The 115,343-nt window shown below is 59.2% G+C and carries 95 protein-coding genes (2 of these 95 cut by a window edge); 67 read left to right on the top strand and 28 right to left on the bottom strand.

Going from position 1 to position 115,343, the window contains the following annotated elements:
- The 3 genes from dgoD to ACYSTU_RS23270 form a co-directional block, all read left to right on the top strand.
- Positions 1-663, top strand: partial view of a galactonate dehydratase gene (gene dgoD / locus ACYSTU_RS23280; protein ID WP_016770960.1) — the 3' portion only. Its footprint begins 486 nt before the window's first position; 663 of the gene's 1,149 nt are visible here — the last part of the coding sequence; the start codon falls outside the window, past its left edge; the stop codon is at positions 661-663.
- Between the two features lie 191 nt (positions 664-854).
- A complete protein-coding gene (locus ACYSTU_RS23275) occupies positions 855-2,165 on the top strand; it encodes an MFS transporter (protein ID WP_024013898.1) in 1,311 nt (436 codons plus the stop codon).
- A 61-nt stretch (positions 2,166-2,226) separates the two neighbouring features.
- The gene (locus ACYSTU_RS23270) at positions 2,227-3,030 is read left to right on the top strand and encodes an IclR family transcriptional regulator (protein WP_016770958.1); all 804 of its coding nucleotides are present in this window, start codon (positions 2,227-2,229) and stop codon (positions 3,028-3,030) included.
- 11 nt (positions 3,031-3,041) lie between these two features.
- On the opposite strand, the gene ACYSTU_RS23265 is transcribed toward ACYSTU_RS23270, so the two are convergent.
- Complete coding sequence (locus tag ACYSTU_RS23265; protein ID WP_016770957.1) at positions 3,042-4,094, bottom strand: NAD(P)-dependent alcohol dehydrogenase; 1,053 nt, start codon at positions 4,092-4,094, stop codon at positions 3,042-3,044.
- 190 nt (positions 4,095-4,284) lie between these two features.
- Between ACYSTU_RS23265 and ACYSTU_RS23260 the strand changes: the two genes are divergently transcribed.
- Positions 4,285-5,175, top strand: coding sequence for an AraC family transcriptional regulator (locus ACYSTU_RS23260; RefSeq protein WP_024013897.1), 891 nt, complete (start codon positions 4,285-4,287; stop codon positions 5,173-5,175).
- Between the two features lie 184 nt (positions 5,176-5,359).
- Here ACYSTU_RS23260 and ACYSTU_RS23255 read toward each other — a convergent pair whose 3' ends face one another.
- A complete protein-coding gene (locus tag ACYSTU_RS23255) occupies positions 5,360-7,024 on the bottom strand; it encodes an electron transfer flavoprotein-ubiquinone oxidoreductase (RefSeq protein ID WP_499001844.1) in 1,665 nt (554 codons plus the stop codon).
- Between the two features lie 550 nt (positions 7,025-7,574).
- Here ACYSTU_RS23255 and ACYSTU_RS23250 point away from each other — a divergent pair.
- The 10 genes from ACYSTU_RS23250 to ACYSTU_RS23205 all read left to right on the top strand — a co-directional run bounded on the left by ACYSTU_RS23250 (position 7,575) and on the right by ACYSTU_RS23205 (position 17,003).
- Positions 7,575-8,324 carry an electron transfer flavoprotein subunit beta/FixA family protein gene (locus ACYSTU_RS23250; RefSeq protein ID WP_499001843.1) on the top strand — a complete coding sequence of 250 codons (750 nt, stop codon included), beginning with the start codon at positions 7,575-7,577 and terminating at the stop codon, positions 8,322-8,324.
- Complete coding sequence (locus ACYSTU_RS23245; protein WP_016770954.1) at positions 8,325-9,254, top strand: electron transfer flavoprotein subunit alpha/FixB family protein; 930 nt, start codon at positions 8,325-8,327, stop codon at positions 9,252-9,254.
- A gap of 81 nt (positions 9,255-9,335) precedes the next feature.
- The gene (locus tag ACYSTU_RS23240) at positions 9,336-10,157 is read left to right on the top strand and encodes a substrate-binding periplasmic protein (protein WP_024013895.1); all 822 of its coding nucleotides are present in this window, start codon (positions 9,336-9,338) and stop codon (positions 10,155-10,157) included.
- Between the two features lie 9 nt (positions 10,158-10,166).
- Positions 10,167-10,529: a DUF4398 domain-containing protein gene (locus ACYSTU_RS23235; protein WP_038860459.1), complete on the top strand. Its 363-nt coding sequence runs from the start codon at positions 10,167-10,169 to the stop codon at positions 10,527-10,529.
- Positions 10,526-11,338, top strand: coding sequence for an OmpA family protein (locus tag ACYSTU_RS23230; protein ID WP_499001839.1), 813 nt, complete (start codon positions 10,526-10,528; stop codon positions 11,336-11,338). The genes ACYSTU_RS23235 and ACYSTU_RS23230 overlap by 4 nt, the downstream gene beginning before the upstream one ends.
- 201 nt (positions 11,339-11,539) lie before the next feature.
- On the top strand, positions 11,540-12,979 hold the full coding sequence (locus tag ACYSTU_RS23225; RefSeq protein WP_024013893.1) for an aminotransferase-like domain-containing protein: 1,440 nt from the start codon (positions 11,540-11,542) through the stop codon (positions 12,977-12,979).
- Positions 12,980-13,057: 78 nt separating this feature from the next.
- On the top strand, positions 13,058-13,531 hold the full coding sequence (locus ACYSTU_RS23220; protein ID WP_016770950.1) for a hypothetical protein: 474 nt from the start codon (positions 13,058-13,060) through the stop codon (positions 13,529-13,531).
- A gap of 163 nt (positions 13,532-13,694) precedes the next feature.
- On the top strand, positions 13,695-13,949 hold the full coding sequence (locus ACYSTU_RS23215; RefSeq protein WP_016770949.1) for a YkgJ family cysteine cluster protein: 255 nt from the start codon (positions 13,695-13,697) through the stop codon (positions 13,947-13,949).
- Positions 13,950-13,989: 40 nt separating this feature from the next.
- A complete protein-coding gene (locus ACYSTU_RS23210; protein ID WP_016770733.1) occupies positions 13,990-14,595 on the top strand; it encodes an START domain-containing protein in 606 nt (201 codons plus the stop codon).
- 314 nt (positions 14,596-14,909) lie between these two features.
- The gene (locus ACYSTU_RS23205) at positions 14,910-17,003 is read left to right on the top strand and encodes an LTA synthase family protein (protein WP_056788312.1); all 2,094 of its coding nucleotides are present in this window, start codon (positions 14,910-14,912) and stop codon (positions 17,001-17,003) included.
- A gap of 72 nt (positions 17,004-17,075) precedes the next feature.
- Here ACYSTU_RS23205 and ACYSTU_RS23200 read toward each other — a convergent pair whose 3' ends face one another.
- Complete coding sequence (locus ACYSTU_RS23200; RefSeq protein WP_003183939.1) at positions 17,076-17,228, bottom strand: DUF3309 family protein; 153 nt, start codon at positions 17,226-17,228, stop codon at positions 17,076-17,078.
- A 331-nt stretch (positions 17,229-17,559) separates the two neighbouring features.
- On the opposite strand from ACYSTU_RS23200, the gene ACYSTU_RS23195 reads away from it, so the two are divergent.
- From ACYSTU_RS23195 to csrA, 3 genes are all read left to right on the top strand, one after another.
- Positions 17,560-18,375: an SDR family oxidoreductase gene (locus ACYSTU_RS23195; protein WP_101156344.1), complete on the top strand. Its 816-nt coding sequence runs from the start codon at positions 17,560-17,562 to the stop codon at positions 18,373-18,375.
- Positions 18,376-18,438: 63 nt separating this feature from the next.
- A complete protein-coding gene (locus ACYSTU_RS23190) occupies positions 18,439-18,771 on the top strand; it encodes a YnfA family protein (protein WP_016770946.1) in 333 nt (110 codons plus the stop codon).
- Between the two features lie 133 nt (positions 18,772-18,904).
- Positions 18,905-19,090 (top strand): carbon storage regulator CsrA, encoded by a 186-nt coding sequence (csrA, locus tag ACYSTU_RS23185; RefSeq protein ID WP_024013891.1) that lies wholly within the window; start codon positions 18,905-18,907, stop codon positions 19,088-19,090.
- Between the two features lie 5 nt (positions 19,091-19,095).
- On the opposite strand, the gene ACYSTU_RS23180 is transcribed toward csrA, so the two are convergent.
- From ACYSTU_RS23180 to ACYSTU_RS23165, 4 genes are all read right to left on the bottom strand, one after another.
- Complete coding sequence (locus ACYSTU_RS23180) at positions 19,096-19,323, bottom strand: YheU family protein (protein WP_003172962.1); 228 nt, start codon at positions 19,321-19,323, stop codon at positions 19,096-19,098.
- Positions 19,324-19,492: 169 nt separating this feature from the next.
- Entirely contained in the window at positions 19,493-20,683 is a 1,191-nt protein-coding gene (locus ACYSTU_RS23175; protein WP_024013890.1) for an osmoprotectant NAGGN system M42 family peptidase, read from the bottom strand.
- Between the two features lie 147 nt (positions 20,684-20,830).
- Positions 20,831-22,576 (bottom strand): N-acetylglutaminylglutamine synthetase, encoded by a 1,746-nt coding sequence (gene ngg, locus ACYSTU_RS23170; RefSeq protein ID WP_499001831.1) that lies wholly within the window; start codon positions 22,574-22,576, stop codon positions 20,831-20,833.
- 3 nt (positions 22,577-22,579) lie between these two features.
- Entirely contained in the window at positions 22,580-24,352 is a 1,773-nt protein-coding gene (locus ACYSTU_RS23165; RefSeq protein ID WP_499001828.1) for an N-acetylglutaminylglutamine amidotransferase, read from the bottom strand.
- Positions 24,353-24,670: 318 nt separating this feature from the next.
- Here ACYSTU_RS23165 and ACYSTU_RS23160 point away from each other — a divergent pair, with 318 nt between their 5' ends.
- Positions 24,671-29,494, top strand: a complete 4,824-nt coding sequence (locus tag ACYSTU_RS23160) for an NEL-type E3 ubiquitin ligase domain-containing protein (protein ID WP_499001826.1) — start codon at positions 24,671-24,673, stop codon at positions 29,492-29,494.
- A gap of 3 nt (positions 29,495-29,497) precedes the next feature.
- Here ACYSTU_RS23160 and mnmC read toward each other — a convergent pair whose 3' ends face one another.
- Positions 29,498-31,477 (bottom strand): bifunctional tRNA (5-methylaminomethyl-2-thiouridine)(34)-methyltransferase MnmC2/FAD-dependent 5-carboxymethylaminomethyl-2-thiouridine(34) oxidoreductase MnmC1, encoded by a 1,980-nt coding sequence (gene mnmC, locus ACYSTU_RS23155; RefSeq protein ID WP_350483055.1) that lies wholly within the window; start codon positions 31,475-31,477, stop codon positions 29,498-29,500.
- Positions 31,478-32,012: 535 nt separating this feature from the next.
- On the opposite strand from mnmC, the gene pap reads away from it, so the two are divergent.
- Positions 32,013-33,527, top strand: coding sequence for a polyphosphate:AMP phosphotransferase (gene pap / locus ACYSTU_RS23150; protein WP_499001823.1), 1,515 nt, complete (start codon positions 32,013-32,015; stop codon positions 33,525-33,527).
- 103 nt (positions 33,528-33,630) lie between these two features.
- Positions 33,631-34,815: a thiolase family protein gene (locus ACYSTU_RS23145; protein ID WP_016770940.1), complete on the top strand. Its 1,185-nt coding sequence runs from the start codon at positions 33,631-33,633 to the stop codon at positions 34,813-34,815.
- 126 nt (positions 34,816-34,941) lie between these two features.
- On the opposite strand, the gene ACYSTU_RS23140 is transcribed toward ACYSTU_RS23145, so the two are convergent.
- Positions 34,942-35,133 carry a DUF6316 family protein gene (locus ACYSTU_RS23140; RefSeq protein ID WP_122603652.1) on the bottom strand — a complete coding sequence of 64 codons (192 nt, stop codon included), beginning with the start codon at positions 35,131-35,133 and terminating at the stop codon, positions 34,942-34,944.
- A gap of 208 nt (positions 35,134-35,341) precedes the next feature.
- Between ACYSTU_RS23140 and ACYSTU_RS23135 the strand changes: the two genes are divergently transcribed.
- On the top strand, positions 35,342-36,301 hold the full coding sequence (locus tag ACYSTU_RS23135) for a DMT family transporter (RefSeq protein WP_186567789.1): 960 nt from the start codon (positions 35,342-35,344) through the stop codon (positions 36,299-36,301).
- A gap of 108 nt (positions 36,302-36,409) precedes the next feature.
- Here the strand turns inward: ACYSTU_RS23135 and ACYSTU_RS23130 are convergent, their stop codons facing one another.
- Positions 36,410-37,804 carry a class II fumarate hydratase gene (locus ACYSTU_RS23130; RefSeq protein ID WP_016770937.1) on the bottom strand — a complete coding sequence of 465 codons (1,395 nt, stop codon included), beginning with the start codon at positions 37,802-37,804 and terminating at the stop codon, positions 36,410-36,412.
- A 191-nt stretch (positions 37,805-37,995) separates the two neighbouring features.
- On the opposite strand from ACYSTU_RS23130, the gene ACYSTU_RS23125 reads away from it, so the two are divergent.
- From ACYSTU_RS23125 to ACYSTU_RS23095, 7 genes are all read left to right on the top strand, one after another.
- Complete coding sequence (locus ACYSTU_RS23125) at positions 37,996-38,511, top strand: DUF2059 domain-containing protein (RefSeq protein ID WP_016770936.1); 516 nt, start codon at positions 37,996-37,998, stop codon at positions 38,509-38,511.
- A gap of 12 nt (positions 38,512-38,523) precedes the next feature.
- Positions 38,524-38,823, top strand: coding sequence for a BolA family protein (locus tag ACYSTU_RS23120; RefSeq protein ID WP_016770935.1), 300 nt, complete (start codon positions 38,524-38,526; stop codon positions 38,821-38,823).
- 297 nt (positions 38,824-39,120) lie between these two features.
- The gene (gene trhO / locus ACYSTU_RS23115; RefSeq protein WP_499001818.1) at positions 39,121-40,062 is read left to right on the top strand and encodes an oxygen-dependent tRNA uridine(34) hydroxylase TrhO; all 942 of its coding nucleotides are present in this window, start codon (positions 39,121-39,123) and stop codon (positions 40,060-40,062) included.
- Between the two features lie 35 nt (positions 40,063-40,097).
- Positions 40,098-40,700 carry a DsbA family protein gene (locus ACYSTU_RS23110; RefSeq protein ID WP_177433361.1) on the top strand — a complete coding sequence of 201 codons (603 nt, stop codon included), beginning with the start codon at positions 40,098-40,100 and terminating at the stop codon, positions 40,698-40,700.
- The gene (locus ACYSTU_RS23105; RefSeq protein WP_499001815.1) at positions 40,693-42,510 is read left to right on the top strand and encodes an ABC transporter ATP-binding protein; all 1,818 of its coding nucleotides are present in this window, start codon (positions 40,693-40,695) and stop codon (positions 42,508-42,510) included. The genes ACYSTU_RS23110 and ACYSTU_RS23105 overlap by 8 nt, the downstream gene beginning before the upstream one ends.
- Before the next feature lie 137 nt (positions 42,511-42,647).
- Positions 42,648-45,107 (top strand): EAL domain-containing protein, encoded by a 2,460-nt coding sequence (locus tag ACYSTU_RS23100; RefSeq protein WP_125917304.1) that lies wholly within the window; start codon positions 42,648-42,650, stop codon positions 45,105-45,107.
- 79 nt (positions 45,108-45,186) lie between these two features.
- Positions 45,187-45,948, top strand: coding sequence for an iron-containing redox enzyme family protein (locus ACYSTU_RS23095; RefSeq protein WP_166554491.1), 762 nt, complete (start codon positions 45,187-45,189; stop codon positions 45,946-45,948).
- A gap of 102 nt (positions 45,949-46,050) precedes the next feature.
- On the opposite strand, the gene ACYSTU_RS23090 is transcribed toward ACYSTU_RS23095, so the two are convergent.
- The 5 genes from ACYSTU_RS23090 to ACYSTU_RS23070 all read right to left on the bottom strand — a co-directional run bounded on the left by ACYSTU_RS23090 (position 46,051) and on the right by ACYSTU_RS23070 (position 51,161).
- A complete protein-coding gene (locus ACYSTU_RS23090) occupies positions 46,051-46,977 on the bottom strand; it encodes a GGDEF domain-containing protein (RefSeq protein WP_123443575.1) in 927 nt (308 codons plus the stop codon).
- A 362-nt stretch (positions 46,978-47,339) separates the two neighbouring features.
- Positions 47,340-48,080, bottom strand: a complete 741-nt coding sequence (locus tag ACYSTU_RS23085) for a YciK family oxidoreductase (RefSeq protein ID WP_024013876.1) — start codon at positions 48,078-48,080, stop codon at positions 47,340-47,342.
- Positions 48,081-48,393: 313 nt separating this feature from the next.
- Positions 48,394-49,065: an N-acetylmuramic acid 6-phosphate phosphatase MupP gene (gene mupP, locus ACYSTU_RS23080; RefSeq protein WP_016770929.1), complete on the bottom strand. Its 672-nt coding sequence runs from the start codon at positions 49,063-49,065 to the stop codon at positions 48,394-48,396.
- A gap of 4 nt (positions 49,066-49,069) precedes the next feature.
- Complete coding sequence (gene ubiG / locus ACYSTU_RS23075; RefSeq protein WP_007908399.1) at positions 49,070-49,768, bottom strand: bifunctional 2-polyprenyl-6-hydroxyphenol methylase/3-demethylubiquinol 3-O-methyltransferase UbiG; 699 nt, start codon at positions 49,766-49,768, stop codon at positions 49,070-49,072.
- A gap of 58 nt (positions 49,769-49,826) precedes the next feature.
- Positions 49,827-51,161, bottom strand: coding sequence for a TRZ/ATZ family hydrolase (locus ACYSTU_RS23070; protein WP_071173171.1), 1,335 nt, complete (start codon positions 51,159-51,161; stop codon positions 49,827-49,829).
- 108 nt (positions 51,162-51,269) lie between these two features.
- On the opposite strand from ACYSTU_RS23070, the gene mtnA reads away from it, so the two are divergent.
- From mtnA to ACYSTU_RS22960, 22 genes are all read left to right on the top strand, one after another.
- Entirely contained in the window at positions 51,270-52,346 is a 1,077-nt protein-coding gene (gene mtnA, locus ACYSTU_RS23065) for an S-methyl-5-thioribose-1-phosphate isomerase (protein WP_499001808.1), read from the top strand.
- 423 nt (positions 52,347-52,769) lie between these two features.
- The gene (gyrA, locus tag ACYSTU_RS23060) at positions 52,770-55,424 is read left to right on the top strand and encodes a DNA gyrase subunit A (protein ID WP_110646028.1); all 2,655 of its coding nucleotides are present in this window, start codon (positions 52,770-52,772) and stop codon (positions 55,422-55,424) included.
- Positions 55,425-55,655: 231 nt separating this feature from the next.
- Entirely contained in the window at positions 55,656-56,741 is a 1,086-nt protein-coding gene (gene serC / locus ACYSTU_RS23055; protein ID WP_038860448.1) for a 3-phosphoserine/phosphohydroxythreonine transaminase, read from the top strand.
- Positions 56,741-57,835: a prephenate dehydratase gene (gene pheA / locus ACYSTU_RS23050; protein ID WP_281881386.1), complete on the top strand. Its 1,095-nt coding sequence runs from the start codon at positions 56,741-56,743 to the stop codon at positions 57,833-57,835. The genes serC and pheA overlap by 1 nt, the downstream gene beginning before the upstream one ends.
- A gap of 13 nt (positions 57,836-57,848) precedes the next feature.
- Positions 57,849-58,961 carry a histidinol-phosphate transaminase gene (gene hisC / locus ACYSTU_RS23045; protein ID WP_499001803.1) on the top strand — a complete coding sequence of 371 codons (1,113 nt, stop codon included), beginning with the start codon at positions 57,849-57,851 and terminating at the stop codon, positions 58,959-58,961.
- 28 nt (positions 58,962-58,989) lie between these two features.
- On the top strand, positions 58,990-61,197 hold the full coding sequence (locus tag ACYSTU_RS23040) for a bifunctional prephenate dehydrogenase/3-phosphoshikimate 1-carboxyvinyltransferase (protein ID WP_499001922.1): 2,208 nt from the start codon (positions 58,990-58,992) through the stop codon (positions 61,195-61,197).
- Positions 61,194-61,883, top strand: a complete 690-nt coding sequence (gene cmk / locus ACYSTU_RS23035; RefSeq protein ID WP_024013869.1) for a (d)CMP kinase — start codon at positions 61,194-61,196, stop codon at positions 61,881-61,883. The genes ACYSTU_RS23040 and cmk overlap by 4 nt, the downstream gene beginning before the upstream one ends.
- Positions 61,884-62,002: 119 nt before the next feature.
- A complete protein-coding gene (rpsA, locus tag ACYSTU_RS23030) occupies positions 62,003-63,688 on the top strand; it encodes a 30S ribosomal protein S1 (protein ID WP_016770920.1) in 1,686 nt (561 codons plus the stop codon).
- 192 nt (positions 63,689-63,880) lie between these two features.
- On the top strand, positions 63,881-64,159 hold the full coding sequence (locus tag ACYSTU_RS23025) for a hypothetical protein (RefSeq protein WP_110646032.1): 279 nt from the start codon (positions 63,881-63,883) through the stop codon (positions 64,157-64,159).
- A 153-nt stretch (positions 64,160-64,312) separates the two neighbouring features.
- Positions 64,313-64,609: an integration host factor subunit beta gene (ihfB, locus tag ACYSTU_RS23020; RefSeq protein WP_007950920.1), complete on the top strand. Its 297-nt coding sequence runs from the start codon at positions 64,313-64,315 to the stop codon at positions 64,607-64,609.
- A 30-nt stretch (positions 64,610-64,639) separates the two neighbouring features.
- Positions 64,640-64,879 carry a LapA family protein gene (locus ACYSTU_RS23015; protein ID WP_499001798.1) on the top strand — a complete coding sequence of 80 codons (240 nt, stop codon included), beginning with the start codon at positions 64,640-64,642 and terminating at the stop codon, positions 64,877-64,879.
- Positions 64,880-65,102: 223 nt separating this feature from the next.
- A complete protein-coding gene (rfbB, locus tag ACYSTU_RS23010; protein ID WP_499001795.1) occupies positions 65,103-66,179 on the top strand; it encodes a dTDP-glucose 4,6-dehydratase in 1,077 nt (358 codons plus the stop codon).
- Positions 66,176-67,069 carry a dTDP-4-dehydrorhamnose reductase gene (rfbD, locus tag ACYSTU_RS23005; protein ID WP_499001792.1) on the top strand — a complete coding sequence of 298 codons (894 nt, stop codon included), beginning with the start codon at positions 66,176-66,178 and terminating at the stop codon, positions 67,067-67,069. Before rfbB ends, rfbD begins: the two co-directional genes overlap by 4 nt.
- A complete protein-coding gene (rfbA, locus tag ACYSTU_RS23000) occupies positions 67,066-67,956 on the top strand; it encodes a glucose-1-phosphate thymidylyltransferase RfbA (RefSeq protein WP_499001790.1) in 891 nt (296 codons plus the stop codon). Before rfbD ends, rfbA begins: the two co-directional genes overlap by 4 nt.
- 56 nt (positions 67,957-68,012) lie before the next feature.
- A complete protein-coding gene (locus ACYSTU_RS22995; RefSeq protein ID WP_499001788.1) occupies positions 68,013-68,936 on the top strand; it encodes a glycosyltransferase in 924 nt (307 codons plus the stop codon).
- Positions 68,933-69,895, top strand: coding sequence for a UDP-glucose 4-epimerase family protein (locus ACYSTU_RS22990; protein ID WP_499001919.1), 963 nt, complete (start codon positions 68,933-68,935; stop codon positions 69,893-69,895). The genes ACYSTU_RS22995 and ACYSTU_RS22990 overlap by 4 nt, the downstream gene beginning before the upstream one ends.
- Positions 69,896-70,207: 312 nt before the next feature.
- Positions 70,208-71,215 (top strand): glycosyltransferase family 2 protein, encoded by a 1,008-nt coding sequence (locus ACYSTU_RS22985; protein WP_499001785.1) that lies wholly within the window; start codon positions 70,208-70,210, stop codon positions 71,213-71,215.
- Positions 71,216-71,332: 117 nt separating this feature from the next.
- On the top strand, positions 71,333-72,151 hold the full coding sequence (locus ACYSTU_RS22980; RefSeq protein WP_499001782.1) for an ABC transporter permease: 819 nt from the start codon (positions 71,333-71,335) through the stop codon (positions 72,149-72,151).
- Entirely contained in the window at positions 72,141-73,508 is a 1,368-nt protein-coding gene (locus tag ACYSTU_RS22975; RefSeq protein ID WP_499001780.1) for an ABC transporter ATP-binding protein, read from the top strand. Before ACYSTU_RS22980 ends, ACYSTU_RS22975 begins: the two co-directional genes overlap by 11 nt.
- 4 nt (positions 73,509-73,512) lie before the next feature.
- A complete protein-coding gene (locus tag ACYSTU_RS22970; protein ID WP_499001777.1) occupies positions 73,513-78,408 on the top strand; it encodes a glycoside hydrolase family 99-like domain-containing protein in 4,896 nt (1,631 codons plus the stop codon).
- A 62-nt stretch (positions 78,409-78,470) separates the two neighbouring features.
- Positions 78,471-79,064: an adenylyl-sulfate kinase gene (gene cysC, locus ACYSTU_RS22965; protein WP_499001774.1), complete on the top strand. Its 594-nt coding sequence runs from the start codon at positions 78,471-78,473 to the stop codon at positions 79,062-79,064.
- Positions 79,061-80,440, top strand: a complete 1,380-nt coding sequence (locus tag ACYSTU_RS22960) for an FAD/NAD(P)-binding protein (RefSeq protein WP_499001772.1) — start codon at positions 79,061-79,063, stop codon at positions 80,438-80,440. The genes cysC and ACYSTU_RS22960 overlap by 4 nt, the downstream gene beginning before the upstream one ends.
- A gap of 94 nt (positions 80,441-80,534) precedes the next feature.
- Here ACYSTU_RS22960 and ACYSTU_RS22955 read toward each other — a convergent pair whose 3' ends face one another.
- From ACYSTU_RS22955 to ACYSTU_RS22945, 3 genes are all read right to left on the bottom strand, one after another.
- Positions 80,535-82,619 carry a DUF7657 domain-containing protein gene (locus ACYSTU_RS22955; protein WP_499001769.1) on the bottom strand — a complete coding sequence of 695 codons (2,085 nt, stop codon included), beginning with the start codon at positions 82,617-82,619 and terminating at the stop codon, positions 80,535-80,537.
- Positions 82,620-82,753: 134 nt separating this feature from the next.
- Positions 82,754-83,092: an EamA family transporter gene (locus tag ACYSTU_RS22950; RefSeq protein ID WP_499001767.1), complete on the bottom strand. Its 339-nt coding sequence runs from the start codon at positions 83,090-83,092 to the stop codon at positions 82,754-82,756.
- Positions 83,093-83,095: 3 nt separating this feature from the next.
- The gene (locus tag ACYSTU_RS22945; protein WP_499001764.1) at positions 83,096-84,085 is read right to left on the bottom strand and encodes a glycosyltransferase family 2 protein; all 990 of its coding nucleotides are present in this window, start codon (positions 84,083-84,085) and stop codon (positions 83,096-83,098) included.
- A gap of 523 nt (positions 84,086-84,608) precedes the next feature.
- Between ACYSTU_RS22945 and ACYSTU_RS22940 the strand changes: the two genes are divergently transcribed.
- The 5 genes from ACYSTU_RS22940 (at position 84,609) to fabF (ending at position 91,531) form a co-directional block, all read left to right on the top strand.
- Positions 84,609-86,405 (top strand): hypothetical protein, encoded by a 1,797-nt coding sequence (locus ACYSTU_RS22940; protein ID WP_499001761.1) that lies wholly within the window; start codon positions 84,609-84,611, stop codon positions 86,403-86,405.
- 89 nt (positions 86,406-86,494) lie between these two features.
- A complete protein-coding gene (locus tag ACYSTU_RS22935; protein WP_499001758.1) occupies positions 86,495-87,523 on the top strand; it encodes an MraY family glycosyltransferase in 1,029 nt (342 codons plus the stop codon).
- Positions 87,524-87,610: 87 nt separating this feature from the next.
- Positions 87,611-89,605, top strand: a complete 1,995-nt coding sequence (locus ACYSTU_RS22930) for a polysaccharide biosynthesis protein (RefSeq protein ID WP_499001756.1) — start codon at positions 87,611-87,613, stop codon at positions 89,603-89,605.
- 110 nt (positions 89,606-89,715) lie between these two features.
- On the top strand, positions 89,716-90,051 hold the full coding sequence (locus ACYSTU_RS22925; RefSeq protein ID WP_160767744.1) for a ComEA family DNA-binding protein: 336 nt from the start codon (positions 89,716-89,718) through the stop codon (positions 90,049-90,051).
- A 205-nt stretch (positions 90,052-90,256) separates the two neighbouring features.
- Positions 90,257-91,531, top strand: coding sequence for a beta-ketoacyl-ACP synthase II (gene fabF, locus ACYSTU_RS22920; RefSeq protein ID WP_038860441.1), 1,275 nt, complete (start codon positions 90,257-90,259; stop codon positions 91,529-91,531).
- Here the strand turns inward: fabF and ACYSTU_RS22915 are convergent.
- The 3 genes from ACYSTU_RS22915 to eat form a co-directional block, all read right to left on the bottom strand.
- Entirely contained in the window at positions 91,528-92,085 is a 558-nt protein-coding gene (locus ACYSTU_RS22915) for a TetR/AcrR family transcriptional regulator (RefSeq protein WP_243240981.1), read from the bottom strand. The genes fabF and ACYSTU_RS22915 overlap by 4 nt on opposite strands.
- 137 nt (positions 92,086-92,222) lie before the next feature.
- Positions 92,223-92,390 (bottom strand): DUF2897 family protein, encoded by a 168-nt coding sequence (locus tag ACYSTU_RS22910; protein WP_016770901.1) that lies wholly within the window; start codon positions 92,388-92,390, stop codon positions 92,223-92,225.
- Positions 92,391-92,519: 129 nt separating this feature from the next.
- A complete protein-coding gene (gene eat / locus ACYSTU_RS22905; RefSeq protein WP_499001750.1) occupies positions 92,520-93,884 on the bottom strand; it encodes an ethanolamine permease in 1,365 nt (454 codons plus the stop codon).
- A gap of 423 nt (positions 93,885-94,307) precedes the next feature.
- Between eat and kdpF the strand changes: the two genes are divergently transcribed.
- The 6 genes from kdpF to ACYSTU_RS22875 all read left to right on the top strand — a co-directional run bounded on the left by kdpF (position 94,308) and on the right by ACYSTU_RS22875 (position 102,475).
- Positions 94,308-94,397 (top strand): K(+)-transporting ATPase subunit F, encoded by a 90-nt coding sequence (kdpF, locus tag ACYSTU_RS22900; protein ID WP_007899818.1) that lies wholly within the window; start codon positions 94,308-94,310, stop codon positions 94,395-94,397.
- 8 nt (positions 94,398-94,405) lie between these two features.
- Positions 94,406-96,100, top strand: a complete 1,695-nt coding sequence (gene kdpA, locus ACYSTU_RS22895; protein ID WP_499001748.1) for a potassium-transporting ATPase subunit KdpA — start codon at positions 94,406-94,408, stop codon at positions 96,098-96,100.
- 10 nt (positions 96,101-96,110) lie between these two features.
- Entirely contained in the window at positions 96,111-98,168 is a 2,058-nt protein-coding gene (gene kdpB / locus ACYSTU_RS22890) for a potassium-transporting ATPase subunit KdpB (RefSeq protein ID WP_064361229.1), read from the top strand.
- Positions 98,169-98,398: 230 nt separating this feature from the next.
- Positions 98,399-98,944, top strand: coding sequence for a potassium-transporting ATPase subunit KdpC (gene kdpC, locus ACYSTU_RS22885; protein WP_499001744.1), 546 nt, complete (start codon positions 98,399-98,401; stop codon positions 98,942-98,944).
- 144 nt (positions 98,945-99,088) lie between these two features.
- Positions 99,089-101,740 carry a DUF4118 domain-containing protein gene (locus ACYSTU_RS22880; protein WP_076563740.1) on the top strand — a complete coding sequence of 884 codons (2,652 nt, stop codon included), beginning with the start codon at positions 99,089-99,091 and terminating at the stop codon, positions 101,738-101,740.
- Positions 101,741-101,788: 48 nt separating this feature from the next.
- On the top strand, positions 101,789-102,475 hold the full coding sequence (locus ACYSTU_RS22875; RefSeq protein ID WP_136492982.1) for a response regulator: 687 nt from the start codon (positions 101,789-101,791) through the stop codon (positions 102,473-102,475).
- 118 nt (positions 102,476-102,593) lie between these two features.
- On the opposite strand, the gene ACYSTU_RS22870 is transcribed toward ACYSTU_RS22875, so the two are convergent.
- The gene (locus ACYSTU_RS22870; protein ID WP_039759961.1) at positions 102,594-103,631 is read right to left on the bottom strand and encodes a patatin-like phospholipase family protein; all 1,038 of its coding nucleotides are present in this window, start codon (positions 103,629-103,631) and stop codon (positions 102,594-102,596) included.
- 214 nt (positions 103,632-103,845) lie between these two features.
- On the opposite strand from ACYSTU_RS22870, the gene ACYSTU_RS22865 reads away from it, so the two are divergent.
- From ACYSTU_RS22865 to ACYSTU_RS22855, 3 genes are all read left to right on the top strand, one after another.
- Positions 103,846-104,124, top strand: a complete 279-nt coding sequence (locus ACYSTU_RS22865; RefSeq protein WP_016770894.1) for a hypothetical protein — start codon at positions 103,846-103,848, stop codon at positions 104,122-104,124.
- Between the two features lie 106 nt (positions 104,125-104,230).
- Positions 104,231-104,992 (top strand): CHAD domain-containing protein, encoded by a 762-nt coding sequence (locus ACYSTU_RS22860; RefSeq protein ID WP_499001740.1) that lies wholly within the window; start codon positions 104,231-104,233, stop codon positions 104,990-104,992.
- A 236-nt stretch (positions 104,993-105,228) separates the two neighbouring features.
- On the top strand, positions 105,229-106,023 hold the full coding sequence (locus ACYSTU_RS22855) for an acyl-CoA thioesterase (protein ID WP_281881391.1): 795 nt from the start codon (positions 105,229-105,231) through the stop codon (positions 106,021-106,023).
- A gap of 1 nt (position 106,024) precedes the next feature.
- Here the strand turns inward: ACYSTU_RS22855 and ACYSTU_RS22850 are convergent, their stop codons facing one another.
- The 3 genes from ACYSTU_RS22850 to ACYSTU_RS22840 form a co-directional block, all read right to left on the bottom strand.
- Positions 106,025-106,390, bottom strand: a complete 366-nt coding sequence (locus ACYSTU_RS22850) for a DUF962 domain-containing protein (RefSeq protein WP_041478386.1) — start codon at positions 106,388-106,390, stop codon at positions 106,025-106,027.
- 229 nt (positions 106,391-106,619) lie between these two features.
- Positions 106,620-108,101, bottom strand: coding sequence for a methyl-accepting chemotaxis protein (locus tag ACYSTU_RS22845; protein WP_499001737.1), 1,482 nt, complete (start codon positions 108,099-108,101; stop codon positions 106,620-106,622).
- Between the two features lie 207 nt (positions 108,102-108,308).
- Positions 108,309-109,115, bottom strand: coding sequence for a TatD family hydrolase (locus tag ACYSTU_RS22840; RefSeq protein ID WP_499001734.1), 807 nt, complete (start codon positions 109,113-109,115; stop codon positions 108,309-108,311).
- A 234-nt stretch (positions 109,116-109,349) separates the two neighbouring features.
- Here ACYSTU_RS22840 and ACYSTU_RS22835 point away from each other — a divergent pair, with 234 nt between their 5' ends.
- From ACYSTU_RS22835 to ACYSTU_RS22825, 3 genes are all read left to right on the top strand, one after another.
- Positions 109,350-110,771: an MltF family protein gene (locus tag ACYSTU_RS22835; RefSeq protein WP_499001733.1), complete on the top strand. Its 1,422-nt coding sequence runs from the start codon at positions 109,350-109,352 to the stop codon at positions 110,769-110,771.
- Between the two features lie 113 nt (positions 110,772-110,884).
- Positions 110,885-111,319, top strand: a complete 435-nt coding sequence (locus ACYSTU_RS22830; protein WP_499001730.1) for a DoxX family protein — start codon at positions 110,885-110,887, stop codon at positions 111,317-111,319.
- A 249-nt stretch (positions 111,320-111,568) separates the two neighbouring features.
- A complete protein-coding gene (locus tag ACYSTU_RS22825) occupies positions 111,569-111,877 on the top strand; it encodes a hypothetical protein (protein ID WP_041478394.1) in 309 nt (102 codons plus the stop codon).
- Positions 111,878-111,883: 6 nt separating this feature from the next.
- On the opposite strand, the gene greB is transcribed toward ACYSTU_RS22825, so the two are convergent.
- The 3 genes in view from greB to ACYSTU_RS22810 are tightly spaced (at most 34 nt apart) and all read right to left on the bottom strand, a layout consistent with a single transcriptional unit that may run on beyond the window.
- The gene (greB, locus tag ACYSTU_RS22820) at positions 111,884-112,381 is read right to left on the bottom strand and encodes a transcription elongation factor GreB (RefSeq protein ID WP_071173132.1); all 498 of its coding nucleotides are present in this window, start codon (positions 112,379-112,381) and stop codon (positions 111,884-111,886) included.
- Between the two features lie 34 nt (positions 112,382-112,415).
- Positions 112,416-114,920 (bottom strand): ABC transporter permease, encoded by a 2,505-nt coding sequence (locus ACYSTU_RS22815; RefSeq protein WP_499001728.1) that lies wholly within the window; start codon positions 114,918-114,920, stop codon positions 112,416-112,418.
- Positions 114,920-115,343, bottom strand: the 3' portion of a protein-coding gene (locus ACYSTU_RS22810) for an ABC transporter ATP-binding protein (protein ID WP_016770883.1). It continues 260 nt past the right edge of the window; 424 of the gene's 684 nt are visible here — the last part of the coding sequence; its start codon lies off the right edge, out of view; it ends in the stop codon at positions 114,920-114,922. Before ACYSTU_RS22810 ends, ACYSTU_RS22815 begins: the two co-directional genes overlap by 1 nt.

The raw sequence follows: 115,343 nt of genomic DNA, 5'->3' as shown, positions 1-115,343 counted from the left end.
GCCCTGGCCAACGTTGCCGCCGTGCGTGATGCGGTGGGGCCGAACGTCGGTATCGGCGTCGACTTCCACGGCCGCGTGCACAAGCCGATGGCCAAGGTGCTGATGAAGGAGCTCGACCCGTACAAACTGATGTTCATCGAAGAACCGGTGCTCAGCGAAAACTACGAAGCGCTGAAAGAACTGGCGCCGCTGACCAGCACGCCGATTGCACTGGGCGAGCGGCTGTTCTCACGCTGGGACTTTAAACGGGTATTGAGCGAAGGCTACGTCGACATTATCCAGCCGGATGCCTCCCACGCCGGGGGCATCACCGAAACCCGCAAGATCGCCAACATGGCCGAAGCCTACGACGTCGCGCTGGCGCTGCATTGCCCGCTGGGACCGATCGCCCTGGCGGCGTGTTTGCAACTGGACGCGGCTTGTTACAACGCGTTTATCCAAGAGCAGAGCCTCGGCATCCATTACAACGAGAGCAACGACTTGCTCGACTATGTGAAGGATCCGCGTGTGTTCGACTACGACCAAGGCTTCGTGAAGATTCCGAACGGCCCGGGGCTGGGCATCGAGATCAACGAGGAATACGTGATCGAGCGTGCCGCCGTCGGCCACCGCTGGCGCAACCCGATCTGGCGTCATGCCGATGGCAGCTTTGCCGAGTGGTGAGTCTCTGACTCGCTAGCATCAGATCGTTCCCACGCTCTGCGTGGGAATGCCTCAATGGACGCTCTGCGTCCGCTGCTGGGACGCGGAGCGTCCCGGGCTGCATTCCCACGCGGAGCGTGGGAACGATCAGTTCTCCGAGGGAGAGGAGATCTGCGTCATGACCTCAACAAACATAAAAAGAGGCATCTATCATGCAAACGCATACCCTCTCCGGGCAGGCGTCTTTAGTCACGCCTAGCCGCAAGCGGTTTTTCATCATGGTGTTGCTGTTCATCACCGTGGTCATCAATTACCTCGACCGCAGCAACCTGTCGATTGCCGCGCCGGCGCTGACCAGTGAGCTGGGCATCGATCCGGTACACGTCGGTCTGATCTTCTCCGCGTTCGGCTGGACTTACGCCGCGATGCAGATTCCCGGCGGCTGGCTGGTCGATCGCGTGCCGCCGCGCATCCTTTACAGCGTCGCGCTGCTGCTGTGGTCGGTGGCGACGGTGATGCTCGGTTTCGTCAGCAGCTTCATCGCGCTGTTCGTGCTGCGCATGGCCGTCGGTGCGCTGGAAGCGCCTGCCTATCCGATCAACAGCCGCGTGGTCACCACCTGGTTCCCCGAGCGCGAGCGCGCCACGGCGATCGGTTTCTACACCTCCGGGCAGTTTGTCGGCCTGGCCTTCCTGACCCCGGTGCTGGCGTGGCTGCAACATGCATTCGGCTGGCACATGGTGTTCGTCGCCACCGGTGCGGTGGGCATTCTCTGGGCAGTGATCTGGTACGCGGTGTATCGCGAGCCGCGCGATTTCAAAGGCACCAATCAGGCGGAAATCGACCTGATCCGCGAAGGCGGCGGGCTGGTCGATATCCAGGCCGAGACGGCCAAGGTCAAGGCCAGATTCAGCTGGACCGATCTGGGCATCGTCCTCAGCAAACGCAAGTTGTGGGGCATCTACCTTGGCCAGTTCTGCCTGAACTCGACGCTGTGGTTTTTCCTCACCTGGTTTCCGACCTATCTGGTTAAATATCGCGGCATGGACTTCATCAAGTCCGGCCTGCTCGCATCGCTGCCATTTCTTGCCGCGTTCGTCGGCGTGTTGTGCTCGGGATTCTTTTCCGACTTCCTGATCCGGCGCGGCTACACCGTGGGCTTCGCACGCAAGTTGCCGATCATTGGCGGGCTGCTGATTTCGACTTCGATCATCGGCGCCAACTTTGTCGAGTCGACGCCGCTGGTGATTGCCTTCCTCGCCCTGGCATTTTTCGGCAACGGTCTGGCGTCGATCACCTGGTCGCTGGTGTCGACGCTGGCACCGGCGCGTTTGCTCGGTCTGACCGGTGGCGTGTTCAACTTCATCGGCAACCTGTCGGCGATTGCTACGCCGATTGTGATCGGCTTCCTCGCCAGCGGCGATTCGTTCGCTCCGGCGATCACCTACATCGCCGTGCTCGCACTGGTCGGTGCCTTGTCCTACGTGCTGCTGGTGGGCAAGGTCGAGCGTATCGAGTTGTAGTGCTCAGTCTCGGGCGACCATAATGCCGCCCGTTCCTTCGCTCAACGGTAAAAGGCTGGATATGCAGGAAGACGCCCCGGAAAAAACCAAGGACGCCGCGCCCACCGGCACCCAGACGCTGCTGCGCGGCCTCGGTGTAGTGCAGGCGGTGGCCAGTGGCGCGCGTGATCTCAAGGAGATTGCCCGGCTGATCGGCACCACGCGCAGCACCACCCATCGTCTGGCCAGTTGCCTGGTCGACGAGCGTTATCTGCGCGTGGTGCCGCAGATCGGTTATCTGCTCGGGCCGAAACTGATCGAACTGGGCTTTCAGGCCCGTGAAGAGTTGCCGCTGGTGACCCTGGCCGGGCCGTATCTGGACGAGCTCTCGGCACTGACTGGCGATACCGTGCACCTCGGAATCCGCGAAGGCGACGAAGTGCTGTACCTATTGAAGAACCCCGGGCGCAACGGCCCGGAAATGCGCTCGCGGGTTGGCCATCGCATGCCGCTGGTGCGCACCGGGATCGGCAAGGCCTTGATGCTAGATGATTCGCCGCAGGATTGGCGGCGGCTGTACGACATCAGCCTGCCGGCGGGTGGGAAAAGTCAGTTCTGGCCGCAGCATCCCCAGCAGTCGTGGGAACAGCTTGAGCAACGCATGGGCGAATACGTTGCCGGTGGCTATGCGTTCGATCTGGAAGACAACGAACCGTCGATCCGCTGTGTGGCGGCGCCGATTCGTGATGCGAGCAAGGGCATCGTCGCGGCGATCAGTATCGCCAGCACCGTGCCGTACATGCCGCTGGAAAAAATGGCCGAGTTGATCCCCCTGCTGAAAGGGGTCACAACCCGGCTGTCGGCGGAGCTGGGCTTGAAGGTATAAGCCGTGGAGGTTTAAGCCTTCAGCGTCGCCATGTCGATGACGAAGCGGTACTTCACATCACCGGCAATCATCCGCGCGTAGGCTTCGTTGATCTGGCGGATGTCGAGCATTTCGATGTCGCAGGTGATGTTGTGCTCGGCGCAGAAATCCAGCACTTCCTGGGTCTCGGCGATACCACCGATCAAGGACCCGGCCAGCACGCGGCGGCTCATCACCAGCTTGCCGGCGTGGACGGGCGGGTTCACCGGCTCGATCAGGCCGACCAGAATGTGCACACCGTCGAAACGCAGCGTGTCGAGGTACGGGTTCAAATCGTGTTGCACCGGAATGGTGTCGAGCAGGAAGTCGAAGTAACCGGCCGCGGCCTTCATCTGCTCGGCATCGGTGGAGACGATGACGTGATCGGCGCCCTGACGGCGACCTTCTTCAGCCTTGCTCGCCGAGCGGGTGAACAGCGTGACTTCCGCGCCCATCGCCTTGGCGAACTTGATGCCCATGTGGCCGAGGCCGCCCATGCCGAGAATTCCGACCTTGTCACCGGCCTTGACGCCGTAGTGCTTGAGCGGCGAGTAGGTGGTGATGCCGGCGCAGAGAATCGGTGCGGCGCTGGCCAGAGCCAGTTTCTCGGGGATGCGCACAACGAAGTGTTCGCTGACGACGATGCTGTCGGAGTAACCGCCCATGGTGTTGCTGCCATCGACCCGGTCCGGGGTGGCGTAGGTCATGGTCGGGCCTTCGAGGCAATATTGCTCGAGGTTCGCCTGGCAGGCTTCGCAGCTGCGGCAGGAGTCGACCATGCAGCCGACGCCAACCAGATCGCCTACCTTGTGACGGGTGACATTCGCACCGACAGCGGTGACTTTTCCGACAATCTCATGGCCGGGCATCAGCGGATAAACGGCGATGCCCCATTCGTTGCGTGCCTGATGGATGTCGGAATGGCAGACGCCGCAGTAGAGAATTTCGATCGCTACGTCGTCGGCGCGCGGGCTGCGGCGTTCGAATTTCATCGGCGCGAGGGGAGTGGTGGCCGATTGGGCGGCATAGCCGATGGCGGTGTACATGGAGGACCTCGCAAAATCAGTGACAAGTGAGGCGGTGAATTCTGGGCGCCAGAGGCGGGTGCGGCCATGACGATTTCTCCGGGTCTCATGCCTAATCCTCCGGCATGCGGGTTTCGGCGATCGCATTGGCCAGCGGATCTGCGATGATGTTTTCATCCCCTTTTCCGTGAATTTTACGAAGACCTATTCGATGCAGTTGACCCGTCATCTTGATGCCAATGCCCGGCTGGTTTCGTTGATCGAACCGCTGGCGCTGCGCGATGGCTACAGCCAGACCGGCCTGCCCGGTGTGCAGATTTTGCGCGCCAGTTGCGACGTCGCCCGTGGCCCGCATATCTACGAGCCGAGCCTGATGATCATCGCCCAGGGCAGCAAACTGGCGTTCCTCGGCCCACGGACCATGGAATATGGCGCCGGGCATTACCTGATCCAGGCGCTGCCGGTGCCGTTCGAATGCGAAACCTTTGCCTTGCCCGATGCGCCATTGCTCGGTGTGTCGGTGGCGATCGATCGCGTCCTGCTCGGCGAACTGGTGCTGGCCATGGGGCTGGCGCCGGGTCGGCATATTCCGGCGCAGACGCCGGAGTCGATGACCTCGGTGGTGCTCGACGATGGCATGCGCGGTTGTGTCGAACGGCTGCTCAGCTGTCTGCACGATCCGCTGGAATGCCAGATTCTCGGCCCGGCGCGGGTCCGCGAGTTATTGTTCGTCGCGCTGCGCGGGCCGCAAGCGGATGTGTTGCGGGCATTGGTCGAGCAACAAGGGCAATTCGCCCGGGTGGCGGCGTCGATCAGCCATCTGCATGCGCATTACACCGAGCCGCTGAATGTCGAGACACTGGCCAGTTGCGCGAACATGAGCGTGTCGACCTTTCATGAGCATTTCAAGCGCAGCACGCTGTTGTCGCCGGTGCAGTATCTGAAGCGTTTACGCTTGTTGAAGGCGCAGACGCTGCTGGTGGCGGAGGGGCTGGGCGTGGCGCAGGTGGCGCATCGGGTGGGGTATCAGAGCACGTCGCAGTTCAGCCGCGAATACAAGCGCTACTTCGAACGCAGCCCGGGGGAAGAGCGCGCTGCCTGAACCGACGATATTCTCCTGTGGGAGCGAGCCTGCTCGCGAAGGCGGTGTATCAGTCGACATCATTTTCATATGACACACCGCTTTCGCGAGCAGGCTCGCTCCCACAGTTGTCTTGTGGTGGCAGAGGAATTTTGGGCAACAAAAAGGCCCCCATGTCGGGAGCCTTGTTGTTCAGCGTTTCGACTTACATGTTCGGGTAAGTCGGGCCGCCGGCGCCTTCCGGCGCGACCCAGGTGATGTTCTGCGCAGGGTCCTTGATGTCACAGGTCTTGCAGTGCACGCAGTTCTGGGCGTTGATCTGGAAACGCTTCTCGCCGTCTTCCTTGGTGATCACTTCGTATACGCCGGCCGGGCAGTAACGCTGCGCCGGTTCGTCGTACAGCGGCAGGTTTTTGCTGATCGGGATGCTCGGATCGGTCAGCTTCAAGTGGCACGGCTGCTCTTCTTCGTGGTTGGTACCGGAGATGAACACCGAGCTGAGTTTGTCGAAACTCAGTTTGCCGTCAGGTTTCGGGTAATCGATCTTCTTGCAGTCGGCCGCGAGCTTGAGGCAGGCGTAATCCGGCTTGGTGTCGCGCAGGGTGAACGGCAGTTTGCCGCCGAAGATGTTCTGGTCCAGCCAGTTGAAACCACCGCCGATGATCGCGCCGTACTTGTGAATCGCCGGGCCGAAGTTACGGCTGGCGAATAATTCTTCATGCAGCCAGCTGTTCTTGAACGCGTCGACGTAAGTGGTCAGTTCGACGGTGCAATCCTGCTCGGCGAACAGCGCATCTGCCACCGATTCCGCCGCGAGCATGCCGGACTTCATCGCGGTGTGGCTGCCTTTGATCTTGGCGAAGTTCAGGGTGCCGAGGTCGCAACCGATCAGCGCGCCGCCCTTGAAGACCATTTTCGGCAGCGAGTTCAGGCCGCCCTTGGCGATGGCGCGGGCGCCGTAGCTGACGCGCTTGCCGCCTTCCAGATATTGCTTGAGCACCGGGTGATGCTTGAGGCGCTGGAACTCATCGAACGGCGACAGGTAAGTGTTGCTGTAGGACAGGTCGACGATCAGACCGACCACCACCTGATTGTTTTCCAGGTGATAGAGGAACGAGCCGCCGGTGTTCTCGGTGCCCATGATGTCCAGCGGCCAGCCGGCGGTGTGCACCACCAGGCCTGGCTGATGCTTGGCCGGGTCGATTTCCCAGATTTCTTTCAGGCCGATGCCGTAGTGCTGAACGTCGGCATCGCTGTCGAGGTTGTAGCGTTTGATCAGTTGCTTGCCGATGTGGCCACGGCAGCCTTCGGCGAACAGCGTGTACTTGCCACGCAGTTCCATGCCCGGGGTGTACAGGCCTTCTTTCGGATGGCCTTCACGGTCGACGCCCAGATCACCGGTGATGATCCCGCGCACCACACCGCTTTCATCGATCAGCGCTTCCTGAGCGGCGAAGCCAGGGTAGATTTCCACACCGAGGTTTTCCGCCTGCTGAGCCAGCCAGCGGCACAGGTTGCCCAGGGAGATGATGTAGTTGCCTTCGTTGTGCATGGTCTTGGGCACAAAGAAGTCAGGAATCTTCTGCGCGCTGTCAGCGTTTTTCAGCACGAAAATGTCATCCCGTGTGACGGGCGTGTTCAGCGGCGCGCCGAGCTCTTTCCAGTCCGGGAACAGTTCGTTCAGGGCGCGGGGTTCGAATACCGCACCGGAAAGGATGTGTGCACCGACTTCGGAGCCTTTTTCGACCACGCAGACGCTGATTTCCTTACCGGCGTCAGCGGCCTTCTGCTTCAAGCGGCAGGCGGCGGACAGACCAGCGGGGCCGGCACCGACGATGACGACGTCGAATTCCATGTATTCGCGTTCCACAGGCTATCTCCTACTCAAGGCTCAACAGTTTTTTTTCTAATATGGAGGTTTGATCTCGCATCCGTATTGCCTTTACGTTAACGTCAAAGGGAATATTGGCGAATCCACCTTTCTCTCTAGGCGGCGCATTATATCTACACCACTCCGAGCGTCCAATACAAACGTTTGTTTGAATCGCCTCCAGCCCTGATAAATCAAAGAAGCGCGGCTTATGACAGGGCATTTTGGCGTATTGACCAGAATGGGCGTTCCGGTCAAGATACGGGCGGTTTTGCGCTCGCCGTAGGCAGACTGGCGGTTTCAAGAGCACCTCTAAAGACAGGGCACAGGCAGTAGACGGTGATGCGCAGCGCAAGTCCGGCGCGCAGTTTACACAGCGTGAGAATGAATGACCCGGCAGTCACCCCTGACGAACGGTCACCTCCCTTCGCGAAGTGAATCACCTCACATTCAAGCCGGCGTTTTTAGAGGTGCCCTTGTCGCCCGATGAGCATCATCCGCCAGGTTCGCCTAGGCGACTTTCTTTTCACCGGAGAGTAACGAGGAATCCATGAAGGTTCTTGTAGCTGTCAAACGCGTTGTGGATTACAACGTCAAGGTCCGCGTCAAGGCGGACAATTCCGGCGTCGACCTCGCCAACGTCAAGATGTCGATGAACCCATTCTGCGAAATCGCCGTGGAAGAAGCCGTACGCCTGAAAGAGAAGGGCGTTGCGACTGAAATCGTCGTCGTCTCCATCGGCCCGACCACCGCTCAGGAGCAGCTGCGTACCGCACTGGCTCTGGGTGCCGATCGCGCCATCCTCGTCGAATCCGCTGAAGACCTGACCTCGCTGGCCGTGGCCAAGCTGCTCAAGGCTGTCGTCGACAAGGAGCAGCCGCAGCTGGTGATTCTTGGCAAACAGGCGATCGACAGCGACAACAACCAGACCGGCCAGATGCTCGGGGCACTGAGCGGCTACGGTCAGGGCACCTTCGCTTCGAAAGTCGAAGTCTCTGGCGACAGCGTTGCCGTGACCCGCGAAATCGACGGCGGCGCGCAGACCGTTTCGCTGAAACTGCCGGCCATCGTCACCACCGACCTGCGTTTGAACGAGCCGCGCTACGCGTCCCTGCCAAACATCATGAAAGCCAAGAAGAAGCCTCTCGAAGTGCTGACTCCGGACGCTTTGGGCGTTTCCACCGCCTCCACCAACAAGACCCTGAAAGTCGAAGCGCCGGCTGCACGCAGCGCGGGCATCAAGGTCAAGTCGGTGGCTGAACTGGTTGAAAAACTCAAGAACGAAGCGAAGGTAATCTAAATGACTATCTTGGTTATTGCTGAACACGACAACAAAGTGCTGGCCCCGGCCACGCTGAACACCGTGGCCGCTGCTGCCAAAATCGGCGGCGACATCCACGTTCTGGTAGCAGGTCAGGGCGCTGGTCCGGTGGCTGAAGCCGCAGCGAAAATCGCTGGCGTGAGCAAAGTCCTCAACGCTGACAATGCCGCCTACGCGCATCAGTTGCCGGAAAACGTTGCTCCGCTGGTTGCAGAGCTGGGCGCTGGCTACAGCCACATCCTCGCTGCCGCGACCTCCAACGGCAAAAACATCCTGCCGCGCGTTGCTGCTGCGCTGGACGTTGACCAGATCTCCGAGATCATCTCGGTCGAAAGCGCTGACACTTTCAAGCGCCCGATCTACGCCGGTAACGCCATCGCCACCGTGCAATCGACCGCCGCGATCAAAGTGATCACCGTGCGTGCCACCGGTTTCGATCCGGTTGCTGCTGAAGGTGGTTCGGCTGCCGTTGAAGCCGTTGGCGCTGCGCACGACGCCGGTACTTCGAGCTTCGTCAGCGAAGAGCTGGCCAAGTCCGACCGTCCTGAGCTGACCGCTGCCAAGATCGTCGTTTCCGGCGGTCGCGGCATGCAGAACGGTGACAACTTCAAACACCTGTACGCGCTGGCCGACAAGCTCGGCGCTGCTGTGGGCGCCTCGCGCGCTGCGGTCGACGCAGGTTTCGTACCGAACGACATGCAGGTCGGTCAGACCGGCAAGATCGTTGCGCCACAGCTGTACATCGCCGTCGGTATCTCCGGCGCGATCCAGCATCTGGCCGGCATGAAAGACTCCAAGGTGATCGTTGCGATCAACAAGGACGAAGAAGCGCCGATCTTCCAGGTGGCCGATTACGGTCTCGTGGCGGATCTGTTCGAAGCAGTACCTGAGCTGGAGAAGCTGGTCTAATCCGGCGGCTTCACTTATAAAGAGCCCGGCCTGTTGGTCGGGCTTTTTTTTGTCTCGAATTTCAAGCGGGAGCGTTTTGCCATGGATCTGCGCTGCGGATGGTTGTTGGGATGGTTGCTGTTGCCAGGTTTGGCCTTGGCCGCTGGCAAGTGCGAGCGCCTGGTCGTCACCGGCAGCCCGGACGCGCCGCCCTACTTGTGGCAGGACCCGCAAAACCCCAAGCGCCTGATCGGCGCCAGTGCTGACTTGTTGCAGCAAGTGGCCAAAGATCTGGGCATCAAAGTCGACCTGCTCTACGCCGGCAAACGCTCACAGGCCCTCGATGAAGTGCGCAGCGGGCGCATGGACATGCTGGCCGACGCGCCGCTGACCGTGACTGAGCTGGAAAACCTTGACTTCATTCATCCGCCACTGCTGGAAAACGATTACCTGGTGTGGACGCGCAAAGGCTCGACGCTGACCTATGCCGAGGCCAGCGACCTGAAAGGCCATGCCGGCGCGGTGTCGGAAAAGTCGCGGATGACTCAGGCATTCGGCACTTTCGCCGAGCAGAATCTGACCCTGACCCGCACAGCCAACCTTACCGAGGCACTACAGAAGTTGCTGTTGGGCGAGGTGGAATATGTCCTCGCCGGACGTTACTCAGGCTTGGCCGCCGCTCAGACATTGGGCATGACCAGCGATCTGTTGGCGTTCGAACAACCCATCGACCGGCCGGGTCTGTTCCTAGCGGTTTCGCATAACTCGGCCTGCAACGATCCGTGGTTGCGCGGACAGCTCGCCAAAAAGATGACAGAATTGCCCGCGTCCGGACTGACGGAAGCCGCGCTGCAACGCAACATCGAGCGCTGGAAGGCGCAACAGCAACAGCCGCCACTACCTGTCAGTGCCCCAAAACAGTAGGGATTCTTAGTGAGTATTCGACCTCTTTTCGCGGCAGTGGCCGTTCTGGCCCTGGCCGGGTGCGCATCCGATCCGGCACCCAGTGAACAAATGCGTTTGACCGAACAAGCCATCGTGCAGGCCAAGGCAGTCGGCGCTACCGCTGATGAAGTGCCGGAAATGCAGCTGGCCGAAACAAAATACAACCGCGCCAAAGGCAGCATGGCCGACGAGTCCTATCGCAACGCGCGCATGCGTGCCGAGCAGGCTGAACTGGATGCACGTCTGGCCGAGGCCAAGGTGCTGACGAAAAAAAGTGAAGAACAGCTGAATGTGCTCAATACCCGCATTGTCCGCCTGCGCAAGCAGCTGCAACTGGGGGAAGCACAATGAGCCTCAAGTCCAATGCTCTCGGCATTCTGCTCCTCGCCGGTTGCGCTAGCCTCTACGGCTGCGCCGGCCAGCACAGCGAGGCGGCGCTGCAACAGGCCGGCGCTGATTTCCAGAAGGTCAAGGAAGATTCCAACGTGCTGCGCATCGCGCCGAAGGACGTGATCCGTGCTGGCGAATCCCTGGCCCGCGCCGATCGGCTGTCGACCTATTGGGGCAGCGGTGCCGACGTGGTGCATTACGCCTACCTGAGTCAGCGCTACAGCGAAATCGCTCGCGAGCATACCAATCAGGCGCTTAACGAGGCGCGCGCCGCCAAGCTCGAGCTTGAGCGCCAGCGTCTGCAACTGGCCCTGCGCGAATCGAAACTGCTCAGCGTGCAGCAACAAGGCAAGTGGCTGGAGGAACAAATCGTCGCGCTGGCCACCACGCAGACCGATCGCGGCCTGGTGATGACCCTCGGCGACGTGTTGTTCGACACCGGCCAGGCGGAACTGAAAAACTCGGCCAACCGCGTCGTGCTGAAGATCGTCCAGTTCCTGCAACTGAACCCCAAGCGCGTGGTGCGCATTGAGGGTTACACCGACAGCACCGGTGGCCGACAGGAAAACCTCAAACTGTCCCGCGATCGTGCGCAATCGGTGGCTGACGTGCTGGTCGATCTGGGTATCGACGAAAAACGCATTCAGGTCGAAGGTTACGGCGACCAGTTTCCGGTCGACGCCAACGCCTCCGAGCGTGGACGGGCGCAGAACCGCCGCGTAGAAATCGTGTTTTCTGACGAAAAAGGCCAGCTCGGCGCCGCCCGCTAAGGGCTGCGTCTCTGGAAAGCCCGGGCTGTCATGCAGTGCCGGGCTTTTTTGTGTCTGTCGATTGCCGCGCAAAACCGTACAGATGGGGCAGACACCGCACTGTACGGTCGAGTAATCTGGCAACTGTCCCAGTACACTTCTAAACTGTTCCGGTATTGTTTCAGACAAGAATAAAACGCCCGTGAAATCGAGTGCTGCGTCATGACCAATCTCTTGCTCTACCAACGTATTGCTCAGCAACTGGCCGAAGACATCCGCCGTGGTGTCTATCAACCGGGGGAGCGCGTGCCTTCGGTGCGCAAGATGAGTTCGCAGCTCAACGTCAGCCATGCGACGGTGTTGCAGGCTTACGCCAACCTTGAGGATCAGGGCCTGATCCGCGCCCGGCCACAGTCGGGTTACTACGTACACCAGACCCCGGCGCTGACCGCGCCGACGCCGGACATTGCCCGGGTCGAACGGCCGGGGCTGGTGACGCGCAGCAGCATCATTCAGCAGGTATTGGTCGAATCCCGCCGCGAAGGCGTGTTTCCGCTGGGCGCTGCGGTGCCGAGTGTCGATTATCTGCCGGTGCGCGCGCTGCATCAGCAATTGGCCAAGGTCACCCGCTTCCACAGCCCTCGGGCGTTCAGCTACATGTTCAGCCCCGGCTTCGAACCGCTGCGCCGGCAAGTGGCGATCCGCATGCGTGACGCTGGCGTGGTGGTCGATCCATCGGAAGTGGTGATCACCCACGGCTGTGTCGACGCCTTGCAGATGTCGTTGCGCGTGCTGACCCGGCCGGGCGATCTGATCGCTGCCGAATCGCCGACCTATTACGGCCTGCTGCAACTGGCCGATCTGCTCGGCCTGAAAGTCATCGAAATCCCCAGCGATCCCGCCACCGGCATGAGCCTGGAAGCCTTGCAACTGGCCGCCAACCAATGGTCGATCAAGGCGTTGGTGCTGACTACGCGCCTGAGCAATCCCCTTGGCGGCACCATGCCGGAAGAGCGGCAGAAACAGTTGTTGCGTCTGGCCTCGGATTTCGACATTCAGATTGTCGAAGACGATATCTACGGCGAACTGATGTTTGAACAGGGCCGCACCAAAGCGCTGAAAGCCTACGACCGCCTGGATCGGGTGATCTACTGCTCGAGCTTCTCCAAAACCCTGTCACCGGGTGTGCGCATCGGCTGGATGATCGCCGGCAAATACCAACAGGAAATCCAGCGCCTGCAAACCTTCAGCACCCATTCGGCGTGCAGCGTTACGCAGATGGCGATTGCCGCGTATCTGGAAAACGGCGGTTATGACCGGCATTTACGCTACATCCGCCAGGAATACCGGAAAAACCTCAGTGCGTTTCAGCTGGCGGTGCAGCAGCATTTCCCGGAGGGCACGCAAATGTCCCGGCCCACGGGCGGTTTCATCCTCTGGGTGAGCTTGCCGGGGCGGGTCAACACTCAGGAATTGCATGTGCGCGCACTGCAACAAGGCATCAGCATCGCGCCGGGGCTGATCTTCAGTAACACCGAGCAGTTCAACCACTGCATCCGCCTTAACTGCGGCATTCCGTGGAATCGCGAAGCGGAGCGGGCGCTGATGACGTTGGGTCTGTTGGCCACCCAACTGTGTCAGGAAACCGCTGGCGGATTCTGAACGGGGAGGGCGCTGAGGCTTGTCATGTGACGCACAACAAGCGAGCATGTGGCCCTCTGCCGTTAGTTCGTTGGGTCCATGAAAGCGATTGTTCCTGCCGCGTGGGTATTGCTGGGTTTGTTGATGATCGGTCAGGCACCGGGTGTCATGGCGGCCGCAGCCCAGGAAAAACCGGCAGCGACCAGTACCACGAACAAAGCCACCAAAACCGCGGCTCCGGCAAAAAAAGCCCAGGCGAAAAAAAACGCCACGGTGAAGAAGCGCCGCCCGGTTGCCTCGAAGTCGAAATCCGCCAGCGAAGTGGCCAAAACCAAATTGCCGCCGGCAAAACTCGATCTCAGCCTGCCCAAGGAAATGGTTGAAGACCTGAAGCCAAAGGGCACCGTGGAGCTGCCCAAACGCGAGGCGATCCTGCCGCAGATGTTTGGCGAAAAAGATAACGGCTTCCAGCTCAACGGCCGCTTGCTCAGCAATGAAATGGAGTTGCAATTGCGCAACGAAGCGCGACGCGATGTGGAAGGCGCAGCGCTGGATTTCGAATTCAAGCAATAGATGCAGCCCTCTGCAACGCGCAGACCAGACGCTTCGTCGGAGACTGCCCGGTCACTTTTACTTATCGTTGAAAAGCCGCTCGTAGCAATTTGAAACAGTCGTTTTAGCGGTTACTCTGTTTCCCGTCTCTTTACACATCGCCCGTCGCGAGGATCTGTTCGTCATGAAATGCCGTGAAGGCTGTGGCGCTTGCTGCATTGCCCCCTCCATCAGTTCGCCGATCCCCGGCATGCCCGATGGCAAGCCCGCTGGCGAACGTTGCGTGCAACTGTCGGTCGATAACCTGTGCAGCATTTTCGGCCGTCCGGAACGTCCGGCTGTGTGCTCGGGCTTCGCTGCGGATGTCGAGGTGTGCGGCAGCAGTTCGGAAGAAGCGATCAGATTGATCGGCTGGTGGGAGCAGATGACGGCGGCGTGATGTGTTCACGAACGGAACTTCAACAATAAGGAATAACACTATGGGTTCGCTGCACCGTATCGCTGTGTTGTGTGGTCTGACTGCCGTACTTGCCACTTCGGTCGCTCAGGCAGAAGACTGGAAAGTGGCAAAGAACGAAGACGGCATCAAGGTTTCCCTGAGCGAGATACCCGGTTCGGACTACAAGTCCTACCAAGGCGTCGCGCTGATGAAAACCACCGTTGCCAAACTGCGCGCCTTGCAGGAAGACGTCTCTGGCGCCTGCGCGTGGATTCACGAATGCAAGAGCCAGAAACTGCTCAAGCACGAAGGCGATCTGAGCTGGACCTATTCGCAATTCAACACGCCATGGCCGGTGACCCCGCGTGATTCGGTGCTGAAGATCACCACCGTTGAAGGTGCCGATGGCAGCCTGACCCGTAATCTTGAAGGCGTACCGACCTATCTGCCGGAAGAAAAAGGCTTCGTGCGGGTCCAGCAAGTCAAAGGCTTCTGGAAGTTCGTGCCTAAAGGCGATCAGGTTGAAGTGACTTACCAGGTGCACACCGAGCCGGGCGGTAGCGTGCCGGCCATGGTCGCCAACAAATTTGTGGTCGATGCGCCATTCAATACCCTGAAAGCGCTGAAAGAACGCGCCGAGAAATAATCAATTCGCTGTAAGCAAAACGCCCCGACCGGTTCGGGGCGTTTTGTTTTGTCTCTAAATTGTATTTCCAGATATGCGTTGCACGAAATTTTCACAAAGTCTCCAAGACAATTCGCCCGCACTTGTTGCCTGCCATAGCACTGCCAACCCTTCGAATGAAAGTCTCGAAGAGCAGGGCAGTAATCAATGGCAATGGTGTGAACGATCGTGCAACATTTGCGCACCGCGCACGCCCCGGGGTCTGGACTGACCAATAGAGGGCCTGGCGCCGCTGTATTTTTGCAACTTCAACTTCCAATGGGTCCTAAAACGACATGGCAAACCCGGACGCCCTGAATCAGCAGCGATCTTCTGCTCGCCTGCTGCAACCGACCGTCAAATCGCATCTGGCCTACACGCTGCTGTGCGCACTGGTCATGATGGTCATGTTTTCCGCGCTGCGCCTCGCGCTGCTGGTCTACAACCGCGAGATGATCCTCGACACCCCAGCCGCGACCTTCCTTGAAGCGTTCGTCAACGGTCTGCGTTTCGACCTGCGCCTGGTGGTCTACCTGTGCATTCCGCTGGTGCTGGCGCTGTTCAGTGCCCGGGCCATGGCCGCGCGCGGTTTCTTCCGTCTGTGGCTGACCGTCGCATCGAGCATCGCGCTGTTCCTCGGCCTGATGGAGATGGACTTCTACCGCGAGTTTCACCAGCGCCTCAATGGTCTGGTGTTCCAGTACGTGAAGGAAGACCCGAAAACCGTAATGAGCATGCTCTGGTACGGTTTCCCGGTGGTGCGCTACGTGCTGGCATGGGTAATCGGCACGGTCATTCTGACCCTGGCGTTCAAAGGCGCCGACCGCGCCACCCGCCCGCGCGGACCGTTCAGCGGCGGCAGCGTCAGCTCCCGTCAGGTTGCGCCGTGGTACACCCGCCTGGCGGTGTTCGTGGTCTGCCTGCTGATCTGCGTCGTCGCCGCTCGCGGTACCCTGCGTCAGGGCCCGCCGATGCGCTGGGGTGACGTCTACACCACCGATTCCAACTTCGCCAACCAGCTCGGCCTCAACGGCACGCTGTCGCTGGTCGCCGCAGCCAAGGCGCGCATGGGCGAAGACCGCGACAACATCTGGAAAGCCACGCTGCCGCAGGAGCAGGCGCAGCAAGTGGTGCGCGACATGCTGCTGATGCCGGACGACAAACTGGTCGATGCCGACATCGCCGCTGTTCGCCGCGACTACATGCCGCCGGCCGACAAGACCCTGCCGATCAAGAACGTCGTGGTGATCCTGATGGAAAGCATGGCCGGTCACTCGGTCGGTGCTTTGGGCGCGCCGGGCAATATCACCCCGTACCTGGACAAGCTGTCGAAGGAAGGTCTGCTGTTCGACCGTTTCTTCTCCAACGGCACCCACACCCACCAGGGCATGTTCGCGACCATGGCCTGCTTCCCCAACCTGCCGGGTTTCGAATACCTGATGCAGACCCCGGAAGGCAGCCACAAACTGTCCGGCCTGCCGCAGCTGCTCAGCGCCCGCGACTATGACGATGTCTACGTCTACAACGGCGACTTCGCCTGGGATAACCAGTCGGGCTTCTTCAGCAACCAGGGCATGACCAACTTCGTTGGCCGCAACGACTTCGTCAATCCGGTGTTCTCCGATCCCACCTGGGGCGTGTCCGACCAGGACATGTTCGATCGTGGCCTGCAGGAATTGAAGGCGCGGGAAAACGGCAAGCCGTTTTACGCATTGCTGCAAACCCTGTCCAACCACACGCCGTACGCCTTGCCGACGCCATTGCCGGTCGAGCGCGTCACTGACCGTGGCAGCCTGAACGAACACCTGACCGCCATGCGCTACTCCGATTGGGCACTCGGCCAGTTCTTCGAGAAGGCGCGCAAAGAGAAGTACTTCAACGAAACCCTGTTCGTCATCGTCGGCGACCACGGCTTCGGCAACGAGCGACAGATCACCGAAATGGACCTGGGCCGCTTCAACGTGCCGATGCTGATGATCGCCCCGGGCATTCAGCAGAAGTTCGGTACCCGCGACCACACCGTGGGTACGCAGATCGACATCGTGCCGACCATCATGGGCCGTCTCGGTGGTGAAGTGCGTCACCAATGCTGGGGCCGCGACCTGCTCAACCTGCCGCAGGGCGACACCGGCTTCGGTGTGATCAAGCCATCGGGCAGCGAGCAGACCACCGCCATCGTCACCGCCGATGAGATTCTGGTGTTGCCGCGTGACAAGGACATGGGCCCGAAAATCTGGAAATATCAGCTGGGCGCCAATCCGCACGCCGAAGTTGTGCCAGACGCGCCGCGCACTGCCGAACTCAAACTCAAACTTGAAGCGTTCCTGCAAACCGCGACCAAGAGCCTGCTCGATAACACCGCCGGTGTCATTCACGGCAAGCCGGACTGATCACTCCTTAAAGTCCACGCAATAAAAAAGAGGCCCTTGCAAAAGGGCCTCTTTTTTTACAGCTTCAAATCGTCATATCTTGCCGAGTAACAACAGCACCAGCAGCACGACCAACACCACGCCGATAATACCCGACGGGCCATAACCCCAACTTCTGGAGTGCGGGAAGACCGGCAGACCACCGATCAGCAACAGGATCAGGATGATGATTAGAATTGTGCCCATGGGTGATTTCCTTGTTCAGAGTCTGGAAGAGTCTTGATGCTCAGTGGGCAGCTGGAGAGCAACTAAATTCCAGCCGGCTTACATGTTCCGACTTGCGCCGGTGAAAAATAATTCAATGTTTTTTTAATGTATTTGGATTGCTCGGTTATTTCCTTTCCAGCAAAAAGATCGCAGCCTCGTTGCACTCGTCAGCTCCTGCATGAGACCAACCGGAAAACAATGACGGCGGGAATCTTTTGATCCTCCATTCAGCAACTGGATGGAGCGTGGGTGAACGAAGTTCCTTCGCTACACTCGGCGCATCTTTCCCGGAACAACAAGGCTGTCCGCTATGCAAAATCGCATGATGATCACTGGTGCAGGCTCAGGCCTGGGTCGCGAAATCGCCCTGCGCTGGGCCCGTGAAGGCTGGCGGCTGGCCTTGTCCGATGTCAGTGAACCCGGCCTGCAGGAAACCCTGAAACTGGTGCGCGAGGCGGGTGGTGACGGCTTCATCCAGCGCTGCGACGTGCGTGATTACAGCCAGCTCACCGCCTTCGCCCAGGCCTGCGAAGAGAAGCTCGGCGGCATCGACATCATCGTCAACAATGCCGGCGTCGCCTCGGGCGGATTCTTCAGCGAGTTGTCGCTGGAAGACTGGGACTGGCAGATCGCGATCAACCTGATGGGTGTGGTCAAGGGCTGCAAGGCGTTCCTGCCGCTGCTGGAACAGAGCAAGGGCAAGATCATCAACATCGCCTCCATGGCCGCGTTGATGCAAGGCCCGGCAATGAGCAACTACAACGTGGCCAAGGCCGGCGTAGTGGCGTTGTCGGAAAGTCTGCTGATCGAACTGGCGCAGCAGGAAGTGGCGGTGCATGTGGTTTGCCCATCGTTCTTCCAGACCAACTTGCTCGATTCTTTCCGCGGCCCGACCCCGGCCATGAAAGCCCAGGTCGGCAAGTTGCTGGAAAGTTCGCCAATCAGTGCCGCCGACATCGCTGACTACATCTATCAGCAAGTCGCCGCCGGTGAGTTCATGATCCTGCCCCACGAACAAGGGCGCATGGCCTGGGCGCTGAAACAGAAGAATCCGCAACTGCTCTACAACGAAATGACTTCCATGGCCGAGAAAATGCGCGCCAAGGCCAAACAAAACAACGCTTGATCTTGTTCGATTCCTGCCGCGTCGTTAGGGTGGCCGCCACGGTCACCCTGTCGAGACGCCTCCATGCTCAATTACTTGTGGTTCTTCCTTGCGGCGCTGTTTGAAATCGCCGGCTGTTTTGCCTTCTACATGTGGCTGCGCCAAGGCAAGAGTGCGTTGTGGGTGATTCCCGCGTTGCTCAGCCTGACCCTGTTCGCGCTGTTGCTGACCCGTGTTGAAGCGGCCTACGCCGGGCGCGCCTATGCCGCGTATGGCGGGATCTACATCGTTGCTTCGATTGGCTGGCTGGCGGTGGTCGAGCGGGTGCGTCCGCTGGGCTCGGACTGGATTGGCATGGCGCTGTGCGTGGTCGGTGCCAGCATCATTCTGTTCGGGCCGCGCTTTTCCGCTGCCTGAGGCGTTTGTGCGAAGCGTCTGACAGCTGCGGGCGTGGGCAGCTGTAGGGCAAGACTGATTTGCTCGTCGTGGATTGTGAAGACGCTGTAAGCCGCGCATCTTCAGGGTTTGCCAGTCCTGAAGGATGAATCCCATGCTTGTACTCAGCCGTGTGGTCGGTGAGTTGATTTCAATCGGAGACGACATCACCCTGCGTGTTCTGTCGGTCAACGGCTCCAGCGTGCGCTTCGGCGTCGAGGCGCCGAAAAAGGTCCATGTACACCGCGCCGAGGTCTATGACCGGATCAAGCGCAAGGAGGCCGCAGCAAAGGCTGGCTGACGGCTTCAGTCGAACAAATGCTTGGGTACGTCGTGCTTGAGCATCAGCTGGCACTGTTCGCTTTCCGGGTCGAACACGATCAATGCCTGGCCTTTGGTCAGTGCCTGACGCACGCGCAGGACGCGGGTTTCCAGCGGGGTGTCATCGCCGTTGTCGGTACCGTCGCGGGTGACGAAATCCTCGATAAGGCGGGTGAGGGTGTCGACTTCAAGCGCGTCGTGGGGAATGAGCATGGGCACCTCGGTCAAATCGATGTCGGGATGCTACGGGGATTGGGTTTCGTCTGCCAGTTCTGTATTGGCCGTGCCGGGCAATTCGCGAGCAGGCTCGCTCCCACATTTGAAATGCGATCCCTGTGGGAGCGAGCCTGCTCGCGAAGGCGGTTAACTGTTCACCGAAGGCTCAACTGTCAGAACGCTGCCCCACCAGACTGTCCACCGGCGGCACGCGGGTTTCGCTTTCCATCTGCGTGTCATGCTCGATCTGATGGCTGAAGCGATCCAGTGAAGCATTGGCCGGTGCCGCGTCGCTGGCAAAGACCGGCGGGCTGAGGATGTACGCACCGAGCAAACGGCTGAGCGCTGCCAGACTGTCGATGTGCGTACGCTCGTAGCCGTGGGTGGCATCGCAGCCGAAAGCGAGCAGGGCGGTGCGGATGTCGTGGCCGGCGGTGACCGCCGAGTGCGCATCGCTGAAGTAATAGCGGAACATGTCACGTCGCACCGGCAATTCGTGTTCATCGGCCAGACGCAACAGATGCCGCGACAGGTGATAGTCATACGGCCCGCCCGAATCCTGCATCGCCACGCTCACGGCGTGTTCGCTCGAGTGCTGGCCGGGGGCGACCGGTGCGATGTCGATGCCGACAAACTCGCTGACGTCCCACGGCAATGCCGCCGCTGCACCGCTTCCGGTCTCTTCGGTGATGGTGAACAGCGGATGGCAATCGATGTTCAGTTCCTGGCCGCTGTCGACAATCGCCTTCAGAGCAGCGAGCAATGCGGCAACACCGGCCTTGTCGTCGAGGTGGCGGGCGCTGATATGGCCGCTTTCGGTGAACTCGGGCAGCGGATCGAAGGCCACCACGTCGCCGACATGAATGCCCAGCGACTCGCAATCGGCCTTGGTCGTGCAGTAGGCGTCCAGACGCAGCTCGACATGGTCCCAACTGATCGGCATTTCATCGACCTGGGTGTTGAACGCATGCCCGGACGCCATCAGCGGCAACACGCTGCCGCGAATCACCCCAGTGTCGGTAAACAGGCTGACCCGGCTGCCCTCGGCAAAACGGCTCGACCAGCAACCAACCGGCGCGAGGGTCAGGCGACCGTTGTCTTTCACCGCACGCACGGCGGCGCCGATGGTGTCCAGGTGCGCAGACACCGCGCGGTCAGGGCTGCTCTTTTTGCCCTTCAAGGTCGCGCGGATGGTGCCGCGCCGAGTCATTTCGAACGGAATGCCCAGCTCTTCAAGACGCTCGGCGACATAGCGCACGATGGTGTCGGTGAACCCGGTAGGGCTGGGAATGGCGAGCATTTCCAGCAGGACTTTTTGCAGGTAAGCCAGATCCGGTTCAGGGATTTGTGTGGTCATGGTCATGGAAACTCCTGATGGGTTGAGCACTGATCGTTCCCACGCTCTGCGTGGGAATGCAGCCCGGGACGCTCTGCGTCCCTCGAATGGACGCGAAGCGTCCGATGAGGCGTTCCCACGCAGAGCGTGGGAACGATCAGGAAGGGTTCAGACAGCCGGCTGACTATGCGGAAACAACAGATCGACAAAGCGTTCCGCCGTCGGCTGCGGTTCATGGTTGGCGAGGCCGGCGCGTTCGTTGGCTTCGATGAACACGTACTCGGGCTGATCCGCCGCCGGCACCATCAGATCGAGCCCGACCATTGGAATATCCAGCGCCCGCGCCGCGCGCACTGCCGCGTCGACCAGCGTTGGATGAAGAATGTCGGTCACGTCTTCCAGCGTCCCGCCGGTGTGCAGGTTGGCCGTGCGCCGCACGAACAGATGCTCGCCGGCCGGCAGGATGCTGCTGTAGTCGTAACCGGCGGCATGCAGCGTGCGTTGGGTTTCGTGGTCCAGCGGAATCTTGCTTTCGCCACTGGTGGCGGCTTGCCGGCGGCGGCTCTGCGCTTCGATCAGCGCACCGATCGAATGCTGACCATCGCCGACCACTTCGGCGGGCTTGCGAATCGCCGCCGCCACCACTTCAAATCCGATCACCACGATGCGCAGATCAAGACCTTCGTGGAAACTCTCCAGCAGCACGCGACTGTCGAACTGCTTGGCGGTTTCGATAGCCTTTTGCACCTCTTCGATGGTGCGCAGATCCACCGCGACGCCGTGGCCCTGTTCGCCATCGAGAGGCTTGACCACCACCCGTTGGTGCTCATCGAGGAAGGCCAGGTTGTCGTCGGCATTGCCCGCCAGTTGCTGCGCCGGCAGTTTCAGGCCTGCGGCCTTGAGCACCTTGTGGGTGAGACTTTTGTCCTGGCACAAGGTCATGCTGATGGCGCTGGTAAGGTCACTGAGCGACTCGCGGCAACGCACGCGACGGCCGCCATGGCTGAGGGTGAACAGCCCGGCGTCGGCGTCATCGACTTGCACGTCGATACCGCGTCGATGCGCTTCTTCGACGATGATGCGCGCGTAAGGATTGAAATTCGCCTCCGGGCCCGGGCCGAGAAACAGCGGCTGGTTGATGCCGTTCTTGCGCTTGATGGCGAAGGTCGGCAGGTTGCGGAAACCCAGTTTGGCGTAAAGGTTTTTCGCCTGACGATTGTCGTGCAGCACCGACAGATCGAGATAAGCCAGGCCGCGACTCATGAAGTGCTCGACCAGATGTCGCACCAGCACTTCGCCGACGCCGGGGCGCGAGCAATGCGGGTCGACCGCGAGGCACCAGAGGCTGCTGCCATGTTCCGGATCGTTGAAGGCTTTTTCATGATTGAGGCCCATGACACTGCCGATCACCGCGCCGCTGTCTTCGTCTTCCGCCAGCCAGTACACCGGGCCGCCCTGATGATGTGGCGTGAGCAGCTCCGGATCGATCGGCAACATGCCGCGCGCCTGGTACAAACGGTTGATGCCCTGCCAGTCGGTTTCGCTCTGCGCACGACGAATGCGGAAGCCGCGAAACACCCGCGTTGCCTGCCGGTAATCGCTGAACCACAAACGCAGGGTGTCGGATGGATCGAGAAACAGCTGCGTCGGCTCGAGGCCGAGAATCTGCTGCGGTGCGGCAACATACAGGGCGATATCGCGCTCGCCGGGTTGCTCGTTGAGCAGCTCCTGCGCCAGTGACGCCGGGTCGGGAAAGGTGTGACCGATCAGCAGCCGGCCCCAACCGCAATGCACGGCAATCGGGGCGCTGGCAGGCTCGCTGCCGTCTTCGGCCAGGCGCGCCTGCAAACGTTCATACGAGGGGGCCTGACCACGCAACAGGCGTTGGTTGATGGACGTGGCATGGGGTTTCATCAATCAGATTCCTTGTTCACTGAGCCACAGGTTCAGGGCTGCCAGTTGCCACAGTTTCGAGCCGCGCAACGGGGTCAGCTGGCCTTGCGGATCAGTCAAAAGCTTGTCGAGCATGCTCGGGTTGAACAGGCCGCGATCCTGGCTCGGATCCAGCAGCAGCTCGCGCACCCAATTGAGCGTGTCGCCCTGCAAGTGCTTGAGACCCGGCACCGGGAAGTAGCCTTTCTTGCGGTCGATCACTTCGCTTGGAATGACCCGACGTGCGGCTTCCTTGAGCACTTGCTTGCCGCCATCGGGCAGCTTGAATTTGCCCGGAACGCGAGCCGACAGTTCGACCAGTCGATAGTCGAGAAACGGCGTGCGCGCTTCCAGGCCCCAGGCCATGGTCATGTTGTCGACGCGTTTGACCGGGTCATCGACCAGCATCACCGTGCTGTCCAGGCGCAGCGCCTTGTCCACGGCCGCATCGGCGCCAGGCTGGGCAAAGTGCTGTTTGACGAAATCGCCCGCCGCATCATGGTCCACCAGCCATTTCGGCTGGACCGTCGCCGCGTAGTCGTCGTAGCTGCGATCGAAGAATGCATCGCGATAAGCGGCGTACGGATCCGCCGCGCCGTCGACCTGCGGATACCAGTGGTAACCGGCAAACAGTTCGTCCGCGCCTTGGCCGCTCTGCACCACTTTGCAGTGCTTGGCCACTTCACGGGACAACAGATAGAAAGCGATGCAGTCATGGCTGACCATCGGTTCGCTCATTGCGCGGAAGGCGGCGGGCAGTTGCTCGATGATTTCTTTCTCGTCAATGCGCAACTGATGGTGGCGGGTGCCGTAGTGCTTGGCGATCAGGTCCGAGTACTGGAACTCGTCGCCGCGCTCGCCGCCGGCATCCTGGAAACCAATGGAGAAGGTCGACAGATTCTCCACACCGACTTCGCGCAACAGGCCGACGAGCATGCTCGAATCGACACCGCCGGAAAGCAACACACCGACGTCCACTGCCGCACGCTGACGAATCGCCACCGCTTCGCGGGTGCCGTCGAGTACGCGATCGACCCAGTCTTCCAGATTGAGGTTTATCTCGTCTTCATTCGGGCCGTAGGGCAGGGTCCACCAGGTTTTCTGCTCGGTGCGGCCATCGGCCTCAACGCGCATCCAGGTGGCCGGCGGCAGTTTTTCGATACCGGCCAGCAAGGTGCGCGGCGCAGGTACGACCGCGTGGAAATTCAGATAGTGATTGAGCGCCACCGGATCGAGGATCGGGTTGATGTCGCCGCCCTTGAGCAGCGCTGGCAATGCCGAGGCGAAGCGCAGGCGTTGGCCAGTGCGCGACAGGTACAGCGGCTTCACGCCGAGACGGTCACGGGCGATGAACAGGCGCTTGGCATCGCGCTCCCAAATGGCGAAGGCGAACATGCCGTTGAGCTTCGGCAGCAGTGCCTCGCCCCAGGCGTGATAACCCTTGAGCAGCACTTCGGTGTCGCCACCCGAATAGAAGGCATAACCCAGTGCTTCAAGCTCTGCGCGCAGTTCCGGGAAGTTGTAGATCGCGCCGTTGAACGCCAGGGACAGGCCCAGTTGGCTGTCGATCATCGGCTGCGCCGAGCCGTCCGACAGGTCCATGATTTTCAGGCGTCGATGACCCAGGGCAATCGGCCCTTGGGCATGGAAGCCCCACGCGTCAGGGCCGCGAGGGGCCAGGTGATGGGTGATTCTCTCGATCGCTGCAAGGTCTGCAGGTCGTTGATCAAAACGTAACTCGCCAGCTAATCCGCACATAAAGTCCTTACCGGTTTTTCCGTTGGGGAAGGTCAAGCCGTACCACGCGAAAAGTGCGGGTACTCAGAAACTGACCTGTCACGGTAGGCGGAGTTTTAGATCGATAAGTTATAAGGGCGGCGCTACGGCCTCTGCAGGTCGGTGCTAGAGGGCGCCCCTGGCAGCGTTAGCCGGTTTTTTTGCGGGGCGGTAGCGGGCTGTTTTATAGGCCGAAAAACTGCGTGTGTTTGCGGCATTTGCCAGCAGTTTTTTCCATTATCAATTCATTCACACCATCGCTAAGGTCGAAAGCCCCAACAGCAATAAAGGACTATTGCCATGTCAGTGCAGCAACAGAAACAAAACCTTGCTCCATCTTCAGTGCTCGGCACGCTGCTGGAAGCCACCGCAGACCTCGACACGGCCGAAGCCCTGGAGAAAAGTCTGCCGCCTTATTTGCTCAAGGCTTCGACCGACACGCTGGCCACGCTGGATCAGACCGCTCGCGAGCTGCATCGCCTGCAGCTCAAAGTGGCCAAGGATCTGGCCGGATTGCAATCGTTGCGCGGTTTCTGCAAAAAAGAACTCACCGCTGCGTTGAACGCCAAGTGGCCGGCGGTCTATGACGTCGAACAGGATGTGCTCAGTCTGCCGGGTGACGATTGCGGCTGCGATGCGACGGCGACCAACCAGGCGGGTATCGATGTCGTAAAACACGCCGCGCAAACCCTGCTGCAGGCGGCGATGCAGAACTTCACTGAAGACGAGGAGCAAGCCGATGGTTTCCCGTCCGGCAGTGCCGTGCGCATTGCCAGTGCGCCTGCGGGAGTGCAGGGCCTGACACCGCGGGCGTTCGCCGCGTTGTGCCGCACGCTCGACCTGGGCAAGAAATATCAGCAACATTTCCAGCAAGTCTTCGGCCTGCGCGATGCCGACGGCAAAGTCGTGACCAGCAGTGTCCTGACCCGCGACATTGGCGCGATGAAAAAAAACCTGTTGCAGCTCGACGCCCATCTGGCCGCGCTCAAAGCTGATATCACTCCGCAGGGATTGCGCATGCTGCAGGATCTGATTGATGCCCAGGGCGTGGCGTCGGCAACCCTGCGCCACGGCAACGACCCGATGATCATGCAGGGCATCGAGATACTGGACAGCTGCGTGTGGGGCGTCGTGGTGTTCTGCGCGCGCTCGGTGCAGGAACATCCCGAGGATGGTTGCCTGGTCTACATGGCGGGCGAGCCCGAGAGGGCGTTGTACGAATATCCGAGCTTCAATGCCTTCAAAAACTATCTCACGCAACAACTGCGCAAACCGGACTACAAGGATTATTTCGGTCGATGCCTTGATGAGGATGACAAAGCCGATTTCTTCAAAACGTTCGAGGAAAAGGGCGAGTTGGGCCTCATCAAGCAACTGTCGATGAGTGTCCCGCTTTTTGATTTCATGGTGCAGAGTCACGTCGGCAAATTACAGATCGATGCGCGCAAACTGGCAGTGCCGACGGCAGATACCGATGAGGACGCACGCCAGAAACGTCTGCTGGATTTTCTCCAGTTGGGCGTGACCATTGCGTCAGTGGCGGGCATGTTTGTGCCGGTCCTTGGCCAACTGATGATGGGCGTTGCGGTCGGGCAATTGCTCGGCGAAGTGTATGAAGGGGTCGAAGACTGGCAGCGTGGCGATCATCAGCAAGCGCTTTCGCACCTGCTCAGCGTGGTGGAGAACATTGCGCTGATGGCGGCGTTTGCCGGCGGGCAGAAGGCGTTGGGCACGCTGGGCGGCAAACTGCTGCGCTCGCACCCGGAGTTCTTCGGGCAATTTCGGGCCATCCTCAATCACGCAGGCAAGGCACGTCTGTGGAAGCCCGATCTCGTTGCCTATGAGCATTCACTCCCGGCGGGATTCACCATTGATGCCAGCTCCAAGGAGTTTTATCAGGTGGGCCGCAAAACCCTTGGGCGTGTCGATCATCGATTCTTTGCCGGCAGTTACGATGCCGATGCCAGCCTGTGGCGTCTGGAGCATGCCAGTCGCGCTGACGCCTATGCCCCGGAGTTGGCCCGACACGTTGAGGGGGGCTGGCGCATTCCTGGCGAAGAGCCCGAGGAGTGGGGCAGTTCTGCGTACGCACTCAAACGCATCGACCCGCACCTGAGCGAATTCACCGACAGCGACCTGGATAACATGCGTCGGCTCAGTGGCACCAGTCATGACCAATTGCTCCAGGCGTTCAACGATAACCTGGCGTTGCCGGAGCGTCTGCGCGACACGGTGGAACGCGTGCGTCTGTCCCGTCAACTGCGCCAGCTGACCCGCGAACTGCAGGCCGGCGAAGTACATTCCGGCCAGCCCGCCGACGAGCAATTGCACGCATTGCCCAAGCTCAAGGGCTGGCCAACCGACCGCTATATCGAGGTGACCAACGCCGATGGCAGCGTCGAGGCCACATATCCATTGACCCGCGAGCCCGACGAAGCTCTGAGCGTGGCAGTCAGCCGTGAACAACTGGCGGCGGGGCAGTTGCTGCGAACGGTCATTGATGGCCTGTACCAGAACGAAGTCGATGCTTTGCTCGGCGGTAAAACCGCCGCCAGCCTGGAAGAGTCGGCGCTGGCGAAAAAGCTCGGCGCGGCGCTGAAGACGGATCATCGGGCGGTGCTTGAGCGTATGTATCAGCGTTATGACCGAAGCGAGGCGGACGATGTGCTGAAGTTGCGCAAGGTCTTTGCCGCCATTGCGACGCGCCATGGGCAGCGGCTGATCGAGCGCGCGCCGAGTATCGAACGATTGCATCTGCGCGAGACCGGGCAGGTGCCGTTACGGATGGGGCAACGCGTCAGGCAAAACATCAACGCAGTGCGACTCGATCGTGCCCTGGCAGGTTTGCATTGGCCACGACTGGCCAATGCCGATACCGACAAACTGGCCATTCAGTTGCTGCCACGACTGAGCGGCTGGGATGCGCAATTGCGCTTGCAAGTGCGTGACAAGACACTCGCCGGGCCAATCCTGGAAGCCATCGGCGATGCCTCTGCGAAACCCGAAAATACCTGCTCGCTGGTGAAGTCTGCTGCCGGTTACGAGGCGTTCAGTGGCGACGGCAAGTCACTTGGCAAAGTGGCAGCAGCGCCGGGGGATCTGTACAGCGCGATTCTCAAAGCGCTGCCGTTGCGTCAGCGGACGGCCGCCGGGTTGGGCGAGTCTGCGCAGGCCGACACCGTGCGCTTGCGCAGCAAATTGCTCGATGCGGCGCTGGATGAACGCGAGGAGACGGCGCAGACATTGGTTCGCGGCACGTTTGAGCCTCGGCTTGTCGAGCCGGCCTGCATGCAGAGCGATCAGGCTGCCGGGACGGAGCATTCGCGGGCGCTGCTGCGCAAGGCGCGCAAACTGTATCCACGCTTGAATCAGCAGCAGCTCAGCCAATTGCTCGATGAGCTGGGCGATGATCCGTTGAGCCGTGCGACCCGCATCAAAGCCCTGCGTCAGGATCTGCAAACCCTGCGTGACGCGCTGTTTGTCTGGAGCGAAGATGCCGCCGCACTGAAAGCCATGGGGGGCGATCTGGCCGAAGCGCGGCACAGCCGGAAAATCGCCGCCGAGTTGATCGAAGAAGGATTTCGACGCTTTCATTGGGCCACCAACGAAGAGGGAAAAAGCCTCTGTACCCTCAACCTTGACGGCATGCGCATCGGTAAGGTGCCAACATTGCCGCCGTCGGTGAGCTTCGACCACATAGAGCAATTGTCGATGCGCAACATGGCGCTGGGTGATGATGTCGCGCACTTCCTCAAGTCCTTCAAACAGCTCGAGCTACTGGAACTGGGCAGCAACACGATCACCCGGCTGCCTGAAATGTTGTCGCACATGCCGCGTCTGCAACGGCTGAGCCTGGCAGGCAATCAGCTCAAGCTGACCGAACAGACCCTGGCGAAGCTGAACAACCTGAGCACGTTGCGTTACCTGAATCTGGACAGGAATCCGTTGGGCGCCACCCCGGATTTCAGTCAAATGAAGCAACTGCGCCGCTTGTCCCTGCAAGACACCGGCATCACGGAACTGCCAGAAGGCCTGTCCAACTCCGTCCACATTGAATTGATGAACCTGACCGGGAATAAAATCAAAGAGCTGCCCGACTGGTTATTCCAGAAAACACGCCATTTCACCAGCGCACTCAAGCTGGGACTGAATCCTTTTTCCGAACGCAGCAAAACGCATCTGGAAAACTATCGCGATAATTTCGGCATCGGTATGGACTACCTCCCCGATGACATCGCCAGGATGAACGAGCAACACGCCCGCTCGCTCTGGTTGACCAAGAACAGTGGCGAGGAGTGGGCAGAACAGACGCGGATCTGGACGGCATTGCGAAACGAGCCGAAGGCCGATGGGTTGTTCACCGTGCTGGCGCAACTGGGCGATACCGCGGACGGGAAAAAGGCCAGCGCCGACTTGCAGCGACGCGTCTGGGCGGTACTGAAGGCGGCCGAAGCTGACGGGCCGCTGTGTGAACAAGTGCTCGACACGGCTGCCGATCCGCTTCATTGCACCGACAACGCAACGCTGGTGTTCAGTCGCCTGGAAGTCGAGGTGGAAGTCGAGCGGGTAACCAGCGCGGCAAGCGGCCGCAAGGTCACTGCCAAAGCTCTGCTGGAACTGGGCCGCAGTCTGTTCAGGCTGGACAAGCTGGAAGAAATTGCCCTGGAGCATTCGCTCCGGGCGCCGAAGGTCGATGCACTGGAAATGAACCTTGCTTATCGCATCGGTCTGACCGATGAGCTGGGGCTGCGCGGTCAACCGAAAGGTATGCTGTTCGATGCCCAGAGTGGCGTGACAGCCGCTGATCTTGAGGTCGCCAGAAATCGCGTGATGACTGCCGAACTTTCCCCGCAATGGCTGAAATACATGCAGGAGCGAACGTTCTGGCGTGATTATCTGAAGCGTACGTTTACGCGCAAATTTTCAATGATCGATGAATCGTTCGCGCCGCGCATGAGTGCCCTCGATGAGCAGGCGGACACCCTCCTCAGTGCCGACTATGTGAGTCAGGCGAATGCCCTCCAGCTTGAAAAGGAGCAGGCACAAGAGGCAGTGATCAAGCGCCTGACCGAAGAGTCCATACGCCTGATGGATCTCGGCCTCTGTGTGATGCCGGACATCTGATATTCACTTGCCGCGAATCAGTTTGCGCAAGGCAAACCGGTTGGGATGGCACGCTTCGGCCACGCTGCGCGGCAACGGCAGCGGCTCGTTGTCCAGCCATGCGGCAAGCAGTTCGCCGGACAGCGGCGCGGTGATCAGCCCGCGAGAACCGTGGCCGCTGTTGACGTACAGACCGTCGAGCCATGGGCAGGCGAGGTCCGGCACTTGCCGGGCGTCTTTGCTCAACGCAGCGTAGGTTTGATTGAAGGTTTGCAGATCAGCGAGCGGACCGACAATCGGCAGGTAATCGGGGCTGGTGCAGCGATAGGCTGCGCGGCCCTCAAGGTTCTCAATTGGCTGCTCGCTGATGTTCAGACGGCTCAGCAGATCGCTGGAAATCTCTTCGAGCATCGCCAGATTGCCTTGGTGCTCGGCAGTTGTGGGCGTCAGGTCGTCGCTGTTGAAGTCGAAACTCGCGCCCAGGGTGTGCTCGCCCAGACGCGCCGGGGCGACGTAGCCTTCGGCGCACACCACGGTGGCCAGCGCACGACTGTCTGCGGTTTCAGGCAAACGCGTGATCTGCCCGCGAATGCGCTTGAGCGGCAATTCGGCACTCTGGGCAAAACGTTTGATTTCGGCGGCTCCGGCCAGGATCACCACTGGCGCGCTGGCGAGCAAACGCTCGCCGTCGAACGCTTGCCACTGGTCAGCGACTTTGCGCATTTCCAAAGCTTCGTGATGGCTGAGCAATTCAATGTTGGCGTGCATCGCCTGGGCCTGACACAGCGCTGGCGGATGCACCCAGCCGCCTTCGGGGTAAAACAAGCCGCCGTGGGCCACGCCGACACCGGCGCGAGCCTGCGCTTCGGGTTGTTCCAGCCACTGCAAGAGATCTTCAGGAAACGCCGCCGCCAGTTGCCCGTGGCGCTCGGCTTCCTTGGCATTGAACGCCAATTGCAGTACGCCGCAGTCATCCCAGTCGCTGCCGCGTTGCAGGCTTTCCAGCAGGCGCCGGGTGTAACCGAAGCCGCTGACGATCAACTGCGACAACGCCGTGCCATGGGCGGACAACTTGAGATAGAGCACGCCTTGCGGATTCCCCGAAGCTTCCTGCGCCACCGCCGCGTGACGCTCGAGCAGACTCACCTGCCAGCCGCGCGCCGCCAGACTCGACGCCGTCGCGCAGCCGGCCAGGCCCGCGCCGATCACCAGCGCCCGGCGCTCACCGCGCAACGGAGCAGGGCGGGCGAACCAGGGTTTCGCCGGTATGGGCGCCGCCACCTCGGCGGGCCAACCGAGAAATTCGCCACGCAGGATTTCCCACTTGTGGCCGATGCCCGGTGTGCGCTTCATCTTGAACCCGGCAGCGTTGAGCAGACGCCGGACCCAACCGGTGCTGGTGAAGGTGCTGATAGTCGATCCCGGTGCGGCCAAGCGCGCCAGTTCGACGAACAGCTCAGCGGTCCACATGTCCGGATTTTTCGCCGGGGCAAAACCATCGAGAAACCACGCGTCGATCTGTGCATCGAGTTGCGGCAGTTGCTCCAGCGCATCGCCGATCAGCAAGGTCAGCGTCACTCGACCTTCGGCCAAAGTAATGCGCTGAAAGCCTTGATGAATCGCCACGTAGTGCCTGAGCAACTGATCGGCCAACGGCCTGAGTTCCGGCCACAGTGCCAAGGCCCGGCGCAGATCCGCAGGCGCCAGCGGGTACTTCTCGACGCTGACAAAATGCAGGCGCGCACCGGCCACTGCGTGTTGTTCGAATAGCTGCCAGGCGCAAAGAAAATTCAGCCCGGTGCCGAAGCCGGTTTCGCCAATGACCAGCCGACCATCCGCCGGCAGCGCAGCGAAACGCTCGGCCAGACGGTTCTGTTCAAGAAACACGTAACGGGTTTCCTCCAGCCCCGACTGATCGGAAAAATACACGTCATCAAACACCCGCGAACGTGGGCGTCCCTGGTCGTCCCAGTCGAGTTGGGCGTGGGGCATTTCGGCTTTCATGGCAGGCTCGGCAAACACAAGGCGGCCATTCTAGCCGATCGCGCCGGTACTACCGATCCAGCACAAGACTCGCGGTGAAAAGAACCCTGTGGCGAGGGGATTCATCCCCGCTGGACTGCGCAGCAGTCCCAAAACCACAAGACTCGCAGTGAAAAGAACCCTGTGGCGAGGGGATTCATCCCCGCTGGACTGCGAAGCAGTCCCAAAACCACAAGACTCGCAGTGAAAAGAACCCTGTGGCGAGGGGATTTATCCCCTCTGGACTGCGAAGCAGTCCCAAAACCACAAGACTCGCGGTGAAAAGAACCCTGTGGCGAGGGGATTTATCCCCGCTGGACTGCGAAGCAGTCCCAAAACCATCCACCCCGGCTTCCCGATCCAAACCACACTTCCCGTATCTACGACTACTGCACAGCCAGTCAACGATAAATCCCCTCACCACAAAGTTCTCATCCCGTCCTGAGTTCATGGGAATTTCTGCCCTGCGCCCGTGCCCAATCCGCTAGTCTTGCTGAACCCTGGAAGGAGCCGTCCAATGTTTGAATCCGCTGAAATCGGTCACGCCATCGACAAAGACACTTATGAGGCGGCGGTCCCTGCGCTGCGTGAAGCCTTGCTGGAAGCGCAGTTCGAGTTGCAGCAGCAGAAACGCTTTCCGGTGATCATCCTGATCAACGGCATCGAAGGGGCGGGCAAGGGCGAGACGGTCAAGCTGCTCAACGAGTGGATGGACCCGCGCCTGATCGAAGTGCGCACCTTCGACCAACAAACCGATGAAGAACTGGCGCGGCCACCCGCCTGGCGCTACTGGCGGATGCTGCCGGCCAAGGGGCGGATGGGCGTGTTCTTCGGTAACTGGTACAGCCAGATGCTCCAGGGCCGGGTGCACGGACTGTTTAAGGATCCGCGTCTGGACCAGGCCATCGCCGGCGCCGAGCGTCTGGAAAAAATGCTCTGCGATGAAGGCGCGCTGATCTTCAAGTTCTGGTTTCACCTGTCCAAGAAGCAAATGAAAGCGCGGCTCAAATCGCTGGCCGACGACCCGCTGCACAGCTGGCGCATCAGCCCGCTGGACTGGCAGCAGTCGCAGACCTACGACAAGTTCGTCAAATACGGCGAGCGGGTGCTGCGCCGTACCAGTCGCGATTACGCACCGTGGCATGTCATCGAAGGCGTCGATGCCAATTACCGCAGCCTGGCGGTGGGCAAGATTCTCCTCGAAGGCCTGCAAAGTGCGCTCAAGCGTGCCGAGGTCAATCCACACGAAGTCAGTGCCGCGCCGCTGGGCACGCCGGTCGATCAGTTGAACCTGCTCGACAGCCTCGACCTGACCCAGCGTCTGGACAAGAAAGACTATGAAGAACAACTGATCACCGAACAGGCGCGTCTGTCCGGGCTGATGCGCGACAAACGCATGCGTCGCCATGCGCTGGTCGCGGTGTTCGAGGGTAACGACGCGGCCGGCAAGGGCGGGGCGATTCGCCGCGTGGCAGCGGCGCTCGATCCGCGTCAGTACAGCATCGTCCCGATCGCCGCGCCGACCGAAGAAGAGCGCGCACAACCGTATCTGTGGCGGTTCTGGCGACACCTTCCGGCGCGGGGCAAATTCACCGTGTTCGACCGCTCTTGGTATGGGCGGGTGCTGGTCGAGCGGATCGAAGGCTTCTGCACTCCGGCCGACTGGCTGCGCGCCTACGGCGAAATCAATGACTTCGAAGAGCAACTGGCCGATGCCGGCGTCATCGTGGTCAAGTTCTGGCTGGCCATCGACAAGGACACGCAGATGGAGCGCTTTCAGGAGCGCGAAGAGATTTCCTTCAAGCGCTTCAAGATTACCGAGGACGACTGGCGCAACCGGGAAAAGTGGGACGACTATCGCCGGGCGGTCGGCGACATGGTCGATCGCACCAGCACCGAGATCGCGCCGTGGACGCTGGTCGAGGCCAACGATAAACGCTGGGCACGGGTGAAAGTTTTGCGCACCATCAACCGCGCGCTGGAAGACGCGTTCGAGAAATCCGACAAGAAGGCCAAAAAGCACAAGGACTGAAGCGATGGCCGCGCATACGCCGGGTGAATGATCCTCGCGGTCGGCAAGAAGGTGGACTTATGCTCAGGTCCACTCTCAACCGACAACAACAATGAGGTATGCCATGCGTGAAGTGGTGATCGTCGACAGCGTGCGGACCGGCCTGGCCAAATCCTTTCGCGGCAAGTTCAACCAGACCCGCCCCGATGACATGGCGGCCCACTGCGTCAATGCGCTGCTGACCCGCAACGATATCGACCCGGCCAGCGTCGAGGACTGCATCGTTGGCGCCGGCTCCAACGAGGGCGCGCAGGGCTACAACATCGGCCGCAACGTCGCGGTACTGTCGCGCCTGGGCACCGGCACCGCCGGCATGACCCTCAACCGTTTCTGTTCCTCGGGCTTGCAGGCGATTGCGATTGCCGCCAACCAGATCGCCTCCGGTTGCAGCGACATCATCGTTGCCGGCGGCGTCGAGTCGATCAGCCTGACCCTGAAAAGCGTCAACACCGATCACCTGATCAACCCGCTGCTCAAGCAACAGACTCCCGGCATCTACTACACCATGGGCCAGACCGCCGAAGTGGTGGCGCGCCGTTACGGTGTCAGCCGCGAAGCCCAGGATCGCTATGCGCTGCAAAGCCAGATCCGTACGGCCCAGGCCCAGGCTGCGGGTCTGTTCGACGATGAAATCGTGCCGATGGCGGTGAAATATCGGGTCGAGGATAAGAACAGCGGTGAAGTGCAGATTGTCGACGGCGTCGTCGAGCGCGACGACTGCAACCGCCCGGACACCACCTACGAAAGCCTTGCCGGTTTGAAACCGGTGTTCGCCGACGACGGTTCGGTGACGGCGGGCAATTCCTCGCAGCTGTCCGACGGTGCCTCGATGACACTGGTGATGAGCCTGGATAAAGCGCTGGAGCTGGGGCTCAAGCCGAAAGCGTTTTTCCGTGGCTTCACCGTCGCCGGTTGCGAGCCGGACGAAATGGGCATCGGCCCGGTGTTCTCGGTGCCGAAACTGCTCAAGGCCAAGGGCCTGCAAGTGGCGGATATCGATCTGTGGGAGTTGAACGAGGCGTTCGCTTCGCAGTGCCTGTACAGCCGCGACCGGCTGGAGATCGACAACGACAAATACAACGTCAACGGCGGCTCGATTTCCATCGGCCACCCGTTCGGCATGACCGGCTCGCGTCAGGTCGGGCATTTGATCCGGGAATTGCAGCGACGCAATTTGCGCTACGGCATCGTCACCATGTGCGTGGGTGGCGGGATGGGGGCGAGTGGGTTGTTTGAGGCGGTGCGCTAAAGGATTGGTTGCCTGTTCAGGCCCCTTCGCGAGCAGGCTCGCTCCCACAGGTTCAGGGTGTACATAATTTCAATGTTCACCAAAATCCTGTGGGAGCGAGCCTGCTCGCGAAGGCAGCGCCACGGCTCAGCGGCTGGAACCCTGCCGCTGCATCCGCGCTATATAAGCCTGAATCTCCCGCTCGATCACCTGACTGTCATACGGCCCTTCGAGGGTATTTTCCCGGGTGCTGAAATACAGCTCGCCATTGACCCGACACACGCGGTCGCTGCGAAAACGGGTGGCGGGGGCGCTGTCCTCGGCGCGCATGGCGTACATGTCGGTCTCCCTGATATGCGTTGAAAGGTCTGCAATCAGCTTATGCCTGAAGCACTTGGCGCGCCTGCCCGGCCGATCAACGGCGGCGCGCCGGTTTACTGCTGCGACCTGCACAGTTTCATTCGCGGCCTGCCGGTAACTGTCCCTGTGTTGTGCGCAGCCGGACGCCTAGAATGAGTGTTCTTGTCAGCAGGCTTTTGGGGTTCGCATGCACATTTCATCGGGGCGCTGGGTGTACGGACTGTTCCTGGCGCTGCTGACCGCGTTTCTGTGGGGCATCCTGCCGATCAAGCTCAAACAGGTATTGCAGGTGATGGACCCGGTCACGGTGACCTGGTTTCGCCTGATGGTGTCCGGTGGCTGCCTGTTCATCTATCTGGCGTCGGTCAAGCGCCTGCCAAGTCGCAAGGTGCTCGGGCCGAAGGGTGGCTGGCTGGTGCTGATGGCGGTGCTGGGGCTGGTCGGCAATTACGTGCTGTACCTGATGGGCCTCAACCTGCTCAGCCCCGGCACCGCGCAATTGGTGGTGCAAATGGGGCCGATCATGCTGCTGATCGCCAGTCTGTTCGTGTTCAAGGAGCGCTTCAGCATTGGCCAGGGCATCGGCTTGCTGGTGTTGCTGATCGGCTTCGGCCTGTTCTTCAATCAGCGCCTGGCGGAGCTGCTGACCTCGCTGTCCGACTACACCGCCGGCGTGCTGCTGGTGCTGCTGGCGTCGACGGTCTGGACCTTCTATGCGCTGGGCCAGAAGCAATTGCTGACGGTGTGGAATTCGTTGCAGGTGATGATGGTGATCTATCTGTTCTGCGGGTTATTGCTGACGCCGTGGGTGCATCCGCTGGAAGCGCTCAACCTGAGCCCGTTGCAGGGCTGGCTGCTGTTGGCGTGCTGCATGAACACCTTGATCGCCTACGGCGCATTCGCCGAAGCACTGGCGCACTGGGAAGCATCGCGGGTCAGCGCAACATTGGCAATCACGCCGCTGGTGACGTTTGTGGCGGTGGCGATTGCGGCGCGGATCTGGCCGGACTATGTGCATGCCGAGCAGATCAATGCGCTGGGCTATGGCGGGGCGGTGCTGGTGGTGCTGGGTTCGGCGCTGGTGGCGTTGGGGCCATCGTTGATTGCCGGGCTCAGGGCGCGGCGGGCCAGGGTTGTGCCAGGCTGACGATCGGCGGCGCCTGAATTCGCGAGCAGGCTCGCTCCCACTTTGCAATGCAATTTTCCTGTGGTAGCGAGCCTGCTCGCGAAGACGGATTTTCAGGCGCTAAATGACTCAGCCCTTGGCGCCAGCCTCGATCATGTTTTCCGGCCGCACCCAAGCGTCGAACTCTTCATCCGTCAGATAACCCAGCTGCAACGCCGCCTCACGCAAAGTCAGCCCTTCGCTGTAGGCCTTCTTGGCGATCTCCGCCGACTTGTCATAACCGATGTGCGGGTTCAGCGCGGTCACCAGCATCAATCCACGTTCCAGATGCTTGGCCATGACCTCGGCATCCGGTTCGAGGCCGGCGATGCAGTGCTGCTGGAAGTTGCTGCAGCCATCACCAAGCAGACGGATCGATTGCAGCAGGTTGTGGATGATCACCGGTTTGAACACGTTCAGCTGCAAGTGCCCCTGACTGGCGGCAAAACCGATCGCCACGTCATTGCCGAGCACCTGACAGGCGAGCATCGACAGCGCTTCGCACTGGGTCGGGTTGACCTTGCCGGGCATGATCGAGCTGCCGGGTTCGTTGGCCGGCAGCTTCACTTCAGCGAAACCTGCGCGAGGACCTGAGCCCAGCAGACGCAGGTCGTTGGCGATCTTCATCAAGGCCACGGCGAGGGTTTTCAGTGCACCCGACAGCGTTACCAACGGTTCATGACCGGCCAGCGCGGCGAACTTGTTCGGCGCGGTGACGAACGGCAGACCGGACAGTGCTGCGAGTTCGGCGGCAATCGCCTCACCGAAGCCGTGTGGCGAATTCAAACCGGTACCAACGGCGGTGCCGCCCTGAGCCAGTTCGCAAACCGCCGGCAGCGCGGCACGAATCGCGCGCTCGGCGTAATCCAGTTGCGCGATGAAGCCGGACAGTTCCTGACCGAAGGTGATCGGCGTCGCGTCCATCATGTGCGTGCGCCCGGTCTTCACCAGTTTCATGTGTCGCGCCGCCAGTTCGGCAAGGCCACCGGACAGCTCGGCAATCGCCGGCAGCAGTTGTTCCTGCACCGCTTTGGCGGTGGCGATACTCATGGCGGTAGGGAAGCAGTCGTTGGAACTTTGCGAGCGATTGACGTGATCGTTCGGGTGCACCGGCGACTTGCCGCCACGCGGGTTGCCGGCCAGTTCGTTGGCGCGACCGGCGATCACTTCGTTGACGTTCATGTTGCTCTGGGTGCCGCTGCCGGTCTGCCAGACCACCAGCGGGAACTGCTCGTCATGCTCGCCGGCGAGCACTTCATCGGCGGCCTGTTCGATCAGACGGGCGATGTCGGCAGGCAGGTCGCCGTTGCGGTCGTTGACCCGTGCGGCGGCTTTCTTGATCAGCGCCAGGGCGTGCAGCACCGGTAGCGGCATGCGTTCCTGACCGATGGCGAAGTTGATCAGCGAGCGTTGCGTCTGAGCACCCCAGTAAGCGTCGTCCGGGACCTCGATCTGGCCCAGGCTGTCGGTTTCGATACGGCTCATCGTGCACACTCCTGTTGGTCTGTTGGCGCAATTTAGGCCGGCATCGGCCCGGGTGGTTCCATCGGCTCGATTGTTGACCGCAAAACCCCGCCAATCAAGCGCGGCAAGGGCCGGGGGTTGAGCCACAGCGATTGTTAGGCGCAGAATGGTCGCCCTTGGGGTTCGACCTCGCTTTGCTTAAAGGAAACTCGATGACTCGTCTTCGCGCCATCTGTACCGCGGTTGCACTGGTTTGCGCCAGCGGCCAGGTGCTTGCCGATACCGCCAGCCACAACGCCAGTGCCGAAGCTTTCCTGACGCTGGCTCACGCTGACAAGCTGGGTACCCCGGTGTACATGCAAGTGCAGCAAATGTTCGCCCAGCGCTTTGAACAGACCAAAGCCCCTGAGTCGAAGAAAGCCGTGCTCGAAACCTACCAGGCCAAGGCCAACGCTGCGCTGGACCAGGCCATCGGCTGGAACAAGCTCAAGCCCGACATGGTCAAGCTCTACACCAGCAACTTCAGCGAATCCGAGCTGAAAGATCTGGTTGCCTTCTACCAGTCGCCACTGGGCAAAAAGGTCCTGGAAAAAATGCCGCAGCTGACCCAGCAATCGGCGCAGATGACCCAGGGCAAACTGGAAAGCGCGGTGCCAGTGGTCAACAAGCTGCTCGACGACATGACCAAAGAGCTGACCCCGGCCGCGGCGCCAGCCAAGAAGAAGTAAGCGGAGTTCGTGATGACCATGCAACAACGCATCGAATCGACGCTGGCCCTGTTGCAGCCTGAGCACCTGCAAGTGCTCGATGAAAGCCACATGCACAGTCGCGGGTCACAGACCCACTACAAAGCGGTGGTGGTCAGCGCGCAGTTCGAAGGCCTGAACCGGGTCAAGCGCCACCAGAAAGTCTACGGCACGCTCGGCGAGCTGATGGGCGAGTTCCATGCGTTGGCGCTGCACACTTACACCCCGCAGGAATGGGCAGAGATCGACGGCGCCCCGGCGTCGCCGACCTGTGCCGGCGGTAGCAAGCACTGATTTTGGATGTGGCGGGATTTTTGTGGCGAGGGGATTTATCCCCGTTCGGCTGCGCAGCAGTCGTAAACCCTGTAACCACGGTCCTGGCAGAAGGAACGGGGCTGAATGGGTTTAGGGTTGCTTCGCCACCCAACGGGGATAAATCCCCTCGCCACAGGTTTTGTGTTGTCACAGAAGACTGAGTAAATCCAAAACACATCATGTTTTTGCTAGAATCCGCAACGCGCCGCTTAGCCGGCGCGTTTTTTTTTGAATCCGGTTCACCCTTTGCGAGGGTAGCCACCTGGAGAAATACCCATGACACAACCGATTGTCGTGGCGGCACTGTACAAGTTCGTCACCCTCGAAGATTACGTTGACCTGCGCGAGCCACTGCTGCAAGCGATGGTCGACAACAGCATCAAAGGCACTCTGCTGATCGCCGAAGAAGGCATCAACGGCACGGTTTCCGGCAGTCGCGAAGGTATCGACGGCCTGCTCGCCTGGCTCAAGAACGATCCGCGCATGGTCGACATCGACCACAAGGAATCGTACTGCGACGAACAGCCGTTCTATCGCACCAAGGTCAAGCTGAAGAAAGAGATCGTCACCCTTGGCGTCGAAGGCGTTGACCCGAACAAGAAGGTCGGCACTTACGTCGAGCCGCAGGACTGGAACGCGCTGATCAGCGACCCGGAAGTGCTGCTGATCGACACGCGCAACGATTACGAAGTGTCGATCGGCACCTTCGAAGGCGCCATCGATCCGAAAACCACCAGTTTTCGCGAGTTTCCCGACTACATCAAAGAACACTTCGACCCGGCCGTGCACAAGAAGGTCGCGATGTTCTGCACCGGCGGCATCCGCTGCGAGAAAGCCTCGAGCTACATGCTCGGCGAAGGTTTCGAAGAGGTTTACCACCTCAAGGGCGGCATCCTGAAGTACCTCGAAGAGGTGCCGCAGGAAGAAACCAAGTGGCGCGGCGACTGCTTCGTCTTCGACAACCGCGTCACCGTGCGTCACGACCTGACGGAAGGCGACTACGATCAATGTCATGCCTGCCGCACGCCGGTCAGCGTTGAAGATCGCGCCTCCGAGCACTACGTCGCCGGCATCAGTTGCCCGCACTGCTGGGACAAGCTCAGCGAGAAAACCCGGCGCAGCGCCATCGATCGGCAAAAGCAGATCGAACTGGCCAAGGCGCGCAACCAGCCGCACCCGATCGGCTACAACTATAAGCAAGCATCCTCCGAGGCTTAACCATGTCTGCGCGCCTGCTTTATGTGATGGATCCGATGTGTTCATGGTGCTGGGGTTTTGCTCCGGTGGCCAAGGCACTGGTCGAGCAGGCGCAGGCAGCCGGGGTCGAACTGCATCTGGTGGTCGGCGGTTTGCGCACCGGCAGCGGCTCGGCGCTGGAGCCGACCACGCGGCGCTACATTCTTGAGCACTGGCAAGCGGTCACCGAGGCCACCGGCCAGCCGTTCAAGTTCGATGGCGCGTTGCCTGACGGTTTTGTCTACGACACCGAGCCTGCCTGTCGCGCGATTGTCACCGCGCGCAGTCTGGCGCCGGATTGCGCGTGGACACTGGTCGGGATGATCCAGCAGGCGTTCTACGCCGAAGGTCGCGATGTCACTCAGGCCAGCGTGCTGGTCGAACTGGCGGAGCAGGCCGGTGTGCCGCGGATCGAATTCGCCGCGTTGTTCGATCATGCCGATCAGCACAAGGCGACCCAGGCCGATTTCACCTGGGTACAGGATCTGGGCATCGCCGGTTTTCCGACCCTGCTGGCCGAGCGCAACGGGCAACTGGCGCTGCTGACCAACGGCTATCAACCGCTCAGCGAGCTTTCGCCGTTGCTCGGCCGCTGGCTGGAGCGCGCGGCCTGTGTCTGACCGTGCCGATGACACTCCAGCCGAAGAGCGTGTCGACCGGCTGAGCTGGGCTGAAGTCCGGCGTCTGGCACTGCATCACAAGAAATCCCTGTGGATCGCCAACGGCGTGGCCGTGCTGGCGACGCTGTGCAGCGTGCCGATTCCCTTGCTGCTGCCGTTGCTGGTCGACGAAGTGCTGCTCGGCCACGGCGATGCCGCGCTGAAAGTCATGAACCACTTTCTGCCGAGCATGTGGCAGCAGGCGGCGGGTTATATCGGTCTGATGCTGGTGGTGACCCTGACCTTGCGTTGCAGCGCCCTGTGTTTTGGCGTGTTGCAGTCGCGATTGTTCGCGCGCCTGGCCAAGGACATCGTCTACCGCATTCGCGTGCGCCTGATCGAGCGGCTCAAGCGCATTTCCCTCGGCGAATACGAAAGCCTCGGCAGCGGCACGGTGACCACGCATTTGGTCACCGATCTGGACACCCTCGACAAATTCGTCGGCGAAACCCTCAGCCGCTTCCTCGTCGCGATGCTGACCCTGGTCGGCACCGCCAGCATTCTGATGTGGATGCACTGGAAGCTGGCGCTGCTTATTCTGCTGTTCAACCCGTTGGTGATCTACGCCACGGTGCAGTTGGGCAAGCGCGTCAAGCACCTGAAAAAACTCGAGAACGACAGCACCTCGCGCTTCACTCAGGCGCTGAGCGAAACCCTCGATGCGATTCAGGAAGTGCGCGCGGGCAATCGTCAGGGCTATTTCCTCGGGCGCCTCGGTTTGCGCGCGCAGGAGGTGCGCAACTACGCAGTCAACTCGCAGTGGAAAACCGACGCCTCGAACCGCGCCAGTGGTTTGTTGTTCCAGTTCGGCATCGACATCTTCCGCGCGGCGGCGATGCTCACCGTGCTGTTTTCCGACCTGTCGATCGGGCAGATGCTCGCGGTGTTCAGTTACCTGTGGTTCATGATCGGCCCGGTCGAACAGCTGCTCAATCTGCAATACGCCTATTACGCGGCGGGCGGTGCGCTGACGCGGATCAATGAACTGCTGGCGCGTGCCGACGAGCCGCAGTATCCCGGCGGCATCGATCCGTTCAAGGGGCGCGACACCGTCGGCATCGAGGTGCAAGGCCTGAGTTTCGGTTATGGCGACGAGTTGGTGCTGGATCAGATGAACCTGTCGATCCTGCCCGGCGAAAAAGTCGCGATCGTCGGCGCCAGCGGCGGCGGCAAAAGCACCTTGGTGCAATTGCTGTTGGGCCTGTACACGCCAGCGGCCGGGACCATCCGCTTTGGCGGGTCGACCCAGCAGGAGATCGGTCTGGAGACGGTGCGCGAGAACGTCGCGGTGGTGCTGCAGCATCCGGCGCTGTTCAACGACAGCGTGCGCGCCAATCTGACCATGGGCCGCATGCGCGGCGACGAAGCCTGCTGGCAGGCGCTGGAAATCGCGCAAATGGCCGCGACCATCCGTGCGCTGCCCGCTGGTCTCGACAGCATCGTCGGGCGTTCCGGCGTGCGTTTGTCCGGCGGTCAGCGCCAGCGTCTGGCGATTGCGCGGATGATTCTCGCCGAGCCGAAAGTGGTGATTCTCGACGAAGCCACCTCGGCCCTCGATGCCGCCACCGAGTACAACCTGCACCAGGCGATGGCGAAGTTTCTCCATGGCCGCACCACGCTGATCATTGCCCATCGCCTGTCGGCGGTGAAGCAGGCCGACCGCGTGCTGGTGTTCGACGGCGGGCAGATCGCCGAGGACGGCGACCACCGTCAGCTGATCGCCGACGGCGGTCTGTACGCCAAGCTCTACGGCAACTTGCAACAGCACTGATCGAAACCCTCGCCGACCTGTCAGAGGTTCTGCGCGCGGTGTAACGCCGCGCCTTGCCTTGAACGAGAACCCCACCTAGTCTCGTCATAGCGAATTCGCCCGGAAGGCGAGCGGGCAGTGCTCATGCAAGGACTCTCATGAAGCAAAAGCAGACTCTGGGAACACCACGGTTGTTGGGTATCGTCTGGCCCTTTATTGCTGTCGTGGTGTTCCAGGCATTACTGGGGGGCGTGAGCCTTTACGTGCTTTCGGCCGTGCGTGGCTACGTCGCTGGCGAAAGCCTGTGGTCCAAGGGCCAGAAAGACGCCATCTATTACCTCAACCTCTACGCCGACAGCCGTGACGAGGCGATCTATCGCAAATACCTGACGGCGATCGCCGTGCCCCAGGGCGGGCACCAATTGCGCCTGGCGCTGGATCGTCAGCCGCCGGATCTGCAAGCGGCGCGCGAAGGCATTCTCAAGGGCGGTAATCATCCGGACGATGTCTCCAGCGTCATCTGGCTGTACCTCAATTTCCGCCACTATAGTTATCTGGAAACCGCGATCGATCGCTGGACGATTGGCGATGCCTATCTCGACCGACTGCACGAAGTCGCGCAGGAGATGCACCAAGGCATTGCGCAGAACCAGGCCAGCCCCGGCGATGTGCAGCGCTGGAAGTTACAGATCTTCGCCATCAACGATGCAGTCACCCCAGCGGCCAGGGCTTTCAGCGATGCCTTGGGCGAAGGCTCGCGGGTGATCATGCGCCTGCTGCTGTTCACCAACCTGGCCACCGCGCTGGGTCTGATCGCGCTGGCGCTGTGGCGCACGCACAAGCTGCTCAAGCAGCGCCATGAGTTTGCCCAGGCGCTGCAACTGGAAAAGGATCGCGCGCATATCACGCTGCAGTCGATTGGCGATGGCGTGATCACCACCGACGTCAACGGCGCGATCGATTACATGAACCCCGCCGCCGAGGCCATGACGCACTGGAAGGCCGAGCAGGCGGCGGGGCTGCCGTTGTCGGCGCTGTTCAACCTGCTCGACGATAACGCCCAGACCGAAGGGCTGACGTTGATCGAGCACATTCTCAGCGGCCAGCTCAGCGGCGGCAGCGAACATTCCAAGCTGATCCAGCGTCTGGACGGCAGCACCCTGTCGGTGACACTGGTCGGCGCGCCGATCCGCAATGCCGGGAATGTCAGCGGCACGGTGCTGGTGCTGCACGACATGACCCAGGAGCGGCAATACATCGCCAATCTGTCCTGGCAGGCGACTCACGATGCGCTGACCGGGCTGGCCAACCGCCGCGAATTCGAATATCGCCTCGAACAGGCCTTGCACAAACTGACGCGCCAGCCCGGCCGGCACGCACTGATGTTCCTCGATCTCGACCAGTTCAAACTGGTCAACGACACCTGCGGGCACGCGGCGGGCGATGAGTTGCTGCGGCACATCTGCACGCTGCTGCAATCAGACTTGCGCGAGGGCGATACCCTGGCGCGACTGGGCGGCGATGAATTCGGGATTTTGCTCGAGAACTGCCCGCCGGACATCGCCGAGAAGATTGCCGAAAGCCTGCGCCAGACCGTGCAGAACCTGCATTTTGTCTGGAAGGGGCGGCCGTTCCTGACCACCGTCAGTATCGGCCTGGTGCATATCGCGCAGAATCCGACCACCCTTGAAGCCTCCCTGCGCGCGGCGGACATGGCTTGCTACATGGCCAAGGAAAAAGGCCGCAACCGCGTGCAGGTCTATCATGCGGACGACTCCGAACTGTCCATGCGCTTCGGTGAAATGGCCTGGGTGCAGCGCCTGCATATGGCGCTGGAAGAAAACCGCTTCTGCCTTTATGCCCAGCAGATCGCACCGCTCAAGCCGCAACCCGGCCAGGCCGGACACATCGAAATCCTCCTGCGTTTGCATGATGAATCCGGGCGGATGATTTTGCCTGACAGTTTTATTCCGGCAGCGGAGCGATATGGTTTGATGACCCAGTTAGATCGCTGGGTAGTTGAAAATGTTTTCAAGGTTATTGCCCAGTGTATTGAACAGGAACATGAACTTCCTTTGGCAATGTGTGCGATTAATCTGTCAGGCATTACTATAGGAGATGACGCGTTTTTGCACTTCCTGCGGGAACAGTTTGTTAACTACGCTATACCGCCTGAAATGATTTGTTTTGAAATTACTGAAACCAGTGCAATCGCAAATCTTGGCAGCGCAATTCGTTTTATCAATGAACTCAAAGGCTTAGGTTGTCACTTTTCTCTGGATGACTTTTGTGCCGGAATGTCTTCATTCGCTTACTTGAAACATTTGCCTGTAGACTTCCTGAAGATCGACGGGAGTTTCGTTAAGGATATGCTGGACGACCCGATTAATCGGGCAATGGTCGAAGTGATCAATCACATTGGCCATGTTATGGGTAAGCAGACAATTGCCGAGTTTGTTGAAACTAACCAGATCGAACAGGCATTGCTTGAAATAGGTGTGGATTACGCTCAAGGGTATGTCATCGAGCGCCCGCAGTTATTTACCTGTGACAGTTTGCAAAGTCGCCCTGCCAGACCGCAGCCGTTGTTGTTCAAAGCGCCTGGCACGTTCCGTTGAAGTCTCTCGCCGATCCTTGCCATCACAACTCAAAAGGAGCCGAACAGTGATCGACACATTCAACCGAACCGGACCCCTCATGGAAGCTGCAAGTTATCCTGCCTGGGCGCAACAGCTCATCAAGGATTGCAGCGAGAGCAAGCGCCGGGTTGTCGAACATGAACTTTATCAGCGCATGCGCGACAACAGACTCAGCGCGAAAACCATGCGCCAGTACCTGATCGGCGGCTGGCCGGTGGTCGAGCAGTTTGCCTTGTACATGGCGCAGAACCTCACCAAGACCCGCTTCGCCCGCCACCCCGGCGAGGACATGGCGCGGCGCTGGCTGATGCGCAACATTCGCGTCGAACTCAACCATGCCGACTACTGGATGCACTGGAGCCGCGCCCATGGCGTCAGCCTCGAAGATCTCCAGGCCCAGCAAGTGCCGCCGGAGCTGCACGCTCTGAGTCACTGGTGCTGGCACACCAGCTCGGCGGATTCGCTGATCGTGGCGATTGCCGCGACCAACTATGCGATCGAAGGGGCGACCGGGGAGTGGTCAGCGGTGGTCTGCTCGACCGGGGTCTACGCCGCGGCGTTCCCGGAAGAAGATCGCAAGCGCGCGATGAAGTGGTTGAAGATGCACGCCCAGTACGACGACGCCCATCCGTGGGAAGCGCTGGAAATCATCTGCACCCTGGCCGGCATGAACCCGAGCAAGGCGTTGCAGGCCGAGCTACGGCAGGCGATCTGCAAGAGTTATGACTACATGTACCTGTTTCTGGAGCGGTGCATGCAGTTGGAAACTTCGGAGCGCTTGCTGGTCAACCGCGAGCGCCGGACCGTAACCGAAAGCTGATTGAACTGTGGGAGCGAGCCTGCTCGCGAAAGCGGTGGGTCATGCAACGAATCGTTGTCTGACCCTCCCTCTTCGCGAGCAGGCTCGCTCCCATAATGATTTTTAGCCGGCCATCGCCAGCCGGTTCCGCCCCTCGCGCTTTGCGACATAGAGCGCACTGTCGGCCCGGCGCAGCAAGCTGTCCGCCGACTCGCCCGGCAGTAACGTCGAGCATCCCAGGCTCACGGTGATCTCGATCAACTGGCCATCGGCAAAGTATTCCTCCGACTGCGTCGCTTGGCGCAAACGCTCGCCGACCATCGCCGCCGCCTCGCGACCGGTGTTGGACAGCAGGATCAGAAACTCTTCGCCGCCATAACGGAACACCATGTCGACGTTGCGCAGTTGCGCCTTGATCGACGCGGCAATGGCTCTGAGCACTTCATCGCCGGCACCATGACCGTGGTCATCGTTGACCCGTTTGAAGTGGTCGATGTCGAGCATCAGTACTGACAGCGGTTGCGCATGACGGCGCGACATGTCGATCTCACGCTGCAAGGTCTGCTCCATGGCCACCCGATTACCGGCACCGGTCAACGGGTCGCGCAAGGCACTTTGCGTCGCGGCGCGATAGAGCAGGGCGTTGCGCATCGGGTACAGCAGGCAGGACAGCAGCGACTCGAGGTCGCCCTGTTCCTTGTCGTTGAAACGCTGATTGCGGCGGAAGACCAACTCGCCCATGTGCTCGCCTTCGTGGCTCAGGGTGTAGCTGAGCGAGTGGTGGCCGCGCGCGCCGAACTCCAGGCGCAAGTCGCTGGCCTGATGCACATAGCTCAGGGCGTCCAGTGGCACCAGGCGTTGGATTTCGCGGAAGAACAGGCCAAGGATGCGCTGAGGCTCCAGGCTGGTTTGCAGTTGCAGGCTCATTTGCTGACGCAGTTGCGCCAGGCTGGTCGGGCGCTCGATCAGCGCCGGTAGTTGACCGAAGCCCAGGCGCTGCAATTTGGCACTGTCAAAGTCAATTGCATGGGTCTGGGAAGGAGATTTCATATGGCGTGAGCCCCTAAGCAGTAAGGCTGTCTTACAGGCTGGGTGAGAGCGGCTATGGGCTGCGCGTCGTACTGATCCATCAGTCCCGTAGGACGTTTGGCGTAAGTTTAGTCTGCCGCAAGACGATCAGTCAGCTATCGAAATCGGCGTCTGCCCCATGGCCATCACACGGCATGTTTTGAGGGAATTTAGAGCGAAAGGCGTGCCATTCGGTTCGATTTAATTTAAAGCTTTTCGAATCAATGACTTGGTGGTTGGTGCGGGGTTGCGGCGCTGGGTTCTTGGCGGCTTTGTGACGGTTATCAGCGGCAATCGCTTGCCGCGACAGCACTCTGCCGCAGCAACAAATGCGACGTATGGCGTTATTGGGCGTTGAAAGCCTGGCCGTTGACGCCCGCGCTGTCCGGGCCCATCAGGTACAGATACACCGGCATGATCTCTTCCGGTGTCGGGTTGTTCAGCGGATTTTCCCCCGGATAAGCCTGCGCGCGCATGCTGGTGCGCGTACCGCCCGGGTTGATGCTGTTGGAGCGTACCGGCGCAACGCCTTCTACTTCATCGGCCAGGGTTTGCATCAGGCCTTCGGTGGCAAATTTCGACACACCGTAAGCGCCCCAGTACGCGCGACCCTTGCGCCCGACGCTGCTGGAGGTGAACACCACCGAGGCATCCTGGGACAGCTTGAGCAGCGGCAGCAGTGTGCTGGTCAGCATGAACATCGCGTTGACGTTGACCTGCATGACACGCATGAAGTTTTCGCCGGACAGTTGTTCGATCGGCGTGCGCGGGCCGATGATCGAAGCGTTGTGCAGCAGGCCATCGAGGTGGCCGAACTCGGTTTCGATCATCGCCGCCAGCTCATCGTACTGATGGGGCAGGGCGGTCTCGAGGTTGAACGGGATCACCGCTGGTTGCGGGTGGCCGGCAGCCTCGATTTCGTCGTAGACCTCAGTCAGATTGGCTTCGGTCTTGCCCAGCAGTAACACGGTGGCACCGTGGGCGGCATAGGTTTTCGCCGCAGCCGCGCCGATGCCACGGCCGGCACCCGTGACCAGAATGACCCGATCCTTGAGCAATTCAGGGCGAGCGGTGTAATCAAACATAAAAACCTCACAATCCATTTCATGAAGATCTGCTTCACCCCTGTGGCGAGGGGATTTATCCCCGTTCGGCGGCGAAGCCGTCGCAAAACCTGTGTGTCACATCGCCTGGATAAAAGCGGGGGCCGCTTCGCAGCCCAGCGGGGATAAATCCCCTCGCCACACAGGGAGCTTGCAACAGTCAGGTCGGTAGCTGCACAACCCAGCGGGGATAAATCCCCTCGCCACACAGGGAGCTTGCAGCAGTCAGGTCGGCAGCTGCACAGCCCAGCGGGGATAAATCCCCTCGCCAAACAGGGAGCTTGCAACAGTCAGGTCAGCAGCTGCACAGCGCGCTGTCGAGTACCTTGCGCAACTCCAGCGGGTGATCCACCACCACGTCCGCGCCCCAGTGCCGTGGGTTGTCGTCCGGGTGGATGTAGCCGTAGGTCACCGCAGCGGTCTTGGTCCCGGCATCGCGGCCCGATTCGATATCGCGCAGATCATCGCCGATAAACAGCACGGTCGACGGATCCAGATCAAGCATCTTGCAGGCGAGGATCAGCGGCTCCGGATCCGGCTTGCTGTTCTTCACGTGATCCGGGCAGATCAGCAGCGCCGAACGCTCGGCCAGCCCCAGACGCTGCATGATCGGCTCGGCGAAGCGCACCGGTTTGTTGGTGACCACGCCCCAGATCAGGTTGGCCTTTTCGATATCGGCGAGCAGTTCGCCCATGCCGTCGAACAGTTTACTGTGCACCGCGCAGCCGACCAGATAGCGCTCGAGAAACTCCAGACGCAGCTCCTCAAAGCCCGGCGATTCCGGATCCATCGAAAATGTCACCGCAACCATGGCCTTGGCCCCGCCGGAAATCTCGTCGCGGATGTGCTTGTCGTTGATCGGCGGCAGACCGCGATCGGCGCGCATCGCCTGGCAGATGGCGATGAAGTCCGGCGCGGTGTCGAGCAGGGTGCCGTCCATGTCGAAAAGTACCGCTCTGATGGCCATCGGCTTATTCCTCGCGCAGGGTCTGGATCATGTAATTGACGTCAACGTCGTTGGCCAGCTTGTAGTGCTTGGTCAGCGGGTTGTAGGTCAGGCCGATGATGTCCTTGACGGTCAGGCCAGCCATGCGGCTCCACGCGCCGAGCTCGGATGGGCGGATGAATTTCTTGAAGTCGTGGGTGCCGCGCGGCAGCAGCTTCATGATGTATTCGGCGCCGATGATCGCGAACAGATACGCCTTCGGGTTGCGGTTGATGGTCGAGAAGAATACCTGGCCGCCCGGCTTGACCATGCGGAAGCAGGCACGGATTACCGAGGATGGATCCGGCACGTGCTCGAGCATTTCCAGGCAGGTGACCACGTCGAACTGCTCGGGCATTTCCTCGGCGAGGGCTTCGGCGGTGATCTGGCGGTATTCGACGCTGACCCCGGATTCCAGCTGATGCAGTTGTGCGACCGCCAGCGGCGCTTCGCCCATGTCGATGCCCATCACCGTGGCGCCACGCTGGGCCATGGCTTCGCTGAGGATGCCGCCGCCGCAACCGACGTCGAGGACTTTCTTGCCGGCCAGATTGACTCGCTCGTCGATCCAGTTGACCCGCAGCGGGTTGATGTCGTGCAGCGGCTTGAATTCGCTTTCGCGGTCCCACCAGCGATGGGCCAGGGCCTCGAATTTGGCGATTTCGGCGTGGTCGACGTTGCTCATGTTCAATTCCTCGAAAAACCTGAAAAGGGCTGTAGCCGCGGATATAGCGCCGCGGTGTTTACGATTCGGTGTGGCCGCTGATGCGCTGGCCCCAGTGGCGGGCGGTCGCGCCCAGCTGTTGTTCGTCCATGCGGGTCAGGCGCCGGTCGTCGAGCAGTTGCTTGCCGGCGACCCACAGGTGTTTCACGCAATCACGCCCGGTGGCATAAATCAGCTGCGACACCGGGTCATACACCGGTTGCTGCGCCAGGCCGGACAGGTCGAAAGCGACGATGTCCGCGGCTTTGCCAATCTCCAGCGAGCCGACCTGCGCCTCGATCCCCAGTGCACGCGCACCATTGAGGGTGGCCATGCGCAAGGCGCGATGGGCGTCCAGCGCAGTGGCAGAGCCGGCGACGGCTTTGGCCAGCAGGGCGGCGGTGCGGGTTTCGCCGAGCAGGTCGAGATCATTGTTGCTCGCCGCGCCATCGGTGCCGACAGCGACGTTCACCCCAGCCTGCCACAAACGTTCGACCGGGCAGAAGCCGCTGGCCAGTTTGAGGTTGGACTCCGGGCAGTGGATCACGCTGCTGTTGCTTTCTACCAGCAGCGCGAGGTCGTCATCGCTGATCTGCGTCATGTGCACCGCCTGGAAGCGCGGTCCGAGCAGGCCAAGGCGGCCAAGGCGCGCCAGTGGCCGTTCGCCGGTTTGCTCTACGGCCTGCTGCACCTCGAATGCGGTTTCATGCACATGCATGTGGATCGAGGCGTCCAGCTCCTCGGCGATGACCCTGATTTTTTCCAGGTTCTCATCACCGACGGTGTAGGGTGCATGCGGGCCGAAAGTAATCTTGATGCGTTCGTGATGCTTGAGATCGCCGAACAATTCGACGCCCTGACGAATGGCTTCGTCGGCACTGCTGGCGCCGGGGATCGGGAAATCGAGGATCGGAATGGCGATCTGCGCGCGGATACCGCTGTTGTGTACGCGCTCGCTGGCGACTTTCGGGAAGAAATACATGTCAGAGAAGCAGGTGATGCCGCCCTTGATCTGCTCGGCGATGGCCAGATCGGTGCCGTCGCGGACGAAGTCCTCATCGACCCATTTGCCTTCGGCCGGCCAGATATGATTTTCCAGCCAGGTCATCAGCGGCAGATCGTCGGCCAGGCCACGGAACAGCGTCATCGCCGCGTGGCCGTGGGCATTGATCAGTCCCGGCGCCAACAGAACATCCGGCAATTCACGGATTTCTGTCGCGTTACACTTCAACGCTTCGGCGCGCGGGCCGATAAATACGATGCAACCGTCACGGATGCCCAGGCCGTGCTCCTTGAGCACCACGCCTGCGGGTTCGACGGGGACCAGCCAGGTCGGCAGCAATAACAGGTCGAGCGCAATGGCAGGTTTCGGCATCGAGGGTCGGTTCCAGTGCTTTTGTAAAGGATGGCGAAGTATACCCGAGCGTCTTCGCGGGGGGATCGCTATAATCGGCGGCTTTTGTTCATGAGTGCGGGGTGTGGGATGCGCGATCGACTGTTGGCTGCGGAGAAAGTAAAGGCCATCGATTGGCGTGATGGCGCGCTGCACCTGCTGGATCAGCGTATTTTGCCGTTCGAGGAAAGCTGGATCGCCTACACCAGCGCCGCCGGCGTGGCCGAAGCGATTCGCTCGATGGTCGTGCGTGGCGCGCCGGCTATTGGCATCAGTGCGGCCTATGGCATCGTCCTCGCGGCGCGGGCGCGGATTGCCGAGGGCGGCGACTGGTACGCGGCACTGGAAGAGGATTTCGCGCTGTTGGCCGATTCGCGTCCGACCGCGGTCAATCTGTTCTGGGCGCTGGGCCGCATGCACGATCGCTTGGATCGCCTGAAAAGCAACGCCGATCCGCTGGCGGCGCTGGAAGCCGAAGCTATCGCCATTCATGAAAGCGACCGCGAGGCCAACCTGACCATGGCGCAGCTTGGTGTCGATCTGATTCGCAAACATCAAGGCAACGCTCAAGCCATCCTGACCCATTGCAACACCGGCGCGCTGGCCACCGGTGGGTTCGGTACTGCGCTGGGGGTGATCCGCGCTGCTTATATAGAAGGCATGGTCGAGCGCGTTTACGCCGATGAAACCCGGCCGTGGCTGCAAGGCTCGCGGCTGACCGCGTGGGAGCTGGCCAACGAGGGCATCCCGGTGACCCTGAATGCCGACTCCGCCGCCGCGCACATCATGAAAACCAAAGGCGTGACCTGGGTGATCGTCGGCGCTGACCGCATCACCGCCAATGGCGACGTGGCGAACAAGATCGGCACCTATCAATTAGCGGTGAATGCCATGCACCACGGCGTGCGCTTCATGGTCGTGGCACCAAGTTCGACCATCGACATGAACCTGGCCAGCGGCGATGACATCCCGATCGAAGAACGTGATGGCGCCGAACTGCTGGAGGTCGGCGGTAAACGCGTCGGTGCCGATGTTGAAGCGTTCAACCCGGTGTTTGATGTCACCCCGGCGGATCTGATCGATGCGATCGTCACCGAGAAAGGCATCGTCGAACGCCCGGACACCGCGAAAATGGCCCAGCTGATGTGCCGCAAGCGCCTGCATTGAAGGGCTGTAGCGTCTGAGCGGGCCCCATCGCTGGCAAGCCAGCTCCCACAGGTTTTGTGCCCGGCATTGAACCTGTGGGAGCTGGCTTGCCAGCGATGAGGGCCTGAATGTCAATAAACAACTGTAAATCTGCCCCAGATTTCACATTCAAAGAAGCTCAGAGCTTCTGTCGTCCCCCTCAAGCCTGTCATCGGTCAACTAACTATGCTCCATGCGCATCTGGGGGATAGGTGCGTGGCGGCCTTTGTGATAACATCCGGCGTTTTCCGAGGCGGCTCCACGGAGCTGTCTTTACTGCGCAAATCCGCGATCCAATGTTGATTTGTCGTAAGTCGGCGCATGGCACTCGGCCGGCCCCGACGAGCTTCGTTGCTCCCACATGGATATGACGAAGTTTCACCAGAAAAAGGAATCAGGCTTCTCATGGGCGAACTGGCCAAAGAAATCCTCCCGGTCAATATCGAAGACGAGCTGAAACAGTCCTACCTCGACTACGCAATGAGCGTGATCGTCGGCCGTGCACTGCCGGATGCGCGCGATGGCCTCAAGCCCGTGCACCGTCGCGTACTGTTCGCGATGAGCGAGCTGGGCAACGACTACAACAAGCCGTACAAGAAATCTGCCCGTGTCGTCGGCGACGTGATCGGTAAGTATCACCCGCACGGTGACACTGCCGTGTACGACACCATCGTTCGTATGGCCCAGCCTTTCTCCCTGCGCTACCTGCTGGTCGACGGCCAGGGCAACTTCGGTTCGGTCGACGGCGATAACGCTGCGGCCATGCGATACACCGAAGTGCGCATGACCAAGCTGGCGCACGAGCTGCTGGCTGACCTGCACAAGGAAACCGTGGACTGGGTGCCGAACTACGACGGTACCGAACTGATCCCGGCGGTCATGCCGACCCGCGTGCCGAACCTGCTGGTCAACGGTTCCAGCGGTATCGCCGTAGGCATGGCGACCAACATTCCGCCGCACAACCTCGGTGAAGTCATCGACGGTTGCCTGGCTCTCATCGACAACCCCGAGCTGACCGTCGATGAGCTGATGCAATACATTCCCGGTCCGGACTTCCCGACGGCTGCGATCATCAACGGTCGCGCCGGCATCATCGAAGCCTACCGCACCGGTCGCGGACGCATTTACATGCGTGCCCGCTCGATCATCGAAGACATCGACAAGGTCGGTGGCCGTCAGCAGATCGTCATCACCGAACTGCCTTACCAGCTGAACAAGGCGCGTCTGATCGAGAAGATCGCCGAGCTGGTCAAAGAGAAGAAGCTCGAAGGCATCACCGAGCTGCGCGACGAGTCCGACAAGGACGGTATGCGCGTCGTGATCGAACTGCGTCGCGGCGAAGTGCCTGAGGTGATCCTCAACAACCTCTACGCCCAGACCCAGCTGCAATCGGTATTCGGCATCAACATCGTCGCGCTGATCGACGGCCGCCCGCGCATCCTCAACCTCAAGGATCTGCTGGAAGCCTTCGTCCGTCACCGCCGCGAAGTGGTCACCCGTCGTACCGTGTTCGAACTGCGCAAGGCGCGCGAGCGCGGGCACATTCTTGAGGGCCAGGCCGTTGCCCTGTCGAACATCGACCCGGTCATCGCCCTGATCAAGGCCTCGCCAACGCCGTCGGAAGCCAAGGAAGCGCTGATCAGCACGCCTTGGGAATCCTCGGCTGTGGTGGCGATGGTTGAGCGTGCCGGTGCCGATTCGTGCCGTCCGGAAAACCTCGATCCGCAATACGGTCTGCGTGAAGGCAAGTACTTCCTCTCGCCAGAACAGGCGCAAGCCATTCTCGAACTGCGCCTGCACCGTCTGACCGGTCTGGAGCACGAGAAGCTGCTGGCCGAGTATCAAGAGATCCTCAACCAGATCGGCGAGCTGATCCGCATCCTCAACAGCGCCGTGCGTCTGATGGAAGTGATCCGCGAAGAACTGGAAGTGATCCGCGCCGAATACGGCGACGTGCGCCGCACCGAAATCCTCGATGCCCGTCTCGACCTGACCCTGGGTGACATGATCCCGGAAGAAGAGCGCGTCGTGACCATCTCTCACGGTGGCTACGCCAAGACCCAGCCGCTGGCTGCGTACCAGGCCCAGCGTCGCGGCGGCAAAGGCAAATCGGCTACCGGCGTCAAGGACGAGGACTACATCGCTCACCTGCTGGTTGCCAACAGCCACACCACGCTGCTGCTGTTCTCCAGCAAGGGCAAGGTGTACTGGCTCAAGACCTACGAAATTCCGGAAGCATCCCGCGCTGCCCGTGGTCGTCCGCTGGTCAACCTGCTGCCGCTGGATGACGGTGAATACATCACCACCATGCTGCCGGTCGAGGAATACACCGAAGGTCACTACATCTTCATGGCTACCGCCAACGGCACCGTGAAGAAGACCCCGCTGGAATCCTTCAGCCGTCAGCGCAGCGTCGGTCTGATCGCGCTGGAGCTGGACGAAGGCGACGTGCTGATCTCTGCAGCCATCACCGATGGCGAGCGCGAAGTGATGCTGTTCTCCGACGGCGGCAAGGTCACCCGCTTCAAAGAGTCCGACGTGCGTGCCATGGGCCGTACCGCTCGCGGCGTCCGCGGCATGCGTCTGCCGGAAGGGCAGAAGCTGATTTCCATGCTGATCCCGGAAGAAGGCAGCCAGATCCTCACCGCTTCCGAGCGTGGTTATGGCAAGCGCACCGCGATCACCGAGTTCCCTGAGTACAAGCGTGGCGGTCAGGGCGTGATCGCCATGGTCAGCAACGAGCGTAACGGCCGTCTGGTCGGCGCAGTTCAGGTGCTCGACGGCGAAGAAATCATGCTGATCTCCGATCAGGGCACCCTGGTGCGTACCCGTGTCGACGAAGTGTCGAGCCTGGGACGTAATACTCAGGGCGTGACGCTGATCAAGCTGGCCAAGGATGAAACCCTGGTCGGCCTGGAGCGGGTTCAGGAGCCTTCGGAAATCGAAGGCGAAGAGCTCGAAGGTGAAGAGGGCGAGGAAATCGCAGGCAGCGTCGGTATCGACGAGGCCGCAGACGACCAGCAACTCGACGCCGCAGCAGACGAAGAACCGCAGGAATAAGCGGACAAACGAGGGGGCGGATGAGAATTCGCCCCCTTGTTATTTGTCCGGTATGAATTTTCGACATCATGGAGATCCCCTGTGGGAGCGAGCCTGCTCGCGAAAGCAGGCGCTGCGGTACCTCTGAAGCACCGCGGTGATGCATTCGCGAGCAGGCTCGCTCCCACAGGACCATGTTGATCGGTAGTGTGATTTATTGCGTGATACCACCAAATCAGAGCGAGATTGGATGTGAGCAAGCGAGCCTATAACTTCTGCGCCGGTCCGGCGGCGCTGCCTGAAGCTGTCCTGCAGCGCGCCCAGGGTGAACTCCTTGATTGGCACGGCAAGGGTCTGTCGGTCATGGAAATGAGCCATCGCAGCGATGAGTTCGTGTCCATTGCCACCCAGGCCGAGCAGGATCTGCGTGACCTGCTGAATATCCCGTCGAACTACAAAGTTCTGTTTTTGCAGGGCGGCGCCAGCCAGCAGTTCGCGCAGATCCCGCTGAACCTGTTGCCTGAAGGCGGCTCGGCCGACTACATCGACACCGGTATCTGGTCGCAGAAAGCCATCGAAGAAGCCTCGCGCTATGGCCACGTCAACGTTGCTGCCACTGCCAAGCCTTACGACTATTTCGCCATCCCAGGCCAGAACGAGTGGAACCTGTCGAAAGACGCCGCGTACGTTCACTACGCGCCGAACGAAACCATCGGCGGTCTGGAATTCCAGTGGATCCCGCAAACCGGTGACGTGCCGCTGGTCGCCGACATGTCTTCGGACATCCTCTCGCGCCCGGTCGACATTTCGCGTTTCGGCATGATCTACGCCGGCGCGCAGAAGAACATCGGCCCGAGCGGCATCGTCGTCAACATCATCCGCGAAGACCTGCTGGGCAAGGCCCGCTCGCTGTGCCCGACCATGCTCAACTACAAGGTCGCGGCTGATAACGGCTCGATGTACAACACCCCGCCGACGCTGGCCTGGTACCTGTCCGGTCTGGTGTTCCAATGGCTGAAAGAGCAGGGCGGCGTCGAAGCGATCGCCAAGCTCAACGACGTCAAGCAGCGCACCCTGTACGATTTCATCGATGCCAGCGGCCTCTACAGCAACCCGATCAACAAGTCGGATCGCTCGTGGATGAACGTGCCGTTCCGTCTCGCTGACGATCGTCTGGACAAGCCGTTCCTCGCCGGTGCCGACGAGCGCGGTCTGCTCAACCTCAAGGGTCACCGTTCGGTGGGCGGCATGCGCGCCTCCATCTACAACGCCGTCGACATCACTGCGGTCAACGCGCTGGTGGCGTACATGGCGGAATTCGAGAAGGAACACGGCTGATGTCCGAGCAAGAACTCAAGGCACTGCGCGTTCGCATCGACGCTCTGGACACCAAGGTCCTCGATCTGATCAGTGAGCGTGCGCGTTGCGCCCAGGAAGTCGCCCGCGTGAAGATGGCCTCGCTGGCCGAAGGCGAAGTGCCGGTGTTCTATCGTCCCGAGCGCGAAGCTCAGGTGCTCAAGCGTGTGATGGAGCGCAATCAGGGGCCGCTGGGCAACGAAGAAATGGCGCGGCTGTTCCGCGAGATCATGTCCTCGTGCCTGGCGCTGGAGCAGCCACTGAAAGTCGCGTACCTCGGTCCTGAAGGCACTTTCACCCAAGCGGCAGCGATGAAGCATTTCGGTCACGCGGTGATCAGCAAGCCGATGGCAGCGATCGATGAAGTGTTCCGTGAAGTCGCCGCCGGTGCGGTGAATTTCGGCGTGGTGCCGGTGGAAAACTCCACCGAAGGCGCGGTCAACCACACGCTGGACAGCTTCCTCGAGCACGACATGGTCATCTGTGGCGAAGTCGAGCTGCGCATCCACCATCATTTGCTGGTCGGCGAAAATACCAAGACCGACAGCATCAGCCGCATCTATTCCCACGCGCAGTCGCTGGCTCAGTGCCGCAAGTGGCTGGACGCGCATTACCCGAATGTCGAACGCGTCGCGGTATCGAGCAACGCTGAAGCGGCCAAACGGGTCAAGGGTGAGTGGAATTCGGCAGCGATCGCTGGTGACATGGCGGCAGGGCTGTATGGCCTGACGCGTCTGGCCGAGAAGATCGAAGATCGCCCGGACAATTCGACGCGCTTCCTGATGATCGGTAACCAGGAAGTGCCGCCTACCGGCGACGACAAGACCTCGATCATCGTGTCGATGAGCAACAAGCCCGGCGCGCTCCACGAGCTGCTGGTGCCGTTCCACGACAATGGCATTGACCTGACGCGCATCGAAACCCGTCCGTCGCGCAGCGGCAAATGGACTTACGTGTTCTTCATCGACTTCGTCGGCCACCACCGCGATCCGTTGATCAAAGGTGTGCTGGAAAAGATCAGTCAGGAAGCAGTAGCACTCAAAGTGCTGGGTTCCTACCCGAAAGCAGTTCTCTAAGGGGCGGTAGCAAATGAGTGGCAACTTCCTCGCTCTGGCACAGCCGGGCGTGCAACAACTTTCGCCGTACGTTCCGGGCAAGCCTGTGGACGAACTGGCGCGCGAGCTGGATCTGGATGCGGCAAAAATCGTCAAACTGGCGAGCAACGAAAACCCATTGGGCGCCAGCCCGAAGGCATTGGCGGCGATTCGCGAAGAGCTGGCCGAGCTGACCCGCTACCCGGACGGCAATGGTTTCGCCCTGAAATCGCTGCTCGCCGAGCAGTGCCGCGTCGAGCTGAATCAGGTCACGCTGGGCAATGGCTCCAACGACATTCTTGAGCTGGTTGCGCGTGCCTATCTGGCGCCGGGCCTGAATGCGGTGTTCAGTGAGCACGCCTTCGCGGTGTATCCGATCGCGACTCAAGCAGTTGGCGCTCAGGCCAAAGTAGTTCCGGCCAAAGACTGGGGGCATGACCTGCCGGCCATGCTCGCAGCCATCGATGCCAACACTCGCGTGGTGTTTATCGCCAACCCGAACAACCCGACCGGCACCTGGTTCGGCGCCGAAGCGCTGGACGAATTCCTGCAGGACGTTCCCGAGCATGTGCTGGTAGTCCTCGACGAGGCTTACATCGAGTACGCCGAAGGCAGTGATTTGCCGGACGGTCTCGACTTCCTCGCGGCGTACCCGAACCTGCTGGTGTCGCGCACCTTCTCCAAGGCCTATGGTCTGGCCGCGCTGCGCGTCGGTTATGGCTTGTCGACACCTGTGGTGGCGGACGTGCTGAACCGCGTTCGTCAGCCATTCAACGTCAACAGCCTCGCATTGGCGGCGGCGTGTGCGGCGTTGAAGGACGAGGAATATCTGGCGCAAAGCCGTCAGCTCAACGAATCCGGCATGCAGCAGTTGCAGGCCGGTTTCCGTGAGCTGGGGCTGGGCTGGATCGAATCCAAAGGCAACTTCATCTGCGTCGATCTCGGCGAGGTCGCGGCGCCAATTTTCCAGGGCTTGCTGCGCGAAGGCGTGATCGTGCGTCCGGTGGCCAATTACGGCATGCCGAACCACCTGCGGGTTACCATCGGTCTGCCGGCAGAAAACAGCCGTTTCCTCGAGGCGCTGCGCAAGGTTCTGGCTCGTGGTTGATGTCACTGCGCTGCAACCTGCTGCACCTATGATCGGTCGCCTCGTGGTGGTCGGTCTGGGGTTGATCGGTGGTTCGTTTGCCAAGGGTTTGCGTGAAAGCGGCCTGTGCCGTGAAGTGGTCGGCGTCGATCTGGACCCGCAATCGCGCAAGCTCGCGGTCGAATTGGGTGTGGTTGATCGCTGCGAAGAAGACCTGGCGGCAGCTTGCGTCGGTGCCGATGTGATTCAGCTGGCGGTGCCGATTCTGGCCATGGAAAAACTGCTCGCGCGTCTGGCTGTTATGGATCTGGGGCAGGCGATTCTTACGGATGTCGGCAGTGCCAAAGGCAATGTAGTGCGCGCGGCAACCGAGGCGTTCGGCGGCATGCCGGCGCGTTTCGTGCCGGGCCATCCGATTGCCGGTTCCGAGCAGAGCGGGGTGGAGGCCTCGAACGCCGAGCTGTTCCGCCGGCACAAGGTGATCCTGACGCCGCTCGAGCAGACCGATCCTGCCGCACTGGCGGTGGTCGATCGCCTGTGGCGCGAACTGGGCGCCGATGTCGAGCACATGCAGGTCGAGCGTCACGATGAAGTGCTGGCCGCGACCAGTCATCTGCCGCACCTGCTGGCTTTCGGTCTGGTCGATTCGTTGGCCAAGCGCAATGAAAATCTGGAGATCTTCCGTTACGCTGCCGGTGGTTTTCGCGATTTCACAAGAATCGCCGGAAGCGACCCGGTGATGTGGCACGACATCTTCCTCGCCAACCGCGAGGCTGTCCTGCGCACACTCGATACATTTCGCAGCGACCTCGACGCCTTGCGCGACGCGGTCGATGCAGGGGATGGGCACCAATTATTGGGCGTTTTCACGCGCGCCCGGGTTGCCCGCGAGCATTTCAGTAAAATCCTGGCCCGCAGGGCCTATGTGGACGCTATGAATTCCAACGATCTGATCTTCCTGGCTCAACCTGGTGGCCGCCTGTCCGGTCGGATTCGCGTACCGGGTGACAAATCGATTTCCCACCGTTCGATCATGCTCGGCTCGCTGGCCGAAGGCGTCACCGAAGTCGAAGGCTTTCTCGAGGGCGAAGACGCCCTGGCGACCTTGCAGGCGTTTCGCGACATGGGCGTGGTCATCGAAGGCCCGCATCACGGCCGCGTGACTATCCACGGTGTTGGTCTGCACGGCCTGAAACCTGCGCCGGGCCCGATCTATCTGGGCAACTCCGGCACCTCGATGCGTCTGCTCTCTGGCCTGCTGGCGGCGCAGAGCTTCGACAGCACCTTGACCGGCGACGCTTCGCTGTCCAAGCGTCCGATGAATCGCGTGGCTAATCCTCTGCGAGAAATGGGCGCCGTGATCGAAACGGCTGCCGAAGGTCGTCCACCGATGACCATTCGCGGTGGTCACAAGCTCAAAGGCCTGACCTACACCATGCCGATGGCCAGTGCCCAGGTGAAATCCTGTCTGCTGCTCGCCGGTCTGTATGCCGAAGGCAAGACCACCGTTACCGAGCCGGCACCGACCCGCGATCACACCGAGCGCATGCTGCGTGGCTTCGGCTACCCGGTCAGCGTTGACGGCGCCACGGCTTCGGTCGAGTCCGGCGGCAAGCTCACCGCGACTCACATCGAAGTGCCGGGCGATATTTCGTCGTCGGCATTCTTCTTGGTCGCGGCCTCGATCGCCGAGGGTTCCGAGCTGGTGCTCGAGCACGTCGGTATCAACCCGACCCGCACTGGCGTGATCGATATCCTGCGTCTGATGGGCGCCGATATCACTCTGGAAAACCAGCGTGAAGTCGGCGGCGAGCCAGTGGCTGACTTGCGCGTGCGGGCAGCTAAACTCAAAGGTATCGAGATTCCGGAGGCGCTGGTGCCGCTGGCGATCGACGAATTCCCGGTCCTGTTCGTTGCGGCTGCGTGCGCCGAAGGGCGTACCGTGCTCACCGGCGCAGAAGAGCTGCGCGTCAAGGAATCCGACCGGATTCAGGTCATGGCGGACGGCTTGCTGGCGCTGGGCGTCAAGTGCGAACCGACCCCGGACGGCATCATCATCGACGGCGGCCAGATCGGCGGCGGTGAAGTGCACGGTCACGGCGATCACCGTATCGCCATGGCGTTCAGCGTCGCCTCGTTGCGCGCTACCGCACCGATCCGCATCCACGATTGTGCCAACGTCGCGACCTCGTTCCCCAACTTCCTCGCGCTGTGCGGGCAAGTCGGCATTCGTGTGGCACAAGAGGCTCAGTCGTGAAAAACATTGCACCGGTCATCACCATCGATGGGCCAAGCGGCTCCGGCAAAGGCACGGTCGCCGGGATTCTGGCCAAGCGTCTGGGCTGGAACCTGCTGGATTCCGGTGCGCTTTATCGCTTGCTCGCGTTTGCTGCGCACAACCATGGCGTCGACCTGACCAATGAAGAGTTGCTGAAAACGCTGGCCGCTCATCTGGATGTGCAGTTCATCGCCGCGACCGAAGGTCAACTGCAGCGGATCATTCTGGAAGGCGACGAAGTCAGCGATGTCATTCGCACCGAAAGTGTCGGTTCCGGCGCCTCGCAAGTGGCTGCGCTGCCCGCTGTGCGCGAGGCGCTGCTGCAGCGCCAGCGTGCTTTCCAGGAAGCGCCGGGCCTGGTGGCCGACGGTCGCGACATGGGCACGGTGGTTTTTCCGGATGCACCACTGAAGATTTTCCTCACCGCCAGTGCCGAGGAGCGGGCGCGCCGTCGATATTTGCAGTTGAAGGGTAAAGTCGAGGGTGTTAGTCTGTCGAGTCTGCTAGATGAGATCCGTGCACGCGATGAGCGTGACACCCAGCGCGCAGTAGCCCCGCTCAAGCCGGCGGCCGACGCGATTCAGCTGGATTCCACGGAGCTTTCCATCGATCAGGTGCTTGAACGCATCATGAGCGAGATCGCCATTCGCGATATCGCCGGGTGACCAAGAGGGCCGCAGGGGACCAGTCATAGTCCTGCGGTGCTTCTTTTAAATGAAACTAACCCACACCGTCTGGGGTGTGGAGATGGGCGTTTACTTCGCCCTCATCTACAGGAATTAAAATGAGCGAAAGCTTTGCGGAACTCTTTGAAGAAAGCCTGAAAACCCTGAACCTTCAGGCAGGCTCCATCATCACCGGTGTTATCGTTGATATCGATTACCAGGCTCGCTGGGTAACCGTTCACGCTGGTCTGAAGTCTGAAGCACTCATCCCGCTTGAGCAGTTCTACAACGATGCTGGCGAACTGAACATCAACGTTGGTGATGAAGTTCACGTTGCTCTGGATTCGGTTGAAGACGGCTTTGGCGAAACCAAGCTGTCCCGTGAAAAAGCCAAGCGCGCTGAATGCTGGATCGTTCTGGAAGCAGCCTTCGCAGCCGAGGAAGTGGTCAAGGGCGTTATCAACGGTAAGGTTAAAGGCGGCTTTACTGTCGACGTTAACGGCATCCGTGCGTTCCTGCCAGGTTCCCTGGTTGACGTCCGTCCAGTGCGCGACACCACGCACCTGGAAGGCAAAGAGCTGGAATTCAAGGTCATCAAGCTGGACCAGAAGCGCAACAACGTTGTCGTTTCCCGTCGCAGCGTCCTCGAAGCCGAGAACTCCGCCGAGCGTGAAGCTCTGCTGGAATCCCTGCAGGAAGGCCAGCAAGTCAAAGGTATCGTCAAAAACCTCACCGATTACGGCGCATTCGTCGATCTGGGTGGCGTGGACGGCCTGCTGCACATCACCGACATGGCCTGGAAGCGCATCAAGCATCCTTCCGAGATCGTCAACGTTGGTGACGAAATCGACGTCAAGGTTCTGAAATACGATCGCGAACGCAACCGTGTCTCCCTGGGCCTGAAGCAACTGGGCGAAGATCCATGGGTTGCTATCAAAGCCCGTTACCCAGAAGGCACTCGCGTAACCGCTCGTGTTACCAACCTGACCGACTACGGCTGCTTCGCTGAGCTGGAAGAGGGCGTTGAAGGTCTGGTACACGTTTCGGAAATGGACTGGACCAACAAGAACATCCACCCTTCGAAAGTCGTACAAGTCGGCGACGAAGTGGAAGTCATGGTTCTGGACATCGACGAAGAGCGTCGTCGTATCTCCCTGGGCATCAAACAGTGCAAGTCGAACCCATGGGAAGACTTCTCTGGCCAGTTCAACAAGGGCGACAAGATCTCCGGCACCATCAAGTCGATCACCGATTTCGGTATCTTCATTGGTCTGGACGGCGGCATCGACGGTCTGGTTCACTTGTCCGACATCTCCTGGAACGAAGTGGGCGAAGAAGCCGTACGTCGTTTCAAGAAGGGCGACGAGCTGGACACCGTCATCCTGTCGGTTGACCCAGAGCGCGAGCGCATCTCCCTGGGCATCAAGCAACTGGAAAGCGATCCGTTCTCCGAGTACGTCTCGGTTAACGACAAGGGCGCTATCGTGACCGGTACCGTGAAAGAAGTTGACGCCAAAGGCGCCATCATCGTTCTGGCCGACGACATCGAAGCTACCCTGAAAGCCTCCGAAATCAGCCGTGACCGCGTTGAAGACGCGCGCAACGTTCTGAAAGAAGGCCAGGAAGTTGAAGCCAAGATCATCAGCGTTGACCGCAAGAGCCGCGTAATCCAGCTCTCGATCAAGTCGAAAGACGACGCTGAAGAGAAAGAAGCCATCCAGAGCCTGAAAGCAGCTCCGGAAGGCGAAGCAGCTGACACCACTATGGCGGCACTGCTGCGTCAAGCAATGGCCAAACAGAACTGAGTTCTGCTTGATCATTAAAAAGGGCGACTTCGGTCGCCCTTTTTTGTGCCTGCGATTTGGTCTTTGTACGTCCGTGCATGAAACCGATGGCTTCGCCTGCGGGTCTGTTTCTTTAATCGGATCAATCGCCTATTCGCGACTAAGCTTGATCTTGAGCATTAGTCGTCAGGCTTGCCTGGCATAAGGAAGTGGATGAACAAGTTACTTGTTGTTGCAGTGGTCTTGGCGCTGGCAGGGTGCACCACCAGTGCGAAAACCCATGCGGTGCGCGGCGTCAGCGGTATCGAGGTCGATTGCTCCGGGTTGGGTTCCGGTTGGGAAAAGTGCCAGAAGCGTGCGGCGAAGGAGTGCAAAGGCAAGGGCTACAAGGTCATCACACGTTCTGACGATGCCAAAGATGAAGACGAATACCCGTTTGGCTTTAATCCGGCGGGCTTCGTGACCCGGACCATGCTGGTGATGTGTCGTTAGGGCAGCGGCGATCCGACTCGCCACTGGAGTGCCCTGAAAATGGGCGTTTTGACCCCGGGAAAGATATGTCAATCCCTGGGCTGTTCAAAATCTTCCGGGCATGCTAAAACCTTTCAAGCGCTGATCTAGCTGCTTGAAAAAGAAGGGAAAAATATGACGAAGTCGGAGTTGATCGAACGAATTGTCACCCATCAAGGGCTACTCTCATCCAAGGATGTGGAGCTGGCCATCAAGACCATGCTTGAACAAATGTCTCAGTGCCTCGCCACCGGTGATCGTATCGAGATCCGTGGATTTGGTAGCTTCTCACTGCACTACCGCGCACCGCGCGTCGGCCGCAATCCAAAGACCGGCCAGTCGGTAAGTCTGGACGGTAAATTCGTTCCGCACTTCAAGCCGGGTAAAGAATTGCGTGACCGCGTGAATGAGGAAGAGGAGGAGGGCGCTTGATCTTCGCTATTCAAATTCAAGGGGGCGTGAATGCGTAACCTCAAACGCATACTGCTTGGCGTTTTTCTTCTGCTGATGGTTCTGGTAGTTCTGGCGTTTGTGCTGGAAAACCAGCAATCGGTTTCGCTTTTGTTTCTGGGTTTTGCCGGCCCGCAGTTGCCGGTGTCGGTTGTTGCGGTGTTGGCGTTGCTGATCGGCATGCTCATCGGTCCAATTTTGGGCTGGTTTCTTGGACGTTCGTCCAGAGCTGGACGCAAGCGACTGGTCTAAAGGCGACAGGCGCACGGCATCTGTCGAAATTGCGCCTCAGCCTGTCTTTATCCATTAGTAAAAGCATCATTAAGCTGTAAAATGCGTCCCTTGTTCGATCGTGCCTTAATGCATGTCGATTCAGACTGACTCTGACGGATGCCAACTGATAGTGGCTTCTGCATTCATGGATTAGACCGCGCTCGCTCGCAGCGCTGTCCGCAGCTCAAGGGTATCGTTTCGCGTGAAAATTCTAGTTACCGGCGGTGCCGGCTTCATTGGCTCGGCAGTCATCCGTCACATCATCTCCAATACCTCCGATTCTGTCGTCAACGTCGATAAATTGACCTACGCCGGCAATCTGGAGTCGTTGGCAGAGGTCAGCCAGAATACGCGTTACGCTTTCGAACGTGTCGATATCTGCGATCGTGATCAGATCGACCGTGTCCTGCGTGAGCATCAACCGGATGCAATAATGCACCTGGCCGCAGAATCCCACGTTGACCGCTCGATCTCCGGCCCGTCCGAATTCATCCAGACCAACATTATTGGCACCTACACGCTACTCGAAGCAGCGCGGCACTACTGGGCTGCTCTGGACGACACCCGCAAAGCCAATTTCCGCTTCCACCACATCTCGACTGACGAAGTCTACGGAGACCTTGAAGGTCCGGAAGACCTCTTCACCGAAACAACGCCTTACCAGCCAAGCTCGCCATACTCGGCCAGCAAGGCCAGCTCCGACCACCTGGTCCGTGCCTGGGCGCGTACTTACGGCCTGCCGACACTGGTTACCAACTGCTCGAACAACTACGGCCCGTGCCACTTCCCAGAGAAGCTGATCCCGCTGATCATCCTCAATGCACTGGAAGGCAAGCCGCTGCCGGTGTACGGCAAAGGCAACCAGGTTCGTGACTGGCTGTATGTCGAAGATCACGCGCGCGCACTGTACAAAGTCGTCACTGAAGGCGTCATCGGCGAGACTTACAACATCGGTGGTCATAACGAAAAACAAAACATTGAAGTAGTACGGACCCTGTGTGCATTGCTTGATGAATTGCGTCCGGATTCTGCCCATCGTCCGCATGCCAGCCTGATCACTTATGTTCAGGACCGTCCTGGTCATGACGTGCGTTACGCAATTGATGCGAGCAAGATTCAGCGTGAGCTGGGTTGGACTCCTGAGGAAACCTTCGATACAGGCATCCGCAAAACTGTCGAATGGTATCTGAATAACACTGAGTGGGTTGAGCATGTGAAGAGCGGCAGCTACCAGCAGTGGATTGATCAAAACTATGCGGATCGCTCGACTAAAGCATGAAGATCCTACTGCTAGGAAAGAACGGTCAGGTGGGCTGGGAGCTGCAACGTTCCCTGGCTCCGCTTGGCGAACTCGTCGCTCTTGATCGTCACCTTGTTGATGGCCTCAGCGGTGATCTGTCGAATCTTGAATCCTTGCGTGCAGCGATTCGTCAGATAAAGCCCGACGTTATTGTTAATGCCGCTGCCTATACGGCGGTCGACAAAGCTGAGTCGGAAACAGAATTGGCAGATCGCGTAAACGGCCTTGCGAGTGGCGTGATGGCGGAAGAAGCCGCACCGCTGGGCGCGTGGCTGGTTCACTACTCAACGGATTATGTTTTCAGTGGCCAAGGCGTCACGCCATGGCAGGAGACAGACCCTGTTGCGCCGGTGAATCATTATGGCGCCAGCAAGCTCGCCGGCGAGCAGGCAATAATCGCGTCGGGTTACAAGCATCTTATTTTCCGCACCAGCTGGGTTTATGGTGCTCGTGGCAATAATTTCGCAAAGACAATGCTGCGTTTGGCCAAAGATCGCGAGACGTTGAGCGTGATTGCCGATCAGATTGGAGCACCTACCGGGGCGGATCTGATCGCTGATGTAACGGCGTTGGCTATCCAGCAAGTTACCAAGCGTCCAGAGTTAGCTGGCCTTTATCACTTGGCTGCTGCGGGCGAAGTGTCGTGGCATGGCTATGCCAGTCACGTCATTGAATTCGCAAAATACTTGGGCGAGGAGTTGGCTGTGACGACGATCAATCCGATCGAAACAACGGCCTACCCAACACCTGCGCATCGCCCTCTGAACTCACGCTTGAATACTCAGAAGCTGCGCAACAATTTTTCTCTACACTTGCCGGATTGGCAAAGTGGTGTAACCCGAATGCTTAGGGAAGTTCTGAACAAATGATCACGACAAATCGTAAAGGCATCATCCTCGCGGGTGGTTCGGGCACCCGATTGCATCCGCTGACGTTAGGCGTCTCTAAGCAGATGCTGCCGATCTACGACAAGCCGATGATCTTTTATCCCTTGTCCGTGCTGATGCTTGCGGGGATGCGGGAAATATTGATTATTTCCACTCCGGAAGATTTGCCGAGTTTCCGCAAGTTGCTCGGTGATGGCAGTCGTTACGGCATCCAATTGACCTACGCCGTTCAGCCAAGTCCTGACGGTCTGGCGCAGGCTTTTATCATTGGCGAAGAATTCATTGGTGCAGATCCGGTCTGCCTGATCCTGGGAGACAACATATTCTACGGTCAGCACTTTTCCGATAATCTGCGCGCCGCCAGTACCCGCCTGCAGGGAGCAACGGTCTTCGGGTACCATGTTTCCGACCCGGAGCGTTTTGGTGTTGTGGAGTTTGATAGTGCGGGCAAAGCCCTGAGTATCGAAGAGAAACCGTTGAAGCCGAAATCCAGTTACGCAGTAACAGGCTTGTATTTCTACGACAATCAGGTGGTCGAGATCGCCAAGAAAATCAAACCATCCGAGCGTGGCGAGCTGGAAATTACCGATGTGAACCGCGCTTACCTCGAGCAGCAGACGCTGAATGTCGAAATGCTCGGGCGTGGTTTTGCCTGGCTGGACACCGGTACTCATGACTCACTGCTTGAGGCCAGTCACTTTGTTCATACCATTGAACAACGTCAGGGGCTAAAGGTCGCCTGTCTGGAAGAGATCGCCTATCACAATGACTGGATTACGGCTGCTCAGTTGGGTGAACAGGCTGAGGCTCTGAAGAAGACCGGCTACGGGCAATATCTGCAGAAATTGCTGGACTCTCCTTCTCACTGATTCGAAAAGACGAATTGTTTTGAATCAGGTGTTCAATCAGTGTCCGCAGGAGATCTATGCCAGTAAACAATCCAAAGGTTGCAGTTCTGCTGGCGGCATTCAATGGAATGCAATGGATCGAAGAACAGCTGGATTCAATTCTCCAACAGACTGGTGTGGACTTAACCGTTTTCATCAGTGTTGACTGCTCAGTCGATGAAACCGAGTCGTGGTGCCATGCCTATGCGGCTCGGCACTCCGGTGTCGTGGTGTTGGCGGCGGATGGGCCTTTTGGTGGAGCTTCACGAAATTTCTTCAGATTGATCCGTGATACGGCCATCGAAGATTTTGACTTCATCGCATTCTCTGATCAGGACGATGTCTGGTACCCAAACAAACTTGAGCGAGCGATTCAGGAAATTCGTACCCGACAAGTTGATGCCTATTCGAGCAACGTCATTGCATTTTGGCCAGATGGTCGAACGCATTTGCTGGATAAGGCTCAGCCCCAGACTGCTTGGGATTTCCTGTTCGAAGCAGCGGGGCCGGGTTGTACCTATGTGTTGAGTCAGCGACTGGCGAGCAGGCTTAAAGCCGCCACGCTCACTGATTGGGATGAGTTGCAACGCGTCACTCTTCACGATTGGTACTTTTATGCGTTTGCCCGGAGCCGTGGATTCAAATGGTTCATTGATGATCAGCCTTCAATGGACTACCGCCAGCATGAGCGAAACCAAGTAGGCGCCAACATGGGGGTAAATTCATTGATTGCCCGCTATAAGAGCATCCATGACGGGTGGTGGTTTTCCCAGGTCAAGGTGATCGCTCGTTTGGTCGGAGTCGCGAATGATCCGTTTGTCAGAAGCTGGTTTTCGTTGGCGCGTCGGCAGTTACTCAGGCTTTCGCTAAGCGCGTGGCAATGTCGACGCCGGTTGCGGGACAAGCTTTTTTTCTTTTGTGTGTGCTGGGCTACAGCGGCAATCGGACAGAAATCCAGATGAGCAATCCTCGTGTGTTAGTGACCGGTGCGTCCGGATTTCTCGGTGAGGCCGTGGTGCTGCGTTTGCTCATGGATAAGCAGTTTACGCCTGTCGCGGCCACGCGTGGTGAATCCAGATTCGGTGGACTTTGTCCTGTGGTCGCACTCGATTTGGCCGGACCATCTGCTTTGCCTGTTGTGGAAGGGGTCGAGGCGATTATTCATTGTGCAGCGCGAGTGCACGTTATGAATGATGTGTCCGCAGACCCGTTGGAAGCATTTCGAAAGATAAACGTTCAGGGCACTGAGCGGCTCGCCCGCCATGCGGCAGAGTCAGGCGTCAAACGATTCATTTTCATCAGCTCGATCAAGGTCAATGGTGAGCTGACCCGGTCGGGAGCAGCCTTTTGCGCGGACGATACACCCGCACCGGTCGATCCTTATGGGATATCCAAATTCGAGGCTGAGCAGGCGCTCGGAAAAATCGGTCAGGACACCGGAATGGAAATTGTCATCATTCGACCACCACTGATTTATGGTCCCGGCGTCAAAGCTAACTTCTTCAATATGATGCGGTGGCTTGAGCGCGGGATACCGCTGCCCTTCGGGGCGATAGACAATCGCCGCAGTCTCGTGGCGATCTGCAACATCGTAGACTTGATAAAGGTTTGTATCCGTCATCCTGCTGCGGCCGGGCAAGTGTTTCTGGTGAGCGATGGCGAAGACCTTTCCACCTCGCATTTGCTCCGGCGCATGGCTGTCGCGCTCTGCGTGAAACCGCGCCTGCTGCCTGTGCCCTCGTGGCTGTTGAATGCGGGCGCTGCGCTGATCGGGCGCGCGGACCTGGCCCAGCGTTTGTGCGGATCGCTACAGGTGGATATTGACAAAACGCGTGACCTGCTCGGCTGGCGCCCGATGATCACTGTCGAACAGGCATTGCGAAAAACGGCAGGGCACCATGCTTCGATGCGTCGTGATTGAGGTCTTGGCGCGCGGTAGCGGGCGGACATTGGCAAACTGCCACCCTTTGTTGTCAGGGCGTGGCTTGGTACCCTACGGCCCATGCGCAGTGGCGCCTGGAGGGAATCCGGGAGGGCGATCAAGGCATGCAGTTTCCCCTGTCTGCAAGCTGCATCAAGGGATGAAAGCGACAATGTCACTGGGCTATCAAATGTCAAACCTTCGTCGTTATAATCGCGGATTTTTCTCGCCTCGTTCTGCCGAGTCCTTGTGTGGACATAACGAACGAGCACATACAGTCGGAGTTTTATCATTTCAGCAACGGAGTGCTCGGTGGTAACCCCTCTATCCCCGGTTGACCAGAACCATGGTCTGGATCGCCGCTACCTGGATGAATGTGGGCAAAAAACCGCGGCGCATAGGGGGTGTGTTGCAGTTCTTGTCTGTACTTTCAATGGCGAGCGTTTTCTGGTTCAACAGCTGGAGTCAATTGCGCGACAAACTTATCCTCACTGGTTTGTAGTGGTGTCGGACGATGGTTCGACGGATTCCACGATGGCGTTGCTGCATGAATTCGGTGAGCGCTGGGGGCACGACCGGATAATGCTGCGCAAAGGGCCCGGTCGTGGGTACGCTGCCAACTTCCTGGCCGTTACTTGCGATGAGTCAATCGATGCTGATTTCTTCGCTTGGGCAGATCAAGACGACATCTGGAAGGAAAACAAGCTGGAGGTGGCTCTGCAGCGATTGATGGAAGTAGCGCCCGATACACCTTCATTGTATTGCGGCAGAACCGAGTTGATCGACGAGCACGGCGGCCGCATCGGCTTTTCACCGTTGTTCAAGCGCCCGGTGGGATTTGCCAATGCGCTCGTGCAGAGCGTCGGCGGGGGCAATACGATGGTGTTCAACGATGTCGCCCGGCAATTGTTTCAGTGCGCGGGATCAAGCCTGGATATCGTCTCCCATGACTGGTGGGCCTATCTTCTTGTCACCGGGGCGGGGGGACAGGTTTTTTATGATTCTTCTCCAACCGTTCTTTACCGACAGCATGATGCGAACCTGATCGGTTCGACGTCGGGCCTGATTGCGCAGATGGGACGTTTACGCATGTTGTTCCGTGGCCGTTTCCGAGGCTGGAACCACAAGAATATGTCGGCGCTGGAAACGATCCGATTGCAGCTCAATGAAGAAAGCAGGATGAAGCTTGATCTTTTTCAGCGGGCGCGTCGCTCACGCGGAATGGCCCGATTCATCTGGTTACGACGATCCGGGGTTTACCGGCAATCCCTATGGGGCAACTTGGGACTGGTACTGGCGACGCTTTTCAATGGCATTTGACACAAACATTGCTCTGGCTCCTATCAGGAATAATCTTGTGGTAATTCACATAGTCATGGATCGAGAGAGTTTGCTGAGCAAGCTGACCTCCCTCGGTCTTTTTGAGGTTTTAACGCAATGCTGAATTTTTCTACGTCACCAAAGGAGATGCTGGGCAGTTTCTGGCGCAACAAGGGGCTGATACGGGCATTGGTGCAGCGCGAGATCGTTGGACGGTATCGCGGCTCGATCATGGGTATGTTGTGGTCGTTGTTCAATCCGATCGTAATGCTGGTCATCTACACGTTTGTGTTCAGTGTCGTGTTCAAAGCGAGATGGAGTGTCGACAGCAGTTCGAAAACCGAGTTTGCGTTAATGCTGTTCGCTGGTCTGATTGTGTTCAACCTGTTCGCTGAGTGCATCAATCGAGCGCCAGCGCTAATAGTCGGGAACGTCAACTATGTGAAGAAGGTGGTATTCCCGCTGGAAATTCTGCCTTGGGTTACTTTAGGCGCGGCGATGTTTCACTTTCTTGTGAGCCTGAGTGTGTGGTTGGTTGCCTATCTGATTTTCTTTGGCACGCTGCATTACACGGTTCTTCTGCTGCCGTTGTTCTTGGCGCCGTTGATGATCTTCGTCGTCGGGATGGTGTGGTTCCTTGCATCAATGGGCGTATATCTACGGGACGTCAGCCAGATCATCGGCGTCTGCACCTCAGTCCTGATGTTCCTTTCGCCAATCTTCTATCCGATCACCGCACTGCCGGAGCAGTATCGACACCTGCTGTTTCTGAATCCACTGACACCTGCTATCGAAGATGCGCGAGCGCTGCTTTTCCGTGGTGAGCTGCCCAGCTTCGTTCATCTTGGTTTCTACTACATCGCGGCAGCTCTGGTCTTCTGGCTGGGATTTGCGTGGTTCCAGAAAACGCGTAAAGGATTTGCCGATGTCCTCTAACACAGCGATCGCCGTTAACAACCTTAGCAAATGCTTTCATATCTACGATAAGCCGAGAGACAGGCTTCTGCAGATGTTCGCTCGTGGACGTAAACAATATTTCCGTGAATTCTGGGCTCTGCAGGATGTGTCCTTCACCATCGAAAGAGGCGAAACCGTTGGTATTCTGGGCCGTAACGGTAGCGGCAAGTCCACGCTGCTGCAGATGATCTGCGGCACGCTCAATCAGACGCATGGCGACATTCTGACCCATGGTCGAGTCGCAGCCTTGCTGGAGCTGGGTTCCGGGTTCAACCCGGAGTTCAGCGGCCGCGAGAACGTCTATATGAATGCGGCGGTGTTGGGACTGACACGAGAGGAAACCGACGCCAGGTTTGCTGAAATCGAGGCGTTTGCGGAAATTGGCGAATTCATCGAACAGCCGGTCAAGACCTACTCCAGCGGCATGATGGTGCGCTTGGCGTTTGCAGTGGCCATTAATGTGGATCCGCAGATACTGATTGTCGACGAGGCTTTGTCCGTCGGTGATGAACTGTTTCAGCGTAAGTGCTTTGCGCGCATCGAGGCAATCAAGGCCAGTGGTGCCACGATTCTGTTCGTGTCCCACTCTGGTAGCGCGGTCATAGAGCTGTGTACTCGAGCTATTCTTCTCGATAAGGGCGAAAAGCTTGCTGAGGGAGTTCCGAAGGTCATTGTCGGCCAATATCAGAAGTTGTTGTACGCACCAGCCGACAAGGTTCTGGAAATTCGCGAATCGATCAAATCAGGTTCGCTGGAGCGACTTGAACTGGAGCGAGAGGCGCAGCGCTCGGCTGTTGCAGTCGAAGCTTCTCAGGCTATGGACAACGGGCTCGAAGAATACTTCGATCCTCATATTGTCTCCAAAAGCGTGATGTCCTACGAGTCCCATGGGGTTCTGATCAGCGATCCGCGCATCCTCAATGCCGCCGGCAAGCAGGTCAATTGTCTCAAGCGCGGCGATAGCTACCGCTACACCTACCGCGCAACGTTCGCGACAGGCGCCGTAGCTGTGCGCTTTGGCATGATGATCAAAACGCTGGCCGGCATTGAAATCGGTGGCGCGGCGAGTGCCGCCAATGCGCAGGACTCTTTAACTTACGTCGCTGCCGATGCGCAGGTCGACGTCGATTTCAAGTTTGAGTGCAACCTTAACCCAGGCACCTATTTCCTTAACTCGGGAGTGGTTGGTGTCGTTGGAGAGGGCGAAACCTACCTGCATCGTCTGATCGACGCGTGCCTGTTCCGTGTTCTGCCGGAAACTGCGAGCACGGCGACGGGGACGGTGGATTTCAAATGTATTCCAGCTTTTACCATTTTAAGTGTTGAGCATAATTAATCTTATGGATCATAAACAAATAGTCGTCGTTCTGGGCATGCACCGAAGCGGTACGAGTGCCATTACGCGTGGTTTAAAAGTCCTTGGTGTCGACTTGGGCGATGACCTGCTGCCTGCCGAGTCGGGCAATAATGAAAAAGGCTTCTTTGAAGACGCGACTATTACTGCGTACAACGAAGAGCTACTGGCCGCTCTGGGCCACGCCTGGGATAGTCTGGTGCCTATCAGCCCGGAAGAGCTGGAATCGCCGATCACGCAAACCCATAAAGTTCGTGCCACTGAGCATTTGCGTGGAAAGATCGCGGATATCAAATGTTTTGGTGTGAAAGATCCGCGCATGGCAAGGCTCTTGCCATTCTGGCAGGAAATCTTTGTCGAATTGGGTTTGAGCGTCAGCTACGTCGTCGCCTTCCGTAATCCAAAGAATGTTGCTCATTCGCTGGTCAAGCGCAACGAGTTCGCAGTCGAGAAGGGCTACTTTCTCTGGCTGGAGCACATGCTGTTCAGCTTGAAGTATAGCCAGGGTGCTTCACGGATTTTCGTAAACTACGAACTGATGCTCGAGGAGCCCGAGCGGCAGTTGCGCCGTATCTCCAGATCGCTGGGACTGCCATTTGATCCTCTAGGGCAAGAGTTTCAGGAATATCATCAACAGTTTCTTCAGCATTCGTTACAGCACAACAGCTTTACACTGGATGAGCTCCGCAAGGATCCGTGCGTCCCCGTCGATGTTCTGACCCTCAGTTCGCTGTTGCTGCACCTCTCGCGCGATGAGCGTGCGGACGACGAGAATGTTGCTGCAACACTAAACAAACTCTACCAAGCAATGGCCGAGCGTTTGCCAGCTTATCGCCTCATGCGTCGTTTCGATGAAAACAGCACTGATCTGAGCGCGCAACTGAGCCAGAAAGACAAAAACCTGGAAACGCTTCTGGCCGATCACAACGCTCTTACAACTGATTACGGAAAGCTGGAGACAAGCCATGCTCGGTTGCAGGAAGATTATTTAAAACTGAGCGAGTATCGTCACTGGCTGGAAACCCAATACGACGCCTTTAAATCGACTCTCTCGGAATCGGAGGACTCGGTTCAACGGCTTGAGGAGGACCTGCATCGGTATTCCTCCGGCCGGTTTCTACTCAAGTCACTGATTTCGCGTATCGGCGAACACTTGGGATTGCGTTATCGAGGTGATAACCCTGCGGAGAGCGAGCTGTTCGACGCTGGTTACTATCTGACGACCTACCCGGACGTGCGGGCAGCGGGCGTGAATCCGCTGCAGCATTATCTGGAGCAGGGTTGGCGAGAGGCGCGTGATCCGTCGGCCGGATTCTCCACCAAGGCATACCTGGACCATTATCCAGATGTCAGGCTGCGACGTATCAACCCGCTAATTCATTACTTGCGCTACGGGTATTATGAAGGACGGTCTATTTTCGACGTCCAAGGTCGTAACTACCGCCTTTCCCGTAAGGTAACCCGCTATCGCGTTGCCGTGCAGCTATTGAATCTTGTTTCGCAACAGCCGGAATTGCTTGGGCGCTTTGTGCGTGAGGCGCGACGAGGTGGATTGCGCCACGCACTGGCAATTGCTGTGCGCAAGCTCAAGCGCAATCAGAAGCGTCTTGAGCTGAGCCGCGTCCGTGAACCGCTTACTGATGGCGTACTGACTGAGTATGAAGTGCTCAAAGTCGTGCCCTATTACCTTGATCCCTACCTTCCAGAAACGCCTAAAGCAGTCTCCGAGATGGTCGCCGTTCACCTTCATATTGTTGGCGAACAGGTGTCTGAGAGTTGGCTGGGCTACCTCGGCAACATTCCCGTTGAATTTGATTTGTACGTATCACGCAGCGGCGGGAGCGAGACGAAGTTCAACGAGAAACGTTTGCGTGCCGTCTTGCCGTTAATGCGCAAGCTGACCGTCGAGGGCGTGCCAGCGCATGCTGGGGCGGTCGCAGCTTTCATCGTCCAGTTCGGCAATCGTCTCAAGGAATATGACGTTGTAGCTCACTTGCATGACGACGCCAATGTCACCGGGACCCTGGATGGTTTGGGTGTGGTCGAACGTCTGGAGCTGATCTGTGGAACGCCAGCCAACGTGGGCCAGATCCTGCATCTGCTAGGCGGCGACGCGAAAGTGGTCTATCCCGTCGACAACCGACCTGAATCTGCTTTCGACCAAGCCGGCTGGGCAGATACTGGCAATCTCCTTGCCAAAATCAAGGATAAATACAGTGCCGCGGACGGGGCAGTGCTGCCGATTGCGCAATTGCCGAGGGTCGGACCGTTCTGGGCCCGCAGCGGCGTGATCATCGATTTGCTGCAACTCCCGTTGCAGTATAAGCATTTCGAAGATGACAGAGCGCCTGCAGGTCGGGACATGTTGAGTCGAACTTTGGAGCGTCTGGTTCTGGTTGACTCAACTGACACCGAAGGTCGCAACTATCAACTGGAAGCCCCGCAGATCTCTTTCGAGGCGCGGGATTATTGCGAGCCCCAAGTTGATTATTCGTCCAGTATCAAGCACGACACCGTCAAAGTGCTGGCCTACTACCTGCCACAGTTTCATCCGACACCTGAAAACGATGAGTGGCACGGTCCTGGCTTTACGGAGTGGTACAAGGTTCGCTCGGCCAATCCGCTGTTCTACGGACACTATCAGCAGCATGTCCCACATGACGACATCGGTTATTATCATTTAGAGGGACCTGCACAGCTGGCTCTGCAGGCTGAGATGATGCAGAAGTCAGGTGTGCATGGCCTGATTTTCTATCACTATTGGTTCACCGGGCGGATGATTCTGGAAAAGCCGGCGCAGATGCTGGTGGACAATCCACAGATCAACATGCCATTTGCCTTCTGCTGGGCAAATGAAAACTGGACTCGCCGCTGGGATGGCAATGAGCAGGAAATTTTGCTCGGTCAGGTGTATTCGAAAGAAGACGCTCGCGGCTTCATTCGATATTTGATCCCGTTTTTCAAGGACGAGCGCTACATCAAAGTAGACGGTCGCCCGATGTTGCATGTGTATCGTCCATCTTCGATCGAGCACATTGAGGAGTATCTGGAGGTCTGGCGCGAAGAGTGCGAAAGTGCCGGTCTCAAAGCTCCTTACATGGTGGCGACTTTGACGCGCGGCGCGACGCATCCCCAGCATCACGGGATGGATGCGGCAGTGGAGCGGGTACTGCACGACTGGACAGGGGATGCGGTGCAAGACACGCGCAACCAGCTCCGTCCTTACTGGCCATTGGAAGGTAGCGTCCTGAACTATGATGAAGTGGCCGACCACTACATGGGGCAGGATCTGGGCAAGGAGTTCACACTGTTCCGATCCCTGGTGCCTACCTGGGACAACACCGCTCGCTACGGCACCAGGGCATATGTCCTGAATAATTTCACTACGGCAAAGTTTCAGAGCTGGATGGAGTGTCTGATCGAGTATTCCGAGCATAACTTGCCGGAAGATCGTCGCTATGTGGTAGTGAATGCCTGGAACGAGTGGGCTGAAGGCGCTCATCTGGAGCCCGACACCCGTTTTGGGTACGGCTATCTAAACTCGATTGGGCGGGCGCTTTCCGGTCAGCAGTTTTCGGCTACCAGCCACTTTGAACCTGGTGCTGAACTCACGCTCAACATAACGCTGACGCCAGCTGTCGTCGGGCGGCTGAAAGTCGAGCCTGAACCGCGTCGCAAGTTCTTCGCCTGCCTTACCCACGCGATGTTGGCGCAAGGCTGCTCGGTCACTGTCGATGATGCCGAGTTACTTCAAGCCTTGCAGGCGAGAGGCGTCAAATGCTCGAGTACAGACACACTGAATGCCGATTTCAACCTTGTGTTCAATGATGTCTGCCTGTTCCCGGTCGCAACCGTCGGATCGCTTTTGAAAATGGCTATGCGACACACGGGCTTCGCAATATCGGCAAACCTGCGCAACGATCCTTCCTATCTGCAAGGCGACAAGGTCACCAACTTTTCGATATCGGATGACCAGCGCAGTTGCATGGAGCTGGTACCTACCGGCTCCCGTATCGGCAACAAGGTTTGTTGCGAATCCTCATGCTTCCGCATGCTGGCTGAAGTTGGCGAGCCAGAGGATGCTCCGGATATTGTGACGACAATCATGCGTTACCATCGTCGAGCCGATCGTACTTCGCTGATCAATGCGCTTCTTTCTCTCATCGCTCAGACGGGATGCCGGGTCAAGCCGCTCCTGGCCATCCAGGATATGAGCGACGACGAAACTGAGTTGCTGGAAGGCGAACTTGCCATGCTGCCATGGAGTAGCGACTGTGAGCCGGTCATCCGACGTTACACTTCCACGGCAGAAACTCCGGACCTGCGCTCGCTCATGCTCAACGATGGGCTGAAAGCGGCTGCCAGCGGCTATGCGGCGTTTCTGGACTACGACGATTTGTTGTTCCCCGATGCCTATCGCGTGCTGTTGCAGCAGTTGAAGGCCAGCGGCAAAAATGCGACTTTCGGACGCGTCTATTCCACGATGGTGGACGCCCTAACCAACTGTGTTCTCAAGCGCGAAAAGATCTATGACTATGGCGACTCATACATCGATTTCGTCCAGCATAACCATGCGCCGCTGCACAGCTTTCTGCTTGATCTGGACAAGTGTAATCTGGATGCAGTCCAGTTCTACGACGACATGAAATACATGGAAGACTATTATCTGACGATGCAGTTATTTACCGCGAAAGATACGGATTGGGCATCGTTGCGTACCTGCGGATTTATTGGTGATTACATCCACAGAGTGGGCTGTGACTCGCACACATTGGCGATCACCGATGAACAGCAGCGCGTTGACTTGTTGAGTAACGAGGCTTATCGAGTCTGCGAAGATCGGATCAAAGCGATGCGTGATCGACTGCTGGCGAAGGTTTGACTTAAAAAGCCTGTCGTATTGTGCGGCAGGCATTAGTCATCTGATTTATTAGGGTTATCGTAATGAGTAACGATCTGGTATTTCACGCAACGGCTGTCAGCCCACAGTCGAGAGCGCAGGTCAAAGGACAAAAGCCAGCAGTGATATGGCTTACAGGATTAAGCGGGGCAGGCAAGTCGACGATTGCCAACGCGTTGGAACAAGCGTTGGTAGCGAAGGGCAAACACACGTTTCTGCTGGATGGAGATAACTTGCGAATGGGGTTGTGCAAGGATCTGGGATTCACGGACGTTGACCGCATGGAGAACATTCGTCGCGTGGCGGAAGTTTCGAAATTGCTCGTGGATGCAGGTCTGATCGTGATCACGGCTTTCATTTCGCCTTTCCACCGTGATCGTGCCCTGGCACGTGAGGTAATTGGAAGCTCGGAGTTTGTGGAGGTATTCATCAACACGTCGCTGGAAGAATGTGAGCGGCGTGATCCCAAGGGGCTATATGGCAAGGCCCGAGCGGGAGAGATCAAAAACTTCACCGGCATCGATTCCGTATATGAAGCCCCCACCCAGGCAGACATTGCTATCAATACCGTTGATGAGGCGTTGGCGGTATCCATTGAGCGAGTACTCGCCTATCTGGATAACAGGTTTGCTGCATGAAAACGCTCGTGATCATTGGGGCGGGTTTCAGCGGCGCGGTTACGGCTGCGCAGTTTCTACGTCATAGCCCCCCCGGTGTGCGAGTGGTATTGATCAACCGATCGGGAGCCATGGCGAGGGGCCTTGCCTACGGAACCAACAGTTCCTTGCATTTGCTTAATGTGCCTGCCGGCAACATGAGTGCTTATGCCGATGAGCATGATCATTTTCTGGATTATTGCCGGGAACTGCATCCCTCCTTCAATGCTTCCACCTTTGTCCCTCGAAAAATATATGGCGATTATCTGGTATCCATCCTCGACCAGGCAGAGCGGCAGGCTCCTGCAGACGTCATATTCGAGCGGGTAATTTCTGAGGTGGACAGCCTTCGTGCTGACGGAGCAGGAGCCGTTCTTGAATTGAGCAACGGCTTGCGGATCAGAGCGGATCAGGTGGTGCTGGCTTTCGGGAATTTTTCTCCCTTGGATCCCCCGGGCTTCGGTCCTGCAGTGGGGAAAAATCGATATCAGTCAGACCCATGGTCTGGTTCACAAGAGCAATCAATTGATCCAGACAAGCCGGTCTTGCTGGTAGGAGCGGGGCTGACAGCTCTGGATGTTGCCATGGGCTTATTGCAGCAGGGGCACCGCGGTCCCATCCATATGGTCTCGCGACGTGGGCTTCGCCCCTTGCCGCATCGTCAGTCGCGCTCAGTGCGCGACATCCCGCCGATCCTCACTGAAGCACTATTGAAGTCCGCACCGTCGGTGCGTGAATACGTACGCTTGATCCGTCGAGAGGTCAAACTTGCTCAAGCACAAGACCTGGACTGGCGTGACTTGCTCGCAGCCATACGTCCTGTCACGCCCGACTTGTGGAAGCGTTTGTCCTGTGTCGAGCGGCAGCGCTTTTTACGACATGTTCAGTCTTTCTGGGATGTTCATCGTCATCGAGTCGCGCCTGCCGCTTACCAGTATTTTTCAGATGCTGTCGTGGCGGGGAAAATCCACTCAATTGCCGGCCGCATACGTAAAGTAGCTGAGCATCCTGAAGGACTGGCGATTGATGTTGAATTGCGTGGAACAACTCGAATGAGACAAATTACAGTAGCCCGCGTTATTAACTGCACAGGTCCAAATACGGATCTACGGCGTGTCGACGACAAGCTGATCACTCAGCTAACGCATGATGGCCTGATAAGCCTCGATTCTCTGGGTTTGGGGATAAAGGTAAGCGATGGTCTCGCAACTATGAGTGCGAGCGGGCAGGCAGTCGAGTGGCTGCATTACATCGGTCCGATGCTCAAATCGGATTTTTGGGAGGCGACGGCGGTGCCGGAGTTGCGCCAGCATGCAAAGGCCCTGGCAGTTGATCTGGCGAAGAAGATTATTACCTGATATCGGTCTCCGCGGTCTGATCATCATGAACCAAATGCTGAAATGACGGATGTACCGGGTTTTGTTTGTTTCATTAAGGACCCGGTACGTCTTATCAGCCTTCTATCGACACAGACATTTCTTTAAGGCAGCGCTCCGCGTTTTCGGCGCTTGTGGACAGTATCTCAACCTTGCCGGACAAACCTCTCAGTGCTACGTCTTCCAGCGGCTCTCCTCCGACGGGTAGAGGGTAGCGGGTAAGCCATGAGCTGTTGATGGTGCACGATGCTGTCAGCACCAGCCGAGCACTCTCGGAAGTTGGTTGGGTAAGTCGCGAATTCCAGATAAATACGTAATTGCCATTTTCCTGACTCACCAGTTTCTCTTGTACGTGGTCGATCAGAGAGCCTTGGCGTTTCTCGCCATTGATAACGTCATGAGCAAAGGGTTTCCCTCCAGTAGTGGCGGGAAAAACGACTGTGGCTCCCGAGGAGTTCAGTGCTGTGACGTTATCGAAGGAAATGCCCCGGAACTGGTTGAAAAGTTTATCCGAGTTCTCATCGGATATGCCGAACAAATTCGAATAGATATGTCTATCGACATTTACCAAGTGAATAGCGTTATAGACCGCCAGCCCCTCACCTCGGAGAAGGTGCCCAAAGTTTCCGACCACCGAGAGTCCTTGGCCATCACTTTGCGATACAAGGGCGCGTACATCTCGCGTCAACTGTGAGTCAACCGGGGTCAGAATGTCCTTGGCTCTCATGATTGGGTTAAATGACGCATAGATCAGACAGTGAATAGCCACCATTCCAATCAAAACAGTTGAGACAAAATAATCCTTTGCTTTGATCTCGTCCTTGGTGACCCACCAGATTAGCAGCCCTGCCACCGAAAAGACGGACGGGGCCAGCCAATACCATTCAATCAGATGAAATTCGTGTGCAATATCGGGTCTTTGCCCCAGAACAAACGATATCAAAGAGAATAAAAGCGATGCGACGACGATGGCTGAAACCCGGATCTGGCTCCAGTGGTAGGAGATCATCACGGAGCCATACAGCACGACCAAGACAGAAAAGCCGAGTAACAGCCTTCGGCCAGGTACCAAATAGAGCAACGATATCTTGGAGAGCCAGACCGGAAAGCCAATGATCATGTAGAAGCTCATGAGGGCAAGCATGAAGCCAGTGACAACGGTAAGTCTTACGGAAAAATTGTCCCAGATAATGAAGGGCAATAGTGCGAGGAACAAAAGCGGAATAATTGTACCTACCAGGCTGAACTCATGAACCGAGTCCACCCCCGGAGGAAACTCGCCAACAGGCGCGGTAGGTAAAATGGCCGAAAGAAGCAAATGTAGGGTCACGTCCCCCCCTGTGCTGATCCTTACGCCAGGATAGCTGGTGGAGGCGACTGCTTTGACGAAATCCCATCTCATAAGAAGAAATACGGCAAGAGCGGCAGCGACGCAAATGATGGTCAGGAGCAGATTTTTGCGAGTCAGCAGCTTGGGATTGGCGGTAAAAAGCAAAGGTATGACCGCATAGGCCATGGAAACGTAAAAAGGTGGATAAATTTGCCCGAATACTGCGTGGCCCACCGACCAGAAAAAAAGAGGATATTTGATGCTGTCGCGTAGCTTGCAACTAAGTACGGCAAAGGGAAGAATGCCGGCACCCAGCGCGGGAAAATTACTTGTCCACCACACTTGATAGAAGTGACTGAACAGTATCATTCCTGCAACTGAAAGAGCGACAACGGTTTTCACTCCCATGTTTCGCAAGAGCCAGAAGACAGAACCTAGCAACAGAAGGTTGTACCAGGCACCTTGCAGGGCCAATGCGTTAGCGCCCGGCAGCACCCAGTAGGCAATCTGATTCGGCAGAAAAAGTAACGAAATATCTAATTTTGGTATGGCGATGAACCAGTCCAGATTTTCGTAGTAAGGGGCGAGGCTGGACTTTAGCGGGAAGCCCTCAATATAAGCTTGTTTCAACATTGGCAAATAAGTCGACCACTCATCGCCACGCCCTTCCTTCGGGAAACCCGTCACACTTTGAGTGGAGTAGTCGCCCAATATTCGCAAGGCGGAAAGGAAATGACTTTGGTAGAGCCCCAGATATATCCATGTCAGCGTGATGGCGGTTAATGCGGCAAAAAAGACCAGTTGCCACCTGTTGCGTTCAATATATGACATTTTTTCCAAAGTCCGTATGTTGTGTCCAGGCGTCCCGCGCTTCGCTAACGGTTGTCGACTTGATTATCTGTTTTTGTATTATCCGGATCTGCACCAGCGCAAGCGCCGGTCGCAAATCTTGATGGGCATTCTTCTCAGCTTTTAATGGTTAGCAGTATGCCCAGCATGATGACTACTACGCCCATGACATAGTAAAGATTGAAGCGCTCCCCAAAGATGAAATGGCTGCCGATCGGTACCAGAACGAACGCCAGCGCCATTAGCGGGTAAGCCCGGCCCAACTCGATTTTCTGCAAAACCCAGACCCATGCCAGAGTTGTTATGCCATAGAGAGCAAGAGCAAAAAACAATATGACAAGGCTGCGTTTGTCAAAAAAGCTATTTGCCTGGTGCATGCTGGCGGCGCTGAGCTTGAAGAGTATTTGCCCAGTGGCAATCCCCAGAACGCAGATGATCGCTATCACGTAGGCCATGATCTATTTACTCTCTGAGTTTTTTATGTAGGAAGAAATACGCTTGTGCAGAGCATTTTTTGGTAGCGCGGATATATCAAAGGCAATGAACGCCAGGATAAGTTGAGCTCCCAGTATTATTGGCAGAGATGAAAGCATCACTGTGCCGGATGGAGCAGCTTCCCCGGACGACAGGCTAGAGATCCAGTGATAACCGCCGTAGATCGTGCCGAACAGAAAAAGCAGCAGACCTAATGGCAGTTCGATCGATGCGATCGACATGTCTCGCAAATAGTAGTTATAGAAAATACGCTTGAAGAAATTTCGGGTGTGTTTGGCAAGAAACTCGCCGATCACCTGGGAAATTTTGAGGTTACTGACTTCATCACCGTATTTGGCGTCCATCGGGATGTCCATAACCACCGCGCGCAAGGTGTTCAGGCGAAACAGGATGTCAGTTTCGAAAAAATAACGACGGCTTATTTTTTTGAATGGCAAGTGTTTTGCAACGTCGCTATGGATAGCCGTGAAGCCGTTAGTAGGATCGAACAGGTCCCAATAACCGGAAGAGACCTTCGTCATGAATGATAAAACCGAGTTTCCGAAAAGGCGCAATTTCGGCATTGCCCGAATTTCTTCAAGATCGAAAAAACGATTGCCCTTGGTATAATCCGCGTCACCGGCAACGATAGGTGCAATGAAGTTGGGAATCAGATGCGGTTCCATCTGATCATCGCCATCGACTTTCACGATAATGTCGATACCGTCGTCAATCGCAGCCTGGTAGCCGGTCATTACTGCACCGCCGACACCCTGGTTGACGGCATGTCTAATTATCCTGACGCGAGGATCATTACAGCTTGCTTGTACAAAATCGCCGGATTGCTCAGGACAGAAATCATCAACAACGTAGATATTACTGACTTCAGGTCCAATTTTGCCAATCACGTTAAGAATGTGATTGCGTACACGGTAGCTAGGTATCACTACTGCGATTTTTTTTTCAATACTCATCCGATGATCGCCCAGTTTTGTCTGAAAGCAAAAAACTGCATTGAGTTAGAAGCTTCCTTTTCATGGTAAGTGTTTAATTGATTTTTTAGCCGGTGCTTAATGTCAGAGCGGTCCGCTCATGTCCGTTCCGAATCCCGCGTGGAAGCCTTGGACCCGCTTGCCTGGGCGCATTTTACAGACTAAATGTGAGCATTGCCTTATGCATACGAAAAAAAATCAAGCATAATCGGACGGATTTGTGCCAGCACCACGAATTCCGGACGATTCGTCTCCCGGCCCGCACAGCGGTAAGCGGAGTACCCTCGTGCAACTCGGAATGTCAAGCGTAAATCGCGCATTGTGCGCTCTTGGGAGAGGCCGGCGAGCATTGGTGTTACATGCTTTCAGCCAATCAGCAGCGTTGTGAAAGCAGTTGCGGGTCACCACTTACAATGGACAAAATAACAATGTCAACCGTACCATCCTCTATTCAGGTAACCACTGAAACGAGCAAGCCAGTCGCTGGTGCTCGAGCGTATTCAGTATGACCAATTTGAATAGATGTCTGTATTTTCTAGTACTGGTTATGGTTCTGTGTCTCGCGGCGTATATGAGATTTACATATACCGATCTGGATCGGATGCCATTGCCAGGGGATGAATATACTTATCACAATGCGGCGAAAAGTATTCTCGCCTATGGCTATATGGTCAGAGAGCCTTATATAACGAACGGTGAGCTCTCTGGCCTTAAAGGTGTGACGGGCTTGTCGCCTGGCTATCCGGTTTTCCTTGCTGCGATTTATACATTATGGGGTGAGTCATTCGAGCATGTGATCGTAGTTCAAGTGGTTTTAAGTGTTTTGTCGCTGGGATTGGCGGTTCTCATTCTGACTCAGCTCAAAGTGCGCCGGATGCTGGTGGTATTGGCGCTTGCACTTTTATCGGTTTATCCGGCTTTTTTATATAATACCGACAGGCTTCTGACAGAGCATCTCTTCATATTTGTCATGCTCGGATTCGTCGCCGCATTTATAAGTTCGCTCGGTACCGGGCGCGTCTGGACCACCTTATTGGCTGCAATCCTGGTTGCTTACGCCATACACGTTCGAGCTCAGGCGCTGCCCTTTGCACTGTTGGCAATAATGTTCTATTTGGTCTACGGGCAGGGCCTGATAAAGAAGCGGTGCATTCAATCGGCTGTATTTGCGATAAGCGTCATCGCTGGAATGGCGCCCTACGGTGTGCATAATTTCCTCGAGTTCGACCGGGTGTTGCTGCTGCCGGAAACCGGTGGTGGTCCGATGATCTGGGGAGCAGTTCCCTATTTTCTCGATATGGGCGCAACGAATGGTCGACAGCTTGCTGACATTGTTGCGGCGAATAGTACGCCAGCCCCGCTCACGTACTGGAACTGGCGAATTTTCGGCTATATGCAACAGTTGTGGGGAGATGTCTGGGACGAGCGCCTCGTGCATGTGCAGCCTCTGCTTCGTCCCTGGTTGCTGTTACAGCACCTTGTGATCATTCCTACTGTGGCAGCCTTACCCTTTCTGGCGCGAAGAACAGATCCGCGCATCTTGTTCATTGCGGCTGTGCCATTGGCGTTAACGTATATGAATGCGCCGTTTCACGGACTCCCGCGATACGCGTTCCCGGCCATTCCTTTCGTGCTTATCATTTTTGCTGTGCTGCTTGATTACGTTATCGAACGGTACGGTCCGGCATCGCGCACGCGCGCTGCTACGGTGATCCAGGCCCGATCGGCTGGTTGGGACAAGATCATTCGCTCCACTTACCTGTGCGCGGCGGGTCTGGTTTCCATTGTTATTGTGTTCAGTACTTACATCTTTTCGTGGAACATTCATAAGGAAATGTCGGCCTATCGGCTTGCACGCTACATGGGGGTGCAGATGGCGGATGTGGCAGGCGCCCGTAAAGTAGGATCTTTTAATTTTCTGGCTGATGTATTGCCCGTCGCCAACACCACGAGCGTAGCCAAAGACGTTTATATAAATGACGTCGACGCGCCGCCCGTGATTAACGTAACCGTATCATCTGTAGGGCGTGCGGATGGGGATCGTATCGTTTCGAAAGTTACTCTCAATATCAGAGGGGGATTCTTTTATGACTACATGACGGTTTACTGGAAATCTGCCAGCGTCAAGGAATTTTCCGAAAATCATGTGTACGGCAGGTTCCCAATCAATTTCCTCGAAAAAAGACAAACCATTCATATCGATGATGATGTCACTGAGTTATTGATCGTTCCGACTGGTTTTAGAGGTGGAGTAATAAAAGTGAAGTCGGTTGAAGTAGACAAGTACGATTTGAGTAAATAGCCTCGGTGCCTGGGGTGAGGGCTTGGCGAAGGTGCTGCAATCAATAGCGCGGCACCTTCGTCGGAGAACTCAAAAATGGAGTTTCATAAATGTTTTCATGGTGGTCGTTCCCTATCGTTTTCGGTCTTGCTCTCGGTTTGACTGCGGCGCTTCGTCAATATGCCTTGGCGCGCAGTATGATAGATATCCCTAATGGACGTAGTTCGCATACGGTGCCAACACCCAGAGGCGGCGGCATTTCAATCGTCGTGGGCTTTCTGATCGCACTCGCCTGGTTATGGAGCAGTCATTCGATTGATAACGCCGCGTTTATCGCAACGGCTGGCAGTGGCTTTCTGGTGGCGGTTATCGGTTTCATGGATGATCACGGCCATATCGCCGCTCGTTGGCGGCTGGTTGGCCATTTTCTGGCTGCAGGATGGGTGCTCGGCTGGATCGGAGGCTTCGCGCCAATTCAGATCTTTGGTGCATCAGTCGACTTGAAACTGGTTGGAAATATTCTCGCATCGCTTTATCTGGTGTGGATGCTGAATCTTTATAATTTCATGGACGGTATTGACGGGCTCGCCAGCATTGAGGCGCTGTGCGTTTGTATCGGGGCCGGCGTTTTTTATTGGATCAACGGTCACGGCTCGTTAGTCTGGCCACCCTTACTCTTGGCGGCAGCTGTTCTTGGTTTTCTGTTCTGGAACTTTCCACCAGCGAAAATATTCATGGGAGACGCCGGCAGTGGGTTCCTCGGTATCTCTCTGGGCGCTCTCTCGCTGCAGGCTGCCTGGATTGATCCCGGCCTCCTGTGGATGTGGTTGATCCTGCTCGGCGTGTTTATCGTTGATGCGACGTTTACCCTTGTCCGACGCCTCGTGCAGGGTGAGAAGGTTTATGAAGCTCACAGAAGCCATGCGTATCAGTACGCCGCACGACGTTACGGGCGGCATTTACCGGTTACGTTGGCTGTGACGGCGATCAATGTTGTCTGGCTGTTTCCCATCGCCTATTGCGTAAGTGTCCTGAGGATGAACGGCGTAGTCGGGGTCGTGGTGGCGTATGTACCGCTCGTCATGCTTGCAATTGCATTAGGTGCGGGGAAGACGGAAGCGCGCCCGCCAAAGTGTTGAAGGGGAAAAAATCGGTCGGCATTGAATTATCTCGTACAATGAGGAATCGGAGATAAGCGGCCAAACTGGTCTGATCGGTTGAGGTTTATGGATAAGATACGCACCTTTTTGCTGGGTTTGCCACGCGGGCAAAAGCGGCTGATTCAAGTGGCCACGGATGTTTTTCTGGTCTGGGGCTCTCTCTGGCTTGCGTTTATCGTCCGTCTCGGCATTGACGATATGTACAACCCGATCAAGATGCATGTCTGGCTGTTTATCAGTGCTCCCATTATCGCCATCCCGCTCTTCATTCGCTTTGGAATGTACCGGGCGGTAATGCGCTATTTTGGCAATGACGCACTGATAGCGATCGTCAAAGCGGTCAGTCTTTCAGCGCTGATACTGGCATTAGTGGTGTACTGGTACAGCAATCATGAAGCTGTCGTGCCACGCTCTATCATTTTCAATTACTGGTGGCTTAGTCTCGTCATTATCGGCGGTCTGCGTCTGTGCATGCGCCAGTATTTCATGGGCGACTGGTTCACGGCCGTTCAGCATGTTCCCTTCACCAGTCGAGACGACAGTCTGACCAAAGTTGCAATTTACGGTGCCGGAGTGGCAGGAAATCAACTGGTCGCTGCCTTGCGGATGGGCCGCGTCATGCGGCCAGTTGCTTTCATTGATGACGATCCGAGTATCGCTGATCGCTCTATCTCCGGCCTTCAAGTCTACAAACCCAAGCACATTCAACAGATGATAGATGTCACCGGTGCACAGGAAATCCTGCTGGCGCTGCCGTCGTCGACTCGTGCACGCCGCAGGGAAATCCTCAATCTGCTTGAAGCGTTTCCGCTCCACGTTCGCAGCGTTCCCAACTTCACCGATCTGGCGAGCGGGCGTGTGCGGGTCGAGGACATTCAGGAAGTGGATATAGCTGACCTGTTGGGTCGTGACGCGGTACCTGCGCAGCCCGATCTGCTCGCACATTGCATCAAGAGCAAAGTAGTCATGGTAACTGGCGCAGGTGGTTCCATAGGAGCCGAACTATGCCGGCAAATTTTTTCTTTAGGCCCGATTACGCTTTTACTTTTCGAGCACAGTGAGTTCAATCTCTACAATATCCTGTCGGAGCTAGAGCACCGGGCAGTCAGGGAATCGGTCTCGGTTAAACTGCTGCCGATCCTCGGATCGATCCGCCATCAGGACAAGCTGCTTGATGTGATGAAAACCTGGAAGGTCGATACCGTTTATCATGCTGCGGCCTACAAGCATGTGCCCATGGTCGAACACAACATTGCTGAAGGTGTTCTGAATAATGTGATCGGGACTCTCAATACCGCCCAAGCGGCTCTGCAGTCCGGCGTTTCGAACTTCGTCCTGATTTCGACCGACAAGGCGGTGCGTCCCACAAATGTCATGGGTAGCACCAAGCGCTTGGCGGAATTGACCCTCCAGGCCTTGAGCCGCGAGATCGCTCCTGTCTTGTTTGGCGATAAGGCCAACGTTTCCAGAGTCAATAAAACCCGCTTCACCATGGTCCGTTTCGGTAATGTGCTCGGCTCTTCCGGCTCTGTCATTCCGCTGTTCCATAGCCAAATCAAAGCCGGCGGGCCGTTGACCGTCACCCATCCAAAAATCACCCGCTACTTCATGACCATCCCCGAAGCCGCACAGTTGGTCATCCAGGCCGGTTCTATGGGGCAGGGCGGGGATGTCTTCGTTTTGGATATGGGTGAGCCGGTAAAAATCGTCGAACTTGCGGAAAAAATGATTCACCTGTCCGGACTGAGCATCCGATCGGAGCGCAATCCTCAGGGCGACATCTCCATCGAGTTCACCGGTTTGCGCCCGGGCGAAAAACTCTACGAGGAATTGCTCATCGGGGATAACGTCGCAGCTACATCGCATCCCATGATCATGAGCGCCAATGAAGATCATCTTCCGTGGGACGTTCTGAAGGCCCGCTTGGATGAACTGCTGAAAGCCGTTGAAGCCGACGACTACACCCGCGTCCGCCAACTGCTGCGCGAAACCGTCTCCGGCTACACCCCCGATGGTGAAATCGTCGACTGGATCTACCAGCAACGTCGTCTCGAACCCTAATTGTTTCACATCCTGTAACGCTCGCATTTTTGACTTCCCTCCGTCATGACCTACGTTTGGAGAGCAGCTTGGGAAAAGCTGCTTTCTAAAACGATGATGGAGCGTCACTTATGCGTACCGGTTATTTCTACTCGCTGATCTTTGCTTTCCTCACCAGCGCCTCGATTGCGGCGATTGCTGCCCCTGTAGTGCCTTCGGAGACGACGAAAGCGCCTTTGCTGATGGATGCGGCAGCGCCCTCGGCAAGCGCGAAGGTCGATCTCAACGGCGCGGATGCGGCAACGTTGCAGAAGGAGTTGGCGGGTGTGGGTGAGGCCAAGGCGCAGGCAATTGTTGCGTATCGGGATACAAACGGGCCGTTCGCGTCGGTGGATGAGTTGCTGGAAGTGAAGGGGATTGGCAAGGCGATTCTGGATCGCAATCGTGAAAAGCTGGAAGTGAACTAAGCTGACAGTTCAACGCCGAGAGGCCGGTCATTGACCGGCCTTTTTATTGAGCGCTGATCGGGTGGATGCCTGAACGCTGAAAATTACGGGTATCATATTACACCTTGATTATGCCTATAATAATTTCCATCGGGACTGATTCAGCAGTCGAATCGCAGCACACCGATGCACGTCGAATTATGAATTGATAAGGGGTAACCACGGTATGAACCAACGTCGAGTCGTCGTCACGGGCATGGGCCTGGTTTCACCCTTGGGCAGTGATGTTGAAATCGTCTGGCAGCGTTTGCTGGCCGGTCGTTCCGGGTTGCGCAACTTGCCAGATGCAGTCGTGGCTGATCTGCCGACGCGGGTCGGCGGGAGTGTGCCGACGGTGGAGGAGGATGCCGAGGCCGGGTTTGATCCGGATCGTGCGACGCCGCCCAAGGAACAGAAGAAGATGGATCGCTTCATCATGTTCGCCATGGAAGCGGCTCGGCAGGCGCTGGAGCAGGCCGGTTGGCATCCAGCCGACGCCGAAAGCCAGGAGCGCACTGCGACAATCATCGGCTCGGGCGTCGGTGGTTTCGGTGCGATTGCCGATGCGGTGCGTACCACCGACAGCCGTGGCCCTCGGCGGTTGTCGCCGTTCACCATTCCATCGTTTCTGGTAAATCTCGCGGCGGGTCATGTGTCGATCCAGCATGGCCTCAAAGGACCGTTGGGCGCACCGGTTACCGCCTGTGCCGCCGGGGTGCAGGCGATCGGTGATGCCGCGCGGTTGATCAGGGCGGGAGAGGCGGACATCGCTGTATGTGGCGGTGCGGAGGCGTCGATCGATCGCGTCAGCCTGGCCGGTTTCGCTGCCGCGCGGGCGCTGTCCAGCGGCTATAACGACACCCCTGAAAAAGCTTCGCGTCCCTTCGACAGTGGGCGCGATGGTTTCGTGATGGGCGAGGGCGCCGGTCTATTGGTCATCGAGTCGCTGGAGCATGCGCTTGCACGCGGTGCGAAGCCGCTGGCCGAACTGGTCGGTTACGGCACCACCGCCGACGCCTATCACCTGACCGCCGGTCCGGAAGACGGCAGCGGCGCACGCCGGGCGATGCAATTGGCACTGGCTCAGGGCGGTGTGACGCCGGAGCAGGTGCAGCATCTCAACGCTCATGCCACTTCAACACCGGTCGGTGATTTGGGCGAGTTGGCGGCGATCAAGGCGTTGTTTGGCACGCAGAACAAGATCGCCGTGACTTCGACCAAATCCGCCACCGGTCATTTGCTCGGCGCGGCCGGTGGGCTGGAGGCGATTTTCACGCTGCTGGCGATTCGTGATCAGGTGGTGCCACCAACGCTCAACTTTGAAAACCCGGATCCAGCGAGCCAAGGGGTGGACATTGTCCATGGCGAGGCGCGGTCGATGGCGATCGAATATGCATTGTCCAACGGCTTCGGTTTTGGCGGGGTCAATGCGAGCGTGTTGTTCAAGCGCTGGGAAGGTTAATCGCTCGATTGCTTGAGATGCTCGCGGGTGACGTCGAGGATGCGCTGGGCGAAGTCGGCATCCGCGACGCTGCGTGACAGCAGAAGAGCGCCGGCCAGGGTCGCCATGATGACAATGCTGCGATCGGCGCTGTTCTCGCCATCGAGCGTGGCCTGAATTTGTTCGAGGCGAGCATTGAGGACTTCGTCACTGGTGGGGCTTGGCTGGCCGCGCAGGCCCAGTTCCGAGGAAATGGTCAGCAGCGGGCAGCCTTCGTGGGGCGAGGTCTGATGCCACTCCGACAGGTAGGTGTCGATGAACACTTGCAGAGGGTTTTCCTGCGCGAAGATTTCTTCGCACAGGCCCGCGACTTGCTCGCCGGCCTCTTGCAGGGCTTTTTCGACCAGTTCTTCCTTGGATTTGAAGTGCGAGTAGAAACCGCCATGGGTCAAGCCCAGGGCTTTCATCAAAGGCTGCAGGCCGGTGGCGCCGATACCGTCCTTGCGAAATCGCGCGGAAGCTTCCTTGATGATGCGTTGATGGGTCTGGGCTTTGTGATCTGGCGAGTAACGCATGTGGAGCTCTCCGCGACGATGCTGCCATCTTAACCACGGAAGATTAAATGGTGACTGTACTTCTAAAATCTAAACAGCCTGTGGGTAAGTCCGATCGTGCTGAAAAAACAAACCCCGCCATTGCGGCGGGGTTGGTATCAGCGGTCTTGTGCATCCTTGGCATCCGCTTCGGCATTGCGCTGTGCGACGCGCTTGCGTTCTTCATCGGTCAGTTCGACCTTGTTGGCGGTGTCGCGCAACATCATCAATCCGCCGACAATCGAGCCGATCGCAACGACCAGAATCAACCAGGCATACCAGGGCATAACGGCTCTCCTTAATGGCAGCTCGACGGGCGAGGACTTCGCCGTGCGGTGCTGCATACCACCTTTGAGCGAAACGACTTCGCGGTGGTTCCATTCTAGGCCGCTTATGCCCGGCACACCCGAACAGTGTTACAGACCGGTCAACATCGCATCCGCCGGCGCATCGGCACGCAGTTGCCCGGTCAGCATGAAGTAGCAGAACCCGACCGCCATGAAGCCGAGGAAAATCAGCCCGATCAGCGTGTTGAACCACGCCATCGCCACCAGGCAAACCACCGCCAGTACCAGCGCGATCAGCGGAACCAGCGGATAGCACGGCGCGCGGAAAGTGCGCTCCAGATTCGGTTCCGATTTACGCAGTTTGAACAGGCTGAGCATGCTCATGATGTACATCACGATGGCGCCGAACACGGCCATGGTGATCATCGCTGCGGTGAGTGTCATACCGCCGAGGTTGATCAGGCCGTCGCTGTAGATCGCCGCGATGCCGATAAGCCCGCCAGCGATGATTGCGCGGTGCGGGGTCTGGAAGCGCGACAGTTTCGCCAGCGAAGCGGGCAGATAACCGGCGCGGGCGAGGGCGAAGAATTGGCGTGAGTAGCCGAGGATGATGCCGTGGAAACTCGCGACCAGGCCGAACAGGCCGATCCACACCAGCATGTGCAGCCAGCCGGAGTTGTCACCGACCACGGTTTTCATCGCTTGCGGCAGTGGGTCGTTGATGTTGGACAAGGTGCGCCAGTCGCCGACGCCCCCCGCGAAGAACATCACGCCCATGGCCAACAGCACCAGGGTCAGGATGCCGCTGATGTAGGCTTTTGGGATCGTGCGTTTCGGGTCCTTGGCTTCTTCGGCAGCCATGGCGGCGCCTTCGATGGCGAGAAAGAACCAGATCGCAAATGGAATCGCTGCGAACATCCCGGCAATCGCCGGCGCGCCGAAGACGTCGGAACCGGCCCAGCCATTCAGTGCGAAGTTGCTGAAGCTGAACGCCGGCGCGACCACACCCATGAACACCAGCAGTTCAGCCACCGCCAGCACGCAGACGATCAGCTCGAACGTCGCGGCCAGTTTCACCCCGAGAATGTTCAGCCCCATGAACACGACGTACGCGCCGACCGCTGCGTGTTTCGGGTCGAGCGCCGGAAATTGCACATTGAGATACGCGCCAATCGCCAAGGCAATCGCTGGCGGGGCGAAGACGAATTCGATCAGTGTGGCCAGTCCGGCAATCAATCCGCCTTTTTCGCCAAACGCGCGGCGGCTGTAGGCAAACGGCCCGCCGGCATGGGGAATCGCGGTGGTCAGTTCGGTGAAGCTGAAGATGAAGCAGGTGTACATGGTCGCGACCATGAATGAAGTCACCAGAAAACCCAGCGTACCGGCCACGCCCCAGCCGTAACTCCAGCCGAAATATTCCCCGGAAATCACCAGCCCCACGGCAATGCCCCACAGGTGCACCGTGCCCAGCGTGGGTTTGAGTTGTGTGTTCATGCGCTTGCTCCCGCAATGGTTGGAAAGCTCGAGGGAGAGCGTGTGCAGTGGGCGTGCCATTACGCTGAAACAAGTCGTAATGAGTCCAAAGCTGTCGCAGGGGGGATGTTCGCAGCTGGATGGGCGTTTTTCGTGCGCCAGTTGGGAGCAGCGGAGTCTGTTATGCCGCCTTCGCGGGCAAGCCCGCTCCCACAGGGTTCTGCGTCGTCCGCTGAATTTGATTCCAGCGCATAACCTGTGGGAGTCGGGCTTGCCCGCGATGAGGTCCGACCTGACGCTGCAAAAACCTGCTGTAACGCCGGCATAAACCCACTCTTTACGCTTTCTTTATGACCCACGCCGGCCCTCGCTCTCGTTCCTTTACAGCCTCCTTCCCGACAATCGCTGCACACACGGCAATACGCCGTTACACGGAGATCTTCCATGAGCGTTCTGGACGGGGTGTCACTGCTGTTGGCAGTGGGGCTGTTCATTTATCTGTTGGTTGCGCTGTTGCGCGCGGACCGGAACTAGGAGCGGCTATGCACAGTTATGACTATTGGCTGATCCTCGGGTTTTTTGCGCTGGTCCTGCTGCCGGCGCCGTTCCTTGGGCGCTTCTATTACAAGGTCATGGAGGGCCAGCGCACCTGGCTGACGCCGATTCTCGGACCGGTCGAGCGCGGTTGCTATCGTCTTGCCGGCGTCGATGCGCAGGCAGAGCAGAGCTGGCAGAAGTACACGCTGGCGCTGCTGGCGTTCAACCTTGCTGGTTTTCTGCTGCTGTTTGTGATTCTGCTGTTCCAGGATCACCTGCCGCTGAACCCGCAAAACCTGCCGGGCCAGGAATGGACCCAGGCGTTCAACACCGCGGTCAGTTTCATGACCAACACCAACTGGCAGTCCTACAGCGGCGAAGCGACCCTCAGCTACCTGAGCCAGATGGTCGGTCTCACCGTGCAGAACTTCGTCAGCGCCGCCACCGGCTTGGCCGTGCTGGTCGCGCTGTGCCGTGGCATCGGCCGTAAGTCGGCGCAGACCCTCGGCAACTTCTGGGTCGACATGACCCGCGCCACCCTCTATGGCCTGCTGCCGCTGTGCCTGCTGCTGGCGCTGTACCTGGTCTGGCAGGGCGTGCCGCAAACCTTCGCCGAGTATGTAAATGCCGTGACCCTGCAAGGCGTCGATCAGGTGATCCCCCTCGGCCCGGCCGCCAGCCAGATTGCGATCAAGCAACTGGGCACCAACGGTGGCGGTTTCTTCGGGGTCAACTCGGCGCATCCGTTCGAGAACCCGACCGCGTGGAGCAACCTGTTCGAAGTCGCTTCGATCATCCTGATCCCGGTGGCGCTGGTGTTCACCTTCGGCCATTACGTCAAGGATCTGCGCCAGAGCCGCGCGATCATCGCCTGCATGCTGGCGCTGTTCCTGATCGGCGGTGCGACCTCGCTGTGGGCTGAGTATCAGCCGAATCCGACCCTGAACAACGCCGCTGTCGAGCAGACTGCGCCGCTGGAAGGCAAGGAAGCGCGCTTCGGTACCACCGCGACGGTGCTGTGGTCGGTGACCACCACGGCGGCGTCGAACGGCTCGGTCAACGGCATGCACGACAGCCTAAACCCGCTCAGCGGCATGGTCGCGCTGGTCAACATGATGGTCGGCGAAGTGATCTTCGGCGGTGTCGGCGCCGGGCTCTACGGTATGTTGCTCAACGTGCTGATCGCGGTGTTCCTCGCCGGTCTGATGATCGGTCGGACGCCGGAATACCTCGGCAAGAAGCTTCAAGCGCGTGAGGTGCAATTGCTGGTGGTAACGCTGCTGGTGATGCCCGTCGGCGTGCTGGTGCTCGGCGCCATTGCCGCCACGGTTCCCAGCGCTGCGGCAACCATCAGCAACCCCGGCGCGCACGGTTTCAGTCAGTTGCTCTATGCCTACACCTCGGCGAGCGCCAACAACGGTTCGGCGTTCGGTGGCCTGAGCGCGAACACGCCGTTCCACAACCTGATGCTCGGCCTGGGCATGTTGATCGGCCGTTTCGGCTACATCCTGCCTGTGCTGGCGTTGGCCGGTAGCCTGGCGATGAAGAAAAGCGCACCGGTCGGCCAGAACAGCTTCCCGACTCACGGCCCGCTGTTCGTGACCCTGTTGACCGTGACCATTTTGCTGGTGGGCGGCCTGACGTTCCTGCCGACGCTGGCGCTCGGTCCTGTCGCCGAACATTTAAGTATGGGCTTCTAAGGAATCCATCATGAATATGCCTGCAATCAAACCCGCCGCCGTCAAGGCGCCGGAACAAGCCAAAACCGCGATCTCGGCCCTGTGGCGTCCGGCGCTGGTGCAAGCCTTCGTCAAGCTCGACCCACGGCAACTGGCGCGTTCGCCAGTGATGCTGGTGGTCGAACTGACGGCGATTTTCACCACCGTGCTGTGCTTCATTCCGGACGCTGATGTGCCGACCTTCGTCGCCGCACAAATCGCTCTGTGGCTGTGGTTCACCGTGCTCTTCGCCAACTTCGCCGAGGCCCTGGCCGAAGGTCGTGGCAAGGCCCGCGCCGACAGCCTCAAGGCCGGCAGCGAAGGCCTCAGCGCCCGTTGTCGCCAAGCCGATGGCAGCTTCAAGATCGTGCCGGCTGCCAATCTGCGCAAGGGCGACGTGGTGCGAGTCGAAGCCGGGGAGATGATCCCCGGTGACGGCGAAGTCATCGAAGGCATCGCGGCGGTCAACGAAGCGGCGATTACCGGTGAATCGGCGCCGGTGATCCGCGAGTCCGGCGGCGACCGCTCGGCCGTCACCGGCAACACGCGGCTGGTTTCCGACTGGCTGCTGGTGAAGATCACCACCAACCCTGGTGAATCGACCCTCGACCGCATGATCGCCCTGGTCGAAGGCGCCAAGCGTCAGAAGACCCCGAACGAAGTGGCGCTCGATATCCTGCTGATCGGCCTGACCCTGATCTTTCTGCTGGTGGTCGTCACCCTGCAACCGTTCGCGCATTTTGCCAATGGCAGCCTGCCGCTGGTGTTCCTCGTGGCGTTATTGGTCACGCTGATTCCGACCACCATCGGCGGTCTGCTGTCGGCCATCGGTATCGCCGGGATGGATCGCCTCGTGCGCCTGAATGTGATCGCCAAATCCGGTCGCGCAGTGGAAGCGGCCGGTGACGTGCATGTGCTGTTGCTCGACAAGACCGGCACCATCACCTTCGGCAACCGTCGCTGCAGTGCCGTATACGCGGCGCCGGGTGTGAGCGGCCGTGAGCTGGCCGAAGGCGCGTTGTTCGCCTCGCTGGCCGACGAAACCGCTGAAGGCAAGTCGATCGTCGAGTTCCTCCGTGGCCTGCATCCACAACCGGAGCCGGCCCCGGAAACCCTGACCGCCGTGCCGTTCAGCGCGGAAACCCGCTTGTCCGGCGTCGATTATCAGGGCCGCGTGTATCGCAAAGGTGCGGTGGATTCGCTGCTGGCGTTTCTCGGTCAACAGCGTAGCGATCTGGCCCCGGCGCTGGCGCGGGAAATCGACAAGATCGCCCAGAGTGGTGGCACGCCGTTGCTGGTCTGCGCTGACGGCAAATTGCTTGGCGCGATCCATCTCAAGGACGTGGTCAAGCCAGGCATCCGCGAGCGTTTTGCCGAGTTGCGCAAACTGGGGATCCGCACGGTGATGGTCACCGGCGACAACCCGCTGACCGCTGCTGCGATCGCCGCTGAAGCTGGCGTCGATGATGTGCTCGCTGAAGCCACGCCGGAGAAAAAACTCGCGCGCATTCGTCACGAGCAGAACGACGGTCGCCTGGTTGCCATGTGCGGCGACGGCGCCAACGATGCCCCGGCGCTGGCTCAGGCCGACGTCGGCATGGCGATGAACGATGGCACGCAAGCGGCACGTGAAGCGGCGAACATGGTCGACCTCGACAGCGACCCGACCAAGCTGCTCGACGTGGTGCAGATCGGCAAGGAATTGCTCGTGACCCGTGGCGCGCTGACGACCTTTTCCATCGCCAACGACATCGCCAAATACTTCGCGATTCTGCCGGCGCTGTTCGCCTCGATTTACCCGCAGCTGGGCGTGCTGAACATCATGCATCTGAGCAGTCCGCAGAGCGCGATTCTCTCGGCGATCGTGTTCAACGCTTTGATCATCGTTGTGCTGATTCCACTGGCATTGCGCGGCGTGCGGGTGCAGGCGGCGAGTGCGGCGGCGTTGCTGCGGCGCAATCTGCTGATCTATGGCGTCGGCGGGATTGTCGTGCCGTTCGTGGGGATCAAGGTGATCGACATGCTGCTTACGGCGTTGCATCTGGTGTGAGGCTGAAAAGAGCCCCTCACCCTAGCCCTCTCCCGGGGGGAGAGGGGACTGACCGAGGTGTTTGTGCGAGGTTCGCCGACCTGAAATTCCGAGCCGAACTCAGGTTTTGAACAGCATGAAGATCGGCTCCCTTTCTCCCTCGCCCCCTTGGGGGAGAGGGCTGGGGTGAGGGGGAAAAGATCTCCCTGACACCCGGCAAAAGTTTGTCCAACGAATTCGAGGATCTTGAAATGTCCACAATGATACGCCCGGCCCTGACCCTGTTGGCGCTGATGACCCTGATCGCCGGCGTCGCCTATCCACTCGCGGTCACCGGCATCGCCCAAGTCGCTTTCCCGGCTCAGGCCAACGGCAGCCTGATCCACGACGCCGACGGCAAAGTCCGCGGCTCGTCGCTGATCGCCCAGGATTTCAGCGGCGACAACTGGTTCCACCCACGCCCGTCCGCCGGGGCTTTTGCCACGGTCGCCAGCGGCGCCAGCAACCTCGCGCCGAGCAATCCGGCCTTGGCGACCCGCGTAATCGAAGATGCGCAAAAACAACAAGTCGCTGGGCAGGGGCCGGTGCCATTGGCCTTGCTGACCACCTCCGCCAGCGGCCTCGATCCGCACTTGCCACCGGCGGCAATTGCCTATCAACTGGCGCGTGTCGCGGCGGCGCGCAACCTGCCGGTGTCGACCTTGCAGCAATTGCTCGATAAGCACATCGAACAACCGCTGGTGGGGCCGCCGGTGGTGAATGTGCTGGAGCTGAACCTGGCACTGCAAAACCTGTAATTCAGTTGATACCAATCGTTCCCACGCTCTGCGTGGGAATGCATCAATAGACGCTCTGCGTCTGCTTTTATGGGACGCAGAGCGTCCCGGGCTGCATTCCTACGCAGAGCGTGGGAACGATCATCAGGAAGAGAGACATCAAGCATGAGTGACTCCGGCCGCGCCGACGCATTGTTAGCAGACCTGCCCCGCGATGGCCGTGGCCGGCTCAAGGTTTTCCTCGGGGCCGCCCCCGGGGTCGGCAAGACCTACGCCATGCTTCAGGCCGCCCACACGCAGCTGCGCCAGGGCGTAAAAGTCCTGGCCGGCGTGGTCGAAACCCATGGCCGCGCCGAAACCGAAGCCTTGCTCGGTGGCCTGCCGCAGCAACCACTGGTGCGCAGCGAATACCGTGGCGTGCTGCTTGAGGAAATGGACCTCGACGGCATTCTCGCGGCCAAGCCGAAGCTTGTGCTGGTGGATGAACTGGCCCACAGCAACGCCCCCGGCAGCCGCCACGCCAAGCGCTGGCAAGACATTCAGGAACTGCTCGCCGCCGGCATCGACGTGTTCACCACGGTCAACGTCCAGCACCTGGAAAGCCTCAATGATCAGGTGCGCGGCATTACCGGCGTACAGGTGCGCGAAACCCTGCCGGACTGGGTCCTGCAGGAAGCCTTCGAGCTGCTGCTGATCGACCTGCCGCCGCGCGAATTGCTCGAGCGTCTGCGCGAAGGCAAGGTCTACGTGCCGGAACAGGCCCGCGCCGCCATCGATGCGTTTTTCACCCAGACCAATCTCACCGCCCTGCGCGAACTGGCGATGCAGACCGCCGCCGCGCAGGTCGACAACGATCTCGCCCAGGGCTATCGCCAACTCGGCCAGGCCGCGCCGGCGGTGCGCGGGCGTTTGCTGGTCGGCATCGATGGCGATGCGCAGGCCGAACGGCTGGTGCGTCACGCCAGCCGCGTCGCCCAGCGCCGGCATCTGCCGTGGAGTCTGGTGCATGTCGACAACGGCAGTGCTCGTGACGAGCAATCGCGGTTGCGTTTGCAAAGCGCCCAGCAACTGGCCGAACGCCTCGGCGGCGAAGTGGTGCTGTTGCGGGCCGGCGAAGTGGCGAAAACCCTGATCCAACACGCCGCCGAGCGCCGCGCCAGTCTGCTATTGGTCGGCCAGTCGCGGCCACGTTTGCGCCGTCGATTGTTCGGCGGTGGTCTGGCGGCGCGCCTGCTGCGTCAGGCGCACGGTCTGGAAATCAACGTGCTCGACAGTGATCACGAGCAGCACCAACCGCGCCCGCGTAATTCAGTCACGCTGGTGTGGTTCGACTACGCGCTGGCGCTGGTCGCGACGTTGTTGGCCACGGCCCTGGCTTGGGCGGTGTCGAGTGTGTTGCCGTTGCCGAACATCTCGCTGGTGTTTCTCGCGGCGGTGTTGCTGGTGGCGGTGCGCAGTAGCCTCGGCCCGGCGCTGGCCTGTGCGGCGCTGTCGTTTCTCACCTACGATTTTCTATTCATCCCGCCGAATTTCTCGTTCAGCATTCAGCGCGAAGAAGACGTCCTGACGCTGCTGTTCTTCCTGTTGATGGCGGCGCTCACCGGCAACCTTGCGGCGCGTCAGCGGCGGCAGTTGCAGGCTTTGCGCGATACCCAGGAAGAGACCAGCGAACTGCTCGACCTGTCGCGCAAACTCACCGCCGCGACCGACCGCCAAGCCGTGATCAGCGCTGCCGCGCAACACCTCGAAGGCTGGAGCGATGTGCAATTGTGCTTGCTCAACCGCGACGGCCAGGGCGGCTGGAAAGTCGAAACCGGCGGGCCACTGCAATTTACCGAGGCCGAACGCGCCGCCGCCGATTGGGCCTGGCAACACGATCAACCGGCGGGCAAGGGCACCGGTACCTTGCCGCTGGGGCGTTGGTGGTGGTGGCCGTTGTCGGTCGAGGACGGGCCGCTGGCGTTGCTCGGTGTTTGCGCCAAGGAAGGCCAGAGCTTGAGCGGTCAGCGCCGACGTTTGCTCACTGCGCTGAGCCAGCCGCTGGCGCAAGCCCTCGCCCGCGCGCAATTGGCTGATGACCTCGAAGCGGCGCGTCTGCACGGCGAAACCGAACAGTTGCGCAGCGCTTTGCTGGCCTCGGTGTCCCACGATTTGCGCACGCCGCTGACGGCCATGCGCGGCAGCATCGACAGCCTGTTGGCCCTCGGCGAAGCGATTCCGCTGGAGGATCGCCGCGAGCTGCTCGAAGGCACCCGCGATGAGGCCGAACGCCTCGACCGCTACATTCAGAACCTGCTCGACATGACCCGCCTCGGCCACGGCGCCTTGAAGCTGGCGCGCGACTGGGTATCGCCGGCCGATATCGTCGGCAGTTCGCTCAATCGCCTGCGCGCCGTGCTGGCGCCGCTGCAGGTCAGCACCGAAGTGCCGGCCGAGTTGCCGTTGCTGTATGTGCACGCGGCGCTGATCGAGCAGGCGCTGGTTAACGTGCTGGAGAACGCCGCGCGATTTTCGCCCAGCCACGGTCGCCTGCAACTGCGCGCCGGCGCCGATGAGCAGGAGATTTTCTTTTCGGTCAGCGACGAAGGCCCGGGGATCCCTGAAGAGGACCGAGCGAAGATTTTCGACATGTTCTACACCGCCGCGCGCGGTGATCGCGGCGGGCAGGGCACGGGGCTGGGGCTGGCGATCTGTCAGGGCATGGTCGGCGCGCACGGCGGGCGTATCTCCGTGGCTGACGGCATCGACGGGCGTGGCACCTGCATCACCTTGCATCTGCCGTTGCAGGCGCAACCGGGGATGGACGGTGAAGCTTGAAGTCGACTGCGCTACTCTCTTGCCAATCTATTGTGTTGATGTGAATTCATGAGCCAGACCGCGACTATTTTGGTCATCGACGACGAACCGCAGATCCGCAAATTCCTGCGCATCAGCCTCGCTTCACAAGGCTACAAAGTGCTCGAAGCCGGCACCGGCGCTGAAGGCCTGGCGCAAGCTGCGCTGAGCAAACCGGACTTGGTGGTGCTTGATCTCGGCCTGCCGGACATGGACGGTCAGCAGGTCCTGCGCGAACTGCGCGAGTGGGCGACGACGCCAGTGCTGGTGCTGTCGGTGCGCGCCAGTGAAGGGCAGAAGGTCGAAGCGCTGGATGGCGGCGCGAACGACTACGTGACCAAACCGTTCGGCATTCAGGAATTTCTCGCCCGGGTCCGCGCGTTGTTGCGTCAGGCACCGGCGGGGGAGGCGCAGCCAGCGGCGCTGAGTTTCGGCCCGTTGACCGTGGATCTGGCCTATCGGCGCGTGCTGCTCGACGGCGCCGAAGTCGCCCTGACCCGCAAGGAATACGCCGTGCTCGCGCAATTGGCGCGGCATCCGGGGCGGGTGATCACCCAGCAGCAATTGCTCAAGGATATCTGGGGACCGACGCACACCGAGGACAGTCATTACCTGCGCATCGTGGTCGGGCATCTTCGGCAGAAACTGGCGGATGACCCGACCCGGCCACGGTTTATCGTGACTGAGGCGGGGGTGGGGTATCGGTTGTTGAGTTAAGCTGGCTGAGCTGACGCTTTCGCGAGCAGGCTCGCTCCCACAGGGGAATGCATTTCAAATGTGGGAGCGAGCCTGCTCGCGAAGAGGCCATCAAATACTCCGAAAAATCCGCATCAGATCAACCCTGCTCCTGCTCATAACGATCCAGCGTATCACTGGCAATCTCCCGCCCCAGGGCGATCAACTCCGGCGCCTTGTAGAACTCGAAAAACCGGCACACCCGCTTCGGCACGTTGATCAGGATATCCGGCGGATACCCGGCAATCTTGTACTGCGCCAGTGAAGTCTGCATCACCTCGAAACTCTGGTTGATCAAATCCAGCAGCGACGCCGGCCCGACGTTATCGATGATGAATGAACCGGTAGCGGATTTCGGCGCGCCTTCGCGTTCCGGGGCGGCGGCCGGTTGCTGGCTTTCCGGTTCGACGCCTTCGAGCCACGGATTGATCTCCGCCGCCTCGGCGCGCAGGGCTTCCTGTTCCAGCTTCAACAATTGCTCGGCCTGTTTACGGCGGAATGGCAACTTCGAACCCATGGATTTGATCAGACTGTCGAAGCGCGAACGGAACGCCGCCGGCCGCTCGATCACCGGCAACTTGTACTGGCGCTGATTGGTGGCGTTGAGGTTGACCGCGATGATCAGGTCGCAATGGCTCGACACCACCGGAACGATCGGCAACGGATTGAGAATGCCGCCATCGACCAGCATGCGGTTGCCCTGCATCACCGGGGTGAACAGACTGGGAATCGCCGCCGAGGCGCGCATGGCCTGATGCAGGCAGCCTTCCTGAAACCAGATTTCCTGCTGATTGGTCAGGTCGGCGGCGACGGCGGTGTAGGGGATGCGCAAGTCTTCGATATTGATCTCGCCGACGATCTTGCGGATCTGGCCGAAGACCTTTTCGCCGCGAATCGCCCCGAGACGGAAACTCACATCGACCAGGCGCAGCACGTCGAGGTAATCAAGGCTTTCGATCCAGCGCCGGTACTCATCCAGTTTGCCGGCGGCATAGATCCCGCCGACCACCGCGCCCATCGAACAACCGGCAATGCAGGCGATGTCGTAGCCGCGTTTTTCAATTTCTTCGATAACGCCGATATGGGCATAGCCCCGGGCGCCACCTGAGCCCAGCACCAGTGCGACACGCTTTTTCATCAAACTTCCTCCCGACAAGCCTGCACAATGCACGCATCGGCCAAGCGGCTCAATCGCCAAGGTCGTTGCGCGAAGCGGTGACGTCGTTTTTCGTTCGCGGCGCACGCTTGCGCGCTATGCTCTGCGCCACGTGGTTTGACCGGTCAGCGAGGCACTTTTTCGCCGCTTGACCGTCTTACCTGCACGACTGTTGACCTACCTTGAGGTGTGAGTGATGAAAGCCTGGATCTGTGTACCGTTGATGGCTCTGGTTCTGGCCGGTTGCGCCGGCAAAACCGCGTACCGCGACAGCTGCGGCAGCCAACTCGACGCGGCCTGGCACGAACTGGACCTGGCCAAGGCTGAAGGCTTCGCCGGCACCGTCAGCTATTCCAAAGCGCTGTCGCTGCTGACCGCCGCCAAGACCCAGCAACAATTCGAAGGCTTTGAAGGCTGCAGCAAGAAAGCCGAGAAAGCCCGCTTCTACATTCGCGAATCCCGCGCAGGAAGATAAAAAAGCAGCTGCAAGTTTCAAGCTGCAAGCGGCAAGCTTTGAAGCAAACGCATTCAGCTTGAAGCTTGTAGCTAGAAGCTTGCAGCTGTCTACGGAGTAGACCCCCATGATCGATCGCTTGGTGGCTCATGTTTTGAGCCTGGATGTGCGGCTGCTGGCATGTCAGGCGCGCTTGACTGCGCGCACTGATCCCGAGGCGTTGCATGATTTGCGCACTACGGTGCGGCGCTTGCGCAGTCTGTTGCGGCCGTTGCGCGGCTTGCCGGGTGTCGAGCAACTGGAGGCGGCGGCTTCTGCGGTTGGTGATCTGACCACGCCGTGGCGTGATCGCGAAGTGCTCGCGGCATATCTGCTCGAGCATGATCAACCCGAGGCTGCGCAGCGGCGTCTGGCGCAAATGGCCGAGGCGTATCCGGCGCTGGCGGCGAGTGCGGAACTGGCTTCGTTGCTGATGATTCTCGACGCATTTCCACGGTTTCTGCGCGCGTCCGAGCGTCAGGGCTTATTCAAGGATCTGGGTAAACGCATTGAAAAACGCTTGGGCAAACAATGGCAGAAACTCGACGAAGCGCTGCACGATCCCGCCCATGACCGCCATCGTCTGCGCCTGCTGATCAAGCGCGTGCGCTATGGCATCGAAGCCTATCCCGAGCTGGATCGCTTGCCGAAACCGGCTTACAAACGCCTGAAATCGGCGCAAGGCGCACTGGGCGACTGGCACGATTGCTGGCAATGGCTGGCCCGCGCCGAACAGGAAGCCGATCTGCAACCGTGCGTGGCCACCTGGCAGGCCGGGTTGATCAAGGCAGAGCTGAAGGCCGATCAAGTGCTGGAAAAGCTCAGCGCTACGTGTTTCAAACACTCCTGAAGATGGCTCTGTTCCCCTGTGGGAGCGAGCCTGCTCGCGAAGGGGCCGTGTCAGTCGCAATCGTTGTCGACTGATCGACCGCTTTCGCGAGCAGGCTCGCTCCCACAAGGTGATTTGTCGCTTGAAGGAATCGGGCCAAGGCCTATCTGTCAGCCCATTTGACCGGAATAGACGCTGCGCCGCCGCCCGGGGCTGGGTAAGATCCGCGCATTCCTTTCTCGTTTTCCGAGGTTGTCATGCGCTTTTGCGATCTGCTCGATGCTGTCCGCCAACAACCTGAAGTAATCATCCCCGCCGAATGGGGGCAGGGCCGTGCCAGTTTTGGCGGACTGGTGGCCGCGCTGCAATTTGAAGCCATGCGCGCCAGGGTGCCGACGGAGCGCCCCGTGCGTTCGCTGGCGATTACCTTTGTCGGTCCGGTCGAGCCGGAGGTGCCGGTGAGTTTCGAAGTCGATGTGCTGCGTGAAGGCAAAGCCGTCAGCCAGGTGTTGGGTCGCGCCATGCAAAATGGCCAAGTGGTGACGATCATTCAGGGCAGCTTCGGTGCCTCGCGGCCTTCGGAAGTCGCCGTCGAAGCCTATCCGGCGTCCACCATGAAACACTGGGACGAGTGCCAGGAGCTGCCCTACATCAAAGGCGTGACCCCGGAATTCATGCGCCATCTGGCGATGCGCTGGAGCGTCGGCGGCATTCCGTTCTCCGGCACGGCGTCGCGCTTGATGGGCGGCTGGGTGCGGTTGCGTGGGGATGTCAAAGAGGAGCCGGTCAACGAGGCGCATCTGCTGGCGCTGGTGGATGCCTGGCCGCCGGCGCTGTTGCCGTATCTGAAGAAACCGGCACCGGGTAGTACGCTGACCTGGACCATTGAATTCGTGCAGCCGTTACACGACTTGAGCACGCTGGATTGGTGCCAATACCTGGCCGACATCGAGTACGCAGCCGACGGCTACGGCCATGTCGCCGCGAAGTTGTGGAGTGCGAAAGGGGAGTTGATTGCCATGAGTCGGCAGACCGTGACGATCTTCGCCTGAATCAATGCCGACGGTGGCGCTCACGCCAGGCGCGCCACCAGCCACCGCTGAGAAAGAACCGTGGGAAGGTCAGAAACTGCTCGACCAGCAAACGTGACACGGCATCTTTGCGATCACTGAACGGCTCGGAGGCTTGCGCCTCCAGGCCGTGGCCGTGGCGCTGCAGACCCAGCGCCGCGACGATACCGATCACGCCGATGGCGACGCTGGCCAGGCTCAGGCTGAACACTCCCGACACGATCAACAGAAACGCCACAATGAACAACGGCACGGCAATCAAGTGCAGGACCAGATTGGTCGGATGCTGATGATTGCCCGGGTAGGCGCGCCATTGCCACGCGGGAAGGTTGGGGTGACGTTTGCCCATGTTTGCTACTCCTCGATCCATGTTGAACTTCATGGTTGAAGAATAGGCCCGGGCGCGGAGGGCGGCGAATCAAGGTTGGCTATTGAGTTGATAGCGGCAATGGCAAAATTTGATGTCGCCTGAGCGGACGCCATCGCGGGCAAGCCCGCTCCCACAGAGTGCTCGGTGTACGCACAATTGTTGATTGTAGAAAATCCCTGTGGGAGCGGGCTTGCCCGCGAAGAGGCCATCAGAGTTTCAACTGACCTATCGCCTTGTTCAGTTCCCCGGCCAACGTCGCCAACTCGTTACTGGTCGTCGCCGAATCCACTGTCTGCTGCACGGTGTTCTCAGTCACATCACGAATACTCACCACGGCGCGATTCATCTCCTCGGCGACCTGACTCTGCTGTTCCGCCGCCACGGCAATCTGCGTGTTGCTTTCGCGCATCTGCGCCACTGCCCCGGTGATTTCCGCCAGCGCCGCGCCAGCCTCCTGCGCCTGCTGCACGCAGTCGTCGGCCTTGTACGAACTCTCCTGCATGAAATCCACCGCATCGCGGGTGCCGGCCTGTAACGCGGCGATCATGCCGGTGATCTCGTCGGTGGACGCCTGCACGCGCTTGGCGAGGTTGCGCACTTCATCGGCGACCACGGCAAAGCCGCGACCCATCTCCCCGGCGCGGGCCGCTTCGATCGCCGCATTCAGCGCGAGCAGATTGGTTTGTTCAGCGATGCTGTGAATCACGCTGACCACGCCGTTGATCTTCTGACTGTCCTCGGCCAGGCGTTGAATCATTTCTGCCGTCTGCTGCACGCCGCTGGACAACCCGGCAATCGATTGCTGCACCCGCGCCACCACCTGCTGACCGCTGCCGGCGAGGCCATCGGCGGTTTTCGACAGATCGCGGGTGGCGCCGGCGTGTTGAGCGATGTGATAAACGGTGGCGGTCATTTCGTTGATCGCGGTGGCAGCCTGGTCGGTTTCGCTTTGTTGGCCGAGCATGCCGTGGCGCACGTCGTTCATGCTCGATGCCAGCCGCGCTGCACCGTCGTCCAATTGTCGCGCGGTGCTGGCAACGGTGCTCACGACGCGTTGATAACCGGCCTGCATGGCGTTGAAGGCATTGGCCATCTGCCCGACTTCGTCCTTGCCCACCAGCGGCACACGAGCAGAAAGATCGCCGGTTTTTTCAACGTGCAGCATCACTTCTTTCAACGTGTTGAGCTGGCTGAGCAGAAAGCGGATCAACAGTTGCGAGGCGCCGAGCATCGCCAGCATCAGGACGAAGACCGCCAGTGCATAGTTGGCGAAACGCTCGCTGAACACCTGGTTCAGGCTCGGGGCGTAGGCGATGACCGCCACTTGCTCGCCGTCGGCACGGCTGAACACTTCGGCGCCCAGCAACGGGTTGTCGCCGAACAGCGGCATTGCATTGATGGCGTTCCAACCGTTGCTGCCGCTGATTTCCAGCAGCGGTTGATCATTGAGACGCGGCGCTTCACCGCGCTTGAAGGTCAGCACCTGAGCGGACTTGGGCACCGGTTGCCCGAGCGGCCAGGCTTTGAGCAACTGCGCCTGCGCCTGCGCGGACACCTGCGCGGCATGGTTGCGGGCCTGTTGTTCGAGGTGCACGGCGTACAAAACCAACAGCAGGGTGGTGACAAAGGCGACCGCGTTGACCGCCCAGAATTTGTATTTCAGCGAGATGTTGCTAAGCCAGGCACCCATGGAGGTCTTCTCTGAAAGCGGAAACAGTTTTGGCAAGGTGCCATTATTGTGCCGCCATGCAGATTCGGGAGTTTTGATATGAATCAACAGATGCCGAGATCTATTGTGGGAGCGAGCTTGCTCGCGAAAGCGCTGCGTCATTCAGCCCATTTGTAGCTGATCCACCGCCTTCGCGAGCAGGCTCGCTCCCACAGGGGACGTGTGCAGTCAGGTGAGAATGGGGAGCTTAAAAAACGCCCGGGCACACGCGGTGGTATGCGCGGCCAGCGCTTCCTCGGTCTCGCCGCGATGCATCGCCACCTCGCGCAACACTTCGGTCAGATACGCCGGTTCGTTGCGGCCGTTTTTCGGCTTCGGCCGCAACGTGCGCGGCAGCAGATATGGCGCATCGCTTTCCAGCATCAGCCGTCCCGGTTTGATCTCTTTGACCAATGGATGCAGATGCGTGCCCCGGCGTTCGTCGCAGATCCAGCCGGTGATGCCGATGTGCAGATCCAGATCGAGGTAGCTGAACAGGGCTTTCTGCTCGCCAGTGAAGCAATGCACCACCGCCGCCGGCAGTTGATCACGGAAGTCCTTGAGGATCTCCAGCAGGCGCTGACTGGCATCGCGCTCGTGCAGGAACACCGGCAATTGCAGCTCGACGGCCAGCGCCAGATGTTCTTCCAGTACCTTTTCCTGTTGCGGGCGCGGGGAGAAATCGCGGTTGAAATCCAGCCCGCATTCGCCCACCGCGACGACACTGGATTCGTTCAGCAGACTGCGCAGGCGACGAGCACTGTCAGTGTTCCAGTCGCTGGCCGAATGCGGGTGAATACCGGCGGTGGCGAACAGCCGTTGGCCGCTTTCATCCAGTTGCTGGCACAGTTCCAGCGCCTGCTCGCTGCCCTCGACGCTGGTGCCGGTCAGCACCAGTTGGCAGACGCCGGCGGCGTAGGCGCGGTCGAGCACGGCCTGGTGTTTGTCGGCGAAACTGGGGTTGGTCAGGTTGACGCCGATATCGATGAGTTGCATGGTGCTACCTCGGGCCGAAGGCCGGAAAGCATATCAGAGCTGTAGATTTATAAGAAAAGCCAAGAACTACAACGACTTATGGCTGTCTGTTGAGGCCGCGAAGGACTCCGGGGTGGCGACGATGCTATCACTGTGCCAGTCTCTCGCACTTTATCAGCGCTCAAAGCGCTCTGTTTTCGTCGGTGATGTCGTCTTTTTTGCGACGAATCGCCCCGTATTCTTTTCGGAGAGTGGATGCATCGTCCCTCGGTTCTGCTGCTGTTGTGTGCTGCGTTGCTGCTGCCGATGACGGCGGCCGCGCGCCTGCCCGGGCCGCTGCAAGCCGTGCCGGCGAGCAAGGTTCGCGACCTCTCGGACATTCGCAGCAGCCGCGTGTTGCGAGTGTTGGTCAATCAGAGCCGCAACAGCTCCGGCGAGGTCCAGGGCCAGGCCATCGGTGTCGAGTACCACCGACTGCGCGCGTTCGAGCAATACCTCAACGGCCATGCTCGTGACGGCCAGGAAGTCACCCTCAAGATCATTCCCAAAGCCAAGGATCAATTGCTCGGCGCTTTGCAGCGCGGCGAAGGCGATATGGTCGCGCCCGGTGAATTGCTCGACCTGCCATCGGGCTATGCAGTGGCCAGCAGTGAGCCGATTGCCAGCAACGTGCCGCTGGTGCTGGTCGGCATCAAGGGCCAGCGCCGTTACACCAAGGTCGAGCAACTGTCCGGCAAAACCCTGGCGCTGCCCACCGGTAGTGCGGCGGGGGAGGTGGTCAGTCAGCTCAACCAGAAACTGGCGCTGCACAAACTCGCGCCGATCAACATCGAATGGGTCGATCCGACGCTGGCGGTGGAGGATGTGCTGGAGATGGTTCAGGGCGGGATTTTCCACCTGACCATCGTCGAGCAACCGATTGCCGAGCGTTGGGGCAAGATCCTGCCGAAGCTGCGTCTCGATCGGCAACTGAGCCTCGGCGAGCCGGGCGAGGAGCATTGGTTCGTGCGTCGCGACGCATCGATGTTGCGCGCGAGCATTGATCGCTTCCTCACCGGTTACAAGAAACCGTCGGACGAAGACGCGGCGTTTCTGCGCATCTATCGACGCCTGTATCAAGTACACAATCCGCTGGCCAAGGCCGATCGCCAGCGTCTGGAAAAACTCCGTCCGACCCTGCAAAAGCACGCCGATGCGCAAAACATGGACTGGCTCAATCTGGCGGCGCTGGCGTTCAAGGAATCCCGTCTGCAGCCCAACGCTCGCAGCGACAGCGGTCCGACCGGGCTGATGCAGATCACCCCGTCCGCCGCGCAGCGGGTCGGCGTGAGCAATATCCAGAATCTCGATGCGAATGTGCAGGCCGGCGCCAAGTACCTGGCGATGATCCGCCGCAAGTTCTTCAGCAGCCCGAAACTCAACGAGCGTGAGCGCATGGCCTTCACCCTCGCCGCGTACAACATCGGCCCCGAGCGCGTGCAGGGTATGCGCGCGGAAGCCCGCCGCCGTGGCCTCAATCCCAACCAGTGGTTCTTCCAGGTCGAGCGCATCGCCATGGAGCAGGTGGGGATGGGCGCCGTCAGCTATGTTAATAGCGTGAACAAGTATTACCTGGCATTCGACCGGGAGCGTGAGTCGCTCGAGCCCCGGCAGCAGAAAGTGGTCACACGGAAATAATCTAACAATTCGATTGTTATGGCGAAATTTTTGCGCTTTAAGCATGAGATAAACTGATTAATATAGCGACCAACCCAAACACACAAACACTTCTGCACAACAAGGAATGCACCATGAGCTCTCTGATCAACAAGGTTCTGTTCACCCGCGCCGGTTACGGCATGACTGTCCTGCGCATTGCTGTCGGCGTGATCTTCGCCGCCCACGGTTCGCAGAAACTCTTTGGTCTGTTCGGTGGTTACGGCCTGGCCGGCACCGCGCAATGGATGGAAAGCATTGGCCTGACCCCGGGCTATCTGATGGCCTCGCTGGCCGGCGGTACCGAGTTCTTCGCCGGTCTGGCGCTGATCATCGGCCTGCTGGTACGCCCGGCGGCACTCGGTCTGGCGTTCCTCTCGCTGGTGGCGATCTTCTCGGTGCACATCGGCAACGGTCTGTTCATGGCCAACAACGGTTATGAGTTTGCTCTGGCTCTGCTGGCCGGCAGCATCGCGGTACTGATCGAAGGTGCCGGCAAGCTCTCGGCGGATCGCGCCATCGCCGGTTGAAGGCTCTGGCTCAAGGCAAAGGCCCGCATTGTGCGGGCCTTTTTTTGTTGCGGGGGATTCTTGACACTGGTCGGTCACGTTCTCTAGGATGTTGCCCATGCGCCGATTTAAACAGCTACTTGCGGGGCGCCAGGTGACTTCTACAGTTACCGTCAGAAGCCGGAACAGGGCTTCGAAATACCGCTAAAGCGCTGGTTCGGTGTTGCCTCTCACCTGCCATGCAGACTTTTGAGGCAGAGACACGACACGATGAACGCACTACGCCCTCCAGCACGTCCCGCGCCGATCACGGCACATGTCACCCAGCGCAACCCGAAAATTCTTCTTGGCGGTAAACACCAGCCGACGCTGTTGCGTTATCTCGATGGCTGGCCACGTCGCAGCGGCGGTCCTGCCGCGTTCCTGATCCAGTTTGTCGATGACGGCGAGTCGCTGGCGCGTTTCGCTACGGACAGCTTCGATCTGGCGGTGATTCAGGCGCCGAGCGCAGAAGATGCGCCGGAGATGATCAAGCAACTCACCCGCGTTGCACGGCAGGGCCTGATCACTCGGCGCTGATCAGTCTTACGGGTATTCAATCGCAACGATGTAAACGAACTGCTCGCCGGTCGGCGTCTGCACCCGCACTTCCGCGTCGAGTGCCTTGCCGATCAGCGCGCGGGCGAGCGGCGAGTCGATGCTGATCAAACCCTGTTTGAGGTCCAGTTCATCGGGGCCGACGATGCGGTAGCGCGACTGCTTGCCGTCCTCGTCTTCGATGGTTACCCAGGCGCCGAAATAGACCTTGTTCGGGTCGCTGGGTTTTTCGCTGACTACCTTGAGCGCTTCAAGGCGTTTGGTGAGAAAACGCACGCGACTGTCGATTTCCCGCAGCATCTTCTTGCCGTAGGTGTACTCGGCGTTTTCCGAACGATCACCTTGCGCCGCCGCTTCACTCACCGCCTGGGTGACCTGCGGGCGACGCACATGCCACAACTCATGGAATTCGGCGCGCATCCGCGCTTCACCCTCGGGGGTGATCAGCGCGGTGCCGGCGGTGCGGGGAGGGCGATAACGGCTCATGGCGACTTCTTGTGATTAAGACCGCTTGAGTCTATCAACCCTCGCGCAACACTGTCAGCGGGCTGGCGTTCAGCGCCCGGCGAGTGCCGAACACACCGGCGCCACCAATCAGTGCGGCGCCAATCAACGGCAGCACCAGCAGCCATGGATGCGGATGCCATGGCAGATCAAAAGCGAAGCGGTACAGCACCAGGCTGACCACCTCCGAACCGATCGCCGCGAGCAAGCCGCTGACCGCACCCAACAAACCGAATTCGATACGCCGCGCCTTGATCAGCAACTGCCGCTCGGCGCCCAGCGCGCGTAATAGCGCACCCTGGCGGATTCGTTCATCCAGCGTCGCTTGCAGACCGGAGAACAGCACGGCCATCCCCGCAGCCAGAACAAACAACAACACATATTCCACCGCCAGGGTGACCTGAGCGAGGATGCTGCGCAGCTGTTCGAGCAAGGCTTCGACCTGCAGGATGGTCACCGCCGGGAAGGTCCGCGACAGCTCGACGATCTGCTGATCATGCCCAGGGGCCAGGTAGAAACTGGTCAGGTAGGTCGCCGGCAGATCCTTCAGAGTGCCGGGCTGAAAGATCATGAAGAAGTTCGGCTGGAAGTTGTCCCAGTTGATCTCGCGCAGGCTGGTGACCTTTGCTTCGCGATTGACCCCGCCAACGCTGAACACCATGTGATCGCCGAGTTTGAGTTTCAGGCTTTCGGCCACCTTGCCTTCCACCGAAACCCCCGGCACGTCGTCGGACGGCTGGCCGCTCCACCACGAGCCGGCGGTGAGCTTGTTGCCGGCCGGCAGATCCGCCGCCCAGGTCAGGCTCAGGTCACGCTGAATGGCGCGGTCACCGGCGGAGTCCTTGCTGACGATTTGCTGCACCGCCTCGCCATTGATGCTGATCAGTCGTCCTGGCACCACCGGATACAACGGCGCCGCTTGCGCGGACACCTTGATCAGGTGATCGGCGAAAGCCTGTTTGTCCGCTGGCAGGATATTCAGCGCGAAGTAGTTCGGCGCGTTTTTCGGTAGCTGGTTCTGCCAGGTGTCGAGCAGTTCGCCGCGCAGCAGCGCGATCAGCGCCATCGACAACAGGATCAGACCGAACGCCAGCGACTGCCCGGCCGCCGCCAATGGATGCCGCAACAACTGGCCAAGGCCCAGACGCCATGGCAACGAGGCGCGGGCGAGCAGGCGGCGCAGGCTTTGCAGCAGCAACAACAGCAGGCCGCCCAGCACCAGCGCGGCGACCACGCCGCCGCCAAGCAGGGCGAAGGTCAGCAGCAGGTCGAGGCTCAGACGCCACATGATCAGGCCCAGCGCACCCAGCGCCGCGCCATAGACCATCCATGTGCTCGAGGGGATCGGCAGCATGTCGCGGCGCAACACCCGCAGCGGCGGCACGCGACCCAGTGCAGCCAATGGCGGCAAGGCAAAACCCGCCAGCGCCACCAGCCCGGTGCCAATCCCGGCCATCGCCGGAAACAGCCCGCCCGGCGGTACGTCACTTGGCAGCAAATCATGCAGCAGGGCGAACAGCCCCAGTTGCGCCAGCCAGCCGAGCAGCGCGCCACTGATGGCGGCAACCAGGCCGAGCACGGTCAGTTGCAGGCTGAACAGCACCATGGTTTCCCGGCGCGACAAGCCGAGGCAGCGCAGCAAGGCACTGGCGTCGAAACGTCGACTGGCGAAACGGTTCGCCGACAACGCCACGGCTACGCCAGCCAGCAATACCGCAACCAGACTGGCCATGTTCAGGTAGCGCTCGGCCTTGCCCAGCGCGCCGCCAATCTGTCGGTTGCCGTCGCGGGCATCCTGGATTCGCTGGTTTGCAGCGAGGCCCGGTTTGATCAATTCACGATAGGTTTCCAGCGTCTGCGGTTCACCGCGCCACAGTTCTCGATAGCTTACCCGGCTGCCCGGTTGCACCACGCCGGTGGCGGCGAGGTCGTCAAGATTGATCAGCACCCGTGGCGTCAGGCTGTAGAAGTTGCCAGCGCGATCCGGCTCGTAGGTCAGCACGCGGGTCAGCTTCAAGGTCTTCATGCCGACGTCGATGCTGTCGCCGATCTTCAGATCCAGCGCGGTCAGCAGACGTGCCTCGACCCAGGCTTCACCGGATTGCGGTTCGCCGCCGACTTCTTCCTGGGCAAAGGGTGCGGGCGCGCTCTTCAGCTCGCCACGCAGTGGATAGGCGCGGTCGACGGCTTTGATGCTGGATAACTGAATGCCGTTGTCGGTGGCAATGACGCTGGAAAACTCCACCACTTGTGCATGATTGAGGCGCAGTTCGGTGCCGCTGCGGATTTGCTCCTCGCGGGCCGGCGAGCTGCCTTCAAGGACCAGATCGGCACCGAGAAACTCGGTAGCGCGCAGCATCATCGCGCCGTTGAGGCGGGCGCCGAAATAGCCGATCGCGGTGCTCGCCGCGACGGCCACCACCAGCGCAAAGAACAACACGCGCAACTCACCGGCGCGGGCATCGCGCATGAGCTGGCGCAGGGCAAGGCTGAACAGACGCAACAGCGGCAGACGTGCCATCAAGGCTCCAGAGGGGCGACCAGCAGCCCGGCTTCAAGACGGATCAGGCGCCGGCAGCGATGGGCCAGGCGTTCGTCGTGGGTCACCAGCACCAGGGTGGTGCCGCGTTCCTTGTTCAATTCGAACAGCAAGTCGCTGATGCGCTCGCCGGTGTGGCTGTCGAGGTTGCCGGTCGGCTCGTCGGCGAACAGCACGTCCGGTTCGGCCGCGAAGGCGCGGGCGATGGCCACGCGCTGCTGTTCACCGCCGGAGAGCTGGCGCGGCGAGTGGGTCAGGCGCTGGCCGAGGCCGACGCGCTGAAGCAATTGCGTGGCGCGCTCGCGGGCATCTTTGCGGCCGTCGAGCTCAAGCGGCAGCATGACGTTCTCCAGCGCATTCAGGCTGTCGAGCAACTGAAATGACTGGAAGACAAACCCGACGTGC

The organism is Pseudomonas glycinis (assembly GCF_054871425.1).
The sequence above is the reverse complement of the archived record's forward strand: the minus strand, read 5'-3'. Positions and strand labels throughout refer to the sequence as shown.

What these genes read in the sequence shown, in the direction of transcription:
- ACYSTU_RS23275 (WP_024013898.1), top strand. Translation starts at nt 855, where the DNA reads ATGCAAACGCATACCCTCTCCGGGCAGGCGTCTTTAGTCACGCCTAGC.
- ACYSTU_RS23270 (WP_016770958.1), top strand. Translation starts at nt 2,227, where the DNA reads ATGCAGGAAGACGCCCCGGAAAAAACCAAGGACGCCGCGCCCACCGGC.
- ACYSTU_RS23265 (WP_016770957.1), bottom strand. Translation starts at nt 4,094, where the DNA reads ATGTACACCGCCATCGGCTATGCCGCCCAATCGGCCACCACTCCCCTC.
- ACYSTU_RS23260 (WP_024013897.1), top strand. Translation starts at nt 4,285, where the DNA reads ATGCAGTTGACCCGTCATCTTGATGCCAATGCCCGGCTGGTTTCGTTG.
- ACYSTU_RS23250 (WP_499001843.1), top strand. Translation starts at nt 7,575, where the DNA reads ATGAAGGTTCTTGTAGCTGTCAAACGCGTTGTGGATTACAACGTCAAG.
- ACYSTU_RS23245 (WP_016770954.1), top strand. Translation starts at nt 8,325, where the DNA reads ATGACTATCTTGGTTATTGCTGAACACGACAACAAAGTGCTGGCCCCG.
- ACYSTU_RS23240 (WP_024013895.1), top strand. Translation starts at nt 9,336, where the DNA reads ATGGATCTGCGCTGCGGATGGTTGTTGGGATGGTTGCTGTTGCCAGGT.
- ACYSTU_RS23230 (WP_499001839.1), top strand. Translation starts at nt 10,526, where the DNA reads ATGAGCCTCAAGTCCAATGCTCTCGGCATTCTGCTCCTCGCCGGTTGC.
- ACYSTU_RS23225 (WP_024013893.1), top strand. Translation starts at nt 11,540, where the DNA reads ATGACCAATCTCTTGCTCTACCAACGTATTGCTCAGCAACTGGCCGAA.
- ACYSTU_RS23220 (WP_016770950.1), top strand. Translation starts at nt 13,058, where the DNA reads ATGAAAGCGATTGTTCCTGCCGCGTGGGTATTGCTGGGTTTGTTGATG.
- ACYSTU_RS23215 (WP_016770949.1), top strand. Translation starts at nt 13,695, where the DNA reads ATGAAATGCCGTGAAGGCTGTGGCGCTTGCTGCATTGCCCCCTCCATC.
- ACYSTU_RS23210 (WP_016770733.1), top strand. Translation starts at nt 13,990, where the DNA reads ATGGGTTCGCTGCACCGTATCGCTGTGTTGTGTGGTCTGACTGCCGTA.
- ACYSTU_RS23205 (WP_056788312.1), top strand. Translation starts at nt 14,910, where the DNA reads ATGGCAAACCCGGACGCCCTGAATCAGCAGCGATCTTCTGCTCGCCTG.
- ACYSTU_RS23200 (WP_003183939.1), bottom strand. Translation starts at nt 17,228, where the DNA reads ATGGGCACAATTCTAATCATCATCCTGATCCTGTTGCTGATCGGTGGT.
- ACYSTU_RS23195 (WP_101156344.1), top strand. Translation starts at nt 17,560, where the DNA reads ATGCAAAATCGCATGATGATCACTGGTGCAGGCTCAGGCCTGGGTCGC.
- ACYSTU_RS23190 (WP_016770946.1), top strand. Translation starts at nt 18,439, where the DNA reads ATGCTCAATTACTTGTGGTTCTTCCTTGCGGCGCTGTTTGAAATCGCC.
- csrA (WP_024013891.1), top strand. Translation starts at nt 18,905, where the DNA reads ATGCTTGTACTCAGCCGTGTGGTCGGTGAGTTGATTTCAATCGGAGAC.
- ACYSTU_RS23180 (WP_003172962.1), bottom strand. Translation starts at nt 19,323, where the DNA reads ATGCTCATTCCCCACGACGCGCTTGAAGTCGACACCCTCACCCGCCTT.
- ACYSTU_RS23175 (WP_024013890.1), bottom strand. Translation starts at nt 20,683, where the DNA reads ATGACCACACAAATCCCTGAACCGGATCTGGCTTACCTGCAAAAAGTC.
- ngg (WP_499001831.1), bottom strand. Translation starts at nt 22,576, where the DNA reads ATGAAACCCCATGCCACGTCCATCAACCAACGCCTGTTGCGTGGTCAG.
- ACYSTU_RS23165 (WP_499001828.1), bottom strand. Translation starts at nt 24,352, where the DNA reads ATGTGCGGATTAGCTGGCGAGTTACGTTTTGATCAACGACCTGCAGAC.
- ACYSTU_RS23160 (WP_499001826.1), top strand. Translation starts at nt 24,671, where the DNA reads ATGTCAGTGCAGCAACAGAAACAAAACCTTGCTCCATCTTCAGTGCTC.
- mnmC (WP_350483055.1), bottom strand. Translation starts at nt 31,477, where the DNA reads ATGAAAGCCGAAATGCCCCACGCCCAACTCGACTGGGACGACCAGGGA.
- pap (WP_499001823.1), top strand. Translation starts at nt 32,013, where the DNA reads ATGTTTGAATCCGCTGAAATCGGTCACGCCATCGACAAAGACACTTAT.
- ACYSTU_RS23145 (WP_016770940.1), top strand. Translation starts at nt 33,631, where the DNA reads ATGCGTGAAGTGGTGATCGTCGACAGCGTGCGGACCGGCCTGGCCAAA.
- ACYSTU_RS23140 (WP_122603652.1), bottom strand. Translation starts at nt 35,133, where the DNA reads ATGTACGCCATGCGCGCCGAGGACAGCGCCCCCGCCACCCGTTTTCGC.
- ACYSTU_RS23135 (WP_186567789.1), top strand. Translation starts at nt 35,342, where the DNA reads ATGCACATTTCATCGGGGCGCTGGGTGTACGGACTGTTCCTGGCGCTG.
- ACYSTU_RS23130 (WP_016770937.1), bottom strand. Translation starts at nt 37,804, where the DNA reads ATGAGCCGTATCGAAACCGACAGCCTGGGCCAGATCGAGGTCCCGGAC.
- ACYSTU_RS23125 (WP_016770936.1), top strand. Translation starts at nt 37,996, where the DNA reads ATGACTCGTCTTCGCGCCATCTGTACCGCGGTTGCACTGGTTTGCGCC.
- ACYSTU_RS23120 (WP_016770935.1), top strand. Translation starts at nt 38,524, where the DNA reads ATGACCATGCAACAACGCATCGAATCGACGCTGGCCCTGTTGCAGCCT.
- trhO (WP_499001818.1), top strand. Translation starts at nt 39,121, where the DNA reads ATGACACAACCGATTGTCGTGGCGGCACTGTACAAGTTCGTCACCCTC.
- ACYSTU_RS23110 (WP_177433361.1), top strand. Translation starts at nt 40,098, where the DNA reads ATGTGTTCATGGTGCTGGGGTTTTGCTCCGGTGGCCAAGGCACTGGTC.
- ACYSTU_RS23100 (WP_125917304.1), top strand. Translation starts at nt 42,648, where the DNA reads ATGAAGCAAAAGCAGACTCTGGGAACACCACGGTTGTTGGGTATCGTC.
- ACYSTU_RS23095 (WP_166554491.1), top strand. Translation starts at nt 45,187, where the DNA reads ATGGAAGCTGCAAGTTATCCTGCCTGGGCGCAACAGCTCATCAAGGAT.
- ACYSTU_RS23090 (WP_123443575.1), bottom strand. Translation starts at nt 46,977, where the DNA reads ATGAAATCTCCTTCCCAGACCCATGCAATTGACTTTGACAGTGCCAAA.
- ACYSTU_RS23085 (WP_024013876.1), bottom strand. Translation starts at nt 48,080, where the DNA reads ATGTTTGATTACACCGCTCGCCCTGAATTGCTCAAGGATCGGGTCATT.
- mupP (WP_016770929.1), bottom strand. Translation starts at nt 49,065, where the DNA reads ATGGCCATCAGAGCGGTACTTTTCGACATGGACGGCACCCTGCTCGAC.
- ubiG (WP_007908399.1), bottom strand. Translation starts at nt 49,768, where the DNA reads ATGAGCAACGTCGACCACGCCGAAATCGCCAAATTCGAGGCCCTGGCC.
- ACYSTU_RS23070 (WP_071173171.1), bottom strand. Translation starts at nt 51,161, where the DNA reads ATGCCGAAACCTGCCATTGCGCTCGACCTGTTATTGCTGCCGACCTGG.
- mtnA (WP_499001808.1), top strand. Translation starts at nt 51,270, where the DNA reads ATGCGCGATCGACTGTTGGCTGCGGAGAAAGTAAAGGCCATCGATTGG.
- gyrA (WP_110646028.1), top strand. Translation starts at nt 52,770, where the DNA reads ATGGGCGAACTGGCCAAAGAAATCCTCCCGGTCAATATCGAAGACGAG.
- pheA (WP_281881386.1), top strand. Translation starts at nt 56,741, where the DNA reads ATGTCCGAGCAAGAACTCAAGGCACTGCGCGTTCGCATCGACGCTCTG.
- hisC (WP_499001803.1), top strand. Translation starts at nt 57,849, where the DNA reads ATGAGTGGCAACTTCCTCGCTCTGGCACAGCCGGGCGTGCAACAACTT.
- ACYSTU_RS23040 (WP_499001922.1), top strand. Translation starts at nt 58,990, where the DNA reads ATGATCGGTCGCCTCGTGGTGGTCGGTCTGGGGTTGATCGGTGGTTCG.
- rpsA (WP_016770920.1), top strand. Translation starts at nt 62,003, where the DNA reads ATGAGCGAAAGCTTTGCGGAACTCTTTGAAGAAAGCCTGAAAACCCTG.
- ACYSTU_RS23025 (WP_110646032.1), top strand. Translation starts at nt 63,881, where the DNA reads ATGAACAAGTTACTTGTTGTTGCAGTGGTCTTGGCGCTGGCAGGGTGC.
- ihfB (WP_007950920.1), top strand. Translation starts at nt 64,313, where the DNA reads ATGACGAAGTCGGAGTTGATCGAACGAATTGTCACCCATCAAGGGCTA.
- ACYSTU_RS23015 (WP_499001798.1), top strand. Translation starts at nt 64,640, where the DNA reads ATGCGTAACCTCAAACGCATACTGCTTGGCGTTTTTCTTCTGCTGATG.
- rfbD (WP_499001792.1), top strand. Translation starts at nt 66,176, where the DNA reads ATGAAGATCCTACTGCTAGGAAAGAACGGTCAGGTGGGCTGGGAGCTG.
- rfbA (WP_499001790.1), top strand. Translation starts at nt 67,066, where the DNA reads ATGATCACGACAAATCGTAAAGGCATCATCCTCGCGGGTGGTTCGGGC.
- ACYSTU_RS22995 (WP_499001788.1), top strand. Translation starts at nt 68,013, where the DNA reads ATGCCAGTAAACAATCCAAAGGTTGCAGTTCTGCTGGCGGCATTCAAT.
- ACYSTU_RS22990 (WP_499001919.1), top strand. Translation starts at nt 68,933, where the DNA reads ATGAGCAATCCTCGTGTGTTAGTGACCGGTGCGTCCGGATTTCTCGGT.
- ACYSTU_RS22980 (WP_499001782.1), top strand. Translation starts at nt 71,333, where the DNA reads ATGCTGAATTTTTCTACGTCACCAAAGGAGATGCTGGGCAGTTTCTGG.
- ACYSTU_RS22975 (WP_499001780.1), top strand. Translation starts at nt 72,141, where the DNA reads ATGTCCTCTAACACAGCGATCGCCGTTAACAACCTTAGCAAATGCTTT.
- ACYSTU_RS22970 (WP_499001777.1), top strand. Translation starts at nt 73,513, where the DNA reads ATGGATCATAAACAAATAGTCGTCGTTCTGGGCATGCACCGAAGCGGT.
- cysC (WP_499001774.1), top strand. Translation starts at nt 78,471, where the DNA reads ATGAGTAACGATCTGGTATTTCACGCAACGGCTGTCAGCCCACAGTCG.
- ACYSTU_RS22960 (WP_499001772.1), top strand. Translation starts at nt 79,061, where the DNA reads ATGAAAACGCTCGTGATCATTGGGGCGGGTTTCAGCGGCGCGGTTACG.
- ACYSTU_RS22955 (WP_499001769.1), bottom strand. Translation starts at nt 82,619, where the DNA reads ATGTCATATATTGAACGCAACAGGTGGCAACTGGTCTTTTTTGCCGCA.
- ACYSTU_RS22950 (WP_499001767.1), bottom strand. Translation starts at nt 83,092, where the DNA reads ATGGCCTACGTGATAGCGATCATCTGCGTTCTGGGGATTGCCACTGGG.
- ACYSTU_RS22945 (WP_499001764.1), bottom strand. Translation starts at nt 84,085, where the DNA reads ATGAGTATTGAAAAAAAAATCGCAGTAGTGATACCTAGCTACCGTGTA.
- ACYSTU_RS22940 (WP_499001761.1), top strand. Translation starts at nt 84,609, where the DNA reads ATGACCAATTTGAATAGATGTCTGTATTTTCTAGTACTGGTTATGGTT.
- ACYSTU_RS22935 (WP_499001758.1), top strand. Translation starts at nt 86,495, where the DNA reads ATGTTTTCATGGTGGTCGTTCCCTATCGTTTTCGGTCTTGCTCTCGGT.
- ACYSTU_RS22930 (WP_499001756.1), top strand. Translation starts at nt 87,611, where the DNA reads ATGGATAAGATACGCACCTTTTTGCTGGGTTTGCCACGCGGGCAAAAG.
- ACYSTU_RS22925 (WP_160767744.1), top strand. Translation starts at nt 89,716, where the DNA reads ATGCGTACCGGTTATTTCTACTCGCTGATCTTTGCTTTCCTCACCAGC.
- fabF (WP_038860441.1), top strand. Translation starts at nt 90,257, where the DNA reads ATGAACCAACGTCGAGTCGTCGTCACGGGCATGGGCCTGGTTTCACCC.
- ACYSTU_RS22915 (WP_243240981.1), bottom strand. Translation starts at nt 92,085, where the DNA reads ATGCGTTACTCGCCAGATCACAAAGCCCAGACCCATCAACGCATCATC.
- ACYSTU_RS22910 (WP_016770901.1), bottom strand. Translation starts at nt 92,390, where the DNA reads ATGCCCTGGTATGCCTGGTTGATTCTGGTCGTTGCGATCGGCTCGATT.
- eat (WP_499001750.1), bottom strand. Translation starts at nt 93,884, where the DNA reads ATGAACACACAACTCAAACCCACGCTGGGCACGGTGCACCTGTGGGGC.
- kdpF (WP_007899818.1), top strand. Translation starts at nt 94,308, where the DNA reads ATGAGCGTTCTGGACGGGGTGTCACTGCTGTTGGCAGTGGGGCTGTTC.
- kdpA (WP_499001748.1), top strand. Translation starts at nt 94,406, where the DNA reads ATGCACAGTTATGACTATTGGCTGATCCTCGGGTTTTTTGCGCTGGTC.
- kdpB (WP_064361229.1), top strand. Translation starts at nt 96,111, where the DNA reads ATGAATATGCCTGCAATCAAACCCGCCGCCGTCAAGGCGCCGGAACAA.
- kdpC (WP_499001744.1), top strand. Translation starts at nt 98,399, where the DNA reads ATGTCCACAATGATACGCCCGGCCCTGACCCTGTTGGCGCTGATGACC.
- ACYSTU_RS22880 (WP_076563740.1), top strand. Translation starts at nt 99,089, where the DNA reads ATGAGTGACTCCGGCCGCGCCGACGCATTGTTAGCAGACCTGCCCCGC.
- ACYSTU_RS22875 (WP_136492982.1), top strand. Translation starts at nt 101,789, where the DNA reads ATGAGCCAGACCGCGACTATTTTGGTCATCGACGACGAACCGCAGATC.
- ACYSTU_RS22870 (WP_039759961.1), bottom strand. Translation starts at nt 103,631, where the DNA reads ATGAAAAAGCGTGTCGCACTGGTGCTGGGCTCAGGTGGCGCCCGGGGC.
- ACYSTU_RS22865 (WP_016770894.1), top strand. Translation starts at nt 103,846, where the DNA reads ATGAAAGCCTGGATCTGTGTACCGTTGATGGCTCTGGTTCTGGCCGGT.
- ACYSTU_RS22860 (WP_499001740.1), top strand. Translation starts at nt 104,231, where the DNA reads ATGATCGATCGCTTGGTGGCTCATGTTTTGAGCCTGGATGTGCGGCTG.
- ACYSTU_RS22855 (WP_281881391.1), top strand. Translation starts at nt 105,229, where the DNA reads ATGCGCTTTTGCGATCTGCTCGATGCTGTCCGCCAACAACCTGAAGTA.
- ACYSTU_RS22850 (WP_041478386.1), bottom strand. Translation starts at nt 106,390, where the DNA reads ATGGGCAAACGTCACCCCAACCTTCCCGCGTGGCAATGGCGCGCCTAC.
- ACYSTU_RS22845 (WP_499001737.1), bottom strand. Translation starts at nt 108,101, where the DNA reads ATGGGTGCCTGGCTTAGCAACATCTCGCTGAAATACAAATTCTGGGCG.
- ACYSTU_RS22840 (WP_499001734.1), bottom strand. Translation starts at nt 109,115, where the DNA reads ATGCAACTCATCGATATCGGCGTCAACCTGACCAACCCCAGTTTCGCC.
- ACYSTU_RS22835 (WP_499001733.1), top strand. Translation starts at nt 109,350, where the DNA reads ATGCATCGTCCCTCGGTTCTGCTGCTGTTGTGTGCTGCGTTGCTGCTG.
- ACYSTU_RS22830 (WP_499001730.1), top strand. Translation starts at nt 110,885, where the DNA reads ATGAGCTCTCTGATCAACAAGGTTCTGTTCACCCGCGCCGGTTACGGC.
- ACYSTU_RS22825 (WP_041478394.1), top strand. Translation starts at nt 111,569, where the DNA reads ATGAACGCACTACGCCCTCCAGCACGTCCCGCGCCGATCACGGCACAT.
- greB (WP_071173132.1), bottom strand. Translation starts at nt 112,381, where the DNA reads ATGAGCCGTTATCGCCCTCCCCGCACCGCCGGCACCGCGCTGATCACC.
- ACYSTU_RS22815 (WP_499001728.1), bottom strand. Translation starts at nt 114,920, where the DNA reads ATGGCACGTCTGCCGCTGTTGCGTCTGTTCAGCCTTGCCCTGCGCCAG.